General features: G+C 71.5%; 101 protein-coding genes and 1 tRNA gene (1 of these 102 only partly in view). 65 read left to right on the top strand and 37 right to left on the bottom strand.

Annotated elements, in window-relative coordinates; all coding sequences use genetic code 11:
• Window positions 1-370: 370 nt before the first annotated feature.
• The 5 genes from ACFQW6_RS02935 to ACFQW6_RS02915 form a co-directional block, all read right to left on the bottom strand.
• On the bottom strand, window positions 371-1,471 hold the full coding sequence (locus ACFQW6_RS02935; protein WP_378541041.1) for an IS110 family transposase: 1,101 nt from the start codon (window positions 1,469-1,471) through the stop codon (window positions 371-373).
• A gap of 117 nt (window positions 1,472-1,588) precedes the next feature.
• Window positions 1,589-2,701, bottom strand: coding sequence for an acyltransferase family protein (locus tag ACFQW6_RS02930; protein WP_378541039.1), 1,113 nt, complete (start codon window positions 2,699-2,701; stop codon window positions 1,589-1,591).
• 250 nt (window positions 2,702-2,951) lie between these two features.
• Complete coding sequence (locus ACFQW6_RS02925; protein WP_378541036.1) at window positions 2,952-3,092, bottom strand: hypothetical protein; 141 nt, start codon at window positions 3,090-3,092, stop codon at window positions 2,952-2,954.
• 249 nt (window positions 3,093-3,341) lie between these two features.
• A complete protein-coding gene (locus ACFQW6_RS02920; RefSeq protein ID WP_378541033.1) occupies window positions 3,342-4,547 on the bottom strand; it encodes a glycosyltransferase family 4 protein in 1,206 nt (401 codons plus the stop codon).
• 19 nt (window positions 4,548-4,566) lie between these two features.
• Window positions 4,567-5,466 (bottom strand): glycosyltransferase family 2 protein, encoded by a 900-nt coding sequence (locus ACFQW6_RS02915; RefSeq protein WP_378541030.1) that lies wholly within the window; start codon window positions 5,464-5,466, stop codon window positions 4,567-4,569.
• Between the two features lie 123 nt (window positions 5,467-5,589).
• Here ACFQW6_RS02915 and glmU point away from each other — a divergent pair, with 123 nt between their 5' ends.
• Window positions 5,590-7,026 (top strand): bifunctional UDP-N-acetylglucosamine diphosphorylase/glucosamine-1-phosphate N-acetyltransferase GlmU, encoded by a 1,437-nt coding sequence (glmU, locus tag ACFQW6_RS02910; RefSeq protein WP_378541027.1) that lies wholly within the window; start codon window positions 5,590-5,592, stop codon window positions 7,024-7,026.
• Between the two features lie 111 nt (window positions 7,027-7,137).
• Window positions 7,138-8,109, top strand: coding sequence for a ribose-phosphate diphosphokinase (locus ACFQW6_RS02905; protein ID WP_378541024.1), 972 nt, complete (start codon window positions 7,138-7,140; stop codon window positions 8,107-8,109).
• Between the two features lie 137 nt (window positions 8,110-8,246).
• Here the strand turns inward: ACFQW6_RS02905 and pepN are convergent, their stop codons facing one another.
• Window positions 8,247-10,658, bottom strand: a complete 2,412-nt coding sequence (gene pepN / locus ACFQW6_RS02900; RefSeq protein WP_378541068.1) for an aminopeptidase N — start codon at window positions 10,656-10,658, stop codon at window positions 8,247-8,249.
• A 260-nt stretch (window positions 10,659-10,918) separates the two neighbouring features.
• Between pepN and ACFQW6_RS02895 the strand changes: the two genes are divergently transcribed.
• The 15 genes from ACFQW6_RS02895 (at window position 10,919) to ACFQW6_RS02825 (ending at window position 30,530) form a co-directional block, all read left to right on the top strand.
• A complete protein-coding gene (locus ACFQW6_RS02895; RefSeq protein WP_378541021.1) occupies window positions 10,919-11,608 on the top strand; it encodes a 50S ribosomal protein L25/general stress protein Ctc in 690 nt (229 codons plus the stop codon).
• 126 nt (window positions 11,609-11,734) lie between these two features.
• Entirely contained in the window at window positions 11,735-12,337 is a 603-nt protein-coding gene (gene pth / locus ACFQW6_RS02890) for an aminoacyl-tRNA hydrolase (protein WP_378541018.1), read from the top strand.
• Between the two features lie 94 nt (window positions 12,338-12,431).
• On the top strand, window positions 12,432-13,238 hold the full coding sequence (locus ACFQW6_RS02885; RefSeq protein ID WP_378541015.1) for a hypothetical protein: 807 nt from the start codon (window positions 12,432-12,434) through the stop codon (window positions 13,236-13,238).
• Window positions 13,239-13,243: 5 nt separating this feature from the next.
• Window positions 13,244-14,182, top strand: coding sequence for a class I SAM-dependent methyltransferase (locus tag ACFQW6_RS02880; protein ID WP_378541013.1), 939 nt, complete (start codon window positions 13,244-13,246; stop codon window positions 14,180-14,182).
• A 43-nt stretch (window positions 14,183-14,225) separates the two neighbouring features.
• The gene (locus ACFQW6_RS02875) at window positions 14,226-15,068 is read left to right on the top strand and encodes a glycosyltransferase (protein ID WP_378541011.1); all 843 of its coding nucleotides are present in this window, start codon (window positions 14,226-14,228) and stop codon (window positions 15,066-15,068) included.
• Entirely contained in the window at window positions 15,065-15,694 is a 630-nt protein-coding gene (locus ACFQW6_RS02870) for an acyltransferase (protein ID WP_378541009.1), read from the top strand. The genes ACFQW6_RS02875 and ACFQW6_RS02870 overlap by 4 nt, the downstream gene beginning before the upstream one ends.
• Entirely contained in the window at window positions 15,691-16,827 is a 1,137-nt protein-coding gene (locus ACFQW6_RS02865; protein ID WP_378541007.1) for a Gfo/Idh/MocA family protein, read from the top strand. The genes ACFQW6_RS02870 and ACFQW6_RS02865 overlap by 4 nt, the downstream gene beginning before the upstream one ends.
• A complete protein-coding gene (locus ACFQW6_RS02860) occupies window positions 16,824-17,831 on the top strand; it encodes an NAD-dependent epimerase/dehydratase family protein (RefSeq protein ID WP_378541004.1) in 1,008 nt (335 codons plus the stop codon). Before ACFQW6_RS02865 ends, ACFQW6_RS02860 begins: the two co-directional genes overlap by 4 nt.
• Window positions 17,828-18,991: a DegT/DnrJ/EryC1/StrS family aminotransferase gene (locus tag ACFQW6_RS02855; protein ID WP_378541003.1), complete on the top strand. Its 1,164-nt coding sequence runs from the start codon at window positions 17,828-17,830 to the stop codon at window positions 18,989-18,991. Before ACFQW6_RS02860 ends, ACFQW6_RS02855 begins: the two co-directional genes overlap by 4 nt.
• Entirely contained in the window at window positions 18,979-19,632 is a 654-nt protein-coding gene (locus ACFQW6_RS02850; RefSeq protein ID WP_378541000.1) for a NeuD/PglB/VioB family sugar acetyltransferase, read from the top strand. Before ACFQW6_RS02855 ends, ACFQW6_RS02850 begins: the two co-directional genes overlap by 13 nt.
• On the top strand, window positions 19,629-20,759 hold the full coding sequence (locus ACFQW6_RS02845) for a DegT/DnrJ/EryC1/StrS family aminotransferase (protein WP_378540998.1): 1,131 nt from the start codon (window positions 19,629-19,631) through the stop codon (window positions 20,757-20,759). Before ACFQW6_RS02850 ends, ACFQW6_RS02845 begins: the two co-directional genes overlap by 4 nt.
• Window positions 20,756-21,748, top strand: a complete 993-nt coding sequence (locus ACFQW6_RS02840) for a glycosyltransferase (RefSeq protein WP_378540996.1) — start codon at window positions 20,756-20,758, stop codon at window positions 21,746-21,748. The genes ACFQW6_RS02845 and ACFQW6_RS02840 overlap by 4 nt, the downstream gene beginning before the upstream one ends.
• Before the next feature lie 108 nt (window positions 21,749-21,856).
• Window positions 21,857-26,629 (top strand): DUF4082 domain-containing protein, encoded by a 4,773-nt coding sequence (locus ACFQW6_RS02835; RefSeq protein WP_378540994.1) that lies wholly within the window; start codon window positions 21,857-21,859, stop codon window positions 26,627-26,629.
• A 41-nt stretch (window positions 26,630-26,670) separates the two neighbouring features.
• A complete protein-coding gene (locus ACFQW6_RS02830; RefSeq protein WP_378540992.1) occupies window positions 26,671-29,427 on the top strand; it encodes an oligosaccharide flippase family protein in 2,757 nt (918 codons plus the stop codon).
• Window positions 29,428-29,441: 14 nt separating this feature from the next.
• Window positions 29,442-30,530, top strand: coding sequence for a glycosyltransferase family 4 protein (locus ACFQW6_RS02825; protein ID WP_378540990.1), 1,089 nt, complete (start codon window positions 29,442-29,444; stop codon window positions 30,528-30,530).
• A gap of 13 nt (window positions 30,531-30,543) precedes the next feature.
• Here the strand turns inward: ACFQW6_RS02825 and ACFQW6_RS02820 are convergent, their stop codons facing one another.
• Both ACFQW6_RS02820 and ACFQW6_RS02815 read right to left on the bottom strand, forming a co-directional pair.
• Complete coding sequence (locus ACFQW6_RS02820) at window positions 30,544-31,869, bottom strand: O-antigen ligase family protein (RefSeq protein WP_378540988.1); 1,326 nt, start codon at window positions 31,867-31,869, stop codon at window positions 30,544-30,546.
• Window positions 31,866-32,738, bottom strand: coding sequence for a hypothetical protein (locus ACFQW6_RS02815; RefSeq protein ID WP_378540986.1), 873 nt, complete (start codon window positions 32,736-32,738; stop codon window positions 31,866-31,868). Before ACFQW6_RS02815 ends, ACFQW6_RS02820 begins: the two co-directional genes overlap by 4 nt.
• A gap of 225 nt (window positions 32,739-32,963) precedes the next feature.
• Between ACFQW6_RS02815 and ACFQW6_RS02810 the strand changes: the two genes are divergently transcribed.
• From ACFQW6_RS02810 to ACFQW6_RS02790, 5 genes are read left to right on the top strand one after another with little or no spacing between them, the layout of a single operon-like run.
• Entirely contained in the window at window positions 32,964-33,776 is an 813-nt protein-coding gene (locus ACFQW6_RS02810) for a hypothetical protein (RefSeq protein ID WP_378540983.1), read from the top strand.
• Window positions 33,761-35,338, top strand: a complete 1,578-nt coding sequence (locus ACFQW6_RS02805; protein ID WP_378540980.1) for an acyl-CoA ligase (AMP-forming), exosortase A system-associated — start codon at window positions 33,761-33,763, stop codon at window positions 35,336-35,338. The genes ACFQW6_RS02810 and ACFQW6_RS02805 overlap by 16 nt, the downstream gene beginning before the upstream one ends.
• Entirely contained in the window at window positions 35,335-36,561 is a 1,227-nt protein-coding gene (locus tag ACFQW6_RS02800; protein WP_378540978.1) for a pyridoxal-dependent decarboxylase, exosortase A system-associated, read from the top strand. Before ACFQW6_RS02805 ends, ACFQW6_RS02800 begins: the two co-directional genes overlap by 4 nt.
• A 41-nt stretch (window positions 36,562-36,602) precedes the next feature.
• Complete coding sequence (locus ACFQW6_RS02795; RefSeq protein ID WP_378540975.1) at window positions 36,603-36,872, top strand: phosphopantetheine-binding protein; 270 nt, start codon at window positions 36,603-36,605, stop codon at window positions 36,870-36,872.
• A gap of 19 nt (window positions 36,873-36,891) precedes the next feature.
• Window positions 36,892-37,539: a hypothetical protein gene (locus ACFQW6_RS02790; RefSeq protein ID WP_378540973.1), complete on the top strand. Its 648-nt coding sequence runs from the start codon at window positions 36,892-36,894 to the stop codon at window positions 37,537-37,539.
• On the opposite strand, the gene ACFQW6_RS02785 is transcribed toward ACFQW6_RS02790, so the two are convergent.
• On the bottom strand, window positions 37,525-38,691 hold the full coding sequence (locus ACFQW6_RS02785; protein ID WP_378540970.1) for a hypothetical protein: 1,167 nt from the start codon (window positions 38,689-38,691) through the stop codon (window positions 37,525-37,527). The two genes, ACFQW6_RS02790 and ACFQW6_RS02785, sit on opposite strands and share 15 nt — an antisense overlap.
• 105 nt (window positions 38,692-38,796) lie before the next feature.
• A complete protein-coding gene (locus ACFQW6_RS02780; RefSeq protein ID WP_378540968.1) occupies window positions 38,797-39,456 on the bottom strand; it encodes a polysaccharide deacetylase family protein in 660 nt (219 codons plus the stop codon).
• 296 nt (window positions 39,457-39,752) lie between these two features.
• Here ACFQW6_RS02780 and ACFQW6_RS02775 point away from each other — a divergent pair, with 296 nt between their 5' ends.
• Window positions 39,753-41,408 (top strand): DUF4082 domain-containing protein, encoded by a 1,656-nt coding sequence (locus tag ACFQW6_RS02775; RefSeq protein ID WP_378540965.1) that lies wholly within the window; start codon window positions 39,753-39,755, stop codon window positions 41,406-41,408.
• A 9-nt stretch (window positions 41,409-41,417) separates the two neighbouring features.
• Here ACFQW6_RS02775 and ACFQW6_RS02770 read toward each other — a convergent pair whose 3' ends face one another.
• From ACFQW6_RS02770 to ACFQW6_RS02745, 6 genes are all read right to left on the bottom strand, one after another.
• Entirely contained in the window at window positions 41,418-42,434 is a 1,017-nt protein-coding gene (locus ACFQW6_RS02770) for a hypothetical protein (RefSeq protein ID WP_378540963.1), read from the bottom strand.
• Window positions 42,431-43,690, bottom strand: coding sequence for an MFS transporter (locus tag ACFQW6_RS02765; protein WP_378540960.1), 1,260 nt, complete (start codon window positions 43,688-43,690; stop codon window positions 42,431-42,433). The genes ACFQW6_RS02770 and ACFQW6_RS02765 overlap by 4 nt, the downstream gene beginning before the upstream one ends.
• A gap of 3 nt (window positions 43,691-43,693) precedes the next feature.
• Complete coding sequence (locus ACFQW6_RS02760) at window positions 43,694-44,473, bottom strand: hypothetical protein (protein WP_378540958.1); 780 nt, start codon at window positions 44,471-44,473, stop codon at window positions 43,694-43,696.
• 46 nt (window positions 44,474-44,519) lie between these two features.
• Window positions 44,520-46,100: an exopolysaccharide biosynthesis polyprenyl glycosylphosphotransferase gene (locus ACFQW6_RS02755; RefSeq protein WP_378540956.1), complete on the bottom strand. Its 1,581-nt coding sequence runs from the start codon at window positions 46,098-46,100 to the stop codon at window positions 44,520-44,522.
• Between the two features lie 399 nt (window positions 46,101-46,499).
• Window positions 46,500-47,183, bottom strand: a complete 684-nt coding sequence (locus ACFQW6_RS02750) for a LuxR C-terminal-related transcriptional regulator (RefSeq protein ID WP_300046671.1) — start codon at window positions 47,181-47,183, stop codon at window positions 46,500-46,502.
• Window positions 47,161-48,612: an ATP-binding protein gene (locus ACFQW6_RS02745; RefSeq protein WP_378540953.1), complete on the bottom strand. Its 1,452-nt coding sequence runs from the start codon at window positions 48,610-48,612 to the stop codon at window positions 47,161-47,163. The genes ACFQW6_RS02750 and ACFQW6_RS02745 overlap by 23 nt, the downstream gene beginning before the upstream one ends.
• 471 nt (window positions 48,613-49,083) lie before the next feature.
• Here ACFQW6_RS02745 and ACFQW6_RS02740 point away from each other — a divergent pair, with 471 nt between their 5' ends.
• The 3 genes from ACFQW6_RS02740 to ACFQW6_RS02730 all read left to right on the top strand — a co-directional run bounded on the left by ACFQW6_RS02740 (window position 49,084) and on the right by ACFQW6_RS02730 (window position 51,220).
• A complete protein-coding gene (locus tag ACFQW6_RS02740) occupies window positions 49,084-49,863 on the top strand; it encodes a LuxR C-terminal-related transcriptional regulator (RefSeq protein WP_378540950.1) in 780 nt (259 codons plus the stop codon).
• Window positions 49,864-49,872: 9 nt separating this feature from the next.
• Window positions 49,873-50,643 carry a 3'(2'),5'-bisphosphate nucleotidase CysQ gene (locus tag ACFQW6_RS02735; protein ID WP_378540947.1) on the top strand — a complete coding sequence of 257 codons (771 nt, stop codon included), beginning with the start codon at window positions 49,873-49,875 and terminating at the stop codon, window positions 50,641-50,643.
• A gap of 166 nt (window positions 50,644-50,809) precedes the next feature.
• Complete coding sequence (locus ACFQW6_RS02730; protein ID WP_378540944.1) at window positions 50,810-51,220, top strand: VOC family protein; 411 nt, start codon at window positions 50,810-50,812, stop codon at window positions 51,218-51,220.
• Between the two features lie 30 nt (window positions 51,221-51,250).
• Here the strand turns inward: ACFQW6_RS02730 and ACFQW6_RS02725 are convergent, their stop codons facing one another.
• Both ACFQW6_RS02725 and ACFQW6_RS02720 read right to left on the bottom strand, forming a co-directional pair.
• The gene (locus tag ACFQW6_RS02725; RefSeq protein WP_378540940.1) at window positions 51,251-52,756 is read right to left on the bottom strand and encodes a M28 family metallopeptidase; all 1,506 of its coding nucleotides are present in this window, start codon (window positions 52,754-52,756) and stop codon (window positions 51,251-51,253) included.
• A 138-nt stretch (window positions 52,757-52,894) separates the two neighbouring features.
• Window positions 52,895-53,578 carry a hypothetical protein gene (locus ACFQW6_RS02720; protein WP_378540937.1) on the bottom strand — a complete coding sequence of 228 codons (684 nt, stop codon included), beginning with the start codon at window positions 53,576-53,578 and terminating at the stop codon, window positions 52,895-52,897.
• Between the two features lie 196 nt (window positions 53,579-53,774).
• Between ACFQW6_RS02720 and mfd the strand changes: the two genes are divergently transcribed.
• The 3 genes from mfd to ACFQW6_RS02705 are packed head-to-tail and all read left to right on the top strand — an operon-like array spanning window position 53,775 to window position 58,457.
• Entirely contained in the window at window positions 53,775-57,392 is a 3,618-nt protein-coding gene (mfd, locus tag ACFQW6_RS02715) for a transcription-repair coupling factor (RefSeq protein WP_378540934.1), read from the top strand.
• Between the two features lie 5 nt (window positions 57,393-57,397).
• Window positions 57,398-58,066 carry a hypothetical protein gene (locus ACFQW6_RS02710; RefSeq protein WP_378540932.1) on the top strand — a complete coding sequence of 223 codons (669 nt, stop codon included), beginning with the start codon at window positions 57,398-57,400 and terminating at the stop codon, window positions 58,064-58,066.
• 4 nt (window positions 58,067-58,070) lie between these two features.
• Entirely contained in the window at window positions 58,071-58,457 is a 387-nt protein-coding gene (locus ACFQW6_RS02705; RefSeq protein WP_378540929.1) for a MazG nucleotide pyrophosphohydrolase domain-containing protein, read from the top strand.
• Between the two features lie 104 nt (window positions 58,458-58,561).
• Here ACFQW6_RS02705 and ACFQW6_RS02700 read toward each other — a convergent pair whose 3' ends face one another.
• Window positions 58,562-59,476, bottom strand: a complete 915-nt coding sequence (locus ACFQW6_RS02700; RefSeq protein WP_378540927.1) for a helix-turn-helix domain-containing protein — start codon at window positions 59,474-59,476, stop codon at window positions 58,562-58,564.
• On the opposite strand from ACFQW6_RS02700, the gene eno reads away from it, so the two are divergent.
• The 9 genes from eno to ACFQW6_RS02655 all read left to right on the top strand — a co-directional run bounded on the left by eno (window position 59,475) and on the right by ACFQW6_RS02655 (window position 65,900).
• Window positions 59,475-60,752, top strand: a complete 1,278-nt coding sequence (gene eno / locus ACFQW6_RS02695) for a phosphopyruvate hydratase (RefSeq protein WP_378540924.1) — start codon at window positions 59,475-59,477, stop codon at window positions 60,750-60,752. The genes ACFQW6_RS02700 and eno overlap by 2 nt on opposite strands.
• A gap of 18 nt (window positions 60,753-60,770) precedes the next feature.
• Window positions 60,771-61,394, top strand: coding sequence for a septum formation initiator family protein (locus tag ACFQW6_RS02690; RefSeq protein WP_378540921.1), 624 nt, complete (start codon window positions 60,771-60,773; stop codon window positions 61,392-61,394).
• A gap of 32 nt (window positions 61,395-61,426) precedes the next feature.
• Window positions 61,427-61,936, top strand: a complete 510-nt coding sequence (locus tag ACFQW6_RS02685) for a DUF501 domain-containing protein (protein ID WP_378541065.1) — start codon at window positions 61,427-61,429, stop codon at window positions 61,934-61,936.
• Window positions 61,937-61,940: 4 nt separating this feature from the next.
• Window positions 61,941-62,873 carry an exopolyphosphatase gene (locus ACFQW6_RS02680; RefSeq protein WP_378540918.1) on the top strand — a complete coding sequence of 311 codons (933 nt, stop codon included), beginning with the start codon at window positions 61,941-61,943 and terminating at the stop codon, window positions 62,871-62,873.
• Window positions 62,870-63,703: a uracil-DNA glycosylase gene (locus ACFQW6_RS02675; RefSeq protein WP_378540915.1), complete on the top strand. Its 834-nt coding sequence runs from the start codon at window positions 62,870-62,872 to the stop codon at window positions 63,701-63,703. The genes ACFQW6_RS02680 and ACFQW6_RS02675 overlap by 4 nt, the downstream gene beginning before the upstream one ends.
• Before the next feature lie 12 nt (window positions 63,704-63,715).
• Complete coding sequence (locus tag ACFQW6_RS02670; RefSeq protein ID WP_378540913.1) at window positions 63,716-64,234, top strand: glycine cleavage system protein R; 519 nt, start codon at window positions 63,716-63,718, stop codon at window positions 64,232-64,234.
• Between the two features lie 10 nt (window positions 64,235-64,244).
• Window positions 64,245-64,802 carry a peptide deformylase gene (gene def, locus ACFQW6_RS02665; protein WP_378540911.1) on the top strand — a complete coding sequence of 186 codons (558 nt, stop codon included), beginning with the start codon at window positions 64,245-64,247 and terminating at the stop codon, window positions 64,800-64,802.
• Between the two features lie 18 nt (window positions 64,803-64,820).
• Window positions 64,821-64,894, top strand: a tRNA-Leu gene (locus tag ACFQW6_RS02660).
• A 154-nt stretch (window positions 64,895-65,048) separates the two neighbouring features.
• A complete protein-coding gene (locus ACFQW6_RS02655; protein WP_378540908.1) occupies window positions 65,049-65,900 on the top strand; it encodes a Bax inhibitor-1/YccA family protein in 852 nt (283 codons plus the stop codon).
• A 99-nt stretch (window positions 65,901-65,999) separates the two neighbouring features.
• Here the strand turns inward: ACFQW6_RS02655 and ACFQW6_RS02650 are convergent, their stop codons facing one another.
• Window positions 66,000-67,085, bottom strand: a complete 1,086-nt coding sequence (locus tag ACFQW6_RS02650) for an SGNH/GDSL hydrolase family protein (protein ID WP_378540905.1) — start codon at window positions 67,083-67,085, stop codon at window positions 66,000-66,002.
• A 61-nt stretch (window positions 67,086-67,146) separates the two neighbouring features.
• Here ACFQW6_RS02650 and ACFQW6_RS02645 point away from each other — a divergent pair, with 61 nt between their 5' ends.
• From ACFQW6_RS02645 to ACFQW6_RS02625, 5 genes are read left to right on the top strand one after another with little or no spacing between them, the layout of a single operon-like run.
• A complete protein-coding gene (locus ACFQW6_RS02645; RefSeq protein ID WP_378540902.1) occupies window positions 67,147-68,565 on the top strand; it encodes a cystathionine beta-synthase in 1,419 nt (472 codons plus the stop codon).
• Window positions 68,562-69,008, top strand: coding sequence for a hypothetical protein (locus tag ACFQW6_RS02640; RefSeq protein ID WP_378540900.1), 447 nt, complete (start codon window positions 68,562-68,564; stop codon window positions 69,006-69,008). Before ACFQW6_RS02645 ends, ACFQW6_RS02640 begins: the two co-directional genes overlap by 4 nt.
• 14 nt (window positions 69,009-69,022) lie before the next feature.
• Window positions 69,023-69,802, top strand: a complete 780-nt coding sequence (locus ACFQW6_RS02635) for a sulfite exporter TauE/SafE family protein (RefSeq protein ID WP_378540897.1) — start codon at window positions 69,023-69,025, stop codon at window positions 69,800-69,802.
• A gap of 55 nt (window positions 69,803-69,857) precedes the next feature.
• Complete coding sequence (locus ACFQW6_RS02630) at window positions 69,858-70,931, top strand: YihY/virulence factor BrkB family protein (protein ID WP_378540894.1); 1,074 nt, start codon at window positions 69,858-69,860, stop codon at window positions 70,929-70,931.
• Window positions 70,928-71,557 (top strand): YigZ family protein, encoded by a 630-nt coding sequence (locus tag ACFQW6_RS02625; protein ID WP_378540891.1) that lies wholly within the window; start codon window positions 70,928-70,930, stop codon window positions 71,555-71,557. Before ACFQW6_RS02630 ends, ACFQW6_RS02625 begins: the two co-directional genes overlap by 4 nt.
• On the opposite strand, the gene ACFQW6_RS02620 is transcribed toward ACFQW6_RS02625, so the two are convergent.
• Window positions 71,547-71,912, bottom strand: a complete 366-nt coding sequence (locus tag ACFQW6_RS02620) for a YchJ family protein (protein WP_378540889.1) — start codon at window positions 71,910-71,912, stop codon at window positions 71,547-71,549. The two genes, ACFQW6_RS02625 and ACFQW6_RS02620, sit on opposite strands and share 11 nt — an antisense overlap.
• 49 nt (window positions 71,913-71,961) lie before the next feature.
• Here ACFQW6_RS02620 and ACFQW6_RS02615 point away from each other — a divergent pair, with 49 nt between their 5' ends.
• Both ACFQW6_RS02615 and ACFQW6_RS02610 read left to right on the top strand, forming a co-directional pair.
• Complete coding sequence (locus ACFQW6_RS02615; RefSeq protein ID WP_378540887.1) at window positions 71,962-72,504, top strand: hypothetical protein; 543 nt, start codon at window positions 71,962-71,964, stop codon at window positions 72,502-72,504.
• A gap of 112 nt (window positions 72,505-72,616) precedes the next feature.
• Window positions 72,617-73,153 (top strand): DinB family protein, encoded by a 537-nt coding sequence (locus ACFQW6_RS02610; RefSeq protein ID WP_378540885.1) that lies wholly within the window; start codon window positions 72,617-72,619, stop codon window positions 73,151-73,153.
• A 26-nt stretch (window positions 73,154-73,179) separates the two neighbouring features.
• On the opposite strand, the gene ACFQW6_RS02605 is transcribed toward ACFQW6_RS02610, so the two are convergent.
• A complete protein-coding gene (locus ACFQW6_RS02605; RefSeq protein WP_378540883.1) occupies window positions 73,180-73,563 on the bottom strand; it encodes a VOC family protein in 384 nt (127 codons plus the stop codon).
• A gap of 96 nt (window positions 73,564-73,659) precedes the next feature.
• Here ACFQW6_RS02605 and ACFQW6_RS02600 point away from each other — a divergent pair, with 96 nt between their 5' ends.
• The 3 genes from ACFQW6_RS02600 to ACFQW6_RS02590 all read left to right on the top strand — a co-directional run bounded on the left by ACFQW6_RS02600 (window position 73,660) and on the right by ACFQW6_RS02590 (window position 75,567).
• Window positions 73,660-74,142: a GNAT family N-acetyltransferase gene (locus ACFQW6_RS02600; RefSeq protein WP_378540880.1), complete on the top strand. Its 483-nt coding sequence runs from the start codon at window positions 73,660-73,662 to the stop codon at window positions 74,140-74,142.
• 41 nt (window positions 74,143-74,183) lie between these two features.
• Window positions 74,184-74,834 (top strand): response regulator, encoded by a 651-nt coding sequence (locus ACFQW6_RS02595; RefSeq protein ID WP_378540878.1) that lies wholly within the window; start codon window positions 74,184-74,186, stop codon window positions 74,832-74,834.
• Between the two features lie 121 nt (window positions 74,835-74,955).
• Complete coding sequence (locus ACFQW6_RS02590) at window positions 74,956-75,567, top strand: hypothetical protein (RefSeq protein ID WP_378540875.1); 612 nt, start codon at window positions 74,956-74,958, stop codon at window positions 75,565-75,567.
• Between the two features lie 99 nt (window positions 75,568-75,666).
• On the opposite strand, the gene ACFQW6_RS02585 is transcribed toward ACFQW6_RS02590, so the two are convergent.
• Together ACFQW6_RS02585 and ACFQW6_RS02580 are read right to left on the bottom strand one after the other, a co-directional pair.
• Entirely contained in the window at window positions 75,667-77,250 is a 1,584-nt protein-coding gene (locus tag ACFQW6_RS02585; RefSeq protein ID WP_378540872.1) for a GAF domain-containing protein, read from the bottom strand.
• A gap of 16 nt (window positions 77,251-77,266) precedes the next feature.
• Complete coding sequence (locus ACFQW6_RS02580; protein ID WP_378540869.1) at window positions 77,267-77,707, bottom strand: pyridoxamine 5'-phosphate oxidase family protein; 441 nt, start codon at window positions 77,705-77,707, stop codon at window positions 77,267-77,269.
• A 262-nt stretch (window positions 77,708-77,969) separates the two neighbouring features.
• Between ACFQW6_RS02580 and ACFQW6_RS02575 the strand changes: the two genes are divergently transcribed.
• From ACFQW6_RS02575 to ACFQW6_RS02565, 3 genes are read left to right on the top strand one after another with little or no spacing between them, the layout of a single operon-like run.
• Window positions 77,970-79,292 carry a sigma 54-interacting transcriptional regulator gene (locus ACFQW6_RS02575; RefSeq protein WP_378541062.1) on the top strand — a complete coding sequence of 441 codons (1,323 nt, stop codon included), beginning with the start codon at window positions 77,970-77,972 and terminating at the stop codon, window positions 79,290-79,292.
• The gene (locus ACFQW6_RS02570) at window positions 79,285-79,794 is read left to right on the top strand and encodes a GNAT family N-acetyltransferase (protein WP_378540867.1); all 510 of its coding nucleotides are present in this window, start codon (window positions 79,285-79,287) and stop codon (window positions 79,792-79,794) included. Before ACFQW6_RS02575 ends, ACFQW6_RS02570 begins: the two co-directional genes overlap by 8 nt.
• Complete coding sequence (locus ACFQW6_RS02565; protein WP_378540864.1) at window positions 79,791-81,788, top strand: VWA domain-containing protein; 1,998 nt, start codon at window positions 79,791-79,793, stop codon at window positions 81,786-81,788. Before ACFQW6_RS02570 ends, ACFQW6_RS02565 begins: the two co-directional genes overlap by 4 nt.
• A gap of 13 nt (window positions 81,789-81,801) precedes the next feature.
• On the opposite strand, the gene ACFQW6_RS02560 is transcribed toward ACFQW6_RS02565, so the two are convergent.
• Together ACFQW6_RS02560 and ACFQW6_RS02555 are read right to left on the bottom strand one after the other, a co-directional pair.
• Window positions 81,802-82,233 (bottom strand): nuclear transport factor 2 family protein, encoded by a 432-nt coding sequence (locus ACFQW6_RS02560; RefSeq protein ID WP_378540862.1) that lies wholly within the window; start codon window positions 82,231-82,233, stop codon window positions 81,802-81,804.
• A 54-nt stretch (window positions 82,234-82,287) separates the two neighbouring features.
• Window positions 82,288-83,646, bottom strand: a complete 1,359-nt coding sequence (locus ACFQW6_RS02555; protein ID WP_378540860.1) for an ABC1 kinase family protein — start codon at window positions 83,644-83,646, stop codon at window positions 82,288-82,290.
• Between the two features lie 124 nt (window positions 83,647-83,770).
• Between ACFQW6_RS02555 and ACFQW6_RS02550 the strand changes: the two genes are divergently transcribed.
• The gene (locus tag ACFQW6_RS02550; protein WP_378540858.1) at window positions 83,771-85,273 is read left to right on the top strand and encodes a S8 family serine peptidase; all 1,503 of its coding nucleotides are present in this window, start codon (window positions 83,771-83,773) and stop codon (window positions 85,271-85,273) included.
• Between the two features lie 152 nt (window positions 85,274-85,425).
• Window positions 85,426-85,710 (top strand): DUF1905 domain-containing protein, encoded by a 285-nt coding sequence (locus ACFQW6_RS02545; protein ID WP_378540856.1) that lies wholly within the window; start codon window positions 85,426-85,428, stop codon window positions 85,708-85,710.
• On the opposite strand, the gene ACFQW6_RS02540 is transcribed toward ACFQW6_RS02545, so the two are convergent.
• On the bottom strand, window positions 85,711-86,439 hold the full coding sequence (locus tag ACFQW6_RS02540) for a CDP-alcohol phosphatidyltransferase family protein (protein WP_378540853.1): 729 nt from the start codon (window positions 86,437-86,439) through the stop codon (window positions 85,711-85,713). It lies immediately after the preceding gene.
• Between the two features lie 141 nt (window positions 86,440-86,580).
• Here ACFQW6_RS02540 and ACFQW6_RS02535 point away from each other — a divergent pair, with 141 nt between their 5' ends.
• Window positions 86,581-87,123, top strand: a complete 543-nt coding sequence (locus tag ACFQW6_RS02535) for a hypothetical protein (RefSeq protein WP_378540850.1) — start codon at window positions 86,581-86,583, stop codon at window positions 87,121-87,123.
• A gap of 37 nt (window positions 87,124-87,160) precedes the next feature.
• Here ACFQW6_RS02535 and ACFQW6_RS02530 read toward each other — a convergent pair whose 3' ends face one another.
• The 3 genes from ACFQW6_RS02530 to msrA all read right to left on the bottom strand — a co-directional run bounded on the left by ACFQW6_RS02530 (window position 87,161) and on the right by msrA (window position 88,582).
• Window positions 87,161-87,502, bottom strand: a complete 342-nt coding sequence (locus tag ACFQW6_RS02530) for a YciI family protein (protein ID WP_378540847.1) — start codon at window positions 87,500-87,502, stop codon at window positions 87,161-87,163.
• 112 nt (window positions 87,503-87,614) lie between these two features.
• Window positions 87,615-87,929, bottom strand: a complete 315-nt coding sequence (locus tag ACFQW6_RS02525) for a GNAT family N-acetyltransferase (RefSeq protein WP_378540845.1) — start codon at window positions 87,927-87,929, stop codon at window positions 87,615-87,617.
• Window positions 87,930-87,937: 8 nt separating this feature from the next.
• Entirely contained in the window at window positions 87,938-88,582 is a 645-nt protein-coding gene (gene msrA, locus ACFQW6_RS02520; protein WP_378540842.1) for a peptide-methionine (S)-S-oxide reductase MsrA, read from the bottom strand.
• 131 nt (window positions 88,583-88,713) lie between these two features.
• Between msrA and ACFQW6_RS02515 the strand changes: the two genes are divergently transcribed.
• From ACFQW6_RS02515 to ilvA, 5 genes are read left to right on the top strand one after another with little or no spacing between them, the layout of a single operon-like run.
• Window positions 88,714-89,874, top strand: coding sequence for a cystathionine gamma-synthase (locus tag ACFQW6_RS02515; RefSeq protein ID WP_378540839.1), 1,161 nt, complete (start codon window positions 88,714-88,716; stop codon window positions 89,872-89,874).
• A 3-nt stretch (window positions 89,875-89,877) separates the two neighbouring features.
• On the top strand, window positions 89,878-90,195 hold the full coding sequence (locus tag ACFQW6_RS02510; RefSeq protein WP_378540836.1) for a YidH family protein: 318 nt from the start codon (window positions 89,878-89,880) through the stop codon (window positions 90,193-90,195).
• The gene (locus tag ACFQW6_RS02505; protein WP_378540834.1) at window positions 90,192-91,598 is read left to right on the top strand and encodes a glutamate mutase L; all 1,407 of its coding nucleotides are present in this window, start codon (window positions 90,192-90,194) and stop codon (window positions 91,596-91,598) included. Before ACFQW6_RS02510 ends, ACFQW6_RS02505 begins: the two co-directional genes overlap by 4 nt.
• 10 nt (window positions 91,599-91,608) lie before the next feature.
• Window positions 91,609-92,985, top strand: a complete 1,377-nt coding sequence (locus tag ACFQW6_RS02500; protein ID WP_378540831.1) for an AI-2E family transporter — start codon at window positions 91,609-91,611, stop codon at window positions 92,983-92,985.
• Entirely contained in the window at window positions 92,982-94,190 is a 1,209-nt protein-coding gene (gene ilvA / locus ACFQW6_RS02495) for a threonine ammonia-lyase (protein ID WP_378540828.1), read from the top strand. The genes ACFQW6_RS02500 and ilvA overlap by 4 nt, the downstream gene beginning before the upstream one ends.
• A gap of 174 nt (window positions 94,191-94,364) precedes the next feature.
• Here ilvA and greA read toward each other — a convergent pair whose 3' ends face one another.
• Together greA and ACFQW6_RS02485 are read right to left on the bottom strand one after the other, a co-directional pair.
• The gene (gene greA / locus ACFQW6_RS02490; protein WP_378540825.1) at window positions 94,365-94,856 is read right to left on the bottom strand and encodes a transcription elongation factor GreA; all 492 of its coding nucleotides are present in this window, start codon (window positions 94,854-94,856) and stop codon (window positions 94,365-94,367) included.
• Between the two features lie 176 nt (window positions 94,857-95,032).
• Window positions 95,033-95,422 carry a DUF4307 domain-containing protein gene (locus tag ACFQW6_RS02485; RefSeq protein ID WP_378540823.1) on the bottom strand — a complete coding sequence of 130 codons (390 nt, stop codon included), beginning with the start codon at window positions 95,420-95,422 and terminating at the stop codon, window positions 95,033-95,035.
• A gap of 38 nt (window positions 95,423-95,460) precedes the next feature.
• On the opposite strand from ACFQW6_RS02485, the gene mca reads away from it, so the two are divergent.
• Both mca and ACFQW6_RS02475 read left to right on the top strand, forming a co-directional pair.
• Window positions 95,461-96,360, top strand: a complete 900-nt coding sequence (mca, locus tag ACFQW6_RS02480) for a mycothiol conjugate amidase Mca (protein ID WP_378540821.1) — start codon at window positions 95,461-95,463, stop codon at window positions 96,358-96,360.
• Between the two features lie 23 nt (window positions 96,361-96,383).
• A complete protein-coding gene (locus ACFQW6_RS02475; RefSeq protein ID WP_378540819.1) occupies window positions 96,384-96,662 on the top strand; it encodes a hypothetical protein in 279 nt (92 codons plus the stop codon).
• A 17-nt stretch (window positions 96,663-96,679) separates the two neighbouring features.
• Here the strand turns inward: ACFQW6_RS02475 and ACFQW6_RS02470 are convergent, their stop codons facing one another.
• Window positions 96,680-98,824: an MMPL family transporter gene (locus ACFQW6_RS02470; protein ID WP_378540816.1), complete on the bottom strand. Its 2,145-nt coding sequence runs from the start codon at window positions 98,822-98,824 to the stop codon at window positions 96,680-96,682.
• A gap of 140 nt (window positions 98,825-98,964) precedes the next feature.
• Here ACFQW6_RS02470 and ACFQW6_RS02465 point away from each other — a divergent pair, with 140 nt between their 5' ends.
• Complete coding sequence (locus tag ACFQW6_RS02465) at window positions 98,965-103,671, top strand: family 16 glycoside hydrolase (protein ID WP_378540813.1); 4,707 nt, start codon at window positions 98,965-98,967, stop codon at window positions 103,669-103,671.
• Between the two features lie 320 nt (window positions 103,672-103,991).
• Here the strand turns inward: ACFQW6_RS02465 and ACFQW6_RS02460 are convergent, their stop codons facing one another.
• From ACFQW6_RS02460 to ACFQW6_RS02445, 4 genes are read right to left on the bottom strand one after another with little or no spacing between them, the layout of a single operon-like run.
• The gene (locus tag ACFQW6_RS02460) at window positions 103,992-104,621 is read right to left on the bottom strand and encodes a class I SAM-dependent methyltransferase (protein ID WP_378540811.1); all 630 of its coding nucleotides are present in this window, start codon (window positions 104,619-104,621) and stop codon (window positions 103,992-103,994) included.
• A 29-nt stretch (window positions 104,622-104,650) separates the two neighbouring features.
• On the bottom strand, window positions 104,651-106,777 hold the full coding sequence (locus ACFQW6_RS02455; protein ID WP_378540808.1) for an alpha-galactosidase: 2,127 nt from the start codon (window positions 106,775-106,777) through the stop codon (window positions 104,651-104,653).
• Complete coding sequence (locus ACFQW6_RS02450; RefSeq protein ID WP_378540806.1) at window positions 106,774-107,586, bottom strand: DeoR/GlpR family DNA-binding transcription regulator; 813 nt, start codon at window positions 107,584-107,586, stop codon at window positions 106,774-106,776. The genes ACFQW6_RS02455 and ACFQW6_RS02450 overlap by 4 nt, the downstream gene beginning before the upstream one ends.
• Window positions 107,586-109,586: a beta-galactosidase gene (locus tag ACFQW6_RS02445; RefSeq protein ID WP_378540803.1), complete on the bottom strand. Its 2,001-nt coding sequence runs from the start codon at window positions 109,584-109,586 to the stop codon at window positions 107,586-107,588. The genes ACFQW6_RS02450 and ACFQW6_RS02445 overlap by 1 nt, the downstream gene beginning before the upstream one ends.
• A 165-nt stretch (window positions 109,587-109,751) precedes the next feature.
• Between ACFQW6_RS02445 and ACFQW6_RS02440 the strand changes: the two genes are divergently transcribed.
• The 3 genes in view from ACFQW6_RS02440 to ACFQW6_RS02430 are tightly spaced (at most 3 nt apart) and all read left to right on the top strand, a layout consistent with a single transcriptional unit that may run on beyond the window.
• On the top strand, window positions 109,752-111,080 hold the full coding sequence (locus tag ACFQW6_RS02440; protein ID WP_378540800.1) for an ABC transporter substrate-binding protein: 1,329 nt from the start codon (window positions 109,752-109,754) through the stop codon (window positions 111,078-111,080).
• A gap of 3 nt (window positions 111,081-111,083) precedes the next feature.
• Complete coding sequence (locus ACFQW6_RS02435) at window positions 111,084-112,031, top strand: carbohydrate ABC transporter permease (RefSeq protein ID WP_378540798.1); 948 nt, start codon at window positions 111,084-111,086, stop codon at window positions 112,029-112,031.
• A protein-coding gene (locus ACFQW6_RS02430) for a carbohydrate ABC transporter permease (RefSeq protein ID WP_378540796.1) crosses the window boundary here: on the top strand, window positions 112,028-112,108 show its 5' portion. Its footprint extends 864 nt past the window's final position; only the first 81 of its 945 coding nucleotides appear in the window; it begins with the start codon at window positions 112,028-112,030; its stop codon lies beyond the right edge, outside the window. Before ACFQW6_RS02435 ends, ACFQW6_RS02430 begins: the two co-directional genes overlap by 4 nt.

The raw sequence follows: 112,108 nt of genomic DNA, 5'->3' as shown, positions 1-112,108 counted from the left end.
CACACCGGCATCGGAGGCCTCGTCCCCGCCGACCGCGTTCACAACGTCACGGGGAACTACAGCTGATATGTAGGCACCGCCTGTCAAGGGCAGGTTGAGGCGCCCGTCCCACTGATGGTGGGGCGGGCGCCCCGTGCTTCGTCGGGGTGTGGCGGTGGTCAGCGTGTCGTTGGCGACGCACGGTCAGGCTGATATGCGCGGGTTGGGTACCGCAGGACGGGCTGTTCGGCTGGAGCGGATCGCGTGTCTAGGGTCGAGCGTCGCGCCGATCGCTGGTGTGGGTCTCGGTGCTGCTCATAGCTGTGTCGCGGGTCGCTCCTCGCGCTGCTGCCGTGGCCATGGGTCGACGAAGCAGATCAGTGGTCGGTCCTCATTCGTCGAGGACGGCCAGTGACCAGCACCAGCCGGCCAGCTCGCGGGCGATCGCGACGTTGGCGATCGTGTGCCTCTTGTGTCGTGCGCGCATGGTGTTCCAGCGGTGGTGCAGTCGCCGGTTGCCCTCGTCGCCGCGGGCACGGGCAGCAGGCCCGGCGAGTTCCCACCGGTCCCGCATGGTCTTGCCGATGCGGTAGGCGGGCCGGTGGTGCCACGCGGCCTCGACCAGCAGCCGCCGCAGGTGGGTGTTGCCGGTCTTGGTGATCGACCCCTGGACCCGTGACTGGCCCGAGGAGTACTCGCTGGGCACCAACCCGATGAAGGACCCGATGGTCTTGCCGGTGAACCGGTCCCAGTCGCCGACCTCGACCGCCAGCGCGAGGCCGGTCAGGGTCCCGATCCCGCGCAGGCAGCCCAGCCGCCGCAGCACCGGGGTGAACTCGCAATCCGCGGCTATGGTGGTGATCGCTTCGTCGAGGCGGTCGCGGCGCGCCTTCATCTGGAGCACGGCGTCGTAGTCGGACTCGAAGGTCAGCCTGGTCGCGGCGGAGTCGAGCTGTGCGCCGGTGCGCCTCAGCCACACGTCGTGGGTGCCGGTCCACGCCTTCCCGCCGGAGTAGACGTAGCCCTGGCGCAGCAACAGCTTCGACAACCGGTGCCGGGCCCGCATCAGGTCGCCCCGGGCGTCCTCGCGGGCGCGGACCAGGTCACGTGCTGCCTCCTGGTGGACGCTGGGCACGGTCACCGCAGTGATCTCATCGAGTCGCAGCAGCCGGGCCAGGTGGACTGCGTCCCTGGCATCGGTCTTGACCCTGTCGCCCCTGGGCCGTTGCAGCTTCGACGGCGCGACGACCTCGCAACGGATCCCGGCCGCGTTCAACGACCTCGACAACCCGAACCCGGTCGGACCGGCCTCGTAGGCCACCGCCACCGGAGCCTGCAACCCCGCCAGCCACGAACGGATGTGCTCATGTGACGGGGTCAGCTTCGCCTGGACGAGCTCGCCCGTGACGCCATCGATCGCCGCTGCCGCAACCGATCGTGCGTGCACGTCGAGCCCAACACTCGTACGCTCTGTAAACACCGGGGCCTCCATCACAACTGTCGGATAGGCCGAGCAGGCAGCCCCTGCTCGGTAACCCACGAACATGTGTGAGTGAGGCCCCGGCCCGCAACCAACTCAGGACGAGCCGGTCATTCCATACCGTCTAGGTCAGGCGCGTACGCGGGCGGACTCGGGCGCGAGCCGGAGCGCACGTCCCAGCGGTGTCCCCGGCTCCGTCTTGAGCGCCAGGAACGGTCGCTCGATGTAGCGGTAGGACATCGGAACGATGACCGCGGTGATCGCCAGGCCCAGCAGGCGAGGCCCCCACGTGTTGAGCCCCAACGTGCTGTCGACAAGGACCAGCACCGGGAAGTGCCACAGGTAGAGCCCGTAGGACACCCGGCCCGTGGCGACCATGGGACGCGACCCGAGCATCCGGTTGACGAGCTGGCGCGAGGGGGAAATGCAGCAGACGATCAGGGCGACGGTCAGGATCGTCACGAGGGGCCAGCGTACGAGGATCGTCACCCAGGGGTCCTCCCACGACATCCAGGACACCGCAACCAGCCCCAGCAGCGACAACAGGCCTGTCGTGCCCACCGCGGCGGAGCCCGGAACCGCGTGGTGCCCCTCGGCGTGGCGTGCCGTCACCCAGACGGCCAGGAGGGCCCCGGCGAGCAGCTGCGAACCACGGCAGAAGGTCGAGTTCCAGGTGAACCCGACGGAGAGGCCCAGGACCCAGCACAGCACCGTCGCGACCAGGGTCAACGCGACCAGTACCGCCACAGAAACGACGAGTCGGTCGGCGCGGCTGCCAGCTCTGCGGATCAGCCACATCAGGAGCAGGGGCCAGACGAGGTAGAACTGCTCCTCGATCGAGAGGCTCCAGGTGTGGGCGAGCAGTCCGAGGCCGATCTCCTGCCCTGCTGCCCAGTTCGACACGTAGGCCAGCGAGAAAACGGCGCCCTTGAGCGTGCCTCCCGAGTTCCAGACGAAGTCGGCGACGACGCTGAAGGCGAGCACGGCGAAGTACGCCGGGAGCAGCCGCAACGCGCGGCGTACGTAGAAGCGCCGGTAGCTCATGTGTCCGTCACCGCCGGAGCGGAGCAGGATGCCGGTGATCAGGAAGCCGCTGAGGACGAAGAAGATGTCCACGCCGAGGTCGCCGCTCACGAAGCCGACCTGGGCGTGGAACAGGACGACCATGACCGCAGCCACGGCCCGGATGCCGTCGAGCGGGGCGACGTAGCCGCCGACGGCCGTGGACCGCTCGACGGGCATCCTGGACGCCTCGCTGTGGCCCTGCCTCGTCATGCTCACCCCCGGCGCGCTGGAACAGCCCTGCGCCAGCAGCATCGTCGGGGAGGCGGTGGACGTGTCGGGTGCGGCCTCGGAATACCCAGTCTTCGGGTAGGTCACCGAGGCCCGGCCCGCTCAGAGGCGTGAGAGCGCCACCTGCAGCGGGTCGAGACCCAGTGAAGCGAGGTTCTGGTCGGCCCGGTGGAAGGGCCTCGAGGTCGAAGTCGTCGCCCTAGCGCGCCTGCACGACGGTGCGAGCATCCAGCCAGATGCGCTCGCGGACCCTGTCGAACGGTGCCTGGCCAGGGAGCCCGAGGTAACGCTTGACCTGGAACGGGATGACCTCGTCGTCCATCCGGCAGTGCAGGCGCATGAACTCCAGACCTGGGTCGGGCGTCCACGTCTTGCGGGGATGGAAGGCGCTCCCTCCTCCTGGGAGGGAGTCAACAACTCCTGGTCATCGTCACCTTCTTCTAGCGCGTTGAGTCTGGCAGCCGCGGCCACTGGTGCGCCGACATGGACTTCGACGGGAGCGGCAGACTTCTGGAGTGACAAGCGACGACAGATGGCGCCACAGCACGGATAGGGTCAGCCTCCGAGGCGTAGCCGCTCGCTCGTCGGTTCACTGCCCTGCGATCACCTCCTCGTAAAGGGCGCTCATCTGGTCGACCCGGTGCTCCCACAGGTGCGTGGACTGCACCTTGTGCCGACCCGCCTCACCCATCTGCATCCGCATCGACGGGTCGATGACCAATCTGCGGATGGCGATCGCACAGTCACGGGCCAGCTGGGAGGGGCTCTCGGACCCCAGCCGGAGGGCGCATGTGCTGTCGACGTTGGCCCCTGGGCCGCCCCGCTCGCAGACGATCACCGGCAGCCCCGATGCCATGGCCTCGAGTACGACGTTGCCGCCAGGCTCGCGATAGCTGGGGAAGACGAAGACATCGGCGGCGTCGTAGAACCGGGTGACCATCTCCCGCGGGACCGAGCCGTGGAAGCGGACCAGGTCGCCAAGCTGCAGCTCCTCGACAAGGGCCTCGCACGCTGCCCGGTCGTTGCCGTCCCCTACGACGTCCAGCTCGACGTCGAGGTCCCGCACCTGGTCGAGTGCCCGTACGACGTCGCGCAGGCCTTTGGTGCGAATCACTCGACCCACGAAGAGCAATCGGACGGTCCCACTCCTGCCTGAGCGGTCGACCAGCGGAGGCACGCGATGTACCGCGACATCGCTCATCACGGCCAGCCGTTTGAGGGACAGCCCGGACAGCAGATCGGCCACGTAGGGGGCGATCCCGACCACGCACTCAGCGCTTTCGTATGTGCGGCGCAGCAGCGGGTCGTGCGCCAGCCGCGCCTGGTCGAGCACCCGGAGGCGTTGGTACCACGGCGTGGCGCCCTCCTCCTCTACGAACCCCGGCGGCGACTCCAGCCCTCCGCCAACCGGGCCGAGGACGACGGGCACTCCCAGACCAATGGCGGGGCAGGGGTAGCGCATGGCGACAGGGACCACCTGGTGCGCGACGTCGAAGTGCGCGCCTGCGGCGAGCTGCCGGCGTATCCAGCTTCGTGCATGGAGGTAGAAGGGGGCGTACGCCGGCTGCAGGAGGCTGTTGAAGCGCTCGAAGCGCCCGACCCCCGGGGGCTCGGCCCACTCCACGACCCGTACGCCGGGCAGCTGTCGGGAGGGTGGGAGGTGGTCCCTCTTGTGGCTGGTCAGCAGCGTCACGCGGGCGCGCTGGGACAACAGGTCGGCCCACTGGTGAGCCAGCCATGACTCGCCGACGTCCTGCCCGTCACAGGCAGGGGCGATCAGCAGTACGTCGCGCATCGGGCCCCCAGATTCGTCGTCAGTCCGGCAGCAGGTGTTCGGAAGCGCCCAGCACCTCGGGGCGCCGGCTCGGTCGTAGCAGCGCGCAAAGTGTCTGCCAGGATCGTCGGTGCCCCAGGACGGCTCGGCGGAGCTCGTTGACGACGGTGACCACGAAGTACACCCACGCAAGCGGTGTGCCGGCACGTCGGCGGTAGATCCGCACACGGTTGATGATCTTCATGGTGTGCGTGGTGGCGCTCTCGCCCGAGCCCCCACCGACGTGCATCCCGCCAGCTCGAGGGGTGTAGACCGTCGACCAGCCCAGGTCCTTGGCGCGCAGGCTGAAGTCCGTCTCCTCCGAGTAGAGGAAGTAGCTCTCGTCGAACCCCCCAACCGCGCGGTAGCAGTCCGCATCGACCAGGAGGATCGCCCCTACCGCCCAGTCCACCGGGTGCTCGTGGTCGTACTCACCGGGCTCCTCGATCCGTTCGGCGAAGGCAGGAATGCCGGTGAAGCTGAGCCCACCGGCCCTGGCCAGGCTCGGCTTCCTGCGCAAGGTCGGTGACAGGCTGCCGTCCGCCTCGCGGACCCGCGGTGCGACGACCCCCACGTGGGGCTGGGAAAGCACCTCGAGCATCGCCACGACAGACGCGGGATCGAGTGTGGCGTCGGGATTGAGGATCAGGAACGCCCTCGCCGGTCCCGACTCCGCGATCCCGCGGTTGACGCCCGCTGCGTAGCCCACGTTGGACGAACGAACGAGCGTGCAGTCCGTGCGCGCCGCGACGAGGTGAGGCGTGTCGTCGCTCGATCCGTTGTCGACCACGACCACGGAGTGGGCGAGGCCCGCCATGGCTGCCGGGATGCTGTCCAGGAGCTGCGCGACGTGCGCCTCGCTGTTGTACGTGACCACCACGACCGCCGCGTCCAGAAGCACGCGGCCACTATATCCACGAGCAAGCCCCCCGAAGGGGCGCAGACGATCAGGATGGCAGTCCCTGGGTCGAACGCAGGAGACCACCGGCTGATCCCGGCCCAGGGCCAGTGACACACTGCGGCCATGGACAACCTCACCGTCATCGTCCTCGCTGCCGGCGGCGGCACCCGCATGAAGTCGAAGACCATGAAGGTGCTGCACCCGATCGGCGGGCGCTCCATGATCGGCCACGTGCTCCACGCCGTGCAGGCCGTGGAGCCGACCAGCGTCGTCGCGGTGGTCGGCCACCAGCGCGAGCAGGTGGGTCCGCACATCACGGAGCTGGTGCCGTCCGCGGTGCTCGCCGTCCAGGAGACCCAGGAGGGCACGGGCCACGCCGTACGCGTCGCGATGGAGGCGTCCGGCACGACGACCGGCACCGTCATCGTGGCGGCCGGCGACACCCCGCTGCTGGAGGGGGAGTCGCTGCGCGCCTTCGCCGAGGAGCACCACGCCGCGCAACGTGCCGTGAGCATCCTGAGCGGCCGGCTGGCCGACCCGTTCGGCTACGGCCGGATCGTGCGCAACCACGAGGGCGACGTCGAGGCGATCGTCGAGGAGAAGGACGCCACGCCCGAGCAGCGCGAGATCGACGAGATCAGCTCCGGCATCCTGGCCTTCGACGCGGAGTTCCTGGTCTCGGCGCTGGCCCGCATCACCAACGACAACGCCAAGGGCGAGTACTACTTGACCGACGCCGTCGGCCTGGCGCGCGAGGACGGGCTGACCGTCGGCGCCCACCTCATCGACGACGTCGCCCAGACCGCGGGCGCCAACGACCGCGCCCAGCTGGCCGAGCTCGGGCGCGAGCTCAACCGCCGCATCGTCACCCGCTGGATGAAGGACGGCGTGACCGTGATGGACCCGGCGACCACGTGGATCGAGGCCGACGTGGTGCTCGAGCCCGACGCCACGATCCTCCCCGGCACGCAGCTGCTCGGCGCGACCGTCGTGCGGGAGGACGCCGTGGTCGGGCCCGACACGACGCTGAAGGACTGCGAGGTCGGCGCCGGCGCGCGCGTCGTACGCACCCACGGCGAGCTCGCCGTCATCAGCGACGACGCCTCGGTCGGGCCGTTCGCCTACCTCCGGCCCGGCACGCAGCTCGGGGTGAAGGGCAAGATCGGCACGTTCGTCGAGACCAAGAACTCCAGCATCGGCGACGGCGCCAAGGTGCCGCACCTGTCCTACGTCGGCGACGCCGAGATCGGTGAGGGCACCAACATCGGCGCCGGCACGATCTTCGCCAACTACGACGGGGTGGCCAAGCACCGCACGGTCGTCGGGCGCCACGCCAAGACCGGCTCCAACAACACCTTCGTCGCGCCGGTCGAGATCGGCGACGGCGCGGGAACCGCCGGCGGCACCGTCGTACGCCGCAACGTGCCGGCCGGTGCGCTGGCGGTCAGCAGCGCCCCGCAGCGCAATCTCGAGGGCTGGTCGGAGTCGAAGCGGTCCGGCACGGCGCAGGCCGAGGCCGCGCGAACGGCGCGTGAACAGCAGGAGAAGACCGACCAGTGACCCCGGGGTTGGTGGCGGCCGGGTTGTGGGTCAGACTTCTGTCCAGCACCTCCGAACGAGCCTTCCCCCGAGGCTGACCAGGACAGCGAGGAGTCGCGTCGCGTGACCGGAATGAAGCGGACCACCGAGAAGAACCTCATGGTCTTCAGCGGCCGGGCGCACCCCGACCTCGCCACGGAGGTCGCCGACCTCCTCGAGTGCGGCCTCGTGCCCCAGGACGCGCGGGCGTTCGCCAACGGCGAGCTCTACGTGCGCTACGAGGAGTCCGTGCGCGGCTGTGACGCCTTCGTGCTCCAGAGCCACACCGCTCCGATCAACGAGTGGATCATGGAGCACCTGATCATGGTCGACGCGCTCAAGCGGGCGTCGGCCAAGCGGATCACCGTGGTCATGCCGTTCTACGGCTACGCCCGCCAGGACAAGAAGCACCGCGGCCGCGAGCCGATCTCGGCCCGCCTGGTCGCCGACCTGTTCAAGACCGCTGGCGCCGACCGGCTGATCACCGTCGACCTGCACGCCGACCAGATCCAGGGCTTCTTCGACGGTCCCGTCGACCACCTGATGGCGCTGCCGATCCTCACCGACTACGTCAAGCAGAAGTACGGCGACCAACAGCTCGCCGTCGTCTCGCCGGACGCCGGCCGCATCAAGGTCGCCGAGCGCTGGTCGGCCCGCCTCGGCGGCGTGCCCCTGGCCTTCATCCACAAGACCCGCCGGGTCGACGTCGCCAACGAGGTCGTCGCCAACCGCGTCGTCGGTGAGGTCCAGGGCAAGATCTGCATCCTGACCGACGACATGATCGACACCGGTGGCACGATCGTGAAGGCCGCCGAGGCGTGCCTGGCCGACGGTGCCGCCGGGGTGATCATCGCCGCGACCCACCCGATCCTGTCCGACCCCGCCGTCGACCGGCTCAAGAACTCCTCCGCCATGGAGGTCGTGGTCACCAACACGCTCCCCGTGCCGCCGGAGAAGCAGTTCGACAAGCTCACGACCCTCTCGATCGCCCCGCTCATCGCGCGGGCGATCCGCGAGGTGTTCGAGGACGGGTCCGTGACCTCGATGTTCGACGGCCACGCGTAGGCATCCTGCGCTGCTGACGACGTACGACGCCGGCTCGGGCGAGCCCTGACTTCGCTGCCGAAGTTCCCGCTTGTCGGCCGGAGCTTCGGCCGACAAGCGGGAAGTTCCCCGGATATCCGGGGATCGCCAGTAGGCAGTCAGAGCGTCCGGTCGAGGTCGTCGAGGGAGTCGTTCCACGAGCGGGCGAGGACGGTGGGCACGTCGCCCTCGAGGGCGGTCTTGACCGCGGCGCGCAGCTCGCGGCGTACGTCGACCGGGAGCGGCAGCAGTGGGAACGCGTCGCCGATCACGTCGCCCATCGCCTGTCCGGAGCGGCGGGCCAGGGCGAGGCCGTCGGTGACGTAGCGCTCGAGGTAGGGGCGGACGAGGTCGGCCTGGTCCCAGCCCCAGAACCCGCCGCCGACGGCGTCGAACTCGTGGTTGCCGAGCTCGCCGCCCATCAGCTGCGCCCAGGCGGCTGCCTTGGCCTCCGGCGTGGGTACGGCGGCGCGCGCGGCGAGCGCGGCGTGGTGGCCGGCGACGGACTTGTCGCGCTGCTCCTCGGGGCCGATCCACGAGTCGTCGCCCAGCTCGGCGAGCCTCTGCACGGCGGCCCAGCGGACAGACTGGTCGACGTCGTCGCGGCCGAGCCAGTCGACGAGGAAGTCCTTGTCCGCGCTGATCCGGGCGAGCACGCGCGACGCACCGGCGGCGAGCGCCGGGTCGCCGCCCTCGACGGCGCCGCGGGCGATGTCGGCGACGACGGCGAGGTGGCCGGCGGCCTCCTCGGGCGAGGCGTAGCGGCGGGTGATCGACTGCAGCGCGCGCATGACGCCCTCGAAGACCAGCGGGTGGGTCTCCGGGCGCAGGTGCGTGTCGGCCAGTGCGACGAGGTCGCCGACGCCGATGACCTGCGACTCGCAGAGGTCGACCGCGGTCCACCACAGCATCGCCCGGGTCAGCTGCGACTCGATCGAGGAGAGGCCGCCGGTGATCGCGGCCCACGACCGCTCGTCGGGGCGGATCACCGCGAAGGTCTCGTCGCCGGAGTTGGGCACGACGACCCGGCCGGCGAAGTCCTCCAGCCGCACCGGCTCCTCGCCGAGGAGCACGTCGCGGGAGTCCACGAGCCGCATCGCGTCGTCGTACGCCGACACGGTGATGCGGTGCGACCGCGAGCCCTCCCGGGTGAGCACGGGCACGCCGTCGTCCTCGCGCGTGACCCGCAGGGTGTCGAAGCCGGTCGAGCGCAGCCACGCCTCGGCCCAGCCGCGCACGTCCTTGTCGGTGGCGGAGTCGAGCGAGTCGAGGAAGGCGGCCAGGTCGGCGTTGCCGAAGGCGTGGGCGGTCAGGTGCTTGTTGACGCCGGCGAGGAAGTCATCCTCGCCGAGCCAGTGGCCCAGTTGGGCGAGGGCGGAGTTGCCCTTGGCATAGGTGATCATGTCGAAGTTGGCGAAGGCCGTGTCGACGTCGACGATCTTGTCGGTGTCCTCGGCGATCGGGTGCGTCGAGCGGCGCCGGTCGGCGCGGTAGCCCGCCGGCTTGCGGGTGATCGCGGCCGACGTCCACGCGTCGGTGTAGCCGGCCGCCACGCCCGCCACGTCGTAGCCCATGAAGTCGGCGAAGGACTCGTTGAGCCACGAGTCTTCCCACCACGTCATCGTCACCAGGTCGCCGAACCACATGTGCGCCATCTCGTGGGCGATCGTGGAGGCCATCCACTCGCGCTCGAGCTCGGTGGGGGTGCCCTGCGTGAGTGCTTGGTCGCGGAAGACCACGCACCCGGGGAACTCCATCGCGCCCCAGTTGAGGCCGGGTGCGAAGACCTGCTGGTAGTCGGCGTAGGGGTACTCCGGCTCGAAGACCGTCGTGTAGTGCTGGAAGCAGGCGCTGGTGATGCGCTTGAGCTCGTCGGCGTCGCGCTGCAGCTCGCCGCCCTGCGATGCCCGCGCGTGCCAGCCGAACGGCAGCGAGCCGCCGGGCGCGGGGGCGTACGGCTCGTCCCACGTCACCGAGACCCACGGGCCGCCGACGAGGGTGAAGAGGTACGACGAGAACGGCGGCGTGGTGCCGAAGGTCCACATGTCGCCGCCCTCGCCCGACGTGCGGCCCTCGAGCGGACCGTTGCCGAGCACGGTCCAGTGGGACGGGGCGGTGACGGCCAGGGTGAACGTCGACTTGATGTCGGGCTGGTCGAAGCAGGGGACGACCTTCTGCGCGATGTCCATCGAGGTGTGGGCGCAGACGTAGCGCTCGCCGTCGGCAGGGTCGATCGTCACGGTCATGCCGTCGCCGTCGGTGACGTAGGGCATCCGTGCCGTGACGCGCACCGTGTTGGACGCGGCCAGGTCGGTCAGCGCGATCCGCCCGTCGGCGTACGGCGCCGGCCTGCCGTCGAGGGTCACGTCGGTGCCGCCGTTGAGCTCGAGGAACGTCGAGGCCCCCGGTTGCGTGCAGCCGAAGGAGATCGTCGCCTCGACGCCGAAGTCCTCGGGCGAGGTGAGGTCGAGGTGCAGCTGGGTGTGGACGTCGGTCAGCAGGGCGGCGCGCTCGCGCGCCTCGGGGAGCATCAGGGGCACCGGGACACCCTAGTGAGCGGCCCATGGGCGGCGCCTCCGACGTCGGTGCCGGCGACGCACGCCGCGATTCGACCTCGCACCCGGCCCGGGTCTAGAGTCGGGGGGTTGCCTCGGCGAGGGAGCCCGCACGAACAGGACTCCGTGATCGACTGGGCCGGACCGCATCACTGCGCCGCGCCCCCGATCCGGAGCGCGGCGTTCGTCGTCTCCGGCCCGAGGCCCCCGAACCCCACCGACGTACGGAGAACATGATGTCTGCCCCCGAGAAGATCGCCGCCGAGCCCCGCACCGAGTTCGGCAAGGGCGCTGCCCGCCGCATCCGCCGCGAGGACAAGATCCCCGCCGTCATCTACGGCCACGGCAACGACCCGGTCCACGTCATCCTCCCCGGCCACCAGACGATGATGGCCCTCAAGCACGGCGGCGCCAACGCGCTGCTGGCGCTCGAGGTGGAGGGCTCCGAGCAGCTCGCCCTGACCAAGGACGTGCAGATCGACCCGATCCGTCGCGTCATCGAGCACGTCGACTTCGTCGCGGTGCGCCGCGGTGAGAAGGTCACCGTCGACGTCCCGATCCACGTCGTGGGCGACGCCGCCGCCGAGACGCTGGTCGTCAACGAGAACACCGTCGTGTCCGTCGAGGCCGAGGCCACCCACATCCCCGAGTTCTTCGAGGTCTCCGTCGAGGGCGCCGCCGCCGGCACCCAGATCCTCGCCAAGGACCTCGACCTCCCGTCGGGCACGACGCTGCTGGCCGACGAGGAGCTCCTCATCGTCAACGTGACCGAGCAGATCTCCGCCGAGGCCCTCGAGGCCGAGCTGGAGGAGGCCGAGGCCGACGCCGGCATCGAGCACGACGCGCCCGAGTCGCAGACCGAGGCTGCCGAGGGCGCCGAGGCTCCCGCCGAGGACGCCGCGGCCGAGGGCACCGACTCCGAGTGACCAGCGGGCACTTCGTGCCCGTCTCGACCGCCGACCGGGCGGTTCGTGCCCGTGTCGGGCACGAACCGCCCGGTCGATGCGTGTGACGGGCACGAAGCGCCCGGTCGGCGATGGAAGGATGAGGACGTGACGACAGACCAGACCAGTGGGTCGAGCGACGTGTGGCTGGTCGTCGGTCTCGGCAACCCCGGTCCGACCTACGCCGGGCACCGGCACAACGTCGGGTACCTCGTCACCGACGAGCTCGCCTCCCGGATGGGGTCGCCGTTCCGCTCCCACAAGTCGGGTCGCGCCGACGTGGTCGAGGGCAGGCTGTCCCTCGGCGGGCCCCGCGTGGTGCTGGCCCGCGGCCGCGGCTACATGAACGAGTCCGGCGGCCCGGTCAAGGCGCTCGCCACGTTCTACAAGGTCGACCCGGCGCACATCATCGCGATCCACGACGAGCTCGACATCCCCTTCGGCACGCTCCGGATCAAGCTCGGCGGCGGCGACAACGGCCACAACGGGCTGAGGTCGATGCGGTCCTCGCTCGGCACGGGCGACTTCCACCGCGTCCGCGCCGGCATCGGCCGGCCGCCCGGCCGCCAGGACGTCGCCGACTTCGTGCTGTCCAACTACTCGACCGTCGAGCGCAAAGAGCTGCCGTTCCAGGTCTCCGACGCCGCCGACGCCGTCGAGTCGCTCATCACCGACGGCCTCGAGAAGACCCAGCAGCGCTTCAACTCCTGACCCTCTTCGTCTGGTTCTCCCCCGTTTGGGGCATGAGGACGCAGGTGACCCGCCCTAGCGTCGTGGCAGCGGCCGTGACGGGGAGGGGATCACGTTGGCAACGCTCACGCCACCGACGGGACGCTCCGGCGTCCGCGAGTCCAGGACCGTCCACGTCGCCGCGCCCCGGCACAGCTGGGATCTACCCCCGGCCCCGGTGCCGGGAGGCGCCCCTCCGCGGCGCGTACGACGCCTGCTCGGCGTAGTGGGCCTCCTCGGTCTGGTCCTCGCGCTGGTGGCGCTGGGCCTCAACCTGAGCCTGACGAGCCGGCTCGACCGGATCGACGGCGCCTTCGACGGGCTGGCCGCGCGGCCGGCGGCGGCGCCGGGTGAGACGATCCTGCTGGTCGCGACCCGGCCCGGCGGCGCGGCCGACGTGCCGTGGCTGGCGGGGGAGCAGTCGATCGAGGGACTGATGCTGGTCGAGATCGGGGCAAACGGCGCGAACGTGCGGGTGGAGTCCCTGCCCCTCGCCGCCGGCATCGGCGCCGCGGTGGCCTCCTCACCCCCGAGCTCGTCGGTGAAGGCCGTCGAGTCGTGGTCGGGTCGAAGGGTGGACCACCTCACGGCCGTCGACTGGCGAGCGTTCGTGCAGCTCGCCGCCCACAACGGCGTGGACACTGCCTACTCCTACGGATCCTCGGCGTCGGTCCAGCACGACTACCTGCGCGAGGTCCTGGAAGGCACGCTGCACGCCGAGCTGCGCAAGCAGCCGCTCAACCTCTACCGCGCCCTGATCACGACCGCCTCGGGAACGGCCATCGACGACGAGTGGTCGGTCCTCGAGCTGGACCTGCTTCTTCTCTCGCTGCGGAACCTGCGCTCGCAGCACATCGAGTTCTCCAACGCGCAACCCAGGTGATGGACATGGATCGACACGCCGCCAGAGAGCACCTCGTGGCCTACGGGATCGAGAACGTCGGCACGGGGACGTACACCGCGAAACGGGACATCGACGTCGTCAGTCGCGACGGCCTGTATGCATCGACGTACGAGCTCATCCGCCGCTTCAGCCGCACGAAGAACGTCCTGGACCTGGGCTGCAGCGACGGGGTCGGGACCTACGGCCTGGATCCGAGCTTCTACGCCCTGGGCATAGATTTCGACGCCGCCTCCGTGGACCTCGCCAACCAGATCGCCCACGAGCGCGGAGCCCGGGGTGAAGGGCCTCGGTACGAAGCCGTGAAAGCCAGCCTCCTGGACCTTCCCCCGGAGCTTCTCCAGCGACTGCGAGCCACACCGTTCGACACAGTGGTGCTCCTCGACGTGCTGGAGCACTTCGAACCGTCGGACGCCCTGGCGATCCTGAGGGCAGGGCGCACGCTGCTTCCCGAGGACCACGTCGTGATCGTGAGCATGCCTGTCATCTCCGCGTTCAGCATCGCGACGCACCGCGAGCTGGCGCAGATCGCCCGGGACCGACAGCGGCCTCCGGACGGACTGTTCGACCGGACCCACCGGATCCTGCGGGGCAAGCGCTTTCATCGCCGTCTCTTTCGACAGGCCGGCTACTCCGTCATCGAGGAGTATCAGACGGATCAGATCATCGGCGCCACCGGTGACTGGGACTGGCAGGCGGGCGGCAGCGCGGTGACGCACCTCGCGGCTGAGGTGGCCCGCAGGACGGAGTCGAAGCATCGGGCCGCCCGGATCCTGACCCAGATGTACGCCGCCGGGCAAGGTCACCGGCTCGCACAGAAGGCGGTCGAAGCGGCCTTCGTCTACCAGGGGCTGTACGTGCTCACCAATATTGGCGAAAGGGTCTTCCCGGAGGCCGTGCAGGGCTCCCGGCTCCTCAAGATCTGACAGTGCCAGCCGCTCGGTCGGCACTGGACGTGGGGGAGTGGGGATGGCTGTCGCGAGCGTCATCATTCCTGCGCACAACGAAGCAGCGAGCATCGGCCGCAACCTGCGTGCCCTCCGTGAGGGCACCCACGACGACGACCTCGACGTGGTCGTGGTGTGCAACGGGTGCACCGACGAGACTGCCGAGGTCGCCCGGCAGGTGGACCCGCGCGCGCGCGTCATCGAGATACCGCAGCCCTCGAAGGTCGAGGCCGTGCGGGTCGGCAACGCGGCCACCGACGTCTTCCCGCGCATCCACCTCGACGCCGACATCGAGCTCGACGGCGCGGCCGCGCTCCGGCTCATCGAGCCGATCACCCGCGACGAGGTCCTCGCCACCGCCCCGCGCCGCGACGTCCCGCGCACGGGGTGCTCGCGCTGGGTGCGGTGGTACTACGACGTCTGGGAGGCGCTGCCCCAGGTGGAGTCCGGCCTCTTCGGCCGTGGCGTCGTCGTCCTGTCCCAGCAGGGGCAGGCGCGGGTCGCCGCGCTCCCACGGATGATGGCCGACGACCTCGGCATGTCCGACTCGTTCAGCAGCGAGGAGCGCCGGGTGGTGCCCAGCGCCGTCGCCGTCGTGCACCCGCCGCGCACCGTCCGCGACCTCGTGCGCCGCCGCATCCGCATCGCGACGGGCAACGCCCAGGCCGGCCAGCTCGGCGTACGCCGTCCCGGCTCGCGCACCGGGGCGCGCACCCTGCTCGGCCTCGCCGTCACCCGGCCCGGCCTGGCCCTCCGACTTCCGGTGTTCGTGGCAGTCCACGTCGCCGCCCGGCTCGGCGCCCGCAGGGCGTTGAGGTCCGGGGACTTCACCACCTGGCAACGAGACGAGAGCTCACGCACATGACCTCACTGTCCAACGCGCGTCCCGGGTCCCGGGACCGCGCCCTCGTCGCACCCACCGCGACCGTCGAGGACGGCGCCCGCGTCGGTCCCGGCGCGCAGGTGTGGGACCAGACCGTCGTGCGCTCGGGGGCGCAGGTCGGCGACGGCACGATCCTCGGGCGCGGGGTCTACGTCGGCCCGGGCGTGCGCATCGGGGAGCGGTGCAAGGTGCAGAACCAGGCGCTGGTCTACGAGCCGGCCGTCCTGGGCGACGGCGTCTTCATCGGACCGGCGGTCGTGCTGACCAACGACACCTACCCGCGGGCGGTGACGACCGACGGACGGCGCAAGGACGCCGACGACTGGGAACCCGTCGGGGTGACCATCGAGGAGGGAGCGTCCGTCGGGGCGCGCGCGGTGTGCGTCGCCCCGGTGCGGATCGGTCGGTGGGCCAGTGTCGGAGCGGGCTCGGTCGTGACGCGCGACGTGCCGGACCACGCGCTCGTCGTCGGCTCGCCCGCGAGGCGGATCGGCTGGGTGGGCCGCAGCGGCGTCCCGCTCGTCTCGGACAACCGTGACCGGTGGATCTGCCCGGTCACCGGAGAGGTCTACGTGGAGGCCGCTGGCCGACTGGAGGAAGCACGATGAGCACCCGCACCAACGGCCCGCTGGGCATCGCCGTCATCGGCGCCGGCTACTGGGGCCCCAACCTGGTCCGCAACTTCGGGGCGTCCCCAGACTGGAACCTCGAGCTGGTCTGCGACCTCGACCTCGAGCGGGCGCGCCGCGTCGCAGGCCCGCACGTCGAGGTGACCGACAGCGTCGAGCGGGTGCTCGACGACCCGCGGATCGACGCCGTCGCCATCGCCACCCCGGCTCGTACGCACCACGGGCTCGCGCTGCAGGCGCTGAGCGCGGGCAAGCACGTGGTGGTGGAGAAGCCGCTGGCCGACAGCGTCTCGCGCGGCCGGACGATGGTGGACCTGGCGGACGCGCAGGGCCTGGTCCTGATGACCGACCACACCTACTGCTACACGCCGGCCGTGCAGAAGATGCGCGAGCTGGTGGGCAGCGGCGAGCTGGGCCAGGTGCACTTCGTGGACTCGGTCCGGATCAACCTCGGGCTGGTGCAGCCCGACATCGACGTGCTCTGGGACCTGGCGCCGCACGACCTCGCGATCCTCGACTTCGTGCTGCCGGGGGGTCTTCCGACCACGGGCATCGGCGCGACCGGCGCCGACCCCATCGGCGCCGGCCGCGCCTGTGTCGGCCACCTGACCCTGCCGCTGCCGGACGACGGCCTCGCGCACGTGCACGTCAACTGGCTGAGCCCGACCAAGATCCGCCAGATGGTGATCGGCGGGTCGCGCCGCACGCTCGTGTGGGACGACCTCAACCCGCAGCAGCGGCTCAGCATCTACGACCGCGGCGTCGACCTGGCCCGCACGTCGGTCGCCGGCGCCGACCGTGCCGCCTCCACCGTCTCCTACCGCCTGGGCGACACCTGGTCCCCGGCGCTCCCCGAGCGCGAGGCCCTCGGGTCGATGGTCGGCGAGTTCGCCGCAGCCATCCACGAGGGCCGTCCGGCGCTGACCGACGGCCGGTCCGGGCTGCGCGTCCTCGAGGTGCTCGAGGCCGCCTCGCAGCGGCTGGCCGATCGCTCGGAGACGTCGTACGACGCCGCGCTGCCGGTGCCGGCGGGTCCGCCGCCGGTGCCCCGCCAGGCGGGAGCCGCAGTGGCGGGCAACGTGAGCGAGCCCGTGATGGAGGGCGTCCGATGACGGCCCTGGCCGGCGCGACCGCGCTGGTGACCGGCGGTGCCGGCACGATCGGGTCGACGCTCGTCGACCAGCTCTTCGACGCCGGGGCGGCCCAGGTGCGGGTCCTCGACAACTTCGTCCGCGGACGCGAGGCCAACCTCGGCGACGCCCTCGCGCGCGACGGTGCCGACCTGGTCCTAATGCGCGGCGACATCCGCGACCGCGACCTGGTGCACGACCTGACCAGCGGCTGCGACGTCGTCTTCCACCAGGCCGCGATCCGGATCACCCAGTGCGCCGAGGAGCCCCGGCTGGCCCTGGAGGTGCTCGTCGACGGGACCTTCAACGTCGTCGAGGCCGCCGCGTCGGTGCCGGGCGTGGACAAGCTGGTCGCCGCGTCGTCGGCCTCGGTCTACGGGCTGGCCGAAGAGTTCCCGACCCCCGAGCACCAGCACCCCTACGACAACGACACGTTCTACGGCGCGGCGAAGACCTTCAACGAGGGCATGCTGCGCAGCTTCCGGGCGATGCACGGCCTCGACTACGTCGCCCTGCGCTACTTCAACGTCTACGGACCGCGGATGGACGTGCACGGCCTCTACACCGAGGTCCTGGTCCGATGGATGGAGCGCATCGACGACGGCCTGCCGCCGCTGATCTTCGGCGACGGGCGCCAGACCATGGACTTCGTCTTCACCACCGACATCGCGCGCGCCAACGTGCTGGCGGCGTCCTCCGGCGTGGTCGAGGGCGTCTACAACGTCGCCCGCGGCGAGGAGACCAGCCTGCTGGGGCTCGCCGAGGCGCTGCTGCGGGTGATGGGCTCCGACCTGCCCGTCGAGCACGGTCCCGAGCGCGGCGTCAACGGCGTCGTACGCCGCCTAGCCGACACGTGCGCGGCCGAGCGCGACCTCGGCTTCGTCGCCACCACCGGCCTCGAGGACGGCCTGCGCCAGCTCGTGGAGTGGTGGCGCCCCCAGCGCGAGCAGATCGCCGCGGGACGCGCCGTGGCGGTGTCGCGATGAGCCTCGACCGCCTGGCTGAGGAGCAGCTCACCCGGATCAACGTGATGCAGCCGTGGCTCGGCGAGGAGGAGGTGGCTGCCGTCTCGGAGGTGCTGCGTTCCGGATGGGTGGCCCAGGGGCCGCGGGTGGCACAGTTCGAGGCCGCCTTCGCCGAGTCCCAGCAGGTCGCGCACGCCGTCGCGCTGAACAGCTGCACGACGGCCCTGCACCTGGCCCTCGTCGTCGCCGGCGTCGGGCCCGGGGACGAGGTCGTCGTGCCGTCGTTCTCCTTCGTCGCCACCACCAACGCGCCGACCTACGTCGGGGCAACGCCGGTCTTCGCCGACGTCGACCCCGTCACCGGCAACCTCACGCCTGCCACGATCGCCACGGTGGTCACCCCGCGGACGCGCGCGGTGATCGCCGTGGACCAGGGCGGCGTACCCCTCGACCTGCGGGGGATCCGTGCCTGGTGCGACCCCCTCGGCATCACCGTGGTGGAAGACGCGGCCTGTGCGGCCGGGTCCACCGCGCACGGCCGCCCCGTCGGGTCGGAGGCGGAGATCGCCACCTGGTCCTTCCACCCGCGCAAGCTGCTCACCACCGGCGAGGGCGGCATGCTCACCACGTCGCGGGCCGACTGGGCCGAGCGCGCCCGCCGGCTGCGCGAGCACGCGATGAGCGTCTCCGCCGCCGACCGGCACGCGAGCGTCCTCGCGCCGCCGGAGAGCTTCGACGAGGTCGGCTTCAACTTCCGGATGACCGACCTGCAGGCAGCGGTCGGGCTGGTTCAGCTCGGCCGGCTCCCCGAGATGGTCGCCCGTCGCCGCGAGCTCGCCGCGAGGTACGCCGATGCGGTGGCGGGTCTGCCGGGCCTGCGCCTGGTGGGGGACCCCGCCTGGGGGACCACCAACTTCCAGTCCTGCTGGCTCGAGGTCCTGCCCGAGCACCCGATGGACCGCGAGCAGATGATGGAGCACCTCGCCGCCGCCGGGATCTCGGCGCGCCGCGGCATCATGGCAGCGCACCGGCAGCCCGCGCACGCCGAGCTGGCCCACGCGCCCCTCCCGGTCACCGAGCGGCTGACCGACGCGACGCTGGTGCTGCCGCTGTTCCACCAGATGACCGACGCCGAGCACCGGCGCGTGTGCGACGCCCTCGGATCGGCGTGGCGACCGTGAGCGGGCTGGTCCTCGTCGGCGCCAGCGGGCTGGCCCGGGAGGCGACCGCGGTCGCCGTCCTCGTCCAGCACGACGGTCCCGTCCAGGTCGTCGACGACGACCCGGCCCGGTGGGGCACGCTGCACGGCCTCGCGCCGGTGCTCGGCGGCGTCGACCTGGTCACGGGGCTGGTCGACCACGAGGTGCTCCTCACCCTCGGCAAGGGCCGGCTCCGTCGGCGGGTCGCGACGCGCCTCGCCATGGTCGGCCTCGGCGCCTCCCGCTACGCCACCCTGCTGCACCCGCGGCTCGTGCTGCCCGGCAGCTGCCACATCGGCCGGGGCTCGATCGCCCTGGACGGCGTGGTGCTGACCGCTGACGTCGAGGTCGGCGAGCACGTCGTCCTGATGCCCCACGTGACCCTCACGCACGGCTGCACCATCGCCGACTTCGCCACCCTCTGCGCAGGGGTCTCCCTCGGCGGTGACGTCGAGGTCGGTGAGGCGGCCTACCTCGGCATGAACGCCTCCGTGCGCGAGGGCGTACGCATCGGCGCCGACGCCACCGTCGGGATGGGCTCGGTGGTCCTCGACGACGTCCCCGCAGGAGAGACCTGGGTGGGAGTGCCCGCCCGACCGATCCGGACAGGAGTCCACGCATGACCCGGAACAGCACCACCGTCCCCTTCGTCGACCTCGCCTCGCAGCACGCGGAGGTCGCGGCCGAGGTGGAGGCGGGGATCGCCGCGGTCTTCGCGGCCACGGCGTTCGTCGACGGCCCACCCGTCGCGGACTTCGAGCACCAGTACGCCTCCTTCGTCGACGTCGACCACTGCGTCGGGGTCGCCAACGGCACCGACGCGCTGGAGCTCGCACTGCGGGCAGCGGGGGTCGGATCGGGGGGCGAGGTCGTCATCCCGGCCAACACCTTCATCGCCACCGCTGAGGCGGTCTCGCGGATCGGCGCCGTGCCGGTGCTCGTGGACTGCGACGACGAGCGCCTCCTGATAGACCCCGAGCAGGTGCAGGATGCGATGACCGACCGCACCCAGGCCGTCGTGGCCGTGCACCTCTTCGGCCAGCTTGCGCCGATGGAGCGGCTCGCGCAGGTCTGCGGCGATGCGGGCGTCCCCCTCGTCGAGGACGCCGCCCAGTCCCAGGGCGCCCGGCTCGGTGGTCGCGGCGCGGGTGCGCTCGGCACGGTCGCGGCGACCAGCTTCTACCCGGGCAAGAACCTCGGCGCCGCGGGCGACGCCGGCGCCGTCACCACCGACGACGCGACCATCGCTGCCGAGGTGCGCCGCCTGCGCAACCACGGGTCGTCGACCCGCTACGTGCACGACGTCATCGGCATGAACTCCCGGCTCGACACCGTGCAGGCGGTCTACCTGCGGGCCAAGCTCGACCGGCTCGAGAAGTGGAACGAGCTGCGGGTCCGCGCGGCCGCCCGCTACGACCGCCTGCTGGTCGACGTGCCGGGCGTACGCCGCCCGCTGCTCGGCGCGGACGGGCAGCACGTGTGGCACCTCTACGTCGTCCGGGTCGCCGAGCGGGACCGGGTCCTGGCGGAGCTGGGCCGGGCCGGGGTGGGCGCTGGCATCCACTACCCGTACCCGGTGCACCTGACCGGCGCCTACGCCCATCTGGGGCTCGGGCGCGGGACCGCGCCGGTCGCGGAGACCGCGGCCGGGGAGATCCTGTCGCTGCCGATGCACCCCCACCTGACCGAGGCCCAGCAGGACCGCGTCGTCGAGGTGCTCGCCGACGCGGTGGCGGGCGGCCGGTCGTGACGACCCTGCTCGTCGCCAACGACGGCGGCCACCTGATGCAGCTGCACACGCTGCGGCCGCGGCTCGGCGTGGGCGACGACGTGGTGTGGGTGACGCCCCGCACGCCGCAGACCGAGTCGCTGCTCGCGGGTCAGCGGGTCCACTGGGCGCTGCCGTGCCCGCCCCGGGACACCCGGGCGCTGGCCCGCAACGCACTCGCGTGCCGCAGCCTCTTCGCCGACCACGACGTGTCACTGGTGGTCAGCACCGGCGCGGCTCTCGCCCTCGCGGTGCTGCCGCAGGCGCGGCTGCGCGGCATCGAGACGGTCTACATCGAGAGCGCGACCCGGTTGGACGCCCCGTCGCTGTCGGGCCGTGCCCTCGCGATGGTGCCGGGCATCACGACCTTCAGCCAGTCCAGCGCCCTGGCGCGGGGGCACTGGCAGTTCCTCGCCTCGCCGTGGGAGCTGTACGAGACGGCCCCGGCCGTCGAGCGCCCCGTGCGGTCGATGGTGGTGAGCCTCGGCACGCAGGACGGCTACGGCTTCCGCCGGCTCCTCGACCGCCTGGTGCCCCTCGTGCCGGACGGCGCGGAGGTGCTGTGGCAGACCGGCGGCACCGACGTCACCGGCCTCGGGATCGACGCCCGCGAGCGCGTGCCGTCCGAGGAGATGGCGGCCGCGATCCGGGCTGCCGACGTCGTGGTGGCGCACGCCGGCACCGGCATCGCGCTGATGGCCCTGGAGAACGGCAAGTGCCCCATCCTGGTGCCCCGCCGGGCGATGCACGGTGAGCACGTCGACGACCACCAGCTCACGATCGCCCTCGAGCTCGCCCTGCGCGACCTGTGCGTCTCGCGCGACGCCGACAGCCTCAAGGCGCGCGACCTCGTGGCAGCCGCGAGCCGCACCGTCACCAAGGTCACCGACCCGCCGCCGCTGCACATCAGCGGCGTGCGGATCCCGCGCCAGCGCTCGCGCCGCGCGCCAATTCCGGCGACGGGTGCCTGACGGCGTACTGAAATTGGGGATATCGGATTCCCTCGCTCGCCGCTCGGGCGTCGCGCCAAGAAGATCTGACCGTGGCGCCTTTGGGGTGCGCCAAAGGATGGGGACGAGATGGACAGCGCTGTCGCGAGTCACACGGTGGGCACGGTGGGTCTCGGGCGGGCGTGGACGGTGAGGCTGCTTGCGCTCGTGCTCGTCGCGGCACTCAATGCGCTCCTAGGTCCGTTGGCGCTGGGCGGACCCGCACCCGCGAACGCGGCCGATCCCTGCGCCCCCGGCGGCAACAAGATCGCCTGCGAGAACTCCAAGCCGGGCACCGATCCCGACGTCTGGGAGATCGACGGCGCCGGAGACCCGCAGATCCAGGGGTTCGCCACCGACATCTCGGTCAATGTGGGTCAGCGCATCGACTTCAAGATCGACACCTCTGCCTCCTCGTACACCGTCGACGTCTACCGGATGGGCTACTACCAGGGACTGGGGGCCCGCAAGATCGCCTCGGTGACCCCGAGCGCCTCGCTGCCGCAGAACCAGCCCAACTGCATCACCGATCTCACGACCGACCTCTACGACTGCGGCAACTGGGGCGTCTCGGCCTCGTGGAACGTCCCCGCCACCGCCGTCTCGGGTGTCTACATCGCCCACGTCAAGCGGTCCACCGGCGACGGCAGCCACATCACCTTCATCGTCCGCGACGACGCCAGCACCTCCGACGTCGTCTTCCAGACCGCCGACCCCACCTGGCAGGCCTACAACACCTACGGTGGCGCCTTCTTCTACGGCGGTGGTTCGAACGGTCGCGCCTACAAGGTGAGCTACAACCGCCCTGTGCTGACGCGCGGTCGCGAGAAGGGCCGCGACTTCTTCATGTCGGCCGAGTACGCCATGGTTCGCTTCATGGAGCGCAACGGCTACGACGTCAGCTACATCGCCGGTGTCGATTCCGACCGTCGGGGCAACCTCATCAGGAACCACAAGGTGTTCCTGTCCGTCGGCCACGACGAGTACTGGAGCAAGGCCCAGCGGGCCAACATCGAGGCGGCTCGTGACGCAGGAGTCCATCTCCAGTTCCTGGCCGGCAACGAGGGCTACTGGAAGACGCGCTACCAGCCCTCCATCGACGGCAGCAACACCGCTTACCGCACGTTGACGTCCTACAAGGAGACGTGGAGCAACGCCAAGATTGACCCGGACCCGGAGTGGACGGGCACCTGGCGTGACCCGCGTTTCGCTCCACCGAGCCGTGGTGCCGGTGTACCGGAGAACGCCCTGGTCGGCACCCAGTACCAGGTCAACTTCAGTGACCTCGCCGTCCAGGTGAGCGCTGCCGAGGGAAAGCTGCGGCTGTGGCGCAACACGCCCCTCTCCACGATGTCGAGCGGGACTGCCTCGCTCGCACCGCACACCGTGGGCTACGAGTCCAACGAAGACGTGGACAACGGACACCGGCCCGACGGCCTGGTGCGACTGTCCACAACGGTCGGGGCCGTCCCGGAGTACCTGCAGGACTTCGGCAACACCGTGGCCTCGGGCACCACCCGGCACAACCTGACGATGTACAAGGCGCCCAGCGGGGCACTCGTCTTCAGCGCCGGCTCCGTCCAGTGGACGTGGGGCCTCGACGCCGTGCACGACTCGGCGTACGCCTCCGAGCCTGCCGACGTCCGGATGCAGCAAGCTCAGGTCAATCTCTTCGCCGACATGGGCGCCCAGCCCAGCACCCTCATGACCGGCCTCGTCGCGGCCGCCAGGTCGACCGACACCGTCGGGCCGACGGTCACCATCACCAGCCCCGCGGCGGGTGCCAACCAGCCCAACGGCCAGTACGTCACGGTGTCCGGCACGGCTGCCGACACCGGTGGAGGACGGGTCGCGGGTGTCGAGGTCTCCACCGACGCCGGCGAGAGCTGGAGCGCCGCCACCGGCACCACCTCGTGGTCCTACACCTTCCTGCAGCGCGGCCTCGGCAGCACTCCGATCCGCGTGCGCGCCATGGACGACTCGGCCAACATCGGGACCGCGGTGACGCGCGCGTTCAACGCGCAGTGCCCGTGCAGCATCTTCGGAGCCGAGCTGCCGAAGGTCCCCGCGTCCAACGACCCCTCCGCTGTCGAGCTTGGCGTGCGCTTCGTGGCGCTGGCCGACGGCTTCGTCACCGGCGTCCGCTTCTACAAGGGCGCGGGCAACTCCGGCACGCACGTCGGATCGCTCTGGTCGAGCGCCGGTGAACGCCTGGGGCGGGCCACCTTCACCAACGAATCCGCCACGGGGTGGCAGGGCGTGACGTTCCAGACACCGGTCGCGGTCGCGGCCGGCGAAGCCTACGTCGCGTCCTACACCGCGCCCTCGGGCAACTACGCGCTCGAGAGCTGGGGCTTCTCGTCCCGCGCACGGGAGGCGGGTGCCCTGATGGTCGAGGGTGGCTACGGCGCCCCAGCCGGCGGTCTCTTCGCCAACCCGGGGCAGTTCCCGAGCCAGAGCTACCAGAACGCCAACTACTACGTCGACGTCAGTTTCACCACGACGGACAGCTCGGCCCTCATCGCGCTCAACCAGGCGCCGCTACCCGGTTCCTCGAGCACGCCGACCAGCACGACAGTGAGCGCGAAGTACTCCAAGCCGCTGGCTGCGGGATCCGCTGCGCTGACACTGAAGGACGCCAACGGAACGACGGTCACCGGCGCCACGGCGTACGACGCCTCGACCCGGACCGTGACCTTCACGCCCAGCGCCCCGCTCGCGGGCTTCGTGGAGTACACCGCCAAGGTCACCGGCACCGACACGTCAGGCAACCCGGTCAGCTCCGGCGACACGTGGTCCTTCACGACCGTCAAGCCGCCGAACCCGCCCGGCGTGTGCCCGTGCACCCTGTTCGACGACTCGCTCACCCCGACGCTGCTCGAGGACCTCGACCGCGACCCGGTCACCCTGGGTGTCCGGTTCACCCCGGACACCAACGGTCAAGTGACCGGCGTGCGGTTCTACAAGGGCCTCAACAACACCGGGTCGCACACCGGCACGCTCTGGGCCACCGACGGCACGGTCCTGGCGACCGGGACGTTCACCGACGAGTCGACGACCGGATGGCAGACCCTCACGTTCCCCTCGCCCGTCACGGTTCGCAAGGGCACGTCGTACGTCGCCTCCTACCGCACCACGGTAGGCCGCTACTCCGCCACGCCGAATGCCTTCGCTGCAGCCAACCTGTCGCGCCCCCCGCTCACGGTGACCTCGACGGCGGGCGCCTACACGTACGGCACCGGCTTCCCGGGCGGTTCCTCGTCGACGAGCTACCTCGTGGACGTCGTCTTCGAGAAGGTGGACCCGGCCATCTCGATCACCAGCAGGACCCCGGCCGGGGGTGCGCTCGGCGTACCTCGAGCCTCGAACGTCCGGGTCGGGTTCAGTGGACCGATCGTCGCGGGCTCCTCGCTGACGGTCAGCAGCGGCGGCTCGACGCTCGCCGGCTCGGCCGTGCTCAGCGGCGACGGCCTCGAGCTCGTGTGGACCCCCTCAGCGATGCTTCCGGCGGATGCCGACGTGAGGGTCTCGCTCACCGGGGTCGTCTCTGCGGACGGCGCAGCGCTACCCGCCGAGACCTGGAGCTTCCGCACGCGGGGACCCGAGACCCTGGACCAGCAGACCCTCTTCGGCGACTCCATCCCGGTCGTCGACAACGCTGACGACGGCTCCCCGGTCGAGCTCGGCGTGGTCCTCGAGCCCAGCCGCAACGGCTTCGTGACGGCCCTTCGCTTCTACAAGGGTGCGGGCAACACCGGCACCCACACCGGCTCCTTGTGGTCGGGCACCGGCACTCGCCTGGCGCAGGTGACCTACACCGGTGAGACCGCGGCGGGCTGGCAGACGGCGACGCTGTCCACTCCGGTGGCGGTCCAGGCCGGGCAGAGGTACGTCGCGTCCTACTACGCGCCGGTGGGCCACTACTCCTACACGTCCAACTTCTTCGCCGCACCGTGGACCGCGGGTGACCTCACCGCACCCGCGGCGGCCAACGGGCGCTACCTGTACGCCGCCGGCGGCGGCTTCCCCACCTACTCGTGGGGTGCGGCGAACTACTTCGTGGACGTGGTCTTCCAGCGCACGCCGCCCTCCATCACTGTCGAGTCGCAGACTCCCGCGCCGGGGGCGACCGGGGTCACGGTCAGCACGCAGGCGTCGATCAGGTTGTCGGCGCCGCTGGCGACCGGCTGGACGATGAGCCTCGAGGGCGGCGGCTCGGCCGTGCCCGGCAGCGCGGCTCTGTCCGGGGGTGGCTCGACCGTCACCTTCGCGCCGGACAGCGCCCTTGCGCCCGACACCGAGTACACCGCGACCCTCTCGAACGCGATCTCCACCGAGGGTGCCGTGCTCCCGACGCAGACCTGGACCTTCCGCACGGCCGTCGTTGCCTCGACCTCGCTCCTCGACGGAGTCGTGCCGACCACGCCGTCGGTGAACGACCCCGACGCGGTCGAGCTCGGGACCGTGTTCACGCCGACGCAGAGCGGCACCGTCACGGCGGTGAAGTTCTACAAGGGTTCGGGCAACACCGGAACCCACACCGGGTCGGTGTGGACGACCACCGGCGAGCGTCTCGGCGAGGTGACGTTCGCCGACGAGACCGACGGGGGGTGGCAGACGGCGACCTTCCCGACGCCGGTGCCGGTCACGGCCGGGACGTCGTACGTCGTGTCCTACTACGCACCCAACGGCCACTACTCCGCGACACCCGCCTACTTCAACGCACCGCGAGTCGTCGGTCCGCTGACGGCGCCAGCTGGCAACAACGGCCGCTACCGCTACGGCACCGGCGGCGGGTTGCCGAACGCCTCCTGGAACTCCACCAACTACTTCGTGGACGTGGTGTTCCGCGCGTCCCCGTGACGTCGGAACACCACATCCACGAACCGACGAGGGGACGGAACGTGACAGTCGGGGAGACCACCGCACCGCTGGGGGCGGTCGGACCGGACGAAGTCGAGGAAGACCTGCGCCGCAACGTCGGGCGCGGCGTGGTCTGGGCCGCGGTCGGCAACATCGTGATGCGGATCGCCGGCATCTGCGTCACCGCGGTGGTGGCCAGGATCCTCTCGCCTGACGAGTTCGGCGTCTTCGCCATCGCGCTGGCGGTCTTCGTCGTCGTCACGAGTCTGGCCGAGCTGGGTATGGCCTCCGCAGTAGCGCGATCTGTGATAGAGCCCGAGGACATTGCCGGGACCGTCTCGTCGATCTCCATCCTGGTCAGCTTCGGGCTCGCGACGCTGATGGCCGTCTTCGCCGGACCACTTGCCGGGGTCCTCGGGATGCCCGATGCGGAGGGGCCCCTCCGTGTGATGTCGATCTGCCTCGCGCTCACCGGCCTCTTCGCCGTGCCAGGCGCGCAGCTGGTGCGCGACTTCCGCCAGGACCGGATCCTGTGGGGCATGTTGGCCGGCTTCGTCCCTGCCAACGTGGTGCTGATCGTCCTCGCCCAGATGGGACAGGGCGCGCTGGCGTTCTCGTGGTCGCGCGTGGTCGGCCAGGTCGTGACCGGGCTGGTGTTCGTCGCGTGCCTCGACCGGCGATACCGCCCGGAGTGGCGGCCGGAGCTGGTGGGACCGCTGATGCGGTTCGGGCTGCCGCTGGCCTTGGCCAACCTCATCAACTGGACGCTGCTCAATGCCGACTACCTCGTCCTGGGCCGCCTCCTGACGGCGGAGCAGGTCGGTATCTACATGATCGCCTTCAACGTGGCAGGCTGGTCCACCGCGGTGCTCGGCTCCGTGCTCAACGGGGTCGTGCTGCCGGCCTTCGGTCGCGTCGGTGACGACCGTGAACGTCTGGTCCAGACGCTGGTGTCGGCCACGCGGCTGGTGGCACTGGTCGCCCTCCCGATCGCGGCGTGCAGCGTGGCCATGGCGCCGAACCTGGTGCACACGGTCTTCGGCGAGAAGTGGGCCGACGCTGCACCCGTGCTGTCCGTCCTCGCGGTGTACGGGGCCTGCTTCGCCTTCACACTCCTCTATGTCAACGTGCTGGTGGCCATCGGCGCCACGACCCAGCTGCTGCTGGTGCAGGTCGCCTGGGTCACTGTCCTCGTGCCGGCCATGATCTGGGGCACCACGGTTGGTGGCCTGGTCGGCGCGGCGTGGGCTCACATCGCCGTGGTGCTCCTGGTGTCGCTGCCGGCTTACCTGTGGGCGATGCGCTCACGCCTGGGGCGGCTTCCCGCCACGCTGGGACTCACCCTGGTCCGGCCCGCGATGGCGGCCGGGGCGGCCGGGGGTGCCGCCTGGCTCTGCGGCAGCTGGATAGCGGACCCTGCGCGCGGGCTCGTCACCGGCGGCCTCGCGGCCGTCGGCGTCTACCTCGTCGCCGCCAGGTCGATGATCGAGCAGGACCTGCCGGAGGTCACCCGCTTCATGCGGAAACTGATCCCGGGCCGATCCACCACCACTGCCGTGTCCGCACCTGAGCAGTCGCTGCGGGTCGGCATCGTCCTGGAGGGCCTGGCCCTCGGCGGGTGCCCCATCAACGCGATCGACCTTGCTCGCACCCTGCGGGCGCGGGGTCATCACATCGTCATCATCGCTGTCGACGACGAAGTGTCCGTCTCGGTGCTGCCCTATGCCGAGGCGGCCGGCTTCAGCGTGATCCGCATCCCCGCGACCGGCGGCCTGTTCCGTCGTGCACGGCATCTCCGTCGCCAGGTCCGCCGGCACGACCTGGACGTCCTCCACGTCTTCGCTGCGTGGCTCGGGCGGGGCGCCGTGCTCGCCTGCGGGCCGGGCCGTCATCGGGCGGCCGTCGTGCACAACTGGCTGATGAACAACGAGTTTCCGGTCACCGTACGTACGTCTCTGGTGGTGGGCACCGGAGGCCTGCACCAGGAGGCACTGGACCGGCACGGACCGCGCTCCTACCTGCTCGAGCCGCCTGTTGACCTGACCCGCGACCGTCCAGACGCGGATGCTGCCGTCGCGTTCCGCCGAGAGCATGGCCTTGCCGCCGACGACCTTGCGCTGGTGCTCGTCGGCCGGGTCGACGCGCTGCCCAGGGCGCAGGAGCTCCACGGCGTGGACAAGCTGCCGGGGATCATGCTCGCGATGGACGCGCTCGTCGAGCGCGACGACCCACGGCTGCGCCTCGTCGTCGTCGGTGACGGCAGCGGGATGGCTCGGGTGCGTCAGCGCGCCGGGGAGGTCAACCGCTCGCTCGGGCGCCCGGCGGTCGTGCTCACGGGCTCATTGGCCGATCCGCACCCGGCCTACGCCGCTGCCGACATCGGTCTCGCCATGGGCGGCTCCGCCCTGCGGGTCATGGCCCACGCGACCCCACTGATCGTGCTCGGCGAAGCCGGCTTCAGTCGGCTCTGCTCGGCTGAGTCGGTGGAGCAGTTCACTGCAGATGGCTACTACGGCAGGCGCGCCCCGGAAAGGCCTGTGGTCGAGTTCCTGGCCCACCTCGACGCCTTGGCCGACTTCCACACGCGGCGCCGGCTGGGCGAGTGGGGGCTGGGCTTCGTCAGTGACCGCTATGGACTCGAGGCCGGCGCCGACCACCTGGAGGCGATCTACCGCGAGAGCCTCGCCCACGGCGACTCGTGGCTGGTCCGCCTCGGGGATGTCGGCTACCTCGCCGCGCGCGATCTGCTCGGCCGCGTCGGCCGCCGGGTCACACTCTCATCGGGCGCGCCGTCGTGAGCAGAGTGCTGCTGGTGAGCCACGAGGCGTCCCGCACCGGGGCGCCCCGCATCGCGGCACTCGTGGCCCGCGGCCTGGTCGGCCAAGGGCACGACGTACGCATGGTGTCCCAGCGACCAGGCCCTCTGCTACGCGACTTCGGCGATGTGGCGCCGGTACGCGTGCCACCGCTGTGGCGGGTGCTGAGGAGGCTGTGGTCCCGGCCGGGACCGATCCGCAGCCGGGTGGCCGGGCTGCTGGAGGTCGCCGTGGCCGTGGTCGTGGTCGCGGTGCACCGACCCGATCTCGTCTACGCCAACTCGACGTCGTCGGCCGGCTACGTCCGCGCCGCCAACCTCCTACGCCGACCCGCCGTCCTGCACGTCCACGAGTCGGGCGAGGTGTTGCGCGTCTTCCTCGACCGGGTGGGGATCGATGGCCTGCCCGGCGGGCGGGTCCGCCTCGTCGCCTGCTCGCCCAGCGTCGCCGACGCCCTGGTCGCGCTCGGTGCGCCGCGCGAAGACGTGGACCTGTTGCTCTCGATCCCCGACGCGACGAGGGTCCTGGGGGCAGCATCCGCGCTCTCGCCCTCACCCTCGGAGTCGACCGCGCGACCGGTCGTGGTCGGGTGCGTCGGTGCAGTGGAGCATCGCAAGGGCGTCGACCTCTGGCTCCAGGTGGCCCGGCTCCTGGTCTGCTCCGCCCCGCCCGGGAGCCTGCGCTTCGTCTGGGTCGGTGACGGAGAACCCCCCGCGGTAGCCGCCACCATCGCCGGCGTGGAGTTCACCGGACATTCCGCCGATCCCTCCGCGGCCATGGCTGGGTTCGACATCATGACGCTGCCCTCGCGGGACGACCCGTTCCCGCTCGTGGTGATGGAGGCGATGCTCCTCGGCAAGCCAGTCGTTGCCTTCGACGTCGGTGGCGTCGCCCACCAGCTCGGGGATGCCGGCGTGCTGGTGCCGAGGGAGGACGTCGAGTCCTTCGCCCGTGAGGTCGAGCGACTCGTCGCCGACGCTGAGCGCAGACTCCGCCTCGGTGCCCGAGGCTCCGAGCGTGCGTCGCTGATGTTCTCCTGGGAGAGGTTCGAGGCGGGGCTCGGCGAGGTGCTCGCCAAGGTCTGAAGTCTGAAGCCTGTCAGGGGGGGATCGGGTGGCTGCGATCGGACGCCGGCGCCGCGCGCTCCTCGAGCCGCCGCATCGACCCCGCCAACCCGATGACGAGGAAGACGCAGCCGGCTGTCTGCGGGAAGGCGAAGGTGTCGAAGAACGCCAGGCCGCAGGCGCCGGCCATGATCGAGGCCATCAAGGCTCTGGCCATCTGTCGGTCGTCGGGGTCGGTGGACCAGGATCGGGCGCGGCGGGCTGCCAGGACCCCTGCGACGATCACGGCCAGCAGGCCCACGAGGCCGAGGATCCCGCCCTCGATCAGCAGGCCGAGGTAGCCGTTGTCGAGGATCCAGTACTTCGGCAGGAACGTGCCGAAGCCGCGTCCCAGCAACGGGCTGTTGGTGATGAACTGCGCTGCGATCTCGTAGCTGCCCGTCCGCGAGGCCACGCTGGGGTCGTCCTCCCCCTGCGAGAACAGGGTGACGATCGTGCCAAGGAGCCCCGGGACCCACAGATACATCGCCACGCTTGTGACGAGCAGGAAGAAGCCGGCGTGGATCCTCTTCCTGTGGTCCCACGACAGTGCCATCACGACCAGGGCGACCAAGGCGCAAACATACGCCGAGCGGGAGACCGAGAGGTAGATCGAGAGGATCATGGGCACCAACAGGACACGGAAGAACAACCGCTGGCGGTGCTGCCCGCCCGCGAGCGCGATGACGAGTGGCAGCGCCATGGCGAGCACGACGCCGTACTCGATCGGGTGGGTCGAGGTGCCGCTCGGGCGCGCGAAGCCCGCGCGCTCGCTGAGCTCCTGACCGGCCGTGCTTGCCGTGAGCCCGGGGATCGACAGTCGATCGACCCAGATCTGGTGGGTGGCGTACTGGACCAGGCCGAGCACGGCCACGACGCCGGCCGCCAGCGCGAGACGTCGCAGCAGCACGCGGTGGCGCTCACGGGTCGTGATGCCGTCGGTGGCAAGGAGAAGAACTCCCGCCATGCCCAGCAAACGAAGGATGCCGTTGTCCGCGACGCTGATCTCGTCGCCCAGGATCGGGCTCGCCATGGCGTGGGCGTAGACGACAAGCATGATGAGCAGCCAGCCCAGCATGGCCGCTCGCACCGGTTGGAAGCCAACGCCTGTGTCCTCCGCGCGCTGCACGTGGAACCAGACCCACCAGGAGAAGCAGCCCACCCCGAGAAGGTTGGACGGGCTGCCGGCGCTTCCCAGCGCAGGGACGACCATGGTCGAGGGGACGAACCAGAGCAGCACGAGATAGGTGGTGAGGATCGCCGTCGCGTCCACGCCGGCCCGGGCGCGGATGGTGCCGGTGGTGGTCCCTACCTGAGTCATCCCTGTCTTCCGCTCATCCGACCCGTGGGGACGGGCACGGATGTCAGTTTCTCGCCCCGCGCGTGGTCCGCGCCCTCGGGCTCGACGTGGCCGAGGGACGGCTTCTTCCGGCCCTTGGACAGGCGGGACACAACTAGCCGCGTGTCGGGGGGCTCGGCGGGCTGGGTGTCGCCGCGGTCGTCCGGCGGCGTCGGCGCGTCCGCCTCGTGCGGCTCGACCTGCGTCAGCATGGTGATCGGGTCCGTCCGCGTGCGGGTCCGCGCGGCGAGCAGCGACTCCAGCAGGGCCAGGAGGAGCAGACCGAGGGTCAGCGTGACCGCTGCCGCGAGGATGCCAGCCCGGATCTGGGTCTTGCGTATCACCTCCGGGACCTCGTCGCGCGTCAGGTCCTTCGCCGTGACCATGTCGTACTGGGTCAGTCCCAAGCCGTCTTGGAGCTCGAGCAGGACGACGGGTACGTGCTCCATCAGGCCGTGGAGCGCTGCCGCTGATCCGGTGGACGAGCTGCCCTCCACGGTGAAGAGGATGATCGGGGCACTGTTGGTGAAGTCCGGGGTGACTTCATAGTCGTAGCCCGGAAACTCCGACGCCCACTCGTCGTGGATGCTCTTGGACTTCAGGGTCCGGATCACGATGTCGCGTGCCTGGGAGACGCCCGCCAACTGGAGGTATGGGTTCCCCTGGACCTTCGTGGCGCCACCGACCAGTCTCGAAGACGTAGGCGGGAACACCAGGGCTGACCCCTCAGCCTTGTAGGTGGGGCCGACCTGGTGGACGACCAGGTACGTCGAGGCCACGACGAGGGCGAGGACGACCAGGGCGAGATACCAACGGCGCACGAGCGTGCGCCACAACACGATCAACTGCACCGCCGCCCCCTCCACGCTCTACGGGCTTCCCTGACCCGCCCTCGTATGGTTCCACACCCCTTCGGACCCTCCCACGGGATCTCCGGAGGGTCGTCGACGCTTTCCCCCAATTGAGGTAGGTGAGTGCGTTCCCGCCAACGGGCATCCCCGCCTCCCTACTGTGATGGCATGGTTGACGGGCCGAGGGGGGTCGACGTCGCGCCGATCACGGACGCAGACGTGGGAATGGTCGGCGACTTCCTGCACCGCCACCTCAACAGCCGGCTCAGCGCCGATCAGTGGGCCCGTTCGGCGATGCCGACGTGGAGCGTCGACGCGCCCAACCACGGCTTCATGCTCCGGCGCGGCGACGACGTGGTCGGGGTCTACCTCGCCTTCTACTCCGAACGCACCGTGGACGAGGGCACCCGTCGAGTGTGCAACCTGGCCGCTTGGTGCGTTCTGGAAGGCGACCGCGCCCATGGCGTGCGGTTGGCACGTGCGATGCTGCGTCAGCGCGGCTACGACTTCGTCGACCTGTCGCCCAGCGGCAACGTCATCGACCTCAACACCCGCCTGGGCTTCGAGTTCCTCGACACCGCCACGGCGCTGGTGCCTAACCTGCCGTTGCCGTCGCGCCGCGGGGTTCACCTGCTGAGCCGCCCCCGCGACATCGAGCGGGCCCTGACGGATCGAGAGCTCGACATCTACCGTGACCACCGCGACGCTGGCGCCGCACTTCACTTCGTGGTGACCGTCGGCGGTGAGTCCTGTTACGTCATGGCGCGCCGCGACCGGCGCAGGGGGTTACCGGTCTTCGCCACTCTGCTGTACGTCTCCGACCCTGTCGTGTTGGGTCGCGCGGGACACGCGCCGTACCGGCACCTCCTCCTGCGGCACCTCACTCTGGTGACCCTGGCCGAGCGGCGCGTGACAGGCCGGCCGCCGCGGCTCTCGCGTGCCCAGCGCTCACCTCGCCGCCGGATGTTCCGCAGCCCGGACTTGGCGGACCACTCCATCGACTACCTGTATAGCGAGCTGACATGCGTACCGTGGTAAGGACCCGACTGCACCACCTCGTCGAGGAGCAGGCCGCCGTCCGCGGCGAGCACCTGGCCCTGAGCCACGGAGACACGTCCCTGACGTACGCGGAGCTGTGGGAACGGGCCCAGAGTGTGGGCTGGGTCCTGACGACCATGGGGCTTCGCCCGGGTGAGCGGGTCGCGATCTTCCTCGACAAGCGGCCCGACACGGTGGCGACCCTGCTCGGCACCTCGGTCGCCGACGGGGTCTTCGTGCCGGTGAACCCGGTCCTCAAAGCACCCCAGGTCGCCTACATCCTGGGCAACTGCGGCGTGCGCGTCCTGGTGACCACCCACCAGCGCTGGAACGCCGTACGAGAGGAGGTCAAGGGCTGCCCCGACCTGGAGCACGTGCTGGTCGTCGACAGCGACCAGGGCGAGCCTGGCGACGACGTGCAGGTGCACGCCCTCTCCTCGTTCCTCACAGAGACCCCAGGTGTGGTCGCTGCCACGGGGGACGTCGACCTCGACATGGCCGCGATCCTCTACACATCAGGCAGCACCGGGCGACCGAAGGGTGTGGTGCTCAGCCACCGCAACCTCATCGTGGGCGCCGAGAGCGTGAGCTCCTACCTCGAGAACACCGCCGACGACGTGATCCTCTCGGCCCTCCCGCTGAGCTTCGATGCGGGCCTGAGCCAGCTGACGACCGCCTTCGCAGTGGGTGCCCACGTGGTGCTCCACAACTACCTCCTGCCCCGCGACCTGCCCCGCCTGTGCGCGCGCCACGGCGTCACCGGGCTCACCTGTGTCCCCCCGCTGTGGCTCCAGCTGGTGACCGTGGACTGGCCAGATGAAGCGCGCACCTCGCTGCGCTACTTCGCCAACACTGGTGGACGGATGCCACGGCCCACCCTCGACCGGCTGCGCGAGATCTTCCCGGCAGCGAGTCCGTTCCTGATGTACGGCCTCACCGAGGCGTTCCGTTCCACCTACCTCGACCCGGCGCAGGTCGACGCGCGACCGGACTCGATAGGCAAAGCCATCCCCAACGCGGAAATCCTCATCGTCGGTCCGGACGGGACGCCCTGTGCGCCCGGGGAGGAGGGTGAGCTCGTGCACCGCGGGCCGCTCGTGGCCATGGGCTACTGGGGTGACATCGAGCGGACGGCCGAGCGGTTCCGTCCCGTGCCCGGTCCTGAGCAGCGGTGGCGCTCACCTGAACTGGCCGTCTGGTCGGGGGACCGCGTCGTGAGCGATGAGGAGGGCTACCTCTACTTCGTGGGCCGCACTGACGACATGATCAAGACCAGTGGCTACCGCGTGAGCCCGACCGAGATCGAAGAGGTGGTCTACGACACGGGTCTGGTCACTGATGCGGTAGCGCTCGGCCTGCCCGACCCCACCCTCGGGCACCGCATCGTGCTGGTCGTCAGTCCGTATGGCGAGAGTCTGGACGAGCTGGAGCTGATGACCATGCTGCGACGCAGGCTCCCTCTCTACATGGTGCCTGCCGAGATCGTCGTCCGCGGCGCGCTGCCTCGCTCGCCGAACGGCAAGTTCGACCGGGTGCTGTTGCGTTCGGAGCTCGAGCGATGAGGGCCGCCGATCACGTCGCCGCCTTCGGCCGCGACGGCAATCAGCTCGTCGTCGGCGGGGTTCCCCTGGACCGCCTCGCGGCACGCGTCGGGACGACGCCGTTCTTCGCCTACGACCGGGCCGCGATCGCCACGCGCGTCGCGGACGTACGCCGTGCGCTGCCCGACCGCGTCACGCTGGGCTATGCGGTCAAGGCCAACCCGATGCCGGCGGTGGTCCAGCACCTTGCCACGTTGGTGGACTCTCTTGACGTGGCTTCCGCGGGGGAGATGAAGGTCGCCCTCGACACGGGGCACCCCGCCGAGCAGGTCAGCTTCGCCGGGCCCGGTAAGACCGACCAAGAGCTGCGCCAGGCGGTGGCCGCCGGTGTGGTCATCGAGGTCGAGTCGCGCACCGAGCTCCAGCGCGTCGTCCGCACGGGCAAGGAGCTGACCCTCCGTCCGCGGGTGGCCGTGCGCGTCAACCCGCCCTTTGCCGTCAAGGGGTCGGGCATGCGAATGGGCGGCGGAGCCCAGCAGTTCGGTGTGGACGCCGAGATGGTGCCGGCGCTGCTGGGCGAGGTGTCGACCACGGATGTCGACATGCTGGGCTTCCATGTCTTCGCCGGGTCGCAGAACCTGCGCGCGGACATCCTCGTCAAGGCCCAGGAGCAGACGGTCGACCTCGTTCTCGAGCTCGCAGCACACCTGCCGGAGGAGGCTCGCTACGTCAACCTCGGTGGTGGCTTCGGCATCCCCTACTTCGAGAAGGACGGCCGGCTGGACCTCTCCCTCGTCGGGGAACGGCTCGGAGCGCTGGTGGACGAGAGGCTGGCACCGGCGCTGCCCAACGCCCAGGTCGCCCTTGAGCTCGGGCGCTATCTCGTCGGGGAGGCCGGGGTCTACGTCACCCGTGTCGTCGACGTGAAGGAGTCGCGCGGGGAGGCGTACGCTGTCGTCGACGGGGGAATGCACCACCAGCTCGCGGCCTCGGGCAACTTCGGCCAGGTCATCCGCCGCAACTACCCGATGGCTCTCGGCGTCCGGCTCGGGGACGTCGATACGTCCTCGGTCACCGTGGTCGGGTGCCTGTGCACGCCGTTGGACCTGCTCGGCGACCGGGTGGACCTGCCGAGGCCCGAGGTGGGGGACCTCGTTGTCGTGTTCCAGGCGGGCGCCTACGGGATGACGGCCAGTCCGACCGCGTTTCTGGGGCACCCCGCTCCCGTGGAGGTCCTGCTGTGACCGCCGTAGACCTGACCATCACACCCCAACGAGGGAGCACCATGGAAGACCCGGACACGGACGCGACCCTTGCGAGCGTCATCGAGGTGCTCACGCGCACCTTGGGCATCGAGGACCGCGCACCCATGCTCGACCGCAGCACAGGACTGTTCGGTGAGCTCCCGGAGCTGGACTCGCTCGGCGTGGTCGAGCTGGCCGCAGCCCTGGAGACCCGCTTTGACATCGTCATCGACGACGACGACTTCACCGGCGAGGTCTTCGAGTGCGTGGGGACGCTTACCGACTTCGTCGCCTCGAGGTCGTCGGGCTGAGCTCGACGGACGTGACGCCATGACGACCAGGGACCTCATCCGGGCCATGCTCCAGCGGTGGTACGTCATGGTGCTTGGGGCAGTCATCAGCCTCGGCTTCGTCTACGTCTCGACCCACCAACCGACCGTCTACTGGACGCAGTTCAACGTCGTGCTCCTCGGACCGACCGATCCCGAATTCCCCAACTACCTCGAGGACCCTCACCTGACCCTTCACCCGATGGTGGGCCTCGTGGCCGACCACGTGAACGGCGGGGCACGCTCGATGATGACGGCGTCGACGGACACCAGCATGGTCGGACAGGGCATCCAGAGCGGCATTCAGGTGAGAGTGCCCAACCTCGGATCCCAGCACCGCGGTGACTTCTCGGCCAACTACCTCGACATCCAGGTCGCCGGCCCCACCCCCGAGGGCGTGACTGCAGATGCGCGGATCGCCGTCGAGATGGTGGAGGCATCCTTGGACTCGATGCAGGACGATCTCGGGATCGAACCTCGCAGCCGGATCAGGTCGATCGCGTCGACCTCCGACGCCACCATCTACCCGGTGCGCGGCAACCGGGTGCGGGCCGCGGCGGCCTCGGGTGTGAGCGGCGCGGCGATGACGGTGGTGCTGGTCTGCTGGCTGGAGCGGCGGCGCAACCGGCGCGTCTCAGCGCCGGCCTGACCCCATGCCCATCGGCACGGTCTCCCGGCGGCCCCAGGCTGCGGGCGGCTCCACTGCTTCCGGGCCCCCCAGAAGCCAGACCTCGTCCCACTGCACCCCGGCGAGCCATGCCCTGACGTCCACGTGGGACCGAAAGGCGTCCAGGTCCGCGACCTTCAAGCCGGTCACGAGCACGTGGTCGAGGTTGCCCACAGCACTGAGGGTGTCCGCAAGGTCTGTCAGGGCCACCGACGACATCACGACTGGACGCCCGCGCCGATCGAGCACGACCTTCTCGCCGGCCACATGAGCGAAGGCCCCGGTCGGGTCGACGTTGACCAGGTACAGGGGGTTCGCGGCGGAGTAGCCGACGAGGTCCACCTCGTCGGCGATGTCGGCGATCACGACCCGGCAGTCGATGACGGCCCGGACGCGGGCCGCCGAAGCCGACTGACGCAGCCACGTGCGCCGCCAGCGGTGCTTGTGCAGTCCAGGCAGGTCCCGCCAGCCGCGCTCGCTGCGGCGCACCGTGCCGCACGTCGTCCGGATCGGGACCTCAGCCGGGAAGAGCTTCCCGACGTGACGGTGGGCCGCATCGAGGCGGGCCAGGTTTGCGGTCAGGCTGTTGTGGGTGATGGCCGTGTCGACAGCACCAGCGCGACGTCCAGCAGCGCGCATCCGCAGGGCGTACTCGACGGCGTATGCGTGCCAAGCCAGGCTCGGGTCCTCGCTCAGGGGCTGAGCGAGCAGGTCGGCACGACGAGCCATGAAGAGCACCTCGTCGAGCGTCTGCACCGCGACCGGCTCGGGGGCCGGGGTCCCGATGAGGATGACGCGGTCGCGCAGGCGGCCGACCACCTCGCCGGTGGCGGTGACCCCGCAGGCGCCGAGCACACCCCACGTGTGGTCGTCCAGGGCCCCGGCCCCGGCGGCGAGCTGCTGCAGGTCGTGGAGATAGACGTCCTGGTGGGCGAAGACCACCACATCGTGCTCGGCCAGGGTGACGGCGTGGTTGAGGGCGGCGCCGGCCGAGGCGAACTGCTCGGCGGTGTTGTCGATCGGCAGGTACTGCACCTCCACGCCGGAGACGCCGGCGCCGGCAGCGATCGAGCGGTCCAGGCAGTGACGACGCACCTCTGCGTCGTTGTAGACGCAAGCGATCGTGAGCCTCACGGTGTCCCCCTCCGAAGTTCCGGGAAAATTCCATCACGTGCGCTCGGGCCGCACTCGGCCGCTCGGCCGACATCCCCCAATCTGGTGACGGAACGAGCAGGGGGCTCACCGCCAGCGCTTGGCCGTCCCGACGAGGACACCCCGGCTGCGGGCGGCGAACGACGGTGGCCGCAGCACGTCGCGCTCGACGGAGGCGGCAGTGTCGTCGCGGTGCACGCTGTAGCGCGGCTGCATCCATTGCCCCTCGCGAGCCCTGCGGCGGTCGCTCGTGTGGACGGAGCGGTAGCCGAGGGCCCGGAGCTGGGAGATCGTGCGGCGGTCATAGCGACCGAGCGGCAGGGCCGCGTCACGCACGGGGGCCCCGATCAGCTCGGCGAGCAGCGTGCGCGCCGACACCAGCTCCTCGTGCTGCTGGCGGGTGTCCAGGCCGCGCCAGGGGCAGTGCGTCATGCCGTGGTTGCCGATGGTCATTCCTGCGGCCTGCAGCTCGCGCACCTGGTCGCTGGTCAGGCTGCCGCGCTGGTCGAGACGCCCGGCAACGACAAAGAAGGAGGCCTGCAGCCCGCGCCTGACCAGCTCGGGCAGGGCGACCTCGGCGTCGGAGGCGTTGGCGTCGTCGAAGCTGAGCCGGACCTCGGGTCGATCAGCCACGAGGTCGAGGATCTCTCCGAACGCGTCGACCTCGATCCAATAGGCGTCCTCACCGGGCTCTAGATCACGGCCGGGCGCCCCGATGCCGTGGAAGCAGAGGTTAACCACGCGCATGCGGGCGACCGTACCGCCTCAGGAAGGGGATCCGCCACGCAACCGCGGAGTGGGTGGTGGAAGCCGTCAAGCGAATGTGATCTTGACTACACTCCGAGCGTCACAACGCGGCTGCGACTGCACGGGGCGGGTCACCCGATTTACCCAATTGTGGACAGTGCAGAAGCGCCAGAGGAGTTGGCACCGCCAGCGGCCTGGCGCACGATGGCGGCAGGCACCATCCCCCGGGTGTCTCGGTCAAGCCGTTGCGCGGCCCCGCGCGCGCATTCCCCCAGCCCTCCCCGAGGTGATCCGTCATGCAGCAGCTGCCCAGTCCGCGCCGACCGGTCGGCGTACCTGATGGCGCCGGGGAGGGAACTCTGTCCGCCCGGGGCCGCATCGCGCTCTCCCTCGTCGGGCTGGTCGCCCTCGCCTTGGCCCTCACCAATGGCGGGGACCCCGCGCAGGCGGGACCGGAGCACTTCGGTGCCGCTCCGCGGGCCGACGCCGCGGTCGGAGTGTTCCCGGCGGCGCGTCCCGCAAAGGGGTCGGTCCGGGTCCGCACGACCGTTCCTCGCGAGGTCGGCATGAGGTTCAGCGCCAAGGTCGCGGGAAAGGCCACCGGAATCCGGGTCTACAAGGTGTCCCGGAAAGCCTCGTCCACGCCGCGATCCGGTTCTCTGTGGAGCTCACGCGGCCGGCTGCTCGTCAAGGCCAAGTTCACGAGGTCCCGAGGCGCGGGCTGGGTGTCCGTCCGCTTCTCCGACCCCGTCAAGCTGGTGCCGGGCAAGACGTACGTCGTCTCTGCCTACGCGGCAAGCGGACGCTACGCCGCCACCCGGGGTGGCCTCGCCAAGGCGCGATCGACTGCTTATCTCGCAGCCTTCGCAGGAAAGAACGGGGTCTACCGGTCGAAGAAGGGCCCGGGCTTCCCCAACCGCGGCTCCAGGGCCAACGACAACTTCTGGGTGGACGTCCGCTTCGCTCCGGCCGGCAAGTCCACGACCACCACCCCCACTTCCAACCCCACCCCGATCCCGAACGGCAACTGCGTCGGGGCGGCCAACACCCCCGGCGGCGCCGACCCGTGGGGCGGCTGTTGGCCGGGACCGCACAACACCGGCTACCCGCACGGACTACCCGGAGACACGCGTGCGCCGGTCACACTCACGCCGTACGACGGCCCGATGACGATCCGCTCCTGCGGCGTGGTCATCGACTCCAAGGTCGTCGACGGCACCATCCTCGTCGAGGCCGGCAACGGCACGTCGTCCAAGGACACTCCGTGCGTCACCATCCGCAACTCCCTGGTCAAGGGCGTGATCATGTCTGAGAAGTCGACCTACGGCCCGGTTCTCATCGAGGACACCGAGGTGGCGCCGACGGACCTGCCGTTCTGGGAGAACATCGGGCGCTCCAACTTCTTCGTCTACCGGGTGAACTCCCACGGTGGAGAGGGCGTCATCAAGTGCGACTCCAACTGCGAGGCCAGGGACAGCTGGGTGCACGGCATGGAGCTCGGCGGCGCCTACCACTACAACGCCTTCGGTGGTAATGGCACCGATGGCTTCACCATCGACCACAACTACGCCAGCTGTGGTGACTGGTCGAAGGTCTCCGACCCGACCGACGACGCCGGTTGCTCCTCGGTGATCGGCTTCTACGGTGACTTCGCGCCCATCCAGAACATCTCGATCACGCGGAACTTCCTCGCCTCGACCTTCAGCGGCACGGGTCAGTCGATCCACCGCCAGGCCGGCTACTGCCTCAACCCGGGCTACTACCCAGGTAAGCCCTACCCGGACACGGCCAACCTCACCGTCACCGACAACATCTTCGCGCGAGGTGAGTCCAACAAGTGCGGCGTGTTCGGTCCGAGCAACAGCCTGCACGCACGAGGTGAACCGAACGGCAGCATCTGGGAGCGCAACCGCTTTGAAGACGGGGCTGCGATCTCGCGACCGACGGAGTAGCTGAGTCGGTCAGCGCACCACGGTGGCCGACCAGGCCTGCTCGATCAAGAGAGCGGGCTCCGCGTCGGCCACCGTGTCGACCGCCCAGGTGTCGGTGACGCCGGGGTCGTCCGGGCGCGGCATCCCGTACATCAGCGTGTCGTCGTCGAGCCACTCCACCTGGTCGTCGAGACCACGCGGCCCGGCCTCGAGGAGCGTGCGCTCATCCGTCGCGAGGTCCTGGACGGCGATCTGCCACACGACACGACGACCCGGGTCGACGTCGACCTTGAAGGCGACGCGCGTGCCGTCGGGTGACAGTGCCGGGCACTCGGCGTCGGGCGACACCGTGGTGAGCGTGCGCGCGGTGAGGTCGCCCTCGACCAGCCACGTGCGACCGCCGGTCGCGACCGTCGCGTAGAACGTCTCGTCGTCGACGAACGTCACGCCCCAGACGTTGCGGTCGACGGGGTCGACCTCACGGCCGTCGACGACCAGCTGGAACTTCTCCAGGTTGCCCCACCGCTCGCCGTCGCCGAACTCGTGGACCTCGGTGGCGGTGGAGAAGCCGGTCGACATGTAGGAGTGGCCGGCCACGAAGACGGTCGTCGCCACGAGCGTGCCGTCCGGGCTGAGCCGGGTGCGGCTCGGGATGCCGGGCAGGTCGTTGCTCGCAACCTCCTGCCAGTCGGCGTCGAACTCCATCCCCTCGTACGTCATGGCGACCCCCTCGTCGCTGATCAGGCACGAGGCGCCCTCGGGACGGGCCGCGACCCGGTTGCACGAGACGCCGGTGAACGCGCGCGGCCCGCTCGGGTCGTCGAGCGGCACCACTGCCACGACGCCGTACTGGCTGTCGAGGCCGGTGTGGCGGAACACGATGCGCGGGCCCTCGGTGACCTCGGCGATGGGCGTCTGCTCGGCCTCGGGCTCGGCGGCCCGCTCGGCGCGGACCTCGCGACCCTGGTCGACGACGTAGACCGTCGCCCCGACGGCGATCGCCACGACGACCGCGACGAAGGCCAGCACCCGGGCGCGGGTGCTCACGTGGTCGCCGCGGCGCCGTCGAGGCGCGTGATCCGGGTGGCGGCGGCGAGGACCGCGAGCGCCAGCAGCGCGGCGACGGACGCCATGGCGACCGTCGGACCGAGCAGCAGCCACAGCACGCCGAACCCTGCCGAGGCGAGCATCCGGGCGAGCGCCACCACGGTCTGGGCGGCGGCGATGCCGCTGGATCGTGCCTGGACGGGGACCAGGCGGCCCGCGATGGCGGCGATGACGCCGTCGGTCGCCGCGTAGAAGGCGCCCAGGAGGACCAGCGTCCCGACGGTGGCCGCGGCGGTCGAGGTGGGGAGGACGGCGCACAGGTAGGCGCCGACGAGGGCGAGGTGGCCGAGGATCAGGGTGCGAGCACGCCCGACCCGGTCGGCCAGCCGGCCGACCGGCACGGCCAGAAGCAGGTAGGCGACGTTGGTGCCGACGTAGAAGAGGGGGAACCAGGTCACGTTGATCCCACCGTGGTCGAGCAGCGCGAGGTAGATGAACCCGTCGCCGATGGTCAGCAGCCCGAGCAGCCCCGCGACCGCGAGCAGCGGTCGCAGTCGCGCGTCGGTCAGGTCGCGCCACCGGAACGGCGGCGGCGTCGGTCCGCTGCTCCTCTCCCGGTCGCGCCTGGCGCGGACGTCCGGTCCGAGCAGGCCGAGCAGGGCCACGCCGGCGAGGGCGAAGGCCAGCGAGACCACGAGCACGACGGAGTAGCCGTCGGGCACGAGCACGAGCAGGCCGAACGCGATGAGCGGGCCGAGCGCCGCGCCGATGGTGTCGAGCATCCGGTGCACACCGAAGGCGCGGCCGAGGTGCTCGGTGGGGGTGGCGGTGCTGATCATGGCGTCGCGGGGTGCCGTCCTGATCCCCTTGCCGATCCGGTCCGCGGTGACTACGGCTGCGATCCCGGCCGCGCCCGAGGCGAAGAGCAGGAAGACGCGCGCGACGGCGGAGAGCCCGTAGCCGAGGAAGGCGACCCACTTCGGACGGTCGGAGGCGTCGGCCAGCCAGCCGCCGCCGAGGCGGACCAGCGCGCTGACACCCTGGTAGAGGCCGTCGATGAGGCCGTACGCCACCGGCGTGAGCCCGACGACCGCTGTGAGGTAGAGCGGGAGGATGGCGGCGACCGACTCCGACGAGACGTCGGTCAGCAGCGACACGACCCCGAGCGTGATGACGACCCGGCCCACCGGGGGCCGGGTCGAGGTCGAGCCGCGGCTGGTGCCGCCGGCGGGCCGGTCGCGGACGGAGATGTACATCTGTCACCCGCCCGCGGCGCGCAGCGAGGCATGGACGGCGTAGCTCGAGCCGGAGCCGCGGGGGCTGACCGTGACGGTCACGACGCTGTCACCCCGCCGGAACGAGGCCGCCTGGGAGCCGGCGACGCTCGGCGGGGCCGCCGTCTCGTCCATACCGCGGCGAGCGAGGCGGGCGCGGTAGGCCCGCAGGACCCGCGCAGGTGGGAGGGACGTCGTCGCCACCAGCCCGACCTGCAGCCGGTCGCCCATCGGCGAGAGGCTGCTGCTCTCGACGCGGGCGCCCCGGGGCGGGCGCAGGGCGTCCGGGAACTGCCGCAGCAGGCGGCCCTGCGCGCTCGCGCCTCGGGGGAGCGGCGTCGTGACGAGCGGCGCGGGGTTCGCCGGGGGAAGCAGCTCCGAGAGGCTGGAGACGGGGGACTCGGGTGCTTCGGGCATCTCGAGCGCGGGGGCGGAGCCCGGTGCGGTCCCGTCGGTGGCCTCGGAGTCGCCGCCGGTGCCGGGCGAGGCGCTCGCGCTGGGCTCGGGCGACTGACCGCTCCCGTTGGCCCCGCCGTCCGCCTCGGCCGTGTGGTCTCCCGGCTGGTCCTGGGCTCGGTCCTTCGTCCGACCCGGCGCGCCGGAGCCGTCCCCGCCCGACACGGATCCGGAGTCGGCATCCGGGGACGCGGTCGAGGACACGGTCGGGGACATGGCCTCCGGGGACGCCCCGTCGGCGCCGCAGCCGCCGAGGAGCAGGCAGGCCACGACGCCGATCACGGCGACCCGGACAGGTCTGGTGTTCATCTGATGGTCGACCCCCACGGTCGTTGACGAGACGGTGCCCGCGACGTCAGTATGCGCCGCGGTGACCCAGCACCGCTCGCACTGTGCGGACGAGGATCGAGAGGTCGTGGCGCAGCGACCAGTTCTCGACGTACTTCAGGTCCAGCCGGACCGACTCGGCCCAGGTCAGGTCGGAGCGGCCCGACACCTGCCACAGGCCGGTCACGCCGGGCTTGACGACGAGCCGGCGCCGCGGGTCCACGTCGTAGCGGGCGACCTCGCCAGGCAGGGCCGGACGGGGTCCCACGAGGGACATGTCGCCGCGGACGACGTTCCACAGCTGCGGCAGCTCGTCCAGCGAGTAGCGGCGCAGCCTGCTGCCGAGGGGCGTGATTCGCGGGTCCTGGGCGATCTTGAACAGGACGCCGTCCTTCTCGTTGGCCTCGCCCATCCCGAGTCTTGCTGCCTCGGCGTCGACGCCCATCGAGCGCAGCTTCAGCATGGTGAACGGGACGCCGTCGCGCCCGATGCGCTCCTGGCGGAAGAACGCGGGGCCGGGGGTCTCCATCCGGATGGCCACGGCGAGGGCGGCCAGCAGCGGCAGGGCCAGGATCAGCGCGAGGAGCGCGAGGGTCCGCTCGACCAGGTCCTTCAGCAGCCGGCGGGGTCCCCTGAGGGTGGGCTTGCCGACGTGCAGCACGCCGAGGCCGGCGGTCGACATCACCCGGGTCCGCTGCGGCTCGACGTCCAGCAGGCCCGTGCCGAGGAAGAGCTCGGTGCCCATGCCGGACAGGGACCAGTGCAAGCGGCGCACCTCGACGGGCGACAGCTTCGCGCCCGGGAGCACCACCAGGGCGTCGGCGCCGTGGTCGTGGGCTGCCGTCGAGGAGGCCTGGAGACCCACGTAGACCGGTACGTCGCCCTCGACGGGGGTCTTCGACACACGGGTGAGGCAGGCTGCGACCACCTCGTGGGTGCCGCTCGCGCGGAGGTGCGCCACGGCCTCACGGACGTCGCGCGGCCGGCCCGCCAGCACGACGCGCGGGAGGGGACGGCGTACGCCGGCGACGAACGGCAGGGCGCTGGCGACGGTGAAGCCGGCCACCAGCGCGGCGAGGGCCAGCGCGTCGGCGTGCCACACCAGTGGTGAGACAGCCAGGGTGAGCACGGCCGTGCGGGCACCGGCGGCGAGGACCACGCCCAGCCGCGCGCCACGGGACTGCCCGAGCGCCTGGCGCCGGTAGCGACCCGACACGGCGAGCAGTGGCGGCCACGCCAGGGCCGTCGCGATCGCGGCGGGCAGCTCGAGCCGGCCCTGGGACACCGACACGACGGCGAGCCCCAGCGCGAGCACGAGGTCGAGGACGACCGCCGGCCACGTCGGGGCCGGCCGGGTGGCGCTCCGCTGGGGCAGCTCCGGGACGACGGTCGCGGTGACCGGTTCCGGGACGGCCGGCGGCGCGAGGACGATCGGGTCGACGAGCGGCAGGGTGTTGACCCCTCGCGGGCGGGGGATCTGCCTGTCCAGCAGGCTCCCGTCCGCGGTGACGACGTCGGCCACCATGCCGGCCACGTCGGTCGCCGGGTCGGGTGCCACGACGGGCACCACCCCGGACACCATGTCGGTCACGACCTGCGTCATTCCCATCAACCCCCCTTCGGAGCACCGCCCAAGGCGCCCCGCTACTGACCTTGTCGCGAGCCTAGGAAGCCCCACCCGGCCGGGCATGCCGCAAATGAGCGAAAGCCGTGCACGCCCGGGAGATACCCATTCAGAGGGATGGGCAGTTCCGGCCGGCCGGACCTACTCTCGAAGAGGTGCACCAAGCACTGGTTCGCTCTTCTCGGGCCAGCCCCGCACTGGCCGCCTCCTGGTGGCCGCTGGCGTGACGCGGAACCCCACGCTTCGTCACCCGGAACCGATGCGAACCAGTGGCGGCGGTCGAGGTCCCCCTCCTCGGCCGCCGCTTCCGCGTCCACGCCGTGGCACCCGCCGTGGCAAGGTCAGCCGGCGCAGGGCACGGCACCTCTCGTCGAGCCGGTGCGCTCAGGCGCCGACCTTCCAGCCGACCTGGTTGGCCATGCCGACGGCGGCGAGCTGCGAGGAGACCTCCAGCTTGCCGAGGATCGACTTCACCTGGGTGCGGACCGTCGCCTCGGACACGACGCTGTCCTGGGCGATCGCCCGCACGGTGCGACCCTCGATGAGGGAGCCCAGCACCTGGCGCTCGCGCGGGGTGAGCAGGTCGAGCCGGCGGCGTACGTCGTCGTGGGCCTGGCGGTCGCGCGCCCAGGCCTCGAGCAACGACTCGAGCTCCTCGCGGGTGACCACCGGCAGCCCCTGGTGCAGTCGCCGCACGGTGGCGAGCGCCTGCTGGAGGGCACCGGTCTTGGACAGCACCTTGCGTGCCCCGAGGCGCATGCACGCTCCCCAGCGGCCGATGTCGTCCGAGGCCGTCAGCACCACGACGTTGGCGTTGGCCCGGGCGAGCGGCGCGACGAGGTTCATCCCGTCGCCGAACCGGCCGAGGTCGAGGTCGAGCAGGACCGTTCGGGCGTTGGCCCGCAGGGCGAGCGATCGCAGCGTGGCCATCGACCCGCCCTCGTCCGGCGGCTCCAGTCGTCGTACGTCGTAGCCCTCCAGGGAGAGGGCGAGCTCGAGCGACTCCGCGAAGAGCAGGTGGTCGTCGATGATCAGGACCCTGTGCTCACCCCGAGACGCGCCAGGCACGGCCGTCCTCCATCGTCAGCTTCGGTGCGGGCAGTCGGGTCGGGCCCAGGTCGTTCTCCGGCGAGCGCCGGGGCGAGGGCAGCGAGATGACGAACGACGATCCCCTGCCGTCCCGGTCGGCGAGGCGCAGCGAGCCACCCGCCTCGGTCATCAGGCGCTGGGCGACGTGGAGCCCGATGCCCTCGCCCCTCGACTCGGTGCCGCGCTTGCCCCACTCGAAGATCTGCTGCCGCTGGTGCCGGGGGATCCCGCGACCGAAGTCGGTCACCGTGATGTCGACCGTCTCCTCGTCGCGGCGCATCACCTCCACGACGCTCTCGTCGGTGCCGCCGTGCTTGGAGGCGTTGTCCACCAGGATGTTGAGCACCTCGGAGAGGGCGTCGAAGGGAGCCCGGACCACGTCCCCGGTGGAGTGCAGCTCGACGTGGCGGCCCTTGAGCCGCTGCAGGTCGAGGATCTGGGCCAGCGCGTCGTCGAGGCGCAGGTCGGTGGTCTGCGGGCCGGTGCCGGCGAGCATCCGCTCCATCCGGTCGAGCTCGCGGCGTAGCGATGCCCACAGCCGTGCCCGCGTCTCGCTGGTGAGGTCCTGGCGGTCGAGCAGGGCAGATCCGGCGACGAGTCCGGCGATCGTGCTCCGCAGCTCGTGCATCCGCTCGCGCTGCTCGCGGGTGGCGTCGACGAGCTCGTGCTCGAAGGAGTCGATGCGCTGGCGCTCGTCCTCGAGGGTCCGGCGCAGCGTGGCCCAGGCGATGCCGAGCCAGGCGGCACCGACTGCCGTGCGGGCGAGCCACAGGCCCGCGTCGACGGTGCCGCCGGCGAGACCGGACGGCGGGACCAGCTGGCCGAGGACGACCACGCCCACCGTGACCAGCAGCAGTGCGCTCACCGGTCGTGACGCCGCGTGCTGCTGCAGCACGAGGACAGCGGCCAGCAGGTGGGTGCAGAGCAGGACCCCGATGAGCAGCTGCATCTGCGGCGGCGGCGGCTGGACCCGCGGGAACTGGAGCAGCAGGTGGCCCGCCGCCACGAGTCCCAGCCCGAGGCCGATGACGAAGGTCTCGTCGGCGACGCGTCGTACACGCTCAGGGGCCAGGAGGGGGATGACCACTCCGAGCATCCCGGCCATGCCGACCGCCAGCATGAGCAGCTGCACGACCGCACCTCGCGGTGGCGTGCTGTGCAGCGCGATGAGCGTGACGACCAGGGCCTGGGCGGCGACGAGCGCGCCCGTCGCCACGATCCAGCCCGCCACCGCGCCGGCGTGCCTGCGCCACGTGACGAGCGCGGTGCAGCCGGCGGCGGCGACGAAGACGCCGCTGACGACCCCCTCGCCCAACGACGGCACCGTCGACGCCGACGGCGGCGACCACCATGCGTGATCTGTCCCCGACCCGATCCACACCAGGACGAGGAACGAGGCGAGCCCCATGATTCCCGTCCGGCACGTGTGGCGCAGATCCCCCCTGCAGAACCCCAGCATTCCCTGCTACCCCCCTGCGGTACAGCCCAAGTTGTTGTCGAGACGCGTCGGCTGCTTCCCAAAGCTGCCGAGCGCGACGTGCATCTGACGTGTGAGTCAGGCTCTCGGCTGAGAGTGCAACTCACGGTGCGGGGGGTCCAATGATTCTGTGGCCGTACCGCAAATAGGGCAAAGGCGGTCTGGTCCGCCGTTCGCAGGACTCGTGGAGGCTTCGTCAAGGAGTCCCTCAGGTCGTCCCCAGCGGTGCCCGAGCACGCGGCGATTTCCCCTCAAGGGGGTAGCCGCCGGCCGGCGCCCCGCTCCGGGTGCGGAAGACGAGGACCGGTCGCGTCCCCAAATATGTGCACGTTCGCCAAGGGCTGGACGTGTGGGGGTGTACGACGGACAGGCTGGAGCAGCCGGCAAGCGGGAGGAGGCCCCATGAGCGTGCCAGGTCCGGTCTGGGTGCTGTCACCGCACCTCTTGGTCGCGCAGGCGGTCACGGCCGCGCTGCGCTCGGTCGGAGTGCCGGCCGAGACCCGGAGGTGGGAGTCGGTGGTCGACGACGACGGCTCTCCCGTGCTCGTGGCGTCCCGACCAGCAGTGGTCGTCGCCATCGTCGACGGGGTTGACAACTCCGCCGTCGTCGGTCATGTCGAGGCGCTCGCCCAGCCAGGCGACGCGCGGGTGGTGATCGTGAGCTCCCCCGACACCTCCACCCGGTGGGGCGGGCTGCTGTCCAACGACGCCGTCGACGTGGTGACCGTGACGACCTCGGTGTCACAGCTCGCGGAGGTCGTCCAGCGACTCACCGCCGGCGCATCGTCGATGGACCCGGAGGAGCGGGCGGCCCTGCGCACCTCGTGGGCCATGGACCGCGACCGGCGCCGACACGTGCGCGACCAGCTCGAGTCGCTGTCGCCGCAGCAGCGGCGGGTGCTCGAGCTCCTCGCCTCCGGTCGGCGGGTCGCGGAGGTCGGCGTCGAGATGGGCGTCGCAGAGGGCACCGTCCGCAGCCACGTGAAGGCGCTGCGCGCCAAGCTCGGCGCATCCACGCAGCTCAAGGCGGTGGCGATGTTCCACCAGGCCTACGACCCCACGGGAGGCGGCGGCGACATCGTGCCCCGGCCCCGAGGGGCGGGTGAGGATCCGGGCGACGACCCGGATCATCACGCCGACGGACACCGGAGCGGGGAGAAGGTGGGCGTCGGCCGTCGATAGGCTGGCGTCATGATCGATCCCACGACGCTCGACGACCACGCCTTCGCCGTCTGGGCGGCCGAACGGGCCGGCTCGGTGCTGCTCGACGTACGCGCCGGGGCCGCCGCCGACGGCCTCGAGGGCAAGGCGCTCAAGGACGCCGGCGACGCCGCCGCGCAGGCCGAGCTCGACCGGGTGCTCACCCAGCACCGTCCCGACGACAGCGTGCTGTCCGAGGAGGCGTCCGACGACAAGTCGCGGCTGACCGCCCGACGCGTGTGGATCATCGACCCCCTCGACGGCACCCGCGAGTTCTCCGAGCCCCCCCGCGACGACTGGGCCGTGCACGTCGCCCTGTGGGAGGACGGAGAGCTCGTCGCGGGCGCGGTCGCCCAGCCCGCGCTGGGGGAGACGTTCAGCACCGGCCGCCCCAGCGTGGTGCCGCCGCGCACCTCGGACCGCCCCCGCATCGCCGTCTCGCGGAGCCGGCCGCCCGCCTTCGTCGAGGCACTTGCGGCCGACCTCGACGCCGAGCTGGTGCCGATGGGCAGCGCGGGCGTGAAGGTGATGAGCGTGGTGCGCGACATCGCCGACGCCTACGTCCACGCCGGCGGGCAGTACCAGTGGGACAACGCCGCCCCGGTCGCGGTCGCCCGCTCCGCCGGCCTGCACTGCAGCCGCGTCGACGGCTCACCGCTGGTCTACAACGAGGACGACACGTCGCTGCCCGACCTCATCGTGTGCCGTCCCGAGCTCGCCGAGCAGATCGTCGACTTCGTCCGACGCCACGGCACCGCCTGACAGGGGTCCTCGACCACCGAGGCGGCTCAGTGGACGAGCTTGAGCCCGATGATGCAGCCGACCAGCCCGGTCAGCAGCAGGGCCTTGACCACCGACTCGGGGTGGCCCGACCACGATCGGCGAAACCCGCTTGCGGGACGGTGCAGCGACTTGCCAGCGTGGGGCCATGACCTCCTTCGTCTCGCACACGACCGTCGACTGCCACAACGCCTACGAGCTCTCCGAGTGGTGGAAGGCGCTGCTCGGCTACGTCGACGTGGAGGGCGACCCCAACGAGCCGGGGCACGACGAGTGCATGGTCCTCGACCCGGACACCGGGCACAGCATCCTGTTCATCGAGGTGCCCGACGCCGACCTGCCGGCGAAGCGGATCCACTTCGACCTGCGCCCGCGGGCGGGCAGCCGCGACGCCGAGGTGGAGCGGGTCCGCGGCCTCGGCGCGACGGAGGTCGCCGACCAGCGTGGCCAGTGGGGACCCGGCACCGGCTGGGTGGTCTTCGCCGACCCCGAGGGCAACCAGTTCTGCATCCTGCGCTCGCAGGCGGAGGTGGACGCGGGTCCACCCCCGCCCGCCTGAGCGTGACGTCGTACGACGTCGGTCAGCCCATCACCGCGCCAACGCGTAGGCCGCGCAACCGATCAGCTCCATGCTGACCGTCAGTCGGTCCATGCTGATGTTCTTCTCGATGGTGTCCTCGGGCGAGTGGTAGGGCGGCTCGAGCAGCGCCGGCGTCTCCTCGCCACGCCACGAGAAGTTGGCCGAGGCGATGCCGACCTCCTGGAAGGACTGGTGGTCGCTCGCCCCGCGCTGGGTCACCGGCGAGAGCTGCGGGTCGTAGCCGAGTCGCTGGGCGGCCGCGGTGACCTGGTCGGTCGTCGCGTTCCCGGTGCCTGAGAACGACAGCTGCCAGTAGCGGGTCGCCGGGCTCCAGCTGGTCCCCACCATGTCGTTCTGGAAGACGCCGAGGATCCGGTCGCGCTCGGCCTGCGGGAGCTGGGCGACGTGGTGGCGCGACCCGATCAGGCCCTGCTCCTCCGAGCCCCACAGCGCCAGCCGGACGGTGGCGTCGGTCCTGGGCATCCGGTGGATGACCCGGGCGAGCTCGAGCGTCAGGACCGTGCCGGAGCCGTCGTCGTTGGCCCCGGGGGCGCCGATGACCGAGTCGTAGTGGGCGGAGATGTACACCAGCGGACCTCCGGCCCCGGCCCGACCGGGGATGTCGGCCAGCACGTTGTTGCTGGTGAGGCCGCGGTGGGACGTCGTCCCGATCGTCAGGCGCAGCGGACGCACCGACAGCTCCTCGCGGAGCAGCCGCTTCTGCACCTGCGCGACCCCGAGGACCGGGATGGTCGCGACGGGCGTCCACGGTGGCGGGGTCGTGCCGGTGGTCGGCACCAGACGCGGCGAGGTCGCGGAGGCGCGGCGCGGGTAGACCAGGTCGGCCGGCAGCAGGACGACGGCCGCCGCCCCGCGTCGCTGCGCCTCCAGGACGAACGCTGCTCGCAGGTTGACGCGCGTCGCGGCGTCGGCGTGCTGGGCGTCGTCGGCGAGGACGACGGCTCCGGTCAGCGCGGCCGCGTCGGTGGGCCACGCCGGTGCGGTCGCACCCGTGACGTCGACCACGCGGCCGGTGACGGGGGCGGCGTCGAGACCGGCGTCCGGCGAGGCCCCGGCCTGCCAGCAGATGTCGTCGGGCAGCTGGCCGTCAGGGTCGCCGATGTCGGCGAGGAACTTGTCGGCGACGGCGAAGGGCTCGAGCCGGACGTCGCGGGCGCCGGCGCTGCGCAGCGACGTGAGCGCGAACTCCGCGGCTGCCCTCTCCGAGGCAGTGCCGCCGATGCGCGGTCCGATGCGCTCGGAGAGCACCCGCAGGTCGGCCAGGGCGCGGGAGGGACGGATGCCCGTGACCACCTGGCGGTCGCGGACGGCGAGAGCGGGGCCGCGTACGGCGCCCGGGCGGGTCGCGTCGGCGGCCCAGGCGGGCTGGCCGGCCGCGACGACCGCGACACCGCCCGCGGCACCGGCGAGGAGCTTGCGGCGGCTGAGCGTGCGGGTCTGGCTGGTCTGGGAGGTGGGCAGGGTGGAGTGGTCGGGTCCCGAGATGTGGTCCATGACAGGCGAACCTATGTGTCCGCCTGACGAACGGTAAAGGGTCGAAAGTCGGACCCTGCACGCCCGACGGCCCGGCAGAGCGGGTGCTCTGCCGGGCCGTCGTGGACGTGCGTGAGGTGCCTGAGGTTCCTGGTGGGGTCAGGAGACCCAGGTGCGCCAGCCGAAGCCGTTGGCGAGGTACTTCGCGTCACCCTTGACCGTGAAGGACCAGTACCAGGTGCCGCCGCGGCGGGGCAGCCGGACCTTGTACTTGCCCTTGCTGTCGGTCTTGATCGTCTTCCAGCTCTTGTAGCCCTTCTTCTCCTTCTTGGAGACCTTGATGACGATCTTCTTCTTCGCGTAGCTGGGCGTGACCTTGCCCTTGATCACGAAGCCGGAGCTGGGGCGGGTGATCTTGCGCGCGACGCCGATCGTGAAGGGCGCGGACTCGCTGGCCGTGTAGTTGTCGCCGTAGGTGCCCTGATCGGGGTCGGTGAAGCCGCTGTAGACGACCTTGTAGCTGGTGTTCATCTGCGGCTTGACGTCGTAGAACGACGCGTAGGTGTTCTCCGCGGTGGCGACCGGGACCCATGCGGCCGAGCCGGCCTCCTGGGCCATCAGCGTGACGGTGCCGTCGGTGCTGCCGGGGGAGTAGCCGTCGGAGCTGGACAGGTCGACCGAGACGTAGAAGTCGTCGCCGTACTCGAGCTGGGCGGCGCTGGGCGTCGCGACGATGGAGGTGGTCCAGGTGTCGGCCGCCTGGCTGGGCGCGGCGATGGCGATCGGCGCCAGGCCGAGCAGTCCAGCACTGACGGTGCCGGCGATGAGACGAGTGGTGCGCATGTCCCCGTTGTTCCTCTCAGGAGAAAGTCTTGGCCGCCCGACAACGCCGGGCGTTGAGGTGGTGCTACCCCTGAGCCGCACGGGACAAACCCCTCGTCCCCCGCGCGCCCGTGTCCGGCAGCCCCCGTAGACTTTCATCCTCCCCCACCCCCTCCTCCGCTGGGGGCTCTTCCGCGTGCTCTCGAAGGGATCCCCGGTGCCGTCCACGCCCCTCGCCTCCGTCGCCACGCGCGTCGTCGCCACCCCCACCCTGGGTGGCGCCCTCGCCGACGCGGCGGTGCAGTCCTCCCTCGACCTGACCGGGCCCGGCGCCGTGCGGCCCTTCGTGGTGCACGGACTGGTCGAGCGCGGGCGCACGGTCCTGGCCGTCACCGCGACCTCGCGCGAGGCGGAGGACCTCGTCGAGGAGCTCGCCGACCTCGTCGACCCCGACGCCGTGGCCTACTACCCGAGCTGGGAGACGCTGCCCCACGAGCGCCTCAGCCCCCGCAGCGACACCGTCGGCCGCCGGCTGGCCGTCCTGCGGCGCCTGCGCCACCCCGGCACCGACGCCGCCAACGGTCCGCTCAAGGTCGTCGTCGCGCCCATCCGCAGCCTGCTGCAGCCCCAGGTCGCCGGCCTCGCCGACATCGAGCCGGTCGAGCTGGCCCCGGGCGACACCCGGCCGCTCGACGAGGTCGTGCGCGGCCTGGCCGACGCGGCGTACAGCCGGGTCGACATGGTCGAGCGCCGCGGCGAGTTCGCCGTCCGCGGCGGGATCGTCGACGTGTTCCCGCCGACCGAGGAGCACCCGCTGCGGGTGGAGTTCTGGGGCGACGACGTCGAGGACATCCGCTCGTTCTCCGTCGCCGACCAGCGCACCGTCGACACGGTCGGCCGGCTGTGGGCGCCGCCGTGCCGCGAGCTGCTGCTCACCGACGACGTACGACGCCGCGCCGCGGAGCTGGGCCAGGCGCACCCGCAGCTGCTCGAGCTCACCGACAAGATGGCCGCCGGCATCGCCGTGGAGGGCATGGAGTCGCTCGCGGTCGCGCTGGTCGACTCGATGGAGCTGCTCGTCGACCTGATGCCGGCCGACACCACCGTGCTGGTCCTCGACCCCGAGCGTGCCCGCACCCGCGCGCACGACCTGGTCGCGACGAGCGAGGAGTTCCTGGGCGCCTCGTGGGCGGCGGCCGCCGGTGGCGGGACGGCCCCGATCGACCTCGGCGCGGCGTCCTACCGCGAGATCGCCGACGTCCGGCTCCACGCGCTCGGCCTCGGCCACGCGTGGTGGACGGTCAGCCCGTTCGGCATCGACACGAGCGACGTGCCCGACGCCGGTCCCGACACAGCCACGCTCGGCGCTCGCGACGGCCTTGCGGCCACCGACAGCGGTGCGGTCCCGAGCCGGACCCTGCCCACGCACCCCGCCGAGGCCTACCGCGGCGACCTTCAGCAGGCCGTGGACGACATCCGCGGCTGGATCACCGACGGGCGCGACGTCGTGGTCGTGCACGCCGGGCACGGACCGGCCGAGCGGTTCGTCGAGCTGCTGGGGGAGAACGACATCGCCGCCCGCCTCGTCGAGGAGGGCGACACCGCCGGGCCCAACGTCGTGACCGTGACCTGCGGCCACCTCGTGCACGGCCTCGTCGACGACGAGGCGCAGGTCGCCATCGTCACCGGCGACGACCTGTCGGGGCAGAAGACGTCCACCCGCGACATGCGCAGGATGCCCACCCGGCGCAAGAAGCAGATCGACCCGCTCGAGCTCAAGGCCGGCGACTACGTCGTGCACGAGCAGCACGGCGTCGGCCGCTTCGTGGAGATGAAGCAGCGCGAGATCGGCGGGGCGGTGCGCGAGTACCTCGTCCTGGAGTACGGCCCCAGCAAGCGAGGCGGGCCCAACGACATGCTCTACGTCCCGGCCGACACGCTCGACCAGGTCACCCGATACGTCGGCGGCGAGAACCCCAGCCTGGACCGCCTCGGCGGCGGCGACTGGACGAAGCGCAAGAACAAGGCGCGCCGCGCGGTCCGCGAGATCGCGGCCGAGCTGATCAAGCTGTACGCCGCCCGGCAGGCCACCAAGGGTTTCGCCTACGGCCCCGACACCCCGTGGCAGCGCGAGCTGGAGGACGCCTTCCCGTTCACCGAGACCGTCGACCAGCTCACCACCGTCGACGAGGTCAAGGCCGACATGCGCCAGGTGGTCCCGATGGACCGCCTCGTGTGCGGCGACGTCGGCTACGGCAAGACCGAGATCGCGGTGCGGGCGGCGTTCAAGGCGGTGCAGGACGGCAAGCAGGTCGCGGTGCTGGTCCCCACGACGCTGCTGGTCACCCAGCACATGTCCACCTTCTCCGAGCGGATGTCGGGCTTTCCGGTCGTCATCAAGGGGCTCTCGCGGTTCCAGACCGACAAGGAGGCCAAGGAGGTCATCGCCGGTCTGGCCGACGGATCGGTCGACATCGTCGTGGGCACCCACCGGCTGCTCAACCCCGACATCAAGGTCAAGGACCTCGGCCTGATCATCGTCGACGAGGAGCAGCGCTTCGGCGTCGAGCACAAGGAGCAGATGAAGCGGATGCGCACGTCCGTCGACGTGCTGTCGATGAGCGCGACGCCGATCCCGCGCACCCTCGAGATGGCGGTGACCGGCATCCGCGAGATGTCGACCATCACCACGCCGCCGGAGGAGCGGCACCCCGTCCTCACCTACGTCGGCGCCTACGAGGACCGCCAGGTCGTCGCGGCCGTGCGCCGTGAGCTGCTGCGCGAGGGCCAGGTCTTCTACATCCACAACCGGGTGCAGTCGATCGAGAAGGCCGCCGCGCGCATCCGCGAGCTGGTGCCCGAGGCCCGGGTCGCGACGGCCCACGGCCAGATGGGCGAGCACGCCCTCGAGCGGGTCATGCTCGACTTCTGGGAGAAGCGCTTCGACGTGCTCGTCTGCACGACGATCGTCGAGAGCGGTCTCGACGTGTCCAACGCCAACACGATGATCATCGAGCGCTCCGACACCCTCGGGCTCTCTCAGCTGCACCAGCTGCGCGGTCGCGTCGGCCGCTCGCGGGAGCGCGCCTACGCCTACTTCCTCTACCCGGCGGAGAAGCCGCTGACCGAGACCGCCCACGAGCGGCTCGCGACGCTGGCCCAGCACTCAGACCTCGGCGGGGGCATGGCCATCGCGATGAAGGACCTCGAGATCCGCGGTGCGGGCAACCTGCTCGGTGGCGAGCAGTCGGGTCACATCGCCGACGTCGGCTTCGACCTCTACGTCCGCCTGGTCGGCGAGGCGGTCGCCGACTTCAAGGGCGGCGCCGAGGAGGAGCTCGCCGAGGTCCGCATCGAGCTGCCGGTCGACGCCCACCTCCCGCACGACTACATCCCGAGCGAGCGGTTGCGCCTCGAGATCTACAAGCGGCTGGCCGAGGTGCGCACCGACGCCGACGTCGACGAGGTCCGCGTCGAGCTGCTCGACCGCTACGGCAACCCGCCCGAGGTCGTGGATTCGCTCCTCGTCGTGGCGCGCTTCCGCGCCCGCTGCCGCCAGGCCGGGGTCCGCGAGGTGACGGTGGCCGGCAAGTACGTCCGGTTCGCCCCGGTCGACCTGCCCGAGTCGCGCGTCGTACGCCTCCAGCGGCTGCACCCGAAGAGCGTCGTCAAGGCGCCGGTCAGCACCATCCTCGTGCCGCGGCCGCAGGGGACCGGCTTCCCCGTGCGCCCGGTGGCGGGCGTGGCCCTGCTTGAATGGGCCCGCGCCGTGATCGACGATGTGGTCGACCCGCCCGCACCCGCACCCGCGCCCGCCGCGTCGACCAAGGAGTGACCCCCGTGAGCAAGACCCGCCTGATGACGGCTGCGACGACGGCCATCGCAGGACTGCTGCTGACCGGGTGCGGCAGCGCCAGCCCCGGTGTCGCGGTCAAGGTCGGCGACGAGGAGATCTCGACGCGCCACGTCGACGAGGTGACGACCAACTACTGCACGGCGGTCGGCGACCTCGAGTCCGCGGTGCCGATGGGCTTCGTGCGCCAGTACGTCGTCCAGCTGCTGACGCTGCGCTCGCAGGCCTCGCAGATCGCCGACGACTACGGCGTGGAGCCGGGCACGACCTACATGAACGACGTCGCCCAGCGGCAGGACACGGCGAGCACCCAGCCCGAGGAGGTCCAGGACGACTACGTCGAGCTGGCCTCGACGTCGGCCTACGCCCAGGACATTCTCGACCAGGTCGGCCGGATCGTGCTGGAGGACCAGGGCGTCACGGAGCCGACGGCCGAGCAGACCACCCAGGCCGGCATCGACGTGTTCAACCAGTGGCCCAACACCCACGACCTCGAGATCGACCCCCGCTACGGCCTGCGCAGCGTCGACGGCGTGCTGTCCCCGGTCGACACCAGCACCTCGGTCGCGGTCGGCGACACCGCCAAGGCCGGCATGTCGACCGAGCCCGACCCGGCCTTCGCCGAGACGCTGCCGGTCAACCACCGCTGCGGCTGAGGCCATGACCGCCCCGCTGCGCAGGAGCTCAGCCCTGGAGGACTTCGCCGACCAGATGCGGGTGCTCCAGCGCGAGTGCGCGTGGAAGCGGGAGCAGACCCACACCTCGCTGATCCCCTACGTGCGCGAGGAGGCCGAGGAGGTCGTCGAGGCGATCGAGTCGGGCGACCCGGCCGCGTTGTGCGACGAGCTGGGCGACCTGCTGCTGCAGGTCGTCATCCACGCGGTCATCGCGGAGGAGGCGGGCGACTTCACGCTCGACGACGTGGCCCGCGGGGTCATCGCGAAGATGGAGCGGCGCAACCCCCACGTCTTCGGCGACGCGGTGGCCACCACCGTCGACGAGGTGATGGCGTTGTACAACGAGGCCAAGGCGGCCGAGAAAGCCTGAGAGCAACGGCCCCGGACCGGTGCACCATGCAGGCAGCTCGGCGCCGGCAGCCGAGGCGTTGAGCGTGGGAGCCCGCGTCGCCCACGCGAACTGCCTTCGTGGTGTCAGTCGAAGTCCCCGGCCTCGCACTCGCCCAGCCGCATCCGTGCGAGCGACACCAGCCCCTCGGCGTCGGTGACGACGTCCCGCACCAGCTGTCCGAACGACACCGTGGTCGGGTCGGGGGAGAACGCGTCCACGAAGGCCTCGTCGAACCGGCCTGTCGCGCCCAGGAGTGCGACGCAACCGACGAAGTCCGGCCCCACCCGCTCCAGACGGCCGTGGAGGTCGTGCAGCTCGGCTGCGTCCTCCGCCGGGTCGGGGCTCGCCACGTCGTGGACGAGCGCGGTGAACGTCTCCATCCTCGTCACGCTGCCGGCCAGCGCGGAGCGCAGGCTCCCTCCTCCGGCCGGGCGGTCGAGCTCGGTCTCGGGCACCTGGCCGGCCCGCTCGGCGAGCGTGCGCACGAGGTGCACGTGGTGCTCCGCCATCTCGACGATCAGGTCCACCGGGTCCATCCGGCTGCGCGCCGGCAGCCGGACGCCGAGGGGCGGGTGGAAGTGGGCGTCACCGGGCGCGTCGATCGCCCACGACGTGGGATCGGCCCGCCACTGCGATGGCAGGGCGCCGAGCTCGCGGCGGAACGCGCGGCTGAAGACGTCGTAGCCGCGGAACCCGCACTCGGCTGCGATGGCCTGGAGGGGGCGGTCGGTGGTGGCCACCAGGTGGGCCGCTCGCTCGAGGAGCAGACGGTCCCGGAAGCGCTCCGGCGACTCGCCCGCCATCGCGTGTCGCAGCCGCCCGCCCGGCGGGTCGGTCTCGTCGGCTGTCGCCCGGGCGACGAAGGCGCGGAGCAGGTCGGCGGGGGCGGGCACCCGGCGCACGCTAGTCGCACCCACGGACACCCGGGCGACGTCGGCGTACGACGTGGCTAGGCTGGCTGCCGACCCCGAGACGTCCCCCTTCAGGAGCTCTGCCATGTCGATCATCTCTGCCGTCGGTGCCCGCGAAATCCTCGACTCGCGCGGCAACCCCACCGTCGAGGTGGAGGTGTTGCTGGACGACGGAGCGTTCGGCCGTGCGGCCGTGCCCAGCGGCGCCTCGACCGGCGCCTTCGAGGCGGTGGAGCTGCGCGACGGCGGCAAGCGCTACCTCGGCAAGGGCGTGCAGAAGGCCGTCGACGGTGTCATCGACTCCATCGCCGGTGCGGTCGTCGGGCTCGACGCCGACGACCAGCGCCTCGTCGACCAGACGATGCTCGACCTCGACGGCACGGCCAACAAGGCCAAGCTGGGCGCCAACGCCATCCTCGGCGTCTCCCTCGCGACCGCCAAGGCCGCCGCCGAGTCGGCCGGGCTGCCGCTGTTCCGCTACGTCGGCGGTCCCAACGCCCACCTGCTGCCCGTGCCGATGATGAACATCGTCAACGGCGGCGCGCACGCCGACTCCAACGTCGACGTCCAGGAGTTCATGATCGCGCCGATCGGCGCCCCGACCTTCCGCGAGGCCCTCCAGCAGGGGGCCGAGGTCTACCACGCCCTCAAGTCGGTGCTGAAGAAGAAGGGCCTGTCGACCGGCCTGGGCGACGAGGGTGGCTTCGCCCCGGACCTCGAGAGCAACCGCGCCGCGCTCGACCTGATCGCCGAGGCCGTCAAGGCCGCCGGCTTCACCCTCGGCAAGGACATCGCGCTCGCGATGGACGTCGCCGCGAGCGAGTTCTTCGAGAAGGGCTCCTACACCTTCGAGGGCAAGAAGGTGACGACCGACGCGATGGTCGACTACTACGCCGACCTCGTCGCCAACTACCCGATCGTCTCCATCGAGGACCCGCTCGACGAGGAGGACTGGGACGGCTGGAAGGCGATCACCGACGCCCTCGGCACGCAGGCCCAGCTGGTGGGTGACGACCTCTTCGTCACCAACGTCGAGCGCCTGCAGCGCGGCATCGACGGCGGGCAGGGCAACGCGATGCTGGTCAAGGTCAACCAGATCGGCTCGCTCACCGAGACCCTCGACGCCGTCGAGCTCGCTCACCGCGCCGGCTTCCGCAACATGATGAGCCACCGCTCCGGCGAGACCGAGGACACCACGATCGCCGACCTCGCCGTGGCCACCAACTGCGGCCAGATCAAGACCGGTGCACCGGCTCGTTCGGACCGCGTCGCGAAGTACAACCAGCTCCTGCGCATCGAGGACGAGCTGGGTGACGCGGCTCGCTACGCCGGCCGGGGTGCCTTCCCGCGATTCGGCGGCTGAGCAGGCACACTTGCCTGCATGCCTTCCCAGCGCCGCACTCCTCGGGGCGGGCCCGGCGGATCGCGCGGCCCGCGGCAGGGCTCCAGCACGCACCCCGGCGCCCGCGGCTCACGGCCGCGGGCAGCCGGGACGCGTACGACGTCCGCGCGCCCCGCTGAGCCGGTCCCCGCGGCGTCGCGTGCCGCCGCCCCACGCAGCGGGGCGCGTCGGCCCCGCTTCACGGGCCGTGCCGCGGTGCTGGTGCTGGTGCTCGCCGTGCTGACCGTGTCCTACGCGTCGTCCCTGCGGGCCTACCTGCAGCAGCGGTCCCACATCGGCGACCTCAAGGTGCAGATCGCCGAGCGCGAGGCGAGCATCAACGACCTCGAACGCGAGAAGAAGCGCTGGGACGACCCGGCCTACGTCAAGGCGCAGGCTCGTGCACGGTTCGGGTACCTGATGCCCGGTGAGGCCGGCTTCGAGGTGATCGGTCCCGACGGCGAGCCGCTCGAGGCGCAGGCCTCGCTGAACGACCCGGACGACGTGATCAAGACCGTGCCCACGGCCTGGTGGACGTCGGCGTGGGAGTCGATGGAGCTCGCCGGCAACCCGCCCCCGCCCGAGGAGGAGCCGGTCGACCTCGTCGACGGGACGAAGCAGTGAGCGACGACCAGACCCCTCGCGACAACCCCCGCATCGACGCAGCCGACGAGGCCGTGATCCGCGCCCAACTCAAGCGGCGGCCCCGCGGCATCGACTCGATCGGCCACCGGTGCCCCTGCGGCAACCCCGACGTCGTGACCACCGAGCCGCGGCTGCCCAACGGCACGCCGTTCCCGACGACCTTCTACCTCACCTGCCCCCGAGCGGCGTCCCGCATCGGCACCCTCGAGGGCACCCACGTGATGAAGGAGATGCAGGAGCGTCTCGGCACCGACGAGGAGCTCGCGGCGGCCTACCGCGCGGCGCACGAGCGCTACCTGGAGGTCCGCGCCGAGGTGGGGGAGCGGGCCGGCCTCGACGTCCCCGAGATCGAGGGCATCAGCGCGGGTGGCATGCCCGACCGGGTCAAGTGCCTCCACGTCCTCGCCGGGCAGTCGCTCGCCATGGGTCGCGGGGTCAACCCGCTCGGCGACGAGGTCCTGGACCGGCTCGGTGACTGGTGGGCGTCGGGTCCGTGCGTCGAGCCGCCGCCTGCACAATGAGCGGATGAGCAACCCCGAGACGACCGTCGCGGCCATCGACTGCGGGACCAACTCGATCAAGATCCTGATCGGCACCGTGCGCGACGACGGCCAGCTCGACGTGGCGCTGCGCGACTCCCGCGTCGTACGCCTCGGGCAGGGCGTCGACCGCACGGGCGTGCTGGCCGACGAGGCGCTGGAGCGCACCTTCGCGGCGATCGACGAGCTCGCCGGACTGCTCCGCGAGCACGGCGTCCCGCCCGAGCGGGTCCGGTTCTGCGCGACGTCGGCGACGCGCGACGCGAGCAACGCGGCCGTCTTCGCCGAGGGCGTACGCCGTCGCCTGGGCATCGAGCCGGAGGTGCTGTCCGGCGACGAGGAGGCCGCGCTGGTCTACGCCGGCGCGATCACCGCGCAGGTCCCGATGCCGCCGGAGCCGGTGCTCGTCGTCGACATCGGCGGCGGGTCGACCGAGCTGGTGCTGGGGCACGGCGAGGACCGGCAGTCGGTGTCCATGGACATCGGGTCCGTGCGCCTCCACGAGCGCCACCTCCACGCCGACCCGCCGACCGCCGCGGAGGTCGCGGCGTGCGTGGCCGACATCGACCGGCACCTCGACGACTCCCGGATCCCGCTCGACCGTGCCCGCACCGTCATCGGCACCTCCGGCACGATCAAGACGATCGCGTGCGGGGTCCTGGGCCTGGCCTCCTACGACCGCGAGGCCTTCGACCGGGCTGTGCTGCCCAACGCCGCCACCGCCTCCTTCGTCGACGACCTGCTCGCGCTGACGGTCCGGGAGCGGCGGGCGCTGCCCTACATGCACCCCGGACGCGCCGACGTCATCGGCGCGGGCGCCCTCATCTGGACCCGGATCCTGGACCGGGTGCCCGTGATCGAGCACGTCGTCTCGGAGGCCGACATCCTCCACGGCATGGCCGCCGCGATCGCCCGATGAGCGACCCGGTCCTCCTCCCGCACCCGGTCGTGGGAGGCGCGTTCACCAGCCCGGTGGCGCCCGGCACCGGCTGGCCCGACGACCCGGCGGCCGCGGAGACCCCGGTCGCGCGCGACGCCGACGACGTACGACGACTCGCCCGCGGCGTGCCGCTGGCCGAGCTCGACGCCCGGGTGAGCGTGTGCTCGGCGTGCCCGCGGCTGGTGGCGTGGCGCGAGGGCGTGGCCGTCGACAAGCGGGCGTCCTTCGCCGACCAGCCCTACTGGGGCCGCCCGATCCCGGGCTGGGGCGACCCCGAGCCCTCGCTGCTAATCGTCGGGCTGGCGCCCGCCGCCAACGGCGGCAACCGCACCGGGCGGATCTTCACCGGCGACCCGAGCGCGGACTGGCTCTTCGCGAGCCTGCACCGCACCGGCTGGGCGGTGCAGGAGACCAGCCACCACGCGGGCGACGGCCAGCGCCTCGTCGACGCGCGGATGGTCGCGACCGTGCGCTGCGCGCCGCCGGAGAACAAGCCCACCGCGGTGGAGCGCGACACGTGCGCCCCGTGGATCGCCGCGGAGCTGGCCCTGCTGCCCACGGTGCGGGTCGTCGTCGCGCTCGGCTCGTTCGGCTGGGACGGCGCCGTGCGCTCGCTGGTCGCCGCGGGGGCGCACGCGCCGTCGACACGGCCGAAGTTCGGCCACGGCGCGGAGGTCGCGCTGGGCGACGTCACGCTGGTCGGCTGCTACCACCCCTCGCCGCACAACACCTACACCCGGCGCCTGACGCGGGAGATGACGGACGACGTCTTCGTGCGGGCGAGGGCGCTGACCGGCTCGACCCTCTGAGAAACTGGCCCGGTGACCCTCCACGCCATCACCGTCCTCGGCCACGACCGTCCCGGCATCATCGCCGAGGCCACCGGCAGGCTCGCCGGGCTGGGCCTCAACCTCGAGGACTCGACGATGACCCTGCTGCGGGGTCACTTCGCGATGATGCTGGTGTGCGAGGGGTCGGCTGACGACGCCGAGATCCAGCAGGCCCTGGCGCCGCTCACCGCCGACGGCAGCCTCACCGTGACCGTCCGCGAGGTGCCTGCCGAGCGCACGGCGGCCAGCGACGCGACGGCGTGGGTGCTGTCGGTGCACGGCGGCGACCGCCCCGGCATCGTGTCCGCCGTCGTCGCGGTGATCGCGGGCGTCGGCGGCAACATCACCGACCTCACCACCCGCCTGGCCGGTGACCTCTACCTCCTCGTCGCCGAGGTCGACCTCCCGGCCGGGACCGACGTAGCCGGCGTCGAGGCCGAGCTGTCCCGCGTCGCCGCCGACCTCGGTGTCGGCGTCACGCTGCGTCCCGCCGACACCGACGAGCTCTGAGCGCGCCCGCATGAGCCTCAACCCCCGGGTCCTGGAGTGGACCGACACCGACCTCGGCGTGGCCGGGGAGCTGCGCGAGGTCGTCCGCGCCCCTGCCGCCGTGCTGTCGACGCTCGGCGAGACGGTCGACCCCACGTCGCCGGACGTCGTACGCCTCGCGGCCGACCTGGTCGCCACCATGCGCGTCTCGCCCGGCTGCGTCGGGCTCGCCGCGCCGCAGGTCGGGGTGGGCGCCAAGGTGTTCTGCGTCGACGTGTCCGAGCACCCCAAGACTCGCGAGCACCACGGCACCTTCGTGCTGTGCAACGCCGAGGTCGTCTCCGGCACCCGCAACGAGAAGGCGCGCGAGGGCTGCATGTCGGTCCCCGACCTCACCGGCGACGTGAAGCGTCCCAGCCGCATCGTCGTACGCGGCCAGCTGCCCGGCACCGGCGAGGAGGTCGAGCTCGAGGCCGAGGCCTTCGAGGCGCGGGCGCTGCAGCACGAGATCGACCACTGCGACGGGCTGCTCTTCCTTGACCGCACGGCCGGCGCGCACGCCGTCTACGCTCGCAGGACGTACCTCTGAGCTGGCTCCGAGGTCACCGCCCCGGTATCCCAACCGGTAGAGGAAGCGGTCTTAAAAACCGCACAGTCTGGGTTCGAACCCCAGCCGGGGCACATCCTGAGAAGTTGCTGTGACGGGAACAGCGCGCCCGCCGCCCACGTTTGAACACATGCCACCCCGGCTAGAGTGGGATGGACACGACAGGCGTCGTCACCGCGACGACGTCGACCCTCCGGAACCTCCGGAGGCGGCCTCCAAGGAGAGACCATGAAAAGCAACAACCCCGTCTTCGCCCGTTCCGAGGAGTTCAACCGAGCCTCCTCCAACGCCTACGGCAACCAGACCTACGCCGCCGGCGGCTCGTCCTACCCCGGCTACGGCGACGCCGGCACCGACCCCTCGACCTGGGGCACCGGCACGCCCGGCCAGGTGGACCAGGGCCGGATGACGGTCGACTCGGTGGTCCAGAAGACAGCCATCTCCGTCGCCCTCGTCTTTGCCGCTGCCTTCGCCACCTGGTGGTGGATCGGTGACGTCAGCGACACCGCCGACCTCGGCCGGATCGGCCTGCTCGCGATGGTCGGTGCCGGTGGCGCGTTCCTGCTCTCGCTGGTGAACTCGTTCAAGCGCGTCATCAGCCCGGCTCTGGTGATGGCGTTCGCCCTCGCCGAAGGTGTGGCGCTCGGCGCGATCAGCGCGCTGTTCGAGGCCCAGTACCCCGGCATCGTGATGAGCGCCGTCCTCGGCACGTTCGCTGCCTTCGCCGGCACCCTCGCGGTCTACAAGTTCCTCGACATCAAGGTCGGCGACAAGTTCCGCCGCGGCGTCATCGCCGGCATGTTCGGCATGGTGGGCCTCGGCCTGCTGTCGCTGGTGCTGAGCCTCTTCGGCGTCCAGTCGCCGCTCTACGGCAACGGCCCGATCGGCTTCCTCTTCGCGCTCGCCGGCCTCGTGCTCGGTGTGTTCATGCTGATCCTCGACTTCGACTTCGTGGAGAACGGCGTCGCCGCCGGCCTTCCCGAGCGCGAGTCGTGGCGCGCGGCCTTCGGCCTCACCGTCAGCCTGGTCTGGATCTACACCAACCTGCTCCGGATCCTCGCGATCATGCGTGGCGACTGACCCAGCTGGTCCACTGATCCACTCCGCCGGCCCGCTCGAGCTCAGCTCGGGCGGGCCGGCGGCATGTCGGGGGACCGGTGCCCCCGGCGAGGACCTGCCTCACTCACCGCCGACCGGAGCACCGGTCGCAGTGGTGGCGGGATCGGTGGGATCGGCGGATTCGGCTGGGTCGGCCGAGACGGCGTCCTCGTGCTCGCCGGGCGACTCGGCGTCCGTGGACGGCCGGCGACGGCGGTGGCGGAGCTCGACCCAGCGGCCGCGGAGGCCGCGCTGGGTGCCGCCGACCTCGGTGCCGTCGACCTCGGTGCCGGGCGTACGAGCGGCGCGGACCGCCGCGGCCGCGACCGGGAGGATGCCCTCGCGGCGGCGCGGCTCGGGCAGCGCCTCGTCCTCGGGCAGCAGGTCGAGGGCTGCGAGGCAGGAGGGGATCATCACCGACGCGAGCTGCTTGTAGCCGTCGGCCGAGGGGTGGAAGCGGTCCGGCCCGAACAGCAGGGCCGGTGCCGCGTCGAACTCGGGACCGAGGATGTCACCGAGCGAGATCGACCGGCCGCCGTTCTCGACGACGGTGATGGTCTGCGCGGCCGCCAGGCGGCGCGACCACTCGCGCGCCACCTGCTTGAGCGGCTGCGGGATCGGCCGGATCGTGCCGAGGTCGGGGCAGGTGCCGACCACGACCGCCACGCCCTGCTCGCGCAGGCGGCGTACGCCCTCGGCGAGGTGGCGCACCGACGCGGACGGCAGCACGCTGTGGGTGACGTCGTTGGCGCCGATCAGCACGACGGCGAGGTCGGGATGGGTGCCGAGGGCGGCGTCGACCTGCTCGGCCAGCGCGCTCGACTGCGCCCCGACGACGGCGAACGACCGCAGGTGCACCCGGCGGTCGGCCTGCGCGGCGACGCCTGTGGCGAGGTGGGCGCCGGTCGTCTCCTCGACGCGGTCCACGCCGTAGCCGGCCGCGCTGGAGTCGCCGAGCAGGGCGATGCGGATCGCCGGTCCCGGCCGGCCGCGGCCGTACCAGCCCGTCGCCTGCGGAGGTACGTCGTTTGCGTTGCCGATCAGCCGCCGTGCGATCTTCGCCTCGGCGACCAGGACCCCGTAGAGCCCGGCCCCCAGGACGGAGAGTCCGCCGCCGCCGAGGGCCGCGGCCGATGCCAGCTTGCGTGCTGCTCCTGTCGCCCCCACGCCCCGATGCTACGCAACCGGCAGTGAGGGCTCCGGGCGGGTGGACGGCTAGATTGGCCGGGTGCAGTACGTGAACTCGCTCCTCGACCTGATCGGCAACACCCCGCTCGTCCGGCTCAGCCGGACCCTCGACCTCCCCGGGGGAGACGGGGAAGCCGGGCCAGACGCCCCGCTGGTGCTGGCGAAGGTGGAGTACCTGAACCCCGGCGGGTCGGTGAAGGACCGCATCGCCAGCCGGATGATCGAGGCCGCGGAGGCGTCGGGCGCGCTCCAGCCCGGCGGCACGATCGTGGAGCCGACCTCCGGCAACACCGGTGTCGGTCTGGCCATGGTGGCCCAGCAGAAGGGCTACACGTGCGTCTTCGTGTGCCCCGACAAGGTCAGCGAGGACAAGCGCAACGTGCTCAAGGCCTACGGTGCCGAGGTCGTGGTCTGCCCGACGGCCGTCGCACCGGAGCACCCGGACTCCTACTACAACGTCAGCGACCGGCTCTCCAAGGAGCCCGGCGCGTGGAAGCCCGACCAGTACTCCAACCCCCACAACCCCCGCTCCCACTACGAGACCACCGGTCCGGAGATCTGGGAGCAGACCGAGGGGAAGATCACCCACTTCGTCACGGGCATGGGCACCGGCGGCACGATCAGCGGCGTCGGGCGCTACCTCAAGGAGCAGGCCGCCCTTGCTGGGACTGACGTCCAGGTCATCGGTGCCGACCCGGCCGGCTCGGTCTACTCCGGCGGCACCGGCCGCCCCTACCTCGTCGAGGGCGTCGGCGAGGACTTCTGGCCCGAGACCTACGACCGGTCCGTGGCCGACCGCGTCATCGAGGTCTCCGACGCCGACTCCTTCGCCTTCACCCGTCGCCTCGCGCGCGAGGAGGCCATGCTGGTCGGCGGCTCTGCCGGCATGGCGGCCTTCGCCGCCCGTCAGGTCGCCCACGAGCTCGCCGCCGAGGGACGCTCCGACGCCGTGGTCGTCGTCCTGCTGCCCGACTCCGGGCGCGGCTACCTCACCAAGGTCTTCAACGACGAGTGGCTCGGCCAGTACGGCTTCGCCACCGGCGGGCAGGCCGACCACCGCACCGTCGGCGAGGTGCTGCGCGGCAAGTCGGGCCAGCTGCCCGACCTCGTGCACACCCACCCCGGCGAGACGATCGCCGAAGCCGTCCACATCCTCCAGGAGTACGGCGTCAGCCAGATGCCCGTTGTCCGCGCCGAGCCGCCGATCGTGGCCGCCGAGGTCGCGGGCTCGGTGTCCGAGCGCACGCTCCTCGACGCGCTCTTCGCCGGTCACGCCAAGCTGACCGACCAGGTCGAGGACCACATGTCGGAGGCGCTGCCGACCATCGGCTCGACCGAGGCCGCGGCCGACGCGGTGTCACTGCTCGAGCACGCCGACGCGGTGCTGGTCCAGGAGGACGGCAAGCCCATCGGCGTGCTGACCCGGCAGGACCTGCTGACCTTCGTGGCCGCCTCGTGAGGCGCCCCACCACGCGGCTGGCCACGGGCCTGGTGGCGCTCGCCTGCCTCGGCGCCCTCGGGGCCTGCAGCAGCGACGACGCCAGCACCAGCACCAGCAAGGACCCCGTCGAGGTGGAGGTGGGCAAGGCCTTCACCTGGAACGGCTTCGACGTCGAGGACGGGTGGGAGCTCAAGGGCATCAAGCGCTCGGCCGGCCTGGAGGAGGTCACCACGCCCGAGGTGAAGGGCACGATCACCAACGCCTCCGACGAGGAGCGGGTCGCGCTCTTCGAGATGGTGTTCTCCACCGACGGCTCGCCGGTCGCGACGCTCAGCTGCTCCGCCCCGAGCATGGTCGCCGACCAGTCCCAGCAGTTCATCTGCCCGGGCCTCAGCACCACGATGCCTGAGGACTACGACGCAGTCGTGGTCCAGGAGTTCCGCCGCGACACGTCCAGCTGACGTGGGACTCCGACATGGGTGACCTCTCCGGGGAGGTCGTCCTCTTCCTCGTGCTGGCGGCACTGGCTGCGGGCTTCGTCGACGCGGTGGTCGGCGGCGGCGGGCTGATCCAGCTGCCCGCGCTGCTGCTGGGCCTGCCGGGCGCGTCGGTGGTGCAGATCGCCGCGACGAACAAGCTGGCGTCGTTCTGCGGCACGTCGATCAGCGCGGCGACGTACGTCCGTCGCATCCACCCCGACCCCCGCACCTTCCTGCCGCTGATGCTCGCTGCCGGGCTGGGATCGGTCGGCGGAGCCCTCGTCGCCTCGATGCTGCCGCGCAGCGCCTTCGACCCCATCATCCTGGTCGTGCTCGTGGTCGTCGGCGCCTACGTGTGGTTCAAGCCGAGCGTCGGCCAGCTCACCAACCTGCGGTTCCAGGGCGGCAAGCACGTCACCGTGGTGGTGCTCACCGGCCTGACGATCGGGTTCTACGACGGTGCGATCGGACCGGGCACGGGCTCCTTCTTCGTCTTCGCGCTGGTCGGCCTGCTCGGCTACAACTTTCTCGAGGCCTCCGCCAAGGCCAAGCTCGCCAACTGGGCGACCAACCTGGCGGCGCTGGCGGTGTTCGTGCCGCAGGGCGCGGTCATCTGGCAGCTGGCCCTGCCGATGGCAGCGGCCAACATCACCGGCGGCTACCTCGGCGCGCGGCTCGCGGTGGCGCGCGGCGCAGGCTTCGTGCGGGTGTTCTTCCTGGTCGTCGTCGCCGGCTTCGTCGTACGACTCGGCGGACAGCTGGTCGGGTGGTGGTGACGGCATGCGGCCTGCGGTCCGGGGGACGAGCCCGTCCGGGCGGTAGCCTCCACTCGTGGCAGCGGTCTCGGCAGTCGACGGGTTCCAGCGTCGTCATCGCGTCCTCGGCTTCCCGATCGCCGTCGTCTACAAGTACTTCGACGACCAGGGGCCCTACCTCGCGTCGGCGCTGACCTACTACGCCTTCATCGCGATCTTCCCGCTGATGCTGCTGGGCACCTCGATCCTCGGCCTCATCCTTCGCGGCGAGCCCCAGTGGCAGGAGCAGATCCTCGACTCCGCCCTCGCCCAGTTCCCGATCATCGGTGACGAGCTGGGGCGGCCCGACGGTCTGCAGGGATCGGTGACCGGTGTGGTGATCGGTGCGCTCGCGGCGCTCTACGGCGCGATGGGGCTGGGACAGGCGCTGCAGAACACCCAGCACGTCGCGTGGTCGGTGCCGCGCAACAGCCGCCCCAACCCCTTCTACGCCCGGTTGAAGACCCTCGGCCTGCTCGTGACAGGCGGGTTCTCGCTCCTGGCGGTCTCGATCGTCTCCACCGTCGCCAGCACCACCGACCTGTTCGGCGAGGCGCTCGACCAGGGCCTGAAGCTGTTGCTCCCGCTGATCACCGTCGTCGTCGTCGGCACCTTCCTCACCCTGCTCTTCCGGTTCGCCGCCACCGCCCAGCACTCGTTCGTGCGAGCTGCGCCGGGCGGCTACGCGCTGGCGGTGATGTGGCAGGTGCTGCAGCTCGGCGGAGCGGCGTACGTCGACCGCGTGCTGGTCAACACCTCCTCGATGACCAAGACCTTCGGCCTGGTCCTCGGGCTCATCGGCTTCCTGTGGATCGGTGCGGTGATGGCGGTCCTGGCGACCGAGATCAACGTCGTGCTGGCTCGTCGCCTCTGGCCCCGTGCCCTCCTCACGCCGTTCACCGACAACGTCGTGCTGACCGAGGCCGATCGCCGCGCCTACGCCTCCTATGCGCGGATGCAGCGGCACAAGGGCTTCGAGAAGGTGGTGGTGCGCTGGGAGCCCGGCCCGTTGGAGCGGGACGCCGACGAGCTGCCCGCACCGCCGGACGCGGTGGACGAGCCCGCCGCACCGCCGGACGCGGTGGACGAGCCCTCGCAGCGCCCGGCGTGACGGCGTACCTCACCATCGCCCGTGACGCGACCGCCGAGGTCGAGGACCGCGGGTCGCGCTTCCTGTGCACGCTGCGCCGGGTCGCGACCGAGGACGACGCACGTGCCCTCGTCGCCGCGTTGCGGCGCGAGCACTGGGACGCCCGGCACCACTGCTCGGCCTTCGTGCTGGGAGCGGACCGTGCGGTCCAGCGCTCGTCCGACGACGGCGAGCCGGCGGGCACCGCCGGGGCCCCGATGCTCGACGTGCTGCGTGGTGCCGGGTTGAGCGACGTCGCCGCCGTGGTCACGCGCTGGTTCGGCGGCACCCTGCTCGGAGCCGGTGGCCTGGTGCGGGCCTACGGTGACGCCGTCCGCGGAGCGGTGGCGGAGGCCGGGTCGTTGCGTCGCTCGCTGCTCACCGAGCTCGCCCTGGACCTCGACCACGCCGACGCGGGCCGCGTCGAGGGGGAGCTGCGGTCGCGCGGTGCCGTGGTGCTCGACGTGACGTACGACGCCCGCGTGCGGCTGCTGCTCGCGGCCGCCCCGGAGGGGGTGGAGCGGCTCGACGAGCTGGTCGCCGCAGCGACCGGCGGGCGGTCCCGCGCGACCCCGGTGGGGGAGCGCTGGGTGGACGTCACCGACTGATGTCGCCGTCGACCTCGCCGTCGACGTAGACCCACCGGCCGGCGCGCTGCTCGAACCGGCTCACCTCGTGCAGGGCGCCGCCCTCCCAGCTCGCGACGAACTCCACGGTGTCGGCCTCGGCGGCGAGGATCCGCAGCCCGGTCCACCGCGTGCCCGGGTCGGGGCGTACGTCGTCGGGCCGGGTGCGCGGGTGCCATGTGCGGAAGAGGTGGTCGGCGTTCCCGGTGACGAAGGCGGTGTAGCGCGAGCGCATCAGCTGCTCCGGCGTCGTCGCCTGCGCCACGTTGGCGAGCAGCGGGCCGCAGCAGGCGTCGTACGGCTGGTCGCTGCCGCACGGGCACGGGGTGGACAGCACGAGGTGACGATACTGGCGCCGTTTGTGTTGCGATGTAAGCATGTAATGCATGAAGAACAATGAGAGCCGTCGCGGTCGCCGCGGCGGGTGGCAGGTCGCCGACCTGCCGGACGCCACTGACGCGTCCGAGTGGTTCCACGGGCGACTGCCCGAGGCATGGTTCAGCGCCGTCGACGTCACCGTCGACCGCGAGGAGATCCTGGTCGTCGGCACGCTCGCCGGCACCGACGACGTCAACGGGGCCGAGGCGGAGGGCCGCATCGGCCGCTTCCGGTCCGAGACCAAGGCCGAGCGCATCGAGATCGCCCTCGAGGCCCAGGCCCGCTACGAGCGCAAGGTGTCCTGGGGGGTGCGGCTCGGCGACACCGAGGCGCTGTTCACCCACGTCGCCGCGCCGGTGATGACCCGGCTGCGCCAGCCGGAGCGCCGGGTGCTCGACACGCTCGTCGACGCCGGGGTCGCCCGGTCGCGCTCCGACGCCCTCGCATGGTCGGTGCGGCTGGTCGGCCAGCACGCCGACGAGTGGCTCGGCCAGCTGCGAGATGCGATGGGGGAGGTCGACAAGCTCCGCGGCGAGGGCCCGTCGCTCTGACCCCACGACGGTAGACGCGCGGACAGAACCCTCGGCTCGGCCGCTCGGTCGAGCGCCGCAGCCCCGCAAGACCGGTGTTCTGTCCGCGCGTCTCCGCACTAGGTTCGCCGCCATGACGATCGAGCGGCCCGAGCCGTCCTTCAGCAACGACGAGGTCGGGATGCTGCGGTCCTACCTCGACCACTTCCGCGCCACGATCCGGCTGCAGGCGAGCGGACTGACGGACGAGCAGCTCGACCAGCGCCTCCCTCCGAGCGAGCTGACGCTGGGCGGGATGCTCAAGCACCTCGCCTTCGTGGAGGACTACTGGTTCTCCTACAACCTGGCCGGTCATGAGCCGTCCCCGCCGTGGGACGCCGCTCCCTGGGACGAGGACCCGGACTGGGACTGGCACAGCGCGGCCGGTGCGTCGCACGCCGAGCTCGACGCGCTGCTGGTCGACGCCGTCGTCCGCTCCGACGCGTGCCTGGATGCGGCCCTCGCCGCCGACCCGGACCTCGGCCGGCTCGTCGCGCGTCCACGCGACCCGGCCAAGGGCGAGACGGCGACGCTGCGATGGGTGCTGGTGCACATGGTCGAGGAGTACGCCCGCCACGCCGGTCACGCCGACCTCATCCGCCAGTCGATCGACGGCGCGACCGACGTCTGAGCGGGCGCCTGCTCACGTGGTGCGGGTCAGCCCTCCTGGTGCAGGCAGAGCACGTTGCCGTCGGGGTCCTTGAACCACGCCGCCTTCTCGGCCCCCATCGCGCACACGTGGTCGACGGTCCTGAGGTCCGGCAGGTCGTAGTCCTCGAAGACCACGCCGCGCCGCTCGAGGTCGCCGATCTCGGTGGTGATGTCGTCGACCTCGAAGCTCATCGCGGTGCTCTCCGACGGTCGGCTGTCGGGGCGGGGGAGCAGGACGAGCGTGGAGCCGCCGTCCAGGGCGTACGTCGCGCTGCCCTCGTCGTTGGTGCCGGTGTAGTCGAGCCCCAGGGACTCGGAGTAGAACGTGCGGGCGCGGTCGACGTCGGTGACCGGCATCATCATCGCGACCGTGCGGTGCGTGAGCGCCATGGAGCGCCTCCTTCTCTGCTGGTCACCCCCAGTGTGCGCCCGCCCGGGCGACATCGGGAGACTGCTCCAGACCGGTCGGACCAGGAGGGGCACGCGATGGGCATCAGGGCGGCGACGGAGGCGGACTGGCCGGCGATCTGGCCGTTCTGGCGCGAGATCGTCGAGGCTGGTGAGACCTACGCCTACCCGCTCGGCGCCACGTCCGACCAGGCCCGGGATTGGTGGTTCGACGGCAGCCGCGTGACGGTCCTCGAGGAGGACGGCAGCGTCCTCGGCACCGCCAAGATGGGCCCCAACCGCCCGGGCCGCGGCGCGCACGTCGGCACGGCGTCGTTCATGGTCGCCCCTGCCGCGCGCGGCCGCGGCGTCGGTCGGCGCCTGGCCGAGGACATGGTCGCCTGGCACCGCGAGGAGGGGTTCGCCGGCATCCAGTTCAACGCCGTCGTCGAGACCAACACGGCGGCGGTCCGGCTGTGGCAGGACCTGGGCTTCACCATCGTCGGCACGGTGCCCGGCGCGTTCGAGAGCACGAGGCACGGTCGGGTCGGCCTGCACGTGATGTACCTCGACCTGGGCTGATCCTGGAGCGCGCAGGGCCCCGTGTCTGGTGGAATGGCCCCATGGCCGACCCGATCCGCGTGTACCTCCTCGACGACCACGACGTCGTGCGTGAGGGACTCACGTTCCTGCTCGAGCAGCAGGAGGACATCGTCGTGGTGGGCCAGTCCGCGAGCGCGATCGAGGCGACCGCACGCATCCCGGCCCTCCGGCCCGATGTCGCCGTGCTGGACGCGCGGCTGCCGGACGGCTCGGGCATCGAGGTGTGCCGCGCCGTGCGGGCCGTCGACCCGACGATCAACGCGCTGATCCTGACGTCGTACGACGACGACGAGGCGCTGTTCGCGGCGATCATGGCCGGCGCCTCGGGCTACGTGCTCAAGGAGATCCGCAGCTCCGACCTGGTCGCCGCGGTGCGCCACGTCGCAGCCGGCAAGTCGCTCATCGACCCGGCGATGACGGCGACCGTGCTGGAGCGGATCCGCAGGGGCCCGGAGACGCCCGACGAGCTGGCCTCCCTCACCGACCAGGAGCGGATCCTGCTGGGCCACATCGCAGAAGGCCTGACCAACCGCCAGATCGCCGAGCAGATGTTCCTCGCCGAGAAGACGGTGAAGAACTACGTCTCCAGCATCCTCGCCAAGCTCGGCCTCGAACGTCGTACCCAGGCGGCCGTGCTGGCCTCCAAGCTCCTCGGCGACGCGCCGCGCTGAGGCCGCCCGCGGTCGGGACCTTGGTCCTGCCCACCCGGTGACCGGCGGCCCTGATGCCGCGAGCGTGCCGGCGGGACTCTGGTGGTGACCCGGAAATCCACCACCAGAGGAGGAGATGGCGATGAACGTCATCCACCGCCAGCACCACATCAGCACCGAGGGCGTCACCACCTCCGAGACCGAGGAGGTCCGCAGCACCGGATTCTCCCGCGCCCTCGCCGTCCTGCGGATCGCCTTCGGATTCACCTTCCTCTGGGCCTTCCTCGACAAGACCTTCGCCCTCGGCTTCAGCACCGGAGCCCAGTACGCCGAGGACGGGTCCCGCGCCGGCATCGACTTCATGGCCCAGGACGCCGCATGGCTCAACGGCGGCAGCCCCACCGAGGGGTTCCTGAGCTTCGGGGTCCCCGTCGACAACCCCTTCCACGACTTCTTCACCTCCCTCGCCGGCCAGGCCTGGGTCGACTGGCTCTTCATGTTCGGCCTCCTCGGCATCGGCGTGACCCTCCTCCTGGGGGTCGGGATGCGGATCGGCACGGCGGCCGGCGCGCTCATGTACGCCTTCATGTACGCCGCAGTCCTCCCGCTGGAGAACAACCCGATCGTCGACGACCACCTGATCGGCGTGATCGTGATGGTCGTCCTCGCTCTCGGCGCGGCCGGCACCACGTGGGGGCTGGGTCGCTGGTGGAACCGCACGAGCCTGGTACGGAAGTACCCCGTCCTGCGATGACACCAGTCCCTCACCGGACCCGGCGCCTCCCCCGGCGCCGGGTCCTCTGGCGTGCGGACCGGACCTCGGCCTGACGCGTCCCCCCGGAGCGCGTCGGCGTCAGTGCAGCGGGACGCGCCACACGAGCACCGTGCCGCGCTCACCGACCCTTGAGACCTCGAGCGTCCCGCCGAGGTCGTCGGCACGTCGTCGGGCGTTGCGCAGGCCGCTCTCGGTGACCTCGGCGGGCAGGCCGACGCCGTCGTCGGAGACGCGGAGCTCGACCTGGTCACCGGCCACGACGACGTCGACCTGGGCGGCGTCCGCGAGCGCGTGGCGGGCGACGTTGGACACCGCCTCCCGCAGCACGGCGAGCAGCTGGGCGCCCAGCGCCTGCGGCACCGCGGTGTCCACGGGTCCGGAGGTGCGCACGACCGGTGTGAAGCCCAGCACCGGGACGTACTCCTTGACCAGCTGGCGGATCGCGGCGCGCAGGGAGTCGCCGCGGCGGTCCTGGAGCTCGAAGATCGTGCCGCGGATCGCCTTGATCGTGTCGTCGAGGTCGGCCACGGACTTGTCCAGCCGCTCCGAGATCGCGCTCCCGCCGGTCATCGCCGCGACGCCCTGCAGCTGCAGGCCCGTGGCGAAGAGCCGTTGGATGACGATGTCGTGGAGGTCGCGGGCGATCCGCTCGCGGTCGGAGATCAGCGCCAGCTCCTGGCGGTCGTCGAGCGCCTGGGTGCGGTCGAGGGAGAGGGCCAGCTGGTCGGCGAACGCGGCGAACAGCTCGCGCTCCTCGACGTCGAGCAGGCCCGACCCCGGCTGCGCGAGGGCGACGAGCGCGATGACGGGCGCCAGGTGCGAGCGCAGCGGCACGACGACGAGGGGTGCGTCGTCATCGCCGCCCAAGGTGGCCGTCACCACTGCGGCGTTGCCGCCCGGATCGACGTCGGTCCGGGCCTCGGCCAGCAGGGCGGCCACCCGGTCGTCGTCCGCCGCGATGTCAGGGGCGACGCTGACCGTGTCGTGCTCGGGTCCGAGCGAGGACCACAGCGCCACGGCCCGGGCCCGGGCGACCTGGCGGGCGATGGAGACGATCTGGGGCAGCACGGCGTCGAGGTCGACGGGCGGCTGGAGCAGCTCGGCGAGCTCTGCCGACGCCTCGAGCCACTGCCGTCGGCGCTCGCTCAGGGCGAACGAGCGGGCGTTGCTGATGACGTAGCCCGCGGTGCGGGCGAGCTCCTCGACGAGACCCTCGTCCGCCTCGCTGAACGGACCCCCGTCGGCCTTCTCGGTGAGGTAGAGGTTGCCGAAGACGGTCCCCCGGATCCGCACCGGCATGCCGAGGAACGACGTCATCGGCGGGTGGTTGGGCGGGAAGCCGACCGACGACGGGTGGGCACTGAGGTCGGCGAGGCGCAGGCCCGACGGGTCCTCGATGATCACCCCGAGGATCCCGCGACCGCGGGGCAGGTCGCCGATGAGAGAGCGGGTGCGCTCGTCGAGGCCGGTCGTGACGAACTCGACCAGCTCGCCGTCGTTGCCCAGCACCCCCAGCGCGCCGTAGCGCGCGCCGGTCAGGGCGGTCGCCGCCTCCACGATCCGCGTGAGCACGCTGGTGAGGTCGAGGTCGCTGGAGATCGCCGTGACGGCCTCGAGCAGCAAGCGGGCGTCGGCGCCGAGGTCGGGAGGAGTGTGCGTCACGCGCACCAGTGTGCCGTCAGGCGAGCCGGCGCGCGGGGAGGTGCTGCCAGGGATCCCAGCCGCCGCCGAGCTGGCGGCCGGTCACCTCGGTCCACGGGATGCGGACGACGAGGTTGCGCTGGCCGGTCGCCCAGGGGTGGGGCTCCCAGGACCGGGCGATCTCCGCGAGCTCCTCCTGGTCGTCGACGAAGCTGCCGCGACCGCGCACCACGACGCTCCAGCCGCGCTTGAGCTCGTAGTCGAACTGGTCGACCTCGAAGCACAGCTGCGCGCCGCGGCCGTAGGTGCCCAGCAGGCTGTAGGCCGCGGTGCGGATGAGGACCGACTCGCCGTCCACGGCGTAGTTCACCGGCACGATGTGCGGTCCTGTGGGAGTGCCGACCGCGACCCGGCCGGCGACGCCCGCGTTGAGCAGGCGGGAGCAGTCCTCCCGGGAGAGGTCGAGTGAGGTGTGCATGGGAAGCCTCCTTCAAGCTGGACTCCCAGCCTCGCCCCGGCGCAGGGTCGTCAGCAGGGCCGAAGGTCCCGTGCAGCCAGGGTCCGGAGTCGGCGATCGGCCGGGGACTTCGAGCGCACTCGACGTTGTCGGACGGGTCTAGCGTGGAGGCGTGACGGACACGACCCCCCACACCAGCAAGCAGACGAGCGAGCCCGCCGGCCAGCACCCGTCGGCCAGCACCCTCGGCCAGCTCCGCGAGAGCGGTCACCAGCTCAAGCCCCTGCGCCAGGAGCTGCGCGACAACCTGCTCGCGCGGCTGCGCGAGGGGGTGGACCCGTGGCCGGGCCTGCACGGCTTCGCCGACACGGTCATCCCGCAGGTCGAGCGGGCGCTGCTCGCGGGCCACGACATCGTGCTCCTCGGCGAGCGCGGCCAGGGCAAGACCCGGCTCCTGCGGTCGCTGGTCGCGCTCCTCGACGAGTGGACCCCGGTCATCTCCGGGTCCGAGCTCGGCGAGCACCCCTACGAGCCGATCACCGTCACGTCCCAGCAGGCGGTGGCGACGTACGGCGACGACCTGCGCATCTCGTGGCGGCACCGCGACGAGCGGTACGCCGAGAAGCTGGCGACGCCGGACACGTCGGTCGCCGACCTGATCGGCGACGTCGACCCGATGAAGGTCGCCGAGGGGCGTCACCTCGGCGACCCGGAGACCATCCACTTCGGCCTGATCCCGCGCAGCCACCGCGGCATCGTGGCGATCAACGAGCTCCCCGACCTCGCCGAGCGCATCCAGGTCGCGATGCTCAACGTGATGGAGGAGCGCGACATCCAGATCCGCGGCTACGTGCTGCGGCTCCCGCTCGACGTCCTCGTCGTCGCGAGCGCCAACCCCGAGGACTACACCAACCGCGGACGCATCATCACCCCGCTCAAGGACCGCTTCGGCGCCGAGATCCGCACCCACTACCCGCGCGAGGTCGAGCAGGAGATCGCCGTCATCGAGCAGGAGGCCGACCTCGTCGCCGAGGTGCCCGCCTACCTGGTGGAGGTGCTGGCGCGGTTCACCCGCCACCTGCGCGACTCCCAGTCGGTCGACCAGCGCTCCGGCGTCAGCGCCCGCTTCGCGATCGCCGGCGCCGAGACCATCGCCGCCGCCGCACTGCACCGCGCCACCACCCAGGGCGAGGACGAGCCGGTGGCGCGCGTCGTCGACCTGGAGACCGCCGTCGACGTCCTCGGCGGCAAGATCGAGTTCGAGACGGGCGAGGAGGGTCGCGAGACCGAGATCCTCACCCACCTGCTCCGCACCGCCGTCGCCGAGACCGTGCGCGCGCACCTCGCCGGCATCGACCTGCGCCTGCTGGTCGAGGCCATCGAGGAGGGCGCCATGGTCAGCACCGGCGCCCGCGTCGGCGCCCGCGACTTCCTCTCCGGGCTGCCGGTGCTCGGCGAGTCCGACCTCTACGACGAGGTCTGCGACCGGCTCGGCGCGACCAACGACGGGGAGCGGGCCGCCGCGATCGAGCTCGCCCTCGAGGGGCTCTACCTCGCCCGCCGCATCGGCAAGGACACCGACGCCGGGGAGACCGTCTATGGCTGACCCGGTCGTCACGGTCCGTTCCGGCACGCTCGACGACGTCCCGGCCTTCCGAGCCCTGGGCGAGGCCGTCGTGCCGCCCACCTACGGCCCGATCGACGCGGCGTACGCCCGGCGGATGCTCGACGAGTGGTGGGTCCCCGAGGTCTTCGAGACGTCGCTGGCGCGCAACCCGCACCTCGTCGCGGAGGTCGACGGCGAGGTCGTCGCGCTGGCCAACCTCGGGCGCCTCTCGCAGTCCTACCGCGACTTCCCTCACGTCTCGGGCGACCGCGAGGTGATGTGGAAGCTCTACGTCCACCCCGACCACCACGGCCGCGGGATCGGCAGCCGGCTGCTCGCCGACGTCGAGGCGATGGTCGAGGGCGACGAGCTCTGGCTGGAGGTCGTCGACGGCAACGACCAGGCCTTCGCCTTCTACCGGGCCCGCGGGTTCGAGGAGGTCGAGCGGGTCACCGACCACGAGTGGCCCGCCGACGTCTGGATGATGAAGAGGCTGCGATGAGTCGGTTCCGCAAGTACGACGGTGGCGACCCGCTCGCCCCGCCCGTCGACCTCGCCGAGGCGCTCGACGCCATCGGCCAGGACGTCATGGCCGGCTACTCGCCGGAGCGCGCGATGCGCGAGTTCCTGCGCCGCGGGGGCACCGACCAGGCCGGCCTCGACGAGCTCGCCCGCCGCGTCGCCGAGCGTCGGCGGGAGATCCTCCAGCGCAACGACCTCGACGGCACGATGCGCGAGGTCAAGGAGCTCCTCGACAAGGCCGTGCTGGCCGAGCGCGGGCAGCTGGCTCGCGACATCACGCTGGACGACGGCGACCGGGCGTTCCGGGAGCTCATGCTCGACAACCTGCCGTCCTCCACCCCGGCCGCGGTGGCCGAGCTGTCGTCGTACGACTGGCAGTCCTCGGAGGCGCGCGAGGCCTACGAGGAGATCAAGGACCTGCTCGGCCGTGAGCTCCTCGACCAGCGCTTCGCCGGCATGAAGGAGGCGCTCGAGGGCGCCACCGAGGAGGACCGGCAGGCCGTCCAGGAGATGCTCTCCGACCTCAACGACCTGCTGGAGAAGCACGCCGGCGAGGGCGTCACGGACGAGGAGTTCCGTGACTTCATGGACAAGCACGGCGACTTCTTCCCCGACGACCCGCAGGACATGGAGGAGCTGCTCGACTCGCTCGCCCAGCGCGCCGCCGCCGCCCAGCGGATGCTCAACTCGATGACGCCCGAGCAGCGCCAGGAGCTGATGGAGCTCTCCCAGCAGGCCTTCGGGTCACCGCAGCTGATGGAGCAGCTCTCGCGGATGGACGCCAACCTCCAGGCCCTGCGCCCGGGGGAGGACTGGTCGGGCTCGGAGGGCTTCGAGGGCGACCAGGGGTTGGGTCTCGGCGACGGCACCGGCGCCCTGCAGGACCTCGCCCAGCTCGACGCGCTGGCCGACCAGCTCGCGCAGTCGCACCACGGCGCGCGGATGGACGACGTCGACCTCGACGCGCTCGCCGGGCAGCTCGGTCCGGAGGCTGCCGTCGCGGCCAAGACCCTGCAGGAGCTCGAGCGGGCGCTGCGCGACAGCGGCTACCTCAAGCGCGGCTCCGACGGCGAGCTGCGGCTCTCGCCCAAGGCGATGCGCCAGCTCGGCAAGGCGCTGCTGCGCGACGTCGCGGAGCGGATGAGCGGCCGGTCCGGCGCGCGGGAGACGCGTACGACGGGACTCGCGGGGGAGCCGTCCGGGGCGACCCGGCGGTGGGAGTTCGGCTCCACCGAGCCGTGGGACGTGCCACGCACGATCACCAACGCCGTGCTCCGGGACGGCGGCGCCTCACCGGTGCGCATCCAGGTCGACGACATCGAGGTGGTCGAGACCGAAGCCCGCACGCAGGCCGCGGTCGCCCTGCTGGTCGACACGTCCTTCTCGATGGCGATGGACGGCCGGTGGGTGCCGATGAAGCGCACGGCGCTGGCGCTGCACCAGCTGGTGCGGTCCCGCTTCCGCGGCGACGACATCCAGCTGATCGCGTTCGGCCGTCACGCGCAGGTGATGGAGATCGAGGAGCTGACCGCCCTCGACGCGCGGTGGGACAAGGGCACCAACCTCCACCACGGGCTGCTGCTGGCCAACCGGTTCTTCCGCAAGCACCCCAACGCCCAGCCGGTGCTGCTGGTGGTCACGGACGGCGAGCCGACCGCGCACCTCGAGCCCGACGGCGAGGTGTGGTTCTCCTACCCGCCGCACCCCCTGACGATCGCCCACTCGGTGCGCGAGCTCGACGCTGCCGCGCGGCTCGGCGCGCAGACGACGTTCTTCCGGCTCGGCGAGGACCCCGGTCTGGCGCGCTTCATCGACTCGATGGCGCGCCGGGTCGACGGACGCATGGTGAGTCCCGAGCTCGACGACCTCGGAGCCGCGGTCGTGGGGTCCTACCTCGGCTCCCGCGGGCCGGCATCGTCGTACCGCGAGCACTTCGGCGACTGGTACGGCGGCGGCCGGGGGTTCTGGGTCTGAGGTCGGTGAGGCATCAGTGGCGGTCGGCCGCCTCCAGCATCCGCAGGAGCTCGGCGCCCATGTGCTCGATGACCGCCTGGAGCGCCTTGGCGGGACGCACCATGACGGTGAAGTCGACGATCCGGCCGTCGGCGTCCCAGGTGATCATGTCGACGCCCGACACCTGCAGGCCGCCGACCTCGCTGCGGAACTGCAGCACCGCCGAGTCCGCGCCCAGCCACTCCCGCTCGTAGGCCAACCGCGGCCCCAGCACGGTGAAGGCAGCGGTGAGGTAGCCGACGACGGTCTCGCGGCCCTCCTGGGGTGTGTGCACGGCCGGGCTTCGGAAGACCGCGTCCTCGGCGATGAGGTCCCGCAGCCCGGCGGGGTCCCGGCTCTCGACGACCGCGTGCCAGCGCGCGAGCGCGGTCTCTGACGTGGGGGTGGCCTCGGTGGGTCGCGACATGCGCGTCATCGTGCCACCGCACGGCCCGCCCGGCGATCCTCCACGATCCCTGCGTCAGTCGGCGAAGCCGGGCAGCGACTCCTCGAGGATCTCGCGGAACGGCACGGCGGCGCCCAGCTGGCTGAGCAGGCCGACGGCACCGAGCCAGGTGCGGTGGATCAGGAGGTAGGACGTCGGCAGGTTGAGCTTGGTGGCGAGGGTGAAGGTCTCGGCGCGGGGGTCGTTGATCCGCTCGAACTGCGTGCGCATCCACTCGCGGGTGAACGCGAAGCGTTCCTGGTCGGCCGGCTCGACGAACGGCGCGAGGTAGTCGAGCAGCATCGCGGGGTCGACCTCGATGCGGTCCTTGATGAACCCCTCCTCGCGGAGCCCCGCGACGAGCGACTCCTCGTCGGACTCGAGCGCGATGCGGATCAGCCGGCCCATCGCCGCGGGAAGCTGCCCCTGGGGCAGCCGGGCGACGGCACCGAAGTCCAGGACGCCGAGGCGGCCGAGGCCGCCGTCGGGTGCCGGGATCACGCGGTAGTTGCCCGGGTGCGGGTCGGCGTGGAGCATGCCGGTGCGTCGCGGGCCCTCGAAGAGGAACCGGACGAACAGCTCGCCGTAGTGGTCGCGCTCCTCCTGCGTGCCGTCGCGGATAACGTGCGCGAGGGAGTAGGCGGAGTCGAGCCACTCGGTCACGAGCACCTCGGTGCCGACGGTGACCACCGCAGGCACGACGATGTCGGGGTGGTCCGCGAAGGCCTCGGCGTACGCCGCCTGCGCCTCCGCCTCGAGGTGGTAGTCGAGCTCGTCGGCCGCCCGGTCCTGCAGCTCGGCGACGAGGGGCTTGAGGTCGATGCCGGGGAACACCGGCGCGATCCCGCGTGCCACGCGGGCGATCTGGCGGAGGTCGGACATGAGCGCCTCGCCGGCTCCGGGGTACTGCACCTTCACGGCGACGTCACGGTCGTCCGCCGACTCGGGCCCACCCGCGAGGTCGCGCCAGCGGCCGCGGTGGACCTGCCCGATCGACGCGGCCGCGGTCGGGGCACCGTCGAGCCAGACGAGTCGTTCGGACCAGTCGTCGCCGAGGTGCGCGGTCAGCTGCTCGCGCACGGTCGCCGTCGGCATCGGGGGAGCGGAGTCCTGCAGCGCGGTGAGGTGCTCCCGGTAGGGCGCGCTGACCTCCTCGGGCAGGGCGGACTCCAGCACGCTGAGGGCCTGGCCGAACTTCATCGCACCGCCCTTGAGCTCGCCCAGGGTGCGGAAGAGCTGCTCGGCGGTGCGCTGCTGCACATCGGAGAGCACTGCATCGGCGGGCTTGCCCCCGAGCCGCCTGCCCAGCCCCATCGCCTGCCGGCCGGCATAGCCGAGCGGGAGCGCAGCGAGTCGGGCTGTGCGCGCGGCAGCCTTGCGGGGGAGCTCGGTCATGCCTCCATTGTCCGGGTCGACGCAATCGGGTTGCGACACCCGCCCGATGCGGCGCGCCACTGGCCGGCGATCCCCGAGGAAGGCGGGGCGTGACCCGAGGTCGATCCGCTCGTTGGAGGACTGGATGACCTCGACCCCTCGGGAGGACAACGTGCGACCCAAGACCCTGCTCGCCTGCGCGGCGAGCGTGCTCACCGCCAGCGCCACCTTCAGCGGCGGCGCGACCGCGCCGGCCGCCGGACAGGCCACCGCCCCGGCGGCTGACCGGGCCAACGTCTCCGACTTCCTCGCCGGACAGCTGAGCGGGCTGACCGGCAGGACGACGGTGATGGTGCACGGCACCTCGATCGCCGCGGCCCGCCAGGCCGTCGCGGCCACCGGGATGCGGAAGACCGGCGAGTTCACCCGGATCGGCGTCGTGATCGCCGACGCCACCCGCAACCAGGTCGACGCGGTCCGCAGCCAGGGCGGAGTGACGTACGTCGAGGGCGCGGCGCAGCCGATCGACGTCCTGCAGGAGACGTCCAACATCGCGACCCGTGGGGCAGAGGCGGCCGCCACCCTCACGGGCGCCGACGGCACGTCGCTGACGGGCAAGGGCGTGAGTGTCGCGGTCATCGACTCCGGCGTGGACCCGACCCACCCCTACTTCAAGGAGGCCGACGGCTCGAGCGCGGTCGTCGCCAACCTCAAGGCGTTGTGCGAGCCGTTGACCGAGACCTGCTCGGTGCAGCGCGTGCCCGCCTTCGTCGACACCGACACCCTCTCCGTCGGCGGCCACGGCACCCACGTCAGCGGCATCGTCGCCGGTCGCCCGACCACACTGAGCGACGGCGGCAAGCTGCAGGGCGCCGCCCCCGGCGCCAAGCTGGTGTCGATCTCGACCGGCGCTGGTCTCGTGATCCTCGGCGCCGACTCCGCGCTCAACTGGGTGCTCGAGAACCACGAGGCGCCGTGCGGCGCCGGCGTACCGGCAGCGACCTGCCCCCCGATCAAGGTCACCAACAACTCCTACGGCCCGACCGGTGGTGGTGAGCTCGACCCCGAGTCGGCCACGGTCAAGCTCCAGCGCGCGCTCGCGGCCGAGGGCGTCGTCACGGTGTGGGCTGCGGGCAACGACGGCGGCGACGGCACGACGAGCCTGACCAACCCGCCCGGGCAGGACCCCACGGGCGGCATCCTCTCGGTGGCCTCCTACTACGACCAGGACACCGGCACCCGCGACGGCGTCGTGTCCGACTTCAGCTCGCGCGGCCTTGCCGCCGACGCCTCGACATGGCCCGACATCTCGGCGCCCGGTGAGGCCATCACCTCCTCGTGCCGCCTCTACCTCGCGATCTGCTCGACGGGCCTGGACGTCCGCAACGGTCCGGGCGCGCTCGACATCGGCACCTTCAACACCATCAGCGGTACGTCGATGGCGGCGCCGCACGTCGCCGGGATCGTCGCCCAGCTGTTCCAGGCCGACCCGACGGCGACACCCGCCGAGATCGAGCGGGCGCTCGAGGTATCGGCGCACAAGTTCACCGACGGAGCGGCCTACCAGTCCGGTCCGGTCGGCACCACGTCGTACGACAAGGGCCACGGCCTCGTCGACGTCGTGGCGGCAGTCGCGGCCCTGGGGTGAGCGCGAGCTCAGCCGAGGGCTGAACCAGACCCTCCGAGGAGGGCCGTCGTGCGACAGGGGCGCGGCGGTGCGAGGCGGGCGGAGGCCGTGGGGTCTTCCGCCCGCCCCCGCGTCTGCCCGTCCGCGGGCCGGTCTGCTGGGAAGGTGGGGGCATGGAGATCGAGTTCGCCGGCGAGGTGGTCGAGTGGCGTGGGCCGGCGCCCTTCTTCTTCGTCGTCCTGCCGCCCGACGCGGCCGACCTCGTCGACGAGGTGAAGGCGGACGTCGTCTACTGGGGCGTGGTGCCGGTCCGTGCGTGGATCGGCGACACGGAGTTCACCACCGCGATGTTCCCCCGGGAGGACACGTGGTTCCTGCCCCTGAAGGCGGCCGTGCGCCGCGCCGAGGGCGTCGACCTCGGCCAGGTCGTCGACGTGCGGATGCAGGTCGGTCGGTAGTCAGCCGACGGTCGGCACGGGGCGGACTCTCCGTGCCGTCAGGTGGAGGCTGAGCGCGACGTAGTAGGCGACGTAGGCCACCGAGATCGCCAGCCACACCGGGCTGGGGTCGGGCAGCTGGGCCACCAGGACGGCGTACCCGACCAGCCAGAGGCAGGTGAGGGCGAGCGTGGTCGACTGCAGCGTGGAGGTGCGGGACGGGTAGACGTAGCCGACCGGGACGAAGACGAGGACCGCGCACACCAGCAGCACGACGGCGACCGCTGTGGTCTGCAGGTCGAGGACCACGACGTAGAACGCGGCGATGTTCCAGTAGCTCGGGAAGCCGAGGAACAGGTGGTCGTCGGTCTTGGCGTCGGCCCGGCAGAACTGGTACGCCGAGGCGAGCAGGGGGATCACCGCGAGGACCGTCGCCGAGTGGCCCTCACCCAGGTAGCCCGCGCTCCACAGCAGCAGCATCGGCATGAAGGCGTAGGTGAGGTAGTCGACGATGTTGTCCAGCAGCGCGCCGTCGAACGACGGGGCGTGCCGTTTCACCTGCACGTACCGCGCGAGCATCCCGTCCGTGCCGTCGACGACCATGGCGACCAGGAAGAGCCACAGCGCCCGGACGGTGTCGCCCTCCATGACGGCGACGAACATCAGGAACGCCAGCACGACACCGGAGGCGGTGTAGGCGTGCACCAGCCAGGCGGCGACGGCGTGTCGACGCTGAGTCAGGGCAGCCACGCGGCTCCTCGGATCGGGCGAATCATGCATGAGAAGCGGATCATGCCAGCCATGGGGGCGATCGGTGACAACCTCGGCGCGCATTGCCGCGTCTCCCTGTACGACCCCGTCCGGGGCCCGACGAGAGAACGGACCAGCACCATGCGTAGGACCTTCCTGAGCGCCGCGACCCTGGCGGTCTCTGCCCTCGCCCTGACCCAGGCCCTCCCGGCCAACGCCGACGGCATCGGGGTCTCCGACCCGAAGGACCTCGGCCACGGCGTCGACCTCCGGTCGGTGGAGGTCGAGCACAAGGCCGCCAACGTCGTCGTCACCACGACCCACACCGACCTGCGGCCGTCGTACCGCACGGGCTCGTCGGGGTCGGTGTTCCTCGACACCGACCCCGACGACCGCGGCCCGGAGTACCTCTTCGCCGGCGGCTTCTTCCTCGGCACCGACTACAACCTGCTCGAGGTCGACGGCTTCTCGGACTTCTCGCCCGAGCCCGTGGAGGGCTCCTACCGGATGCGGGTCGACCACGACACCGAGCGGGTCCGCATCCGCATCTCCCGCGAGGCGCTCGGGTCGCCGGAGCGGGTCCGCGTCGCCGTCCGGGTCGCCGGCACGCACCCGGACGGCAACGACACCGCCACGGACTGGCTCGGCGAGCCGCGCAGCTTCACCGACTGGGTCGCGCAGTAGGCCGTCCGGGCCCGTCCGAGCGGCCGGCGTCGGCGAGCTACTTGATCTCGCGGACCTCCTGCGGCCATCCGCAGCCCTCGGCGATCCTCCCCGCCCACATCTTCGCTGTCTCGAGGTCGGGGACGTCGACGATCGTGATCCCGCCGAGGTACTCCGTGGTCTCGGCGTAGGGGCCGTCGGTGATCGTGATCGTGCCGCTCGTGGCGTCGGCGCTGAAGGCCTCGGAGCGGTCCTCCACGAGCCCGCCGGCGAACACGAGGGCGCCGGCGGCCTCGATCTCCCTCACCACCGCGGTGCTCGGCTCCACACGGGACTGGTACCATTCGGCGGGGTGGTCGCCCACCCACTGCTGGTTGAAGTAGATGGCGTACTTCGTCATGTCACTCCTCCTGTGCGGCCGCCCCGTGCGGCCCGTCACCACTCTGACGGACGAGCAGGGCCCGGATCGACACCCCTGCAGCGACGTCGCGCACGTGGCGCGATGTCGCCGCTCAGTCGTGGACGACCGAGGTCGGCCGGTCGTAGAGGAGATCGGCGTACGCGGGGTGGCGGAGCATCCAGGTCTTGATGAACGGGCAGATCGCGAGCACCCGGCGTCCGCCGCGCTCTCGCACGTCGTCGAGGGCGAACCTGGCCAGCGCCGAGCCGACACCCTTGCCCTCGTGGACCCGCTGGACCTCGGTGTGGGTGAAGACGATCAGCTGGTCGGTGAGCTGGTACTCGGCGAAGCCGGCGAGCTCACCGTCGAGGCGAGCCTCGTAGCGGTTCCTGTCGGCGTTGTCCGTGACGTGGACCGTGTCGGTCATGCGGCTGGTCAGGCCGGGAAGGCCACGCCGGTGTTGGCGTGGCAGCGGTAGCCGAACGGGTTCTTGGCCAGGTACTGCTGGTGCGCTTCCTCGGCGTAGTAGTACGGCGTCTCGCTGGCGGGGCGGATCTCGGTGGTGATCTCGCCGAGGCCGCGGCGGGCGAGCTCCTCGCCGTAGACCTTGGTCAGCTCGCGGGCGGTCTGCTCCTGCTCGGGCGTGGTCCAGTAGATCGCCGAGCGGTACTGGGTGCCGACGTCGTTGCCCTGGCGCATGCCCTGGGTCGGGTCGTGGATCTCGAAGAACTTCTTCAGCAGGTCGGCGTACGACACCTTCGCGGGGTCGAACACGACGCGGACGGCCTCGGTGTGGCCGGTGTGCCCGCTGCACACCTCGTCGTACGTCGGGTGGGGGGTGCTGCCGCCGGCGTAGCCGACCGACGTCGACCAGACGCCGGGGAGCTGCCAGTAGACCTCCTCCGCGCCCCAGAAGCAGCCGAGGCCCAGGACGGCGACCTCGTGGCCCTCCGGGACGTCGTCGGAGACGACGGGCGTGTGGAGGACCACGTGCTCGCCCAGGGTCCACATCTGCTGCTCGCGCCCCGGGAGCGCCTGGTCGGGGGTGGGCAGGGTCGTGGGCTTGCCGAATCCGAACATGCCTCCATTGTCGCGCGCAGGGCAAGGGCCGCGACCGCGTCTCGCCGGGTGGCCGGCACAGGTGCGCATCGGGGGGTGCGGCGGCCGTTCCGCTGTCCGGGCCGAGGGCCGCGGGGTCTACCCTCGGCATTGTGACCCAGGAACGCGCCAACAAGGCCGGGTTCGAGACGCGTGCGATCCACGCCGGCTACGAGCCCGACGCGATGACCGGGGCGGTCAACCCGCCCATCTACGCCAGCAGCACCTACAAGCAGGACGGCGTCGGCGGCCTGCGTGGCGGGTATGAGTACAGCCGCTCCGCCAACCCGACGCGTACGGCGCTGGAGGGTGCCCTCGCCGCGATCGAGGACGGCGAGAAGGGGTTCGCCTTCGCCTCCGGCCTGGCCGCCGAGGACACCATCATCCGGGCGCTGACCCGGCCCGGCGACCACGTCGTGATCCCGGACGACGCCTACGGCGGCACGCACCGCCTCTTCGACAAGGTCGCCAAGGTCTGGGGCACCGACCACAGCTCGGCGTCGGTCGCCGACACCGACGCCGTCGCCGCGGCGATCGAGCCCGGCCGGACCAAGCTGGTGTGGGTCGAGACGCCCACCAACCCGATGCTCACCATCGGCGACATCGAGGCGCTGGCCACGGTCGCGCACGACGCAGGCGCCCTCCTCGTGGTCGACAACACCTTCGCCTCGCCCTACCTCCAGCAGCCGCTCACGCTCGGCGCCGACGTGGTGGTGCACTCGACGACCAAGTACGTCGGCGGGCACAGTGACGTCGTCGGGGGAGCGGTCATCGTGCGCGACCTCGAGCTCGCCGACAAGGTCGGCTACCACCAGAACGCCATGGGCGCGGTGGCCGGGCCGTTCGACGCCTTCCTGACGCACCGCGGCCTCAAGACGCTCGGCGTCCGCATGGACCGCCACTGCGACAACGCGGAGCGGATCGTGGAGTTCCTCGACGGCGACCCGCGAGTCACCGAGGTGATCTACCCCGGTCTCGCGGCCCACCCCGGCCACGAGGTCGCGGCCCGCCAGATGAAGCGTTTCGGCGGGATGGTCTCGTTCCGGGTCGCGGGCGGGCTCGAGCAGGCCCTCGCCGTCTGCGAGCGGGCCGAGGTGTTCACCCTCGGGGAGTCGCTGGGCGGCGTCGAGTCGCTCATCGAGCACCCGGGGAGGATGACCCACGCGAGCGTCGCGGGCACCGACCTCGAGGTGCCGGACGACCTCATCCGGCTGAGCGTCGGCATCGAGAGCGTCGACGACCTCGTCGCCGACCTCGACCGCTCCCTGGGCTGAGACGTGGACGAGGCACCTGACCCCCGCTACCTCCTGGCCAACGAGCGGACCCTGCTCGCCTACGAGCGCACCGCGATCGGTCTCATGGTGGCGGCCGTGGGGGCCCTCAACCTGCTCGAGGGGATCTGGCCCAACGTCGCCCTCGGCATCGCCCTCCTGCTCGCGTCGGCGATGACCGCGGGCGTCGGCTGGTACCGCTACCGCCAGGCCGAGCGCGCGATCCGGGAGGGCACCGACCTCCCCCACGGGTTCGGCGCGCAGCTCGTCGTCCTCGCCGTGATCGCGATCATCGTGGTGGTCGCCCTGACGGTGCTGGTGTGAGCGCGGTCGTCTGCGTCGACTTCGGGTCGACGTTCACCAAGGCCGTGCTGGTGGACCGCACGACCGGAGAGCTCCTCGCCACCGCGAGCCACCCGACCACGCTCCCGGACGCGACCGGCGCCGGCGACGTCCTCGACGGGTACGACGCCTGTGTGGCCGCGCTTGTCGGGCAGGATCGCCGCGCCGAGGACGCCGACGTGCTCGCCTGCTCCAGCGCCGGTGGCGGGCTCCGCGTCGCGGTCGTCGGCAACGAGGAGCTGGTCACCGCCGAGGCGGGCCGCCGGGTCGCGCTCTCGAGCGGTGGCAAGGTCGTGCTCGTGCTGCACGGCGGCCTCGACGACCGCAAGCTCGCCGCGCTCCGGGCGGCCGAGCCCGACGTGGTGCTGCTCGTCGGTGGCACCGACGGAGGCAACGCCGAGGTGCTGGAGGGCGACGCACGGTTCCTGGCCGGGCAGCCGTGGCCCGGGCCGGTGGTGGTGGCCGGCAACGTCGAGTCCCAGCCCCTGGTCGCGGAGCTGCTCGCCGGCTCCGGGACGCCGCACGTCCTCGCCGACAACGTGGTGCCGCGCATCGGCGTGCTCGCCCCCGGTAGCGCGCGCCGGGCGATCCGCGAGATCTTCCTCAGCCACGTCATCGGCGGCAAGCACCTCAGCAGCCGCACCGACGACCGCGGCCGCACGTTCACCTCGATGGTGCGCGGGGCGACACCCGACGTCGTGCTGACCGGTGTGGAGCTCCTCGCCCGCGGTCTCGGCGACCAGCACCGGGGGGCCGGTGACGTCGTGGTCGTCGACGTCGGCGGTGCCACCACCGACGTGCACAGCGTCGTCGAGCTCGACCCCGAGGACAGCGGTCTGGCCCGCGAGGTCGTCGCCACCACGCCGGTCACCCGCACGGTCGAGGGCGACCTCGGCATGCGCTGGTCGGCCGTCTCAACCGTCGAGGCCGCACGTCGCGACGACCTGCACGACGCCGCCGTACGCCGCCGTGAGCGGCCCGACCTCCTCCCGGTCAGCTGCCCCGACCCGGCTGCCGAGCAGGACGCCGACCTCGACATCGCCGCGGCCGCCGTCCGGATCGCCCTCGAGCGCCACGCCGGCCGCAGCAGGGTCGTGGTGAGCCCCGAGGGCCGCGTGGTCGAGCGCAGCGGCAAGGACCTCCGCGAGGTCGATCTCCTGGTCGGCTCGGGCGGCGTGCTGCGCCACGGCGGTCCCGACGCCGTACGCCGGGTGCTGACGCCTGCCACGGGTGACGCCTTCGAGGGGGGTTGGCAGCTGCCGCGCGACCCGCGCGTGGTCGTCGACCACGACTACGTGCTCGCCGCCGCCGGCCTGCTGGCCGAGGAGCACCCGCTCGCGGCGCACCGTCTGCTGGGTGGTCTCAGGGCTGCGGGGGATCGGTAGCGTGACCGACGTGAGCGAGCAGAGCAGGCCCTCGGCCGACACCCCGGGCGACCGCGAGGTGGAGTCCGGACGGCGACGGCTGTTCGCCGCGCTCGCTCGCGAGGAGGACGGGCTCGCCGAGCGCATCGTCGCCCAGTGGGCCCAGGGGCGTGCGGAGCGCCGGACCGGACCGGCGTTCACCACCGGACCCTCCAACTTCAGCCGCGCCCAGGTGCCGTGGGGCCTCGACCTCGCCGCCGCCTGGTCCTGGCGGCTCATCGCGATCGCGATCGCGACGCTCGGCCTGCTGTGGACGCTGCGCTTCTTCGCCGTCATCACCCTGCCGATCGCCGTGGCGCTCCTCGTCGCCGCACTGGCCAGTCCCACCGTCATCTGGCTGCGCCGGGTCGGGGTGCCGCGCGGCCTCGCGACCGGTGTGGTGATGCTCCTCGGCCTCGGCACGGTCACGCTGCTGCTCACCTTCGTCGGCCAGCAGGTCGCGCAGGGGGCGAGCGACCTCTCCGACTCCGTGGTCACCGGCCTCGGACAGGTCCGGGAGTGGCTGCGCTCCGGTCCGTTGCGCATCTCGGACTCGCAGCTCGACCGCTACATCACGCAGGTCCAGTCGGCGGTCTCGGGCAGCACCGGGGCCGACGGCATCGTCACCCGTGCCACCGAGGTCGGCACCGCTGTCGGCCACGTGGTCGCGGGCTTCTTCATCGTGCTGTTCTCGGCCTACTTCTTCCTCGCCGACGGCGAGCGGATCTGGTCGTGGCTGGTGCGCCTCACCCCCCGCGCGGCGCGCGAGCGCGTGGACGCCTCGGGCCGCGTGGCGTGGGTGTCGCTCACCCAGTTCGTGCGGGCCACGGTCCTCGTGGCCCTCGTCGACGCGATCGGGATCATGCTCGTCGCGTGGTTCCTCGGCGTGCCGTTCGTGGTGGCCATCGGCGTGCTCGTCTTCCTCGGCGCGTTCGTCCCCATGATCGGCGCCACCGTGGCCGGCCTCGTCGCGATCCTCGTCGCGCTCGTGGACCAGGGTCCGTGGACGGCGCTGCTCATGCTGGGTGGCGTGATCCTCGTCCAGCAGGTCGAGGGACACGTGCTGCAGCCGTTCCTCATGGGCCGCTTCGTCTCGCTCCACCCGCTCGGCGTGATCGTGGCGATCGGCTGCGGGGTGATCCTGGCCGGCATCGCGGGCGCGCTCATCGCCGTACCCCTCGCGGCCGCTGGGAACGCCGTCGCCCAGCACCTCGGGTCCTACACCGACGTGGGTGAGGACGATCCCGACGACGCGCTCGACGAGGACATCGGGCCACCTCCCAACGAACGCGACGAGATCCACGACGACAGCCCGCTCGCGGTCCCGGACGACCTCGACGACGACGACAAGATCAAGGACGAGGCATGACCGACGAGTGCTCCCTGGCCGACATCGTCGCCGCACGCGAGGTGCTCGAGGGCTTGACGGTGACCACGCCGATGGAGGAGTCGCGCTGGCTCTCCGCCCTCGTCGGCGGACCGGTGTCGCTGAAGTGCGAGAACCTCCAGCGCACCGGCTCGTTCAAGTCGCGCGGTGCCTTCGTCCGCATCTCGCGACTGTCCGCCGAGGAGCGGGCCAAGGGCGTCGTCGCCGCGTCCGCCGGCAACCACGCCCAGGGTGTCGCGCTCGCCGCCTCGACGCTCGGCATCAGCTCCACGGTCTTCATGCCCGAGGGGGCGCCGATCCCGAAGGAGAAGGCGACCCGGGGCTACGGCGCCGACGTCGTCTTCCACGGCCGCTACCTCGAGGACTCGCTCGCGCGAGCCCGGGAGTTCGCGGACGAGACCGGTGCGGTGCTGATCCACCCCTTCGACCACGTCGACATCGTCGCGGGGCAGGGCACCCTGGGGCTCGAGGTCCTCGAGCAGGCGCCGGACGTGCGCACCGTGCTGGTGCCCACCGGCGGCGGCGGTCTGCTCGCCGGCGTGGCGATCGCGGTCAAGGCGCTGCGCCCCGACGTACGGGTGGTGGGTGTGCAGGCGGAGGGCGCCGCGGCCTACCCCGGCTCGCTCGCCGCCGGCCGGCCCGTGCCGCTCGAGTCGATGAGCACGATGGCCGACGGCATCGCGGTCGGCCGGCCCGGTGACATCACCTTCGCGGCGGTGCGCGACCACGTCGACGAGATCGTCACCGTCTCGGAGGAGTCGCTGTCCCGCGCGCTGCTCGCCCTGATCGAGCGCGCGAAGCAGGTCGTCGAGCCCGCCGGCGCTGCCGCCGTCGCGGCGCTGCTCGACAACCCGACCGGCTTCGAGACCCCAGCCGTCGCGGTGCTGTCCGGAGGCAACATCGACCCGCTCCTGCTCAGCAAGGTGATCCGCCACGGCCTCGCCGCTGCCGGTCGCTACCTCTACCTCCGCGTGTGCATCCCCGACCTGCCAGGCGGCCTGGCCTCCCTGCTCGCCGAGGTCGGGGCGGAGGGCGCCAACGTGCTCGAGGTGGCCCACGAGCGGATCTCGCCGTCGCTGACCCTCAACGAGGTCGAGGTGCGCGTCCAGCTCGAGACCCGCGGCGACGCGCACGCCGAGCACCTGAAGGCGCGGCTCCGCGAGCGCGGCTACCGCGTCGACAACTGAGCGTCGTACGCCACCGAGCGGTGCCTGAGCGGCCTTTCGGCTGCGCCGAAGCCGCGTGTGACACCGCTCCCCTGAGGACACGCCTACAAATGCCGCTGAGCGGTGCGCGAGGGGGACTTCCGGACTCCGGAATCCCCCCACACACCGCTCGAGACGGTGACTGGCAGGTGAGGCTCAGGCCTTGTAGGGCTCCGCGTCGACGATCTCGACGGAGAACTCCTTGCCCGTGGGCGCGGTGTAGCTGACCGTGTCGCCCTTGCTCTTGCCGTTGATCGCAGATCCCAGGGCGGTCTGCGGGGAGTAGACGTCGAGGGTGTCGCCCTCGGAGAGGTTCTCGCGGGCGCCGAGGAGGAACTTCTCCTCGTCGCCGCCGTCGATGCGGGCGGTCACGACCATCCCGGGCTCGACGATGCCGTCGTTGGGCGGCGTCTCGCCGACCTCGGCCTTGCGGAGCATGTCCTCGAGCTGACGGATGCGGGCCTCCTGCTTGCCCTGGTCGTCCTTGGCGGCGTGGTAGCCGCTGTTCTCCTTGAGGTCGCCCTCGTCGCGCGCGGCGGCGATCTTCTCGATGATCTCCTGGCGCTTGGGGCCCTTGAGGTCCTCGAGCTCGGCCTGCAGCTTGTCGTAGGCCTCCTGGGTCAGCCAGACGGTGCCCTGGTCGGTCATGTCGGTGCTCCTGCTCACGTGGTACTGGATGCGGGTGTGCCTCAGCGCGCCCGCATCGGGTCGGTGGGATTCTTCCGTCCGATCGGAGTCGGCGCGGCGACGGACGTGGGCCAGCGCACCCGGACGGGCAGAACGATCAGGTTAGCAAGCCTGCGGCAAAAGTGCAGGCCGACGACTCAGCGCGGACGCGGCTGGTCGGGCGAGGTGCACCCGAGCTTCTCCACCGTGGTGGCTCGGCGCTCGGTGCGGATGACGACCTCGTTGACGCCGTCGACCGGGGTGAAGGCGAGCTCCCCGACGGCCGTCTTGTCCTCGGCCAGGGCGCGTACGCGGCAGCTGGCCTCCACGCCGTCCTCCAGCTGGACGTCCACGCGCGTCTCGATCTCGTGGTCGCTCGTGACCTCGAAGGTGATGACCTCGGAGCGGACGTCTGGGCTGCCGTGGAACCACGCCGTCCACGCGAGCCAGGTCAGTCCGACGACGGCCAGGACGACCGCGAGCCCGACGGCCGCGGGACGCCGCCACCGGGCGGGGGCGCCGTAGCGATCGGTGAGGTCGGTGGTCACGCACAGAAGCGTAAGTCCCTCCTCCTAGACTCCAGCCCATGGCCCAGCCCCCCGCGGACCGGTCGCGCACCGGGCTCCGACTCATGCACGTCCACGCCCACCCCGACGACGAGTCGAGCAAGGGAGCCGCGTCGACGGCGAAGTACGTCGCCGAGGGCGTCGACGTCCACGTCGTCACCTGCACCGGCGGCGAGCGCGGCTCCGTGCTCAACGCCAAGATGGACCGCCCGGAGGTCTGGGAGAACATCACCGAGATCCGCCGCGAGGAGATGCACCGCGCCCGGGACATCCTCGGCATCCGGCAGGACTGGCTCGGCTTCGTCGACTCCGGCTGGCCCGAGGGCGACCCGCTGCCGCCGTTGCCGGAGGGCTGCTTCGCGCTCGTACCGCTCGAGGAGGCCACCGAGCGCCTTGTGCGGCTGATCCGCGGGTTCCGTCCCCACGTGCTCACGACGTACGACGAGCGCGGCGGCTACCCGCACCCCGACCACGTCCGCTGCCACGAGGTCTCCGTCGCCGCCTACCACGCGGCCGGCGACCCGGAGCGCTTCCCCGACGCGGGGGAGCCGTGGCAGCCGATGAAGCTCTACTACCACCACGGCTGGAGCTGGGCGAAGACCAACGCCCTCCACGAGGCGATGCTCGCCCACGACCTCGAGTCGCCCTACACCGAGCGTCTCGAGAAGTGGGAGCGCGAGCCGGAGTGGGACGATCGGATCACCACGCGGGTGCCCTGCGGCGACTACTTCGGGGTCCGCGACCAAGCCCTGCTCGCCCACGCCACGCAGATAGACCCCGACGGCATGTGGTTCGCGATCCCGCGTGAGATCCAGCAGAAGACCTGGCCCACCGAGGACTACGAGCTGGTCGAGTCGACCGTCGAGAGCACGCTGCCCGAGGACGATCTCTTCGCGGGGATCCCGACCCCCGCTCCGTGAGGGGGAAGTGGGACACTAGGCGCATGCTCGACCTGCTGATCATCACGCTCGTGGACGACCCGATGCCGGAGGACACCGAGGTGAAGGCGGGTCCGCTGGGCTTCGCGGTGTGGATCTTCATGATCATCGCGGTCGTCATCATCGCGTTCAGCCTGGTCAAGCAGCTGCGCAAGGCGCAGGCGGCCAAGGACGCTGGCGTCTACGGCGACGAGCCGGTGCAGCGTTCCGAGGAGCCGCACGTGTCCGGCGCCCCTGACGGCTCGGACACTCCTGGCACCTCCGCCACCACCGACGAGCGCTGAGCCTCCCTCAGTCCGGATCAGTCCGGCCGCCCCTGTCCGGGCAGCCACCAGTTCCACCGGCCCAGCAACGTCATCGACGCCGGCAGCAGCAGGCCGCGCACGACGGTCACGTCGAGCAGCACCGCCACGGTCATCCCGACGCCGATCTCCTTGACCGCGATCAGCTCGCCGAGGGCGAAGCCGAGGAACACGATCCCGATCGCGACCGCGGCGAGCGTCACCACCGGACCTGAGGCGGTGATCCCGGTCAGGACGGCGTCGTCGTTGAGCGCGCGGAGGTCCCTGCCACGATCCCGCTTGCGCCTCGGCCGGGCCAGGGCGTCGTCCCACGCCTCGCGGATCCGGGCGACGAGGAAGACGTGGTAGTCCATCGACAACCCGAACGCGAACATGAAGAGCAGCAGCGGAGTGGTGACGTCGAGGGCGCCCCACGAGTCGAAGCCGAGCAGGGACGAGCCCCAGCCGCGCTGGAAGATCGCCACCACCACGCCGAGGGTCGCACCGAGGGAGAGCAGGTTGAGCGCCACGGCCTTGACGGGTACGACGACGGATCGCGTCAGCCGTCCCAGCAGCACCGCGGTGAGCAGCGCGACGACCAGCACCGCGGTCGGAGCCCGGTCGGCGAGCGCGTCACGGGTGTCGACCAGCTCGGCGGTGGGCCCGCCGACCAGGACGTCGACGCCGAGGTCGGCGGCCCGCATCCGACGGACGAGGTCCTGCACCTTCGGGCCGTCGTAGTCGCCGGCGGCGTCCGGCTCGGGCTCCACGAGGAGCTGGCTGACGTCGCCGGGCACGGGGTCGAACAGCAGCACGTCGACCACCCCGGGGATGCCGGCCAGCCCGGCCATGGCGTCGGCGGTCTCCCGGGAGGTGAACTCCGCCTCGACCAGCACGGTGATCGGGGTGGCCACCTGGTCGGGGTAGCGGTCCTCGATCGCGGCCTGCGTCAGTCGCGGCTCGCTGTCGCGGGGGAGCGAGCGGGTGTCGGAGTTGCGGAGGTCGAGGGACAGCAGGGGAGTGCTGAGCAGGAGCAGCAGCGCGGTGCACCCGAGCAGCACCGGCCACGGGCGGCGCTGCGCGAACCGCGCCAGGCGCGGCAGCAGCGCGTGGGCGCTGGGGGTGCCGCCCAGGAAGCGTCCCGGCGCAGGCGCGGGGATCCGGTCGTGTGACACGGCGACCAGCGCGGGGGCGAGGGTCAGGCCGGTCAGGGTGGCGCCGGCCACCGCGACGAGACCTCCGACGGCCATCGGGGAGAGCACCGGGTCACGCAGCACGAGGAGGCCGGCCAGCGCGGTGGCGACGGTGAGGCCCGAGACGAGGACCGTGCGCCCGGAGGTGGCCAGGGTGCGCCCGAGCGCCGCCGCGACGTCGGTGCCGGGCGCGGCCGCTGCCCGCTCCTCCCGGAAGCGACCGAGGACCAGCAGGGCGTAGTCCACCGCCAGACCGAGGCCGAGCAGCGTGACGACGTTGACGGCGTAGTCGCTCACCGGGGTCAGGCGGGCCAGGCCCGCCAGTGCCAGCAGGGCCACGCAGACCGAGCCGAGCGCGGTCGCCACGGGCAGCAGGCCGACGACGAGCCCGCCCAGGGCGAGCGTGAGGACGACGAGCAGCACGAGGATCGCGATGCCCTCGCCGCGCGCGGCGTCCTGCACCGCCTGCGCGCCGAAGGCCTCCTCGGCGAGGAGCGGACCGCCCACCAGCACCTCCGGCATGCCGACCTGCTGCAGGGTCTTCTCGACCTCCGCGGCGGCAGCGAGGGCGCGCTCGCGGTCGACCGTGTGGTCGATCTCGACGGTGACGACGGTGCCGAACCGGTCGGGCCGGACGAGGTCCTGCGCGCCGGTGGTCCACGGGTCGCGCACCTCGACGACGTCCGGCAGGTCGCGTACGTCGTGCAGCGTGCGGGTGGCCTGGTCGATCAGGTCGACGCCGTAGATGTCTGCCCCCGACAGGACGGCGACCACCAGCTCGCCCTCGGGGTCGGCCGCCTCGAGCCGCTCCTGCACCTGGGCCGACTCGCTGTCGTCGCGCAGCGGGTCGGGGGCCTCGGCCAGGTCGAAGACCGAGCCGCCGAGGACGGCCCCGAGCACGACGACCACCGCCCACGTCGCGAGGACCGGGCGTCTCCAGCGGTGCAGCAGCCGTCCGAGGTCCTCGAGCACGGGGGCGACTGTAACGGGGTCCACCCCTTATGACGATTGGCAGTCAAAAGTTGTTCACAAACTGTCGGATCCGACCTAGGGTGAGCGTCGTCACAACCGTCCCGGCGCGCGTCACGCCGCCGGGGTCCCAGGAGGTCCAGGTGTCGTTGTCCCCCGTCCACCCCCGATCGCGCGCCGCAGGCGCTCGGTCTCGCCGCGGGACCCGCTGGGCCACCGCGGCACTGGCCACCGCCGTGGCGGCCAGCCTCGCCGCCGTCACGCCCAGCGCGTCAGCGATCCCCGCCGGTGACGAGCCCGGCCTCACCATGCGCGCCTTCCAGCTCGGTCAGTCGATCTCGGAGCTGTGCACCCTGAAGGCCGGTCAGACGCCCAACGTCGACCAGCTCAAGCAGACGATCGACTGGAGCACGCCCGCCGACTTCGGGGGCCTCCAGGACAACTTCGTCGTCGAGGCACTGGCCACGCTGAGCGTCGAGACCACTGGCACCTACATGTTCCGCCTGACCAGCGACGACGGGTCGCGGTTGCAGATCGACGACCAGGTGGTCGTCGACCACGACGGGTTGCACGGCGACACCGCCAAGGAGGGCAGCTTCACGCTGACCGCCGGCACGGAGCACGCCCTGCGCCTCGACTACTTCGAGGCCGGCGGCGGCGAGCGCCTGACGCTCGAGTGGATGCCGCCCGGCTCCAGCACCTTCGCCGTGGTGCCGACGTCCGCGCTCAGCACCGAGGCCAACGTCACCCGCGTCACCGCCCCCGGCTTCAAGCAGTGCGAGGGTCAGGACGACTCCGCCGGCGACGGCCTCCAGCTCGACGGGCTGAACCCGGCGTACGACCTCGTCAACCTGCGCGCCGACGGCTTCGAGCCGCAGGTCACCGGCCTGGAGTGGGACGGTGACGACCTGCTCGTCCTGACCTGGGGCGGCAACGGCAACGACCAGGGCAACGTCGAGCTCGGCGAGCTCTACCGCCTGAGCGGCGTCCAGGACGCCGCCTCGCCTGCGGACGTGACGAGGACCAAGATCGCCGGCGGGCTCAAGGAGCCGCAGGGCATCTCGGTGGTCGACGGCGAGATCTACATCTCCGAGAAGACCGGCCTCATCAAGCTGACCGGCGAGGGGACCGACGGTGTCTACGCGGGCAGCCAGGAGATCGCGACGTACCCGTTCGACGGCAACTTCCACGAGTTCGGCTTCGGCATGCTCTACAAGGACGGCAAGTTCCACGTGAACCTGTCGGTCTCCATCAACCTCGGTGGCGCCACCACCGTCCCGCAGGGCTCGCAGGACCGCGGCACGCACATCACCATCGACAAGGACACCGGCGCGATCGACTACGTCGCCGGTGGCCTGCGCACCCCGCACGGCATGGGCTGGGGTCCCGAGGGCGAGATCTTCGTGACCGACAACCAGGGCGGCTGGCTGCCGGCCTCCAAGCTTCTCGAGATCAAGCCGGGCGAGTTCTACAACCACTACACGACCGAGAAGGACGGCACCCCGGGTCGCTTCGACGACCAGCCGGTGACCAAGCCCGTCCTGTGGATGCCGCAGAACGAGATCGCCAACTCCCCGAGCACCCCCGTCGTGGTCGAGGGTGGCCCGTACGCCGGCCAGATGTTCATCGGCGACGTGACCTACGGCGGCCTGCAGCGCGCCGACCTCGAGAAGGTCGACGGCCGCTACCAGGGTGCGCTGTTCCGGATGACCCAGGGCCTCGAGGCCGGCGTCAGCCGCGTGCTCAAGGGCCCCGACGGCTCGCTGATCATCGGCGGCCTCGGCGCCGGCGGCAACTGGGGCCAGACCGGCAAGCTCCGCTACGGCCTGCAGAAGCTGGACGTCAGCGGTGACGTGCCCTTCGACATGGAGTCGATGGACGTCGTCGAGGGTGGCTTCGAGATCACCTACACCCAGCCGCTCTCGGCCGCGACCCTCGCGGACCTCGCGTCGAAGTACCGGCTCGAGCAGTGGCGCTACCGCGCCACCGCGCAGTACGGCGGTCCCAAGCTCGACGAGGAGTCGCTCGACGTCACGAGCGCGACCGCGAGCGAGGACGGCCGTACGGTCACCCTCCAGGTCGCCGGCATGAAGCCCGACCGGGTCGTGCACCTGCGCTCCCCGCGCCCGTTCTCGTCCGCGTCGGACGAGACGCTGTGGAGCACCGAGGCCTGGTACACCCTGAACAGCTACCCCGGCTACGTCGCGACCGACCCGGAGCCCGCTCCGGACGGCATCTACGAGCTCGAGGACGGCGAGCTGTCCGGCACCGCCGGCGTCGCGACCGAGCACGCCGGCTACACCGGATCGGGCTTCGTCGACGGCATCCAGACGGTCGGCTCGGGCACCACGGTCGAGGTGGTGGCGCCGAAGGCGGGCACCTACGACCTCCAGATCCGCTACGCCAACGGCCCCAACCCCCAGCCCAACCAGACCAAGAAGATGAGCCTCTACATCGGCGAGGAGCGCCAGCAGATCCTGCTCCCGCCGTTCGCCGACTGGAAGACGTGGGGCACCTACACCGCCCGCGTCACGCTCCCCGCCGGCGTCACCCGCGTCGGGATCGCCTACGAGCAGGGCGACGACGGCAACGTCAACCTCGACCACGTCAAGGTCGTCGACCCGACGGCCGGTCGCGTCGAGGCCGAGGACGGCACCGTCACCGGTGACCGCAACCGCGTGCAGACCGAGCACGCCGGCTACAGCGGCACCGGCTACGTCGGTGGATTCGAGGTCGACGGCGCGAGCGTGACCTTCGACGTGACCGCGACGACGGCCGGGTTCCACGCCGTCAAGCTCGGCTACGCCAACGGTCCCAACCCGCAGGCCAACCAGACCAAGGTGATGTCGGTCTACGTCAACGACGTCTTCGTCAAGAAGCTGTCGCTGCCGCCGTTCGCCACGTGGAAGGAGTGGGGCTCGGTCACCGACCAGCTCGAGCTGCGGGCCGGCGCCAACGTCGTCAGGATCCAGCGCGACGCCGGCGACAACGGCAACGTGAACATCGACTACCTCGACCTCGGAGCCCGCTCGGCCTGCGCGCCGGACGAGGCGCCGGGTGCCGACGACGAGTTCGACGACACGACGCTCGACACCTGCCGGTGGAGCACCATCCTCAACAAGACGGCGACCGGCGTCGCGCTGACCGGTGGCCAGCTGCGCATCAACGCCCAGTCCGGCGACCTGTCCGGCGGTGCAGTCGACGCGAAGAACATGATCCTGCAGGACGCGCCCGCCGACGACACGTGGGCCGCCACGACGCAGCTCACGATGACCGGCACGGACGACTACCTGCAGGGTGGCCTCGTCGCCTGGACCAACGCGTCCAACTACGCCAAGTTCGTGGCGATGGAGAAGCCGGACGGCGACTGGGTGCTCGAGCTGGGTCGTCGGATCAACGGCGACATGGTCTACACCAACGCCGACCTGCCCGAGGGTGCGGCTCCTGACGAGCTGCAGCTGCAGCTCGTCTCCACCGGCACCGCAGTCCAGGGCCGCTGGTCGGTCGACCAGGGCACCACCTGGCAGTCGATGGGCGCCGGCTACCCCTCCACGGGGTTGGTCGCGCCCAAGATCGGCGTCGCCGCCTACAACGGCACCGGCAGCCAGGTCGGCGCGTTCGACTGGTTCCGCGTCAGCGGTGACCCGGTCATCGAGCCGGACACCTGCGAGGCGACCGAGGCCGACCCCGGCTACCGGACGCTGTTCGACGGCACCGCGGAGAGCCTCGAGGACTGGAACATGGCCGGTCCCGGCGTGTTCACCCGTGAAGCCGACTGCACGCTGAAGACCAACGGTGGCCTCGGCCTGCTGTGGCACTCGGAGCCGCTCGAGGGCGACTACTCGCTGCAGCTGGACTGGAAGCTCACCAAGGACGACAACGGTGGCGTCTTCGTCGGGTTCCCGAACCCGGGCACCGACCCGTGGGTCGCGGTCGACAACGGCTACGAGATCCAGATCGACCGGAGTGACGACGCCGACAGCACGACCGGCGCGGTCTACAACTTCCAGTCCGCCGACCTCCCGGCCCGCGATGCGGCTCTCAAGCCGGAGGGCCAGTGGAACCACTACGAGATCAAGGTGGAGGGCAAGAGGATCCGCATCTACCTCAACGACGTGCTGGTCAACGACTTCACCAGCCCGGACAGCCAGCCCAACCGCCTGACGTGGCCCAGCTACATCGGCCTGCAGAACCACGGCGGTGGCGAGAACGTCTTCTACCGCGACGTGCAGGTCATGGACCTCGCCGACCCGGAGAACGTCGCGTCCGACGTGACGGTCACCGCGCCGGAGGAGCTCGAGACGGGTGCCAAGGGCGACGTCGTCGTCGAGGTCGGCTCGGCTGCCGAGGCGGCACCGACCGGTGAGGTGGTGCTGTCCGTGGATGGCACCGACCTGCCGGCGGTGGAGCTCGAGGACGGCAAGGCGACCTTCGAGGTCGGCCCGTTCGCCGAGGCGGGGACCGTGGAGCTGGTGGCGGAGTACGCCGGCGACGTGGCGACCGACCCGGGCCAGGGCAGCGCGCAGCTGAAGGTGGTGGAGGCTGGCCCCGTGGCATCGTCCGTGACGATCGATGCACCGGACCAGGTGAGGACCGGCAAGAAGGCACAGGTCCAGGTCGCGGTTACCTCGGACGCTGACCAAGCTCCTACTGGGACAGTGGTGCTGTCCGTGGACGGCACGAAGCTGCCGGCCGCGGAACTTCGCAACGGCAAGGCGATCTTCACGATCGGTCCGCTCGGCAAGCCGCGGACGGTCGAGCTGATCGCCACCTACTCCGGTGATGGAGCAGTGGGCCCCGGGCTGGCGACTGCTCGGATCACGGTGGTCACTCCGGCTTCGGGGCCCTGACTGATCCCGGGTGGTCAGGCGTTCGCGCCTCGCCCCCGAGCAGTCCCCGACGGCCCGTCCTCCCACCGGAGGGCGGGCCGTCGTCGTCGTTCGTCCTGTCCGACGGGCCGCGGCCGGTGACTCGCGCGACAAGGCGGAACCTCAAGGTCATGAGGTGACGCGGAGCCTCCGCGCTCTTGCCGGGGGTGCCGTGGAAGCAGCGGGCCGTCGTCGTCGTTCGCCCTGACCGCCGGCCGCTGCGTCATACGAACCGACACCCATGGGGAGGGGACGGCATGACGCAGCCGACCCCGAGCCCCGACGTCCGTACGGCCTGTGCGTCAGCGCCGGACCACCCGGACCAGGCAGTCCCACGCCGTACGTCGCTCCTCACCGCCGTGGCCGTCGGCCGCCGTGACCTCGCGGGCGACGCGGTCGGCGCGCAGCACCTCGACGTCGAGGTCCGGCGTGCTCGTCAGGTCGCCGACGACGTCCTGGGCGGTCATCAGCACCGCCGGGTCCTGCGGCCCGCCGGCCCCGTCGGTGAGGTTGGTCGAGTCGTGGGCGACCAGCAGGAACGTCCCGCCGGGGCGCAGCATCCCGACGGCGTTGCGCACGGCACGCCGCCGATCGCCCGCGGGGACCTGCAGGTAGGCCACCACGACGAGGTCGACCGGCTCCGTCGGCCCCCAGGTGGTGGCGTCGGCGCGGACCCACGTCACGTCGAGGTCGCGGGGGTCGTCCGCGGCCAGCCGGGCGCCCTTGTCCAGGGCGACCTGCGAGAAGTCGACGGCGATGGCAGACCACCCCCGCGAGGCGAGCCAGATGGCGTTGCGTCCCTCGCCGGCCGCGAGGTCGACCGCGGTGCCCGGAGGCAGGGCGGCGAGCTCGGCGGCCACGAACTGGTTGGGCTCACGCGACCAGACCAGGTCGGTGGCGGCGTACCTCTCGTCCCAGGCGTGTGCGTCCATGTCCAGCAGGGTAGGCCCGCCCGGTGGGCTCAGCCCACGGCCACGAGCCGCAGCACCCGGGCCTCCTCCGGGTCCAGGACCGGGAGGGCGATGCCCGACGTCGCCAGCACCCGGCCGCTCAGCTCGGCGCCGTCGACGGACCAGGTGCCGGTCAGGTCGGCGCCGACCGGACCGCGGGGCATCTCCTCGGTCAGGCGGTAGCGCCGGTCCGGGTCGAGGCCCGTGAGCCGCAGTGGGGCGGGGTGCTGGGTCGAGGTCGCCGCCACGGTCGCGACGACGTACCAGGCCTCCGAGCGGTCCTCGGCGACGATGCCCGTCACCACCACGGCGGGGTCCGGGTGGTCGGGGTGCACGAGCGTCCCGGTGCCGATGAGGGGTCGCACGCGCTTGTGGAGCTCGATCCACGCGCGCAGCTCAGCGAGGGTGGCCTCGTCGAGGCGCGACATGTCCCACTCGATGCCGAACCAGTGCAGCAGCGCGGTGGCGGCGCGGTAGCGCAGGGAGTGCGTTCGTCCGGTGGTGTGGGCCGTGGGGCCGCCGACGTGGGAGCCCATCAGCTCCGGCGGCACGAGCAGGGACGTCCAGCGCTGCAGGTGCTGCCGCTCGAGCGCGTCGATGGTGTCGCTGGGCCAGATCCGGTCGGTGCGGGACAGCACCTCGGCGTCGACGCGGGCGCCACCCGAGGAGCACGACTCGACCTCGAGCGCCGGGTGCGCGGACCGCAGCTCGTCGAGCAGGCGGTAGAAGGCCCGCGTCTGCCCGTGCACGGCTGGACGGCCGTCGTGGACGGCGTCGGTGAGGTCCCGGTTGTGGTCCCACTTGAGGTAGGCGACGTCGAGCTCGTCGAGCAGGGCGAGGAGGGCGGCGCGCAGGTCGTCGTACGCGCCCTGGTCCTGCAGGTCGAGGACCTGCTGCTGGCGCCACTCCGGCGGAACGGCCGAGCGACCGCGCAGCACCCGCTCGGGGTGGCGACGGGCGGTCTCGGAGTCGAGGTTGACCATCTCCGGCTCGACCCAGAGGCCGAACTCCATGCCGCGACCGGTCACGTGGTCGACCAGCGGTCCCAGCCCCTGCGGCCACACCTCGGGATCGACCGTCCAGTCGCCGAGCCCGGCGGTGTCGTCGCGGCGGCCGAGGAACCAGCCGTCGTCCAGCACGAACCGCTCGACCCCGACGGAGGCGGCAGCGTCGGCGAGCTCGGCGATCCGGTCGAGGGAGTGGTCGAAGTAGACCGCCTCCCACGAGTTGGCGATCACGGGCCGTTCGGTCCGGGACCGGGGCGTGACGGCGCGCAGGTGGGCGTGGAAGCGGTGGCTCATCGCGTCGAGGCCGGAGCCCGACCACGAGCCGAGCACGTGCGGGGCGTCGTAGGTCTCGCCGGGGGAGAGGACGACCTCGCCCGGGTCGAGCAGCTCGCCGCCGCCGACCAGGCACTCACCCTCGGGCGTGCGCTCGGCGTAGTGGGTGTGGTTGCCGCTCCACGCGGTGTGCACGGCCCACACCTCTCCGGTGCCGAAGGTGAACCCGGGCGTCCCGGCCACCATGACGAGGGTGGCGTCGTGACCCGTGCGGCCGTGGCGGGCGTCGCGCCGGTGCGTGCCCTGCACCCATGGATGGCGCTGCGGCGTGCGTTCCTTGCACCAGCGTCCGGTCAGGTCGAGCAGCTCGGTGGCGTGGGCGCCGACGGGCAGCGCGGTCAGGACCGAGGAGAGGTGGAGGTCGCCGTCGGCGGTGTTGGTCACCGACGTGCGCGCGTGCAGGAGCCCGGCGGCGTCGAGCGACAGGGCCACCCGCACGGACCAGCCCGCCTCGTCGTCGGTCGACGTGCATGAGACGCTCGCCTCGCCGTCCGCGCGGACGTCCCACGCGACCAGGCTCGGCGCCACCGCCCGGGTCGTGCCGCCGACGCGGAGGCCGGACAGGGCCGGCGTGCCGGAGTAGCCCCGCGTGCCGTCGGGCACGAGGCCCGTCGTGCGCGGACCGTCGTACGACGATCGCGAGGCGCCGGGTCGCCGGGCAGCCGCCAGGGCGGTCAGCGCGGCGTCGTCGAGGTCGCCGAGCGGGGCGCCCCAGTGCACGATGCGAGGAATGCCGTGGGCGCCGGCCAGCACGAGGCTGACCCCGCCGCGCGCGAGGTGGACGGGTGCGGTGCTCACGAGTCGCCCGCTGCCGCGAAGTCGTGGTCGTCGTCGACCGGGTCGACGACCACCAGCTCGCCGACGTGGTCGGCGAGCGCGCCGCTGGCGTGGGCCGAGAGGCCGGAGTCGGTCACCAGCACGGCCGCCTCTGACAGGGCGGCCATGCTGCTCAGTCCCACGACGCCCCACTTGCTCGAGTCGGCGCACACGATCAGGCGGCGCGAGCGCTCGATCATCGCGCGGTTGGTCTCGGACTCCAGCAGGTTGGGCGTGCTGAAGCCGGCCCGCACGTCCATGCCGTGCACGCCCATGAAGAACGCGTCGACGTGGAGGCTGCGCAGCGACGACACCGCGACCGGGCCCACCAGGGCGTCGGACGGCGTGCGGAGACCGCCGGTGAGCAGGACCGAGGTGGTGGCGTCGCCCGTGCGGTGCAGCACGTCGGCGACCCACACCGAGTTGGTGACGACGGTGAGGTTGGGGATCCGGGCGATGTGCTCGGTGAGGGCGTGGGTGGTGGTGCCCGCCGAGACCGCGATCGCCATGCCGGTGTGCACCAGCTCGGCGGCGGCAGCGGCGATCGCCTCCTTCTCGCGCCGGCGCTGCACCGACTTCGCGGCGAACCCCGGCTCGGACGACGACGGCTCGGCCACCGCGAGCGCCCCACCGTGGACCTTCTCGAGCAGGCCGTCGCGGTGCAGGGCGACCAGGTCGCGCCGCACGGTCATGTCGGAGACGCCGAGCAGCTCGACGAGGTCGGTGACCCGCACGGTCCCGTCCCGGCTGAGCTCGGCGAGGATCCGGCTCCGGCGCTGGGCGGCGAGCATCAGGACTCCCGTACGACGGCCACGCCGCCCGCGGGCACCTGCAGGTCACCGGAGACGTCCCGGCCGGTGACCAGCTCCACCCCGTGCACGTCGACCGGGGCAGGTGCGTCGCCGTGGTTGATGACGAAGAGCCAGCGCCCGTCGTCGCCGACCCGGCGGGTGACCTCGACCAGGTCGGCGGCGCCGGGCAGCGTCTCGATGCCGGTCTCGGCGACCAGCCGCTCCACCAGGCGGTCGGTGCCGCCGGGGTCGAGGCGCGTGGCGACGTACCACGCGGTGCCCGAGCCGACCGCCCTGCGGGTGACGGCGGGGAGCCCGGCGGCGGGTCCGTCGAGGTAGGTCGCGACCGCCTCGGCCCCGGTCAGCTCCAGGTCCTCGGCCCAGGTGTCGGCGGTGACGACGTCGGCTCCCAGCCCCTCAACCTGCACCGACTGGCCGGTCAGCATCGGGAGGAACTCGGTGGCGCGTACGCCCAGCAGCTCGCGGAACGCACCCGGGTAGCCGCCGAGGCGGATGTGGTCGTGCTGGTCGACGATGCCGCTGAAGTAGGTGATCACGACCGTGGCACCGGCCTCGGCTGCCGCTGTCACGGCAGCCACGGTGGCGTCGTCGACGAGGTAGAGCGTGGGCACCACGACGAGGCGGTAGGTCGACAGGTCGGTGGACGGATGGACCACGTCGACCCCGACGCCCTGGGCCGACAGGGCCCGGTGGAGGTCCTCGGCCCGATCGCGGTAGCGCACGTCGATGCTGGGGTGGGAGTCGAGCTCGCAGCCCCACCACGCCTCGTAGTCGAACAGGATGGCGGCATCGTTGCGGGCGGTGCTGCCGGCCGCCTCCTCGGCCGCGTCGAGCACCCGGGACAGCTCGACGACCTCACGCCACTGCCGGGTGTCGGTGCCGGCGTGGGGGAGGAGACCCGAGTGGAACTTCTCCGCCCCGGCCCGGGAGGCGCGCCACTGGAAGAACAACACCGCGTCGGCGCCGTGCGCCACGTGCGACAGGCTGTTGCGGATCATCTCGCCGGGCACCTTGGCGCGGTTGCGGGGCTGCCAGTTGACCGCGCTCGTGGAGTGCTCCATCAGCAGCCACGGACGGCCGTCAGCCGTGCCGCGTGTCAGGTCGGCGCTGAACGCCAGCTCACGGTGGCCGCCGTCCTCCGCCCCGATGAGGTAGTGGTCGTTGGACACGACGTCGAGCTCGCGCCCCCACCGCAGGTAGTCCATGCCGGGCGTCTGTCGCATGACCATGAAGTTGGTCGTCACCGGCACCCCGGGGGAGAGCCGGTGGAGCACGTCGCGCTCGACGACGAAGTTGTCGAGCAGCTGGTCGGAGCTGAAGCGCGCGAAGTCGAGCTGCTGGGTGGGGTTGGCGTGGGTGGGCGCCAGACGCGGCGGCAGCACCTGCTCGAAGTCGTCGTAGCGCTGCGACCAGAACGCCGTGCCCCACGCGTCGTTGAGCCGCGCCACGTCGTCGTCGTACCGGTGGCGCAGCCAGGTGCGGAACGCCGCCGCGCTCGTGTCGCAGTAGCAGCGGGCGTTGTGGCAGCCGAGCTCGTTGGAGACGTGCCACAGGGCGAGCGCCGGGTGGTCGCGGTAGCGCTCGGCCATCCGGGTGCACAGCTCGAGGGCGTGCTCGCGGTAGACGGGCGAGCTGGGGCAGAAGGACTGGCGCCCTCCGGGCCACAGCGTGCGCCCGTCCTGGGTCACCGGCAGCATCTCGGGGTGGCGGTGCGTCAGCCACGGCGGCGGGGAGGCCGTGGCCGTGGCGAGATCGACCTTGATCCCCGCCGCGTGCAGGTCGTCCATCTGCTCGTCGAGCCAGCCGAACTCCCACGCTCCGGCTCGCGGCTGCAGCCATGCCCACGAGAACACCGCCAGGGTGACCAGGTCGACGCCGGCCTCGCGCATCAGGCGTCGGTCCTCGCGGTGGGCCGCGGCCGGCCACTGCTCGGGGTTGTAGTCGCCGCCGAAGGCGAGTGCGGGCAGGGAAGTCGGCATGCGCAACTGTGTTCGTCCTCACACGAGAAAGTCAACGTTCCGACGAGGATTTGGGTTCGGAAATGTTTGATCGAGTGCGGAATGACCGCCCGAAAGGGTTGACGAGCCTGTGGCGGCCGTCACATGCTGTGCTCCCCTGTTTGGTTTTGTCTCTTGGAGGCCGTCGTGTCACTGTCCCGTTCCAGCGCCATCCCCCGATCGGCGCTCACCACCATGGCCGCCTCGCGGCGCTCCGTGCTGCGCGGTATGGCCCTGAGCGGCCTCGCCGTCGGCGGCGCCAACCTGCTCGCTGCGTGCGGCGGTGACGACGCGGGACCGGCCAGTGGCGAGGGCGCGACCGTGAAGTTCGGCATCAACGAGGCCGAGGGCGTCGGACCCGCCCATGACCGGCTCGCGGCGATGGCCGAGGCCTACAGCAAGGAGAGCGGGACCGAGGTGTCGCTCAACGCGGTCGACCACAACACCTTCCAGGAGAGCATCAACACCTACCTCCAGGGCACGCCCGACGACGTCTTCACCTGGTTCGCCGGATTCCGGATGGCCCAGTTCGCGGAGAACGGGCTGATCACCGACCTGAGCGACATCTGGCCGATCGACGGACTGAACGACTCCTTCAAGGAGGCCTCGACCGCGCCTGACGGGAAGCAGTACTTCGTGCCGGTCCAGTACTACCCGTGGGCGGTGTTCTACCGGAAGTCGGTGTTCGAGAAGAACGGCTGGGTGGCGCCGGAGACCAACGACGACTTCATGGCGCTCATGGACGACATGCAGGGCAAGGGCGTCACCCCGTTCGCCTTCGGCGACAAGGACGGCTGGCCCGCGATGGGCACCTTCGACATCCTCAACATGCGCCTCAACGGCTTCGACTTCCACATGAGCCTGATGGCGGGTGACGAGCAGTGGGACGGCGACGAGGTCAAGCTCGTCTTCGACACCTGGCGCCAGCTGCTGCCCTACCACCAGGCCGACCCGCTGGGTCGCACCTGGCAGGAGGCAGCGACCTCCATGGGCAAGGGGGAGTGCGGCATGTACCTCCTCGGCACCTTCGTCGTCGACGCGCTGGGCGAGAACGGCGAGGACCTCGACTTCTTCACCTTCCCCGAGCTCGACTCCTCGATCGGCGCCGACGCGCTCGACGCCCCCATCGACGGCTTCTGCGTCGCAGCGGCAGGCAAGAACCAGGAGGGCGGCAAGGAGATGGCCAAGTGGCTGGGCACGGCCGCAGCGGCGGATGCGGCCAACAACGGCGCCGATGCGCCGTTCATCGCGGCCAACTCCGGCGCCAGCACGTCCACCTACAGCGACCTGCAGAAGAAGTCGGCCGAGGTCGTCGGCGCCGCTGCCAACATCGCCCAGTTCATGGACCGCGACACCAACGCCGACTTCGCCAACACGGTGATGATCCCGTCGATCCAGGACTTCCTGAAGAACCCCGACGACATCGACGGGGTCACGGCCAGCATCCAGGAGCAGGCCGCCTCCATCTTCGGCTGAGCCATGGCACACATCGACGAGGCGCCGCAGCCCGCAGGGACCACCGAGCGGGCTTCGGCGCCACCTCGGGGCCGGGAGAAGAAGCTGGGCGCACGCGACCGGTTCACCGTCATCATGATGGTGACCGTCCCGCTGCTGCTGGTGCTGGCCCTGGTGTGGGTGCCGGCCCTGCTCTCGGTGGTGCTGTCCTTCGGGAAGTGGAACGGCTTCGGCGACCTCGACACCATCGAGTGGGTCGGTGTCCAGAACTACCACGACATCGTCACGATCTACCCGGCCTTCTGGCCGGCCATCCAGCACAACCTCATCTGGTTGGTCTTCCTGTTCCTGGTCCCGACCGTCCTCGGCATGCTGATCGCGGTGCTGCTCGACCGCGAGGTGCGGGGCAGCCGGTTCTACCAGACCGCGTTCTACATGCCGGTGGTGCTGTCCGTGGCCCTCATCGGCTTCATCTGGCAGCTGTTCTACTCCCGCGACCAGGGGCTGATCAACGAGGTCTTCGGGTCGCAGGTCGACTGGTACGGCGACCCGGACATCAACCTGTGGGCGGTGCTCGTGGCGACGGGGTGGCGCCACACCGGCTACATCATGCTCATCTACCTGGCCGGCCTGAAGAGCGTCGACGCCAGCCTGCGCGAGGCGGCCGCCGTCGACGGCGCCGGTGAGGTCAAGACGTTCTTCCACGTGATCTTCCCGGTGATGCGACCGATCAACATGATCGTGATCGTGATCGTGGTCATCGAGTCGCTCCGCGCCTTCGACATCGTCTGGGTGATCAACAAGGGCCGCAACGGCCTGGAGGTGATCGGCGCCCTCGTGGCCCAGAACGTCATCGGCGAGGCGACGCGGTACGGCTTCGGCTCCGCCCTGGCGGTGATCATGATGCTGATCTCGTCGGTCTTCATCGCCATCTACCTGCGCAACGTGTTCCGTGAGGAGCGACGAGGATGAGCACCCAGACCCGGCGTCCCGCCACCGAGCCCACGCCCTCCGGGGACGGTGCGACCCGCACGCCGCCCAAGCGGGCC

The organism is Nocardioides sp. GCM10028917 (assembly GCF_042666175.1).
Taxonomy (GTDB): Bacteria; Actinomycetota; Actinomycetes; order Propionibacteriales; family Nocardioidaceae; genus Nocardioides.
This window is presented reverse-complemented; position numbering and strand designations above follow the sequence as displayed.

Bases quoted from the DNA above. Each gene is read 5' to 3' on its own strand.
- ACFQW6_RS02935 (WP_378541041.1), bottom strand. From the start codon at position 1,471: ATGGAGGCCCCGGTGTTTACAGAGCGTACGAGTGTTGGGCTCGACGTG.
- ACFQW6_RS02930 (WP_378541039.1), bottom strand. From the start codon at position 2,701: ATGCCCGTCGAGCGGTCCACGGCCGTCGGCGGCTACGTCGCCCCGCTC.
- ACFQW6_RS02925 (WP_378541036.1), bottom strand. From the start codon at position 3,092: ATGCGCCTGCACTGCCGGATGGACGACGAGGTCATCCCGTTCCAGGTC.
- ACFQW6_RS02920 (WP_378541033.1), bottom strand. From the start codon at position 4,547: ATGCGCGACGTACTGCTGATCGCCCCTGCCTGTGACGGGCAGGACGTC.
- glmU (WP_378541027.1), top strand. From the start codon at position 5,590: ATGGACAACCTCACCGTCATCGTCCTCGCTGCCGGCGGCGGCACCCGC.
- ACFQW6_RS02905 (WP_378541024.1), top strand. From the start codon at position 7,138: ATGAAGCGGACCACCGAGAAGAACCTCATGGTCTTCAGCGGCCGGGCG.
- pepN (WP_378541068.1), bottom strand. From the start codon at position 10,658: ATGCTCCCCGAGGCGCGCGAGCGCGCCGCCCTGCTGACCGACGTCCAC.
- ACFQW6_RS02895 (WP_378541021.1), top strand. From the start codon at position 10,919: ATGTCTGCCCCCGAGAAGATCGCCGCCGAGCCCCGCACCGAGTTCGGC.
- ACFQW6_RS02880 (WP_378541013.1), top strand. From the start codon at position 13,244: ATGGATCGACACGCCGCCAGAGAGCACCTCGTGGCCTACGGGATCGAG.
- ACFQW6_RS02875 (WP_378541011.1), top strand. From the start codon at position 14,226: ATGGCTGTCGCGAGCGTCATCATTCCTGCGCACAACGAAGCAGCGAGC.
- ACFQW6_RS02870 (WP_378541009.1), top strand. From the start codon at position 15,065: ATGACCTCACTGTCCAACGCGCGTCCCGGGTCCCGGGACCGCGCCCTC.
- ACFQW6_RS02865 (WP_378541007.1), top strand. From the start codon at position 15,691: ATGAGCACCCGCACCAACGGCCCGCTGGGCATCGCCGTCATCGGCGCC.
- ACFQW6_RS02860 (WP_378541004.1), top strand. From the start codon at position 16,824: ATGACGGCCCTGGCCGGCGCGACCGCGCTGGTGACCGGCGGTGCCGGC.
- ACFQW6_RS02855 (WP_378541003.1), top strand. From the start codon at position 17,828: ATGAGCCTCGACCGCCTGGCTGAGGAGCAGCTCACCCGGATCAACGTG.
- ACFQW6_RS02845 (WP_378540998.1), top strand. From the start codon at position 19,629: ATGACCCGGAACAGCACCACCGTCCCCTTCGTCGACCTCGCCTCGCAG.
- ACFQW6_RS02835 (WP_378540994.1), top strand. From the start codon at position 21,857: ATGGACAGCGCTGTCGCGAGTCACACGGTGGGCACGGTGGGTCTCGGG.
- ACFQW6_RS02820 (WP_378540988.1), bottom strand. From the start codon at position 31,869: ATGACTCAGGTAGGGACCACCACCGGCACCATCCGCGCCCGGGCCGGC.
- ACFQW6_RS02810 (WP_378540983.1), top strand. From the start codon at position 32,964: ATGGTCGGCGACTTCCTGCACCGCCACCTCAACAGCCGGCTCAGCGCC.
- ACFQW6_RS02805 (WP_378540980.1), top strand. From the start codon at position 33,761: ATGCGTACCGTGGTAAGGACCCGACTGCACCACCTCGTCGAGGAGCAG.
- ACFQW6_RS02800 (WP_378540978.1), top strand. From the start codon at position 35,335: ATGAGGGCCGCCGATCACGTCGCCGCCTTCGGCCGCGACGGCAATCAG.
- ACFQW6_RS02795 (WP_378540975.1), top strand. From the start codon at position 36,603: ATGGAAGACCCGGACACGGACGCGACCCTTGCGAGCGTCATCGAGGTG.
- ACFQW6_RS02790 (WP_378540973.1), top strand. From the start codon at position 36,892: ATGACGACCAGGGACCTCATCCGGGCCATGCTCCAGCGGTGGTACGTC.
- ACFQW6_RS02780 (WP_378540968.1), bottom strand. From the start codon at position 39,456: ATGCGCGTGGTTAACCTCTGCTTCCACGGCATCGGGGCGCCCGGCCGT.
- ACFQW6_RS02775 (WP_378540965.1), top strand. From the start codon at position 39,753: ATGCAGCAGCTGCCCAGTCCGCGCCGACCGGTCGGCGTACCTGATGGC.
- ACFQW6_RS02765 (WP_378540960.1), bottom strand. From the start codon at position 43,690: ATGTACATCTCCGTCCGCGACCGGCCCGCCGGCGGCACCAGCCGCGGC.
- ACFQW6_RS02760 (WP_378540958.1), bottom strand. From the start codon at position 44,473: ATGAACACCAGACCTGTCCGGGTCGCCGTGATCGGCGTCGTGGCCTGC.
- ACFQW6_RS02755 (WP_378540956.1), bottom strand. From the start codon at position 46,100: ATGGGAATGACGCAGGTCGTGACCGACATGGTGTCCGGGGTGGTGCCC.
- ACFQW6_RS02745 (WP_378540953.1), bottom strand. From the start codon at position 48,612: ATGGGGCTCGCCTCGTTCCTCGTCCTGGTGTGGATCGGGTCGGGGACA.
- ACFQW6_RS02740 (WP_378540950.1), top strand. From the start codon at position 49,084: ATGAGCGTGCCAGGTCCGGTCTGGGTGCTGTCACCGCACCTCTTGGTC.
- ACFQW6_RS02735 (WP_378540947.1), top strand. From the start codon at position 49,873: ATGATCGATCCCACGACGCTCGACGACCACGCCTTCGCCGTCTGGGCG.
- ACFQW6_RS02730 (WP_378540944.1), top strand. From the start codon at position 50,810: ATGACCTCCTTCGTCTCGCACACGACCGTCGACTGCCACAACGCCTAC.
- ACFQW6_RS02725 (WP_378540940.1), bottom strand. From the start codon at position 52,756: ATGGACCACATCTCGGGACCCGACCACTCCACCCTGCCCACCTCCCAG.
- ACFQW6_RS02720 (WP_378540937.1), bottom strand. From the start codon at position 53,578: ATGCGCACCACTCGTCTCATCGCCGGCACCGTCAGTGCTGGACTGCTC.
- ACFQW6_RS02705 (WP_378540929.1), top strand. From the start codon at position 58,071: ATGACCGCCCCGCTGCGCAGGAGCTCAGCCCTGGAGGACTTCGCCGAC.
- eno (WP_378540924.1), top strand. From the start codon at position 59,475: ATGTCGATCATCTCTGCCGTCGGTGCCCGCGAAATCCTCGACTCGCGC.
- ACFQW6_RS02700 (WP_378540927.1), bottom strand. From the start codon at position 59,476: ATGGCAGAGCTCCTGAAGGGGGACGTCTCGGGGTCGGCAGCCAGCCTA.
- ACFQW6_RS02690 (WP_378540921.1), top strand. From the start codon at position 60,771: ATGCCTTCCCAGCGCCGCACTCCTCGGGGCGGGCCCGGCGGATCGCGC.
- ACFQW6_RS02680 (WP_378540918.1), top strand. From the start codon at position 61,941: ATGAGCAACCCCGAGACGACCGTCGCGGCCATCGACTGCGGGACCAAC.
- ACFQW6_RS02675 (WP_378540915.1), top strand. From the start codon at position 62,870: ATGAGCGACCCGGTCCTCCTCCCGCACCCGGTCGTGGGAGGCGCGTTC.
- def (WP_378540911.1), top strand. From the start codon at position 64,245: ATGAGCCTCAACCCCCGGGTCCTGGAGTGGACCGACACCGACCTCGGC.
- ACFQW6_RS02655 (WP_378540908.1), top strand. From the start codon at position 65,049: ATGAAAAGCAACAACCCCGTCTTCGCCCGTTCCGAGGAGTTCAACCGA.
- ACFQW6_RS02635 (WP_378540897.1), top strand. From the start codon at position 69,023: ATGGGTGACCTCTCCGGGGAGGTCGTCCTCTTCCTCGTGCTGGCGGCA.
- ACFQW6_RS02615 (WP_378540887.1), top strand. From the start codon at position 71,962: ATGAAGAACAATGAGAGCCGTCGCGGTCGCCGCGGCGGGTGGCAGGTC.
- ACFQW6_RS02610 (WP_378540885.1), top strand. From the start codon at position 72,617: ATGACGATCGAGCGGCCCGAGCCGTCCTTCAGCAACGACGAGGTCGGG.
- ACFQW6_RS02605 (WP_378540883.1), bottom strand. From the start codon at position 73,563: ATGGCGCTCACGCACCGCACGGTCGCGATGATGATGCCGGTCACCGAC.
- ACFQW6_RS02600 (WP_378540880.1), top strand. From the start codon at position 73,660: ATGGGCATCAGGGCGGCGACGGAGGCGGACTGGCCGGCGATCTGGCCG.
- ACFQW6_RS02595 (WP_378540878.1), top strand. From the start codon at position 74,184: ATGGCCGACCCGATCCGCGTGTACCTCCTCGACGACCACGACGTCGTG.
- ACFQW6_RS02590 (WP_378540875.1), top strand. From the start codon at position 74,956: ATGAACGTCATCCACCGCCAGCACCACATCAGCACCGAGGGCGTCACC.
- ACFQW6_RS02580 (WP_378540869.1), bottom strand. From the start codon at position 77,707: ATGCACACCTCACTCGACCTCTCCCGGGAGGACTGCTCCCGCCTGCTC.
- ACFQW6_RS02570 (WP_378540867.1), top strand. From the start codon at position 79,285: ATGGCTGACCCGGTCGTCACGGTCCGTTCCGGCACGCTCGACGACGTC.
- ACFQW6_RS02565 (WP_378540864.1), top strand. From the start codon at position 79,791: ATGAGTCGGTTCCGCAAGTACGACGGTGGCGACCCGCTCGCCCCGCCC.
- ACFQW6_RS02560 (WP_378540862.1), bottom strand. From the start codon at position 82,233: ATGTCGCGACCCACCGAGGCCACCCCCACGTCAGAGACCGCGCTCGCG.
- ACFQW6_RS02555 (WP_378540860.1), bottom strand. From the start codon at position 83,646: ATGACCGAGCTCCCCCGCAAGGCTGCCGCGCGCACAGCCCGACTCGCT.
- ACFQW6_RS02550 (WP_378540858.1), top strand. From the start codon at position 83,771: ATGACCTCGACCCCTCGGGAGGACAACGTGCGACCCAAGACCCTGCTC.
- ACFQW6_RS02545 (WP_378540856.1), top strand. From the start codon at position 85,426: ATGGAGATCGAGTTCGCCGGCGAGGTGGTCGAGTGGCGTGGGCCGGCG.
- ACFQW6_RS02535 (WP_378540850.1), top strand. From the start codon at position 86,581: ATGCGTAGGACCTTCCTGAGCGCCGCGACCCTGGCGGTCTCTGCCCTC.
- ACFQW6_RS02530 (WP_378540847.1), bottom strand. From the start codon at position 87,502: ATGACGAAGTACGCCATCTACTTCAACCAGCAGTGGGTGGGCGACCAC.
- ACFQW6_RS02525 (WP_378540845.1), bottom strand. From the start codon at position 87,929: ATGACCGACACGGTCCACGTCACGGACAACGCCGACAGGAACCGCTAC.
- msrA (WP_378540842.1), bottom strand. From the start codon at position 88,582: ATGTTCGGATTCGGCAAGCCCACGACCCTGCCCACCCCCGACCAGGCG.
- ilvA (WP_378540828.1), top strand. From the start codon at position 92,982: ATGACCGACGAGTGCTCCCTGGCCGACATCGTCGCCGCACGCGAGGTG.
- greA (WP_378540825.1), bottom strand. From the start codon at position 94,856: ATGACCGACCAGGGCACCGTCTGGCTGACCCAGGAGGCCTACGACAAG.
- mca (WP_378540821.1), top strand. From the start codon at position 95,461: ATGGCCCAGCCCCCCGCGGACCGGTCGCGCACCGGGCTCCGACTCATG.
- ACFQW6_RS02475 (WP_378540819.1), top strand. From the start codon at position 96,384: ATGCTCGACCTGCTGATCATCACGCTCGTGGACGACCCGATGCCGGAG.
- ACFQW6_RS02460 (WP_378540811.1), bottom strand. From the start codon at position 104,621: ATGGACGCACACGCCTGGGACGAGAGGTACGCCGCCACCGACCTGGTC.
- ACFQW6_RS02450 (WP_378540806.1), bottom strand. From the start codon at position 107,586: ATGCTCGCCGCCCAGCGCCGGAGCCGGATCCTCGCCGAGCTCAGCCGG.
- ACFQW6_RS02445 (WP_378540803.1), bottom strand. From the start codon at position 109,586: ATGCCGACTTCCCTGCCCGCACTCGCCTTCGGCGGCGACTACAACCCC.
- ACFQW6_RS02435 (WP_378540798.1), top strand. From the start codon at position 111,084: ATGGCACACATCGACGAGGCGCCGCAGCCCGCAGGGACCACCGAGCGG.